This is a genomic window from Streptomyces sp. NPDC021562, from assembly GCF_040640875.1.
Taxonomy (GTDB): domain Bacteria; phylum Actinomycetota; class Actinomycetes; order Streptomycetales; family Streptomycetaceae; genus Streptomyces.
Window position 1 is genome coordinate 1 of record NZ_JBFACN010000033.1, and the last position, 84,890, is coordinate 84,890.

The window sequence follows — 84,890 nt, forward strand, 5'->3', positions numbered from 1 at the left end:
TCCAAGCCCGCCCCACGCATGCCGCACCCCCGCTACACTCCCCACCGCCAGGCCGTTGACCAGCCGAAATACAGAAGTCCGGCTGGAGTACTAGTACTCCAGTCGTAGATCGAGACCTGACGCGGTGTCACCTACGTTGGTGTGGCTGACGAGTATGATGACGGCCGGGTGCATCGGCGTGTTCCGGATCTACTGTTTGTCCAGCGGATGTCCCAGTCGGGTCGGCTTCACGGCTGGGTGCGTCGCTCGGCGGCGTCGAACGCAGGCGCGAGCGGGGCCAGTGCCGCGCGGAGCTGGTCGGGCAGTGAGCCGGAGGGCACGACGAGTCCTCCGGCGCCGAAACTCTCGGCGGCCTCCGCATTCCCGGTCGGCTGGAGCCAGCCTTCCAGCGCGATGCGTACCGCCGCGGCCACGCTTGCCGCGAGAACGCGGGCTGTGTGCGCTCCTGTACCCTCCAGGCGTTCAGCGATCACCGCCGTGAGCGAGGGCTCGATGTCGGCCGTGGTGTCGAGGAATGCGTCGCGCAGCGCGGTTCGGGTGGTGATGAGCAACAGCGCCTGCTGTTCGCGCTCTCCGATGTTCGTGTACTGCTCGACCACTGCTTCGGTGACGGCGTCGGCCAGGTGCGCTCCCGCGGGCTGAGCCGTGACCGCCGCCGCGATCCGCGCCTCCCGGTCTGCGGTGACAGCGGAGACGATCGCCTGCTCGCGGCTGGCGAAGTAGTTGTTGTAGGTGCGTGGGGAGACCCCGGCCGCCTCGGCGATGTCCTCGACCCGCACCTGGTCCGGTCCGCGCTCCACGGCCAGGCGTAGGGCCGCCTCGCGTAGCGCCTCGCGTGTGGCCTGCTTCTTCCGCTCCCGCAGCCCTGGCGGTGATGTCGTCACGGTACTCAGCGTTCCACACAGGCTGCGTGCACGCAAACTTGCGTGCACGCACTTTTCCTGTCAGCCTCGGCCTGGTCGAGACCGACAGAGGGGACGTCACCATGCGAGCAAGAGGAATGACCTACGACACCGGATTCGTCGTGCACGGCCAGATATCCCGCGAGCACTTCGACCCCGCGGTGGTCCGGCGGGAGCTCGCCATCATCCGCGACGACCTGCACTGCAACGCGGTCCAGATCATCGGCGGCGACCCGGACCGACTGGAGCTGGCCGCCGGTGCCGCCGCCGAGCTCGGTCTGGAGGTCTGGTTCTCGCCCTACCCGCTGGAGCTGGACCCGGAACAGATCCTCACCCTCTTCCGCGACTGTGCCGGGCGAGCGGAACGGCTCCGGCAACAGGGAGCCACAGTCGTGTTCGTTGCAGGAGTCGAGCTGAGCGTGATGAACCGCGGGTTCCTGCCCGGGCAGAGCCCCGAGGAGCGGGTCCAGCAGCTGATGAGCCAACCCGAGCGGCGGGCCGAAGCGATCCGCGAGCTCGGCGTGCGCATCAACGCGTTCCTCCGCGATGCCGCGGCCACGGTCCGCGAGCGCTTCCGGGGCAAGCTCACCTACGCATCCATCCAGTTCGAGCAGGTCGACTGGACTCCCTTCGACATTGTGACGTTCGAGCTGATCCGCTCCGCAGAGGTCGCCGACCGGTTCCGGGACGCGGTGCGCACCCTGGCCCAAGGCCCGAAGCCACTCGCCATCACCGGATTCGGCACTGCGGCCTACCGCGGCGCGGGAGACCGCGGCGGGCGCGTGCTGGAAGTGGTCGAGCACGACCCGCAGACCAAGGCCCCTGTACGGCTGAACGGCATATACGAGCGTGACGAGGCCGGCCAGGCCGCATATCTGAGTGAACTCCTGGAGATCTTCGACACCGAGGGCGTGGACAGCGCGTTCGTGTTCCTGTTCGCCTTGCCCGGCTACCCGCACCGCCCGGACGGCGACCCCCGGGACGACCTGGACCGGGCCGGCCTGGGCATCGTCAAACTCCTCGAAGGACGCCGGGGGCAGGCCTATCCCGACATGGAATGGGAACCCAAGGCCGCCTTCGCAGCAGTGGCACAGCGCTACCGGAACTGACAGGCTCGGCCCCAGGCGAGCAGGTGGACCGTGCCGTGGACGGGCCGGACGACGAGCGCGATGAACAGGCGCTGGATCTCCCTGCAGGTAAGGGGGATCAGTCCGTCCGGCTTCGGGTAGCGGGCGTGTTCGTGGGCGCGGACGACGGTGAGGAAGGCGTGGGCGAGCATCGCGAGGGTGACCCAGCGGTGCCAGGACGTCCAACGTCTGACCTGGTGTTGGTCCAGTCCGGGCAGGCCCCAGCCAGACTGGAAGGTCTCCTCGACGGTCCATCTACGGTCGGCGACGCGCACCAGGGTGGACAGCGGCACCGGGGCAGCTGAGTAGCAGCGGTAGAAGGCGAGTTCGCCGGTGCGTCGGCTGCGGCGGGCGAGCAACTGGTGGTGGCCAGGCCGGTCGTCGGCGAGGTCGACCAGGGCCCAGTCGTAGAAGCGGTGCCCCTTGGCTCCAGCGCCTGCGGAGAGTTTCTGCCAGGCTCTCCGCGGCCGCTTCCTGATCAGGGCGTCGGCGCGGAACGTGCCCGCACGGGTGGTGATCTGGTGGCCACGGGCGACGGCGAGTACGTAACCGACCTGCCGTTTCTCCAGGGCGGTGCGCAGGTGCGGGTCGGCTCCGTAGACCTCGTCGCCGGCCACCCAGGATGCAGGGACACCAACGTCCAGCGCGCGGGTGATCATACGGGCTGCGAGGGCGGCCTTGGTGGCGAAGGCGACGTTGTCGGGTATCCCGGCGGCCTGGCAGCGGGCCGTGTCGTCGGTCCACGAACGCGGGACATACAGCTCCCGGTCTATCGCCGCGTGCCCGAGCGGAGTCGAGTAGCAAGGTAGACGGCGACCTGGGCATTCTCGATGCGCCCGGCAGTGCCGGTGTACTGGCGCCGCACCCCACCGTGCCCGTGCCCTTCTTCAGATCGCCGGTCTCATCCGCGACCGGCATCGCATCCTCGTGGTGCAGTGCTCGACAACGAAGCCGCGGACGTCATCGCGTACCGCGTCGGCATCCCACTTGGCTCTCGACAGCAGGTGCTGCAGACCGTAGGGGCTCGCGTGCCCGGCCTGCTCGGCGAGTGTCCAGCAGTTCTTGCGCGGCAGGTCCGACAACAGTCCGAGCACGAACGCCCGTGCCCGGCGCCGGGGTTCCACCCGGACGAACCGTCCCGCGATACGGCCCATCAGGCCCTCGAACGCTTTCTGCCAGCGGGCGGGATCTATGCTTTGGCCTGCGGCCACCGACTGATCTTCTGTCTTCACACACCGATGATCACCGGTGGCCGCACCCGTTCCGAACCAGCCCCGACCAGCAAGATCAGGACCTGGGCCCGAGCACCAGCTCTGGAGTTGAATCCGCTGATGGACATGTCCGCCCGAGAGATCCGCATGCCCCTCAGCGAGGTCGTCGCAATGCTGCAGGACCTGAACGAGTTCGTCGTCTCCCTCGACCGACTCGGATCCCGCCAGGCATCCGGAACCGCCGACGAGCACACCGTCGGCAAATTCATCGCCGACTGGGATGTCGCTCGGCGATCGGCCCGCGCCCGGCACGTCATCAGCGTCGCGCTGGATGCACAACTGAGCGAGGAAGAAAACGCCGAGATCGACGCCCTGTGCGAGCAAGGCCACTTCTACGGCACGGACAGCGCCGTCAGCCCCTCCACTGACCAGTCCAGCTGAGACAGCGTGCGCATCGAACCAACAAGATCGCGATCTACAGCTGGAGCATTAGGCCGCGGCCAGTTCGTCCAGCAGCCTGCGCAGCTTATTCGGGTCGGCTCCGAGGAGTTCGCCCTTTTTCCTCCCTTCCAGATAGGTCAGGAAGGTGGGCATGGCCCTGATGCCGGCCTTCTCGGATACATCTGGAACTTGGTCGACGTCGATGACCGCGAACCTGATGGTGCTGTACTCCGGCTCCGTCGAGAAGCGCTCAAATGCAGGCTTGATGAGTTTGCAGGGGCCGCACCAGACCGCCGTGAAGTCGACGATGACTTTCGGATCGGTCTGAAGCAGCGTGTTGAACTGCTCTGCGCTGGTTACGTTGATCACCGCTCCCCCGTGCAGAGCGGTGGGCGCCTTGGCCTGTTGCGTAGCCCCGAACGTCGCGCCTTGAGCTGCGGGGCGGGGGGCGGCCGACGATGCACTGGCGCACGGGATGGCAGTGAGTGTCACACCGAGAACCACGGCGGCGGCCCGGCACAGCCGAGGCCAACGTAGGGCTGCTGGCGGAAAGGTCATGAACGCGGGCGCCTGGGGATCTGACTTCATGTTGTCAACAGGTACCGGTTCACCTGGCGGAACGTGAGAAGGGCTGCTGTTGAGTCACGCGGAAGGGGATCAGCGCTCGTCCCAACAGCCCAGGCGGGCGGCGATCAGGGCGCCTCGCGTGTTCGCTTCTCGGGGCCAAATTTTCGTGCCCGTAAGCGGTACCAACCAGTCATGCGGCCGGGGCATGGCCGGGGCAGCCGGGGTTCTGCATGGTGGCATCCGGCCTGTGGGGGGGCCGCACGGCCGACGGGGACGTTCTGGCGCCGGTGGCACCTGCAGAGAGTCACCGGCAATACGCTCTCAGACCGTCGTGCATCACTCGCAAACTGTCGTGTTTGTGACTGGGCACGCTGGTTGGCCACTTTGAGCATCTCAGTTGGCCGCAGAAGTCACGTGTCGAAGCGACGGCGGGCGGCCTCGATGTGATCGAAGTACCGGCGGGTCCAGCCGCACATCGCATCGACCGTCGCTCGCAGAGCCTGCCCTGGCTCAGTGAGGGTGTATTCGACCCGCGGTGGGACGGTGGGGTGCACGGTGCGCTCGACAAGGCCGTTGCGCTCCAGCATGCGCAGGTTCTGGGTGAGCATCTTGTGGCTGATGCCCTCGATCTCGTTGCGCAGTTCGCTGAAGCGCAGGGTGCGATCACCGAGCCCCTCGACGATCAGGAACGCCCATTTGTTGGCGACGTCGGAGAAGATCTCCCGCGCCAAGGAGCCCGCACGCGCCAGGTCCGCATCCTCGGGCGAGCCTGTGAACTGCTTGGTCACCATAAGGTTCTCCAGTTACCGAAAAGTGCGTTCTTCCACGTCAGCGGCCACTCTCCTACAGTTCCTGAGTAACGATGTCTACCAGCAGGTGTCGATCGCATCCGGGTCGAGGCTGGTCTTCGTCGCCGGGCAGGTTGCTTGGGATGCCGAGGGGGTCACCATCGGTGAAGGCGATCTCGCCGCCCAGGTCGAGCAGAGTTATCTCAACGTCGGCACCGCACTGGCCGCGGCCGGCGGCTCCTTCGGCGACGTGGCGAAGCTGACCTTCTACGTCGTCGACTGGACCCCCGACAAGATGCCCCTGCTCCTGGAAGGGATTTCCCGGGCCGCCGCGAAGCTGGGGGGGGACGCCCGCCCCGCCGGCCACGCTGATAGGCGTCGCGGCACTGGACGTCCCTGACCACCTGGTCGAGATCGAAGCCACCGCGATCCTCGACTGAACTGATGCCGAGTGGCCAATGACAGCGCTCAGCGGCCAACCAGCGTGCTCGGGATCATTGTCACCAGCGGCACCGGGTGAGCCGGCGAATAGGGGCTATCGAGGCAGTCTGGTTATCACACACAAGGCAACCGACTTGTCATAGACACTGAATCAGCAGTCTTTCTGTCACCAGATTGGACCTGAATCCGCTCTCGCATGCACAGCCCTGCAAACGACGACCCATCTGCACTGCTTCCCTTCGGTCGCCGATGAGTTCCGGTGTGCCGGGCGGTCCAAGTCGGCACACCTGACGTAGGGAGAATCTGATGGGCACGACGCGCTTGCATCCGATGGCTCACATCGCCCGTCGCATGTTCGAGCTCCTGGAGCCGATCTGCCTGGTCACGTTCCTCGCGGACGAGTGCAACGAGGAGCTGGCCGCACTCGGCCACCGCACCTACTGGGACGGCTACTTCGCCAGCCGCGCCGCCCCACTGGGACGAGTGCCCGCCCACGTCGTGCACGCAGCCTTCTACAACTTCGCCGACGGAGAAGCCGCACGGCACATCCCCAGCGCCTGGGAGACGATCTCGCCCGAGGCCTCCGTCGCCGCGCGGGAGCGGGGCAGCGCGGCCTCCCTACAGCGCATCCTCGGCGATGAGCTGGCCGAGTCCCCGGGTCTGGTGCGCGCCGCGGACCTGACCACCAAGGCCGCGACGAGCGCCCCTACCGAAGGCCGGGTGATGTACGCCGGCATGCGCACCCTTGAGGTACCCAGCGACCCCGTCGCCCGACTGTGGCACTCCGCGACCATGCTGCGCGAGCACCGCGGCGACGGGCACATCGCCGCTCTCGTCGGCGCGCGCATCGGCGGCACGGAGGCCCACGTGCTTTCCGCTCTGGAACAGGGAATCCACCCCCCGGAGTCGTTCGGACGCATCCAACACTTGCCGAGAGAGCGCCTGGCCGCGGTCATGGACGGTATGCGCGAACGCGGACTCATCGACATCGACGGGCACTTCACCGACGCGGGCCGCGCGACCAAACAGCGCATCGAAACCCTCACTGACGAACTCGCCACCCCACCCTACGACGCCCTGTCCCCCGGCGAACTCGACGAACTGATCACCAACCTCGAACCCATCACCGCGGCCCTGGTGGCCACAGGCTCGCAGTGACACGCAGAAATCGCTGCAGAATCGCCTTGGCGGGCGCAAGGGGCCGCCAGGGCGTGGCCGCCGCAGCGGAACAGGTTCTCAAGCACCCCCAGGGCGCAGCACTGCCCGATGTCCCGCTGGGGAAGTTGCGCGCGGCTCTGGGCCGCCACCCTGTCGGTTCCCGTTCCGTGTGAGCGGCGGCGGCCAATCGTTCTTCGAAGGTTGGTGTGCGGCGATGGCGCCGCCGGGGTCGTCGGCCAGGGCGAGGCGGGCGGTGATGCGTTTGCCGACGGGCTGACGCTGCGCTTCGAAGCCCTGGGCGGCTTCGAAGCCCTGGGCGACGGCCATGACGATCTCCAGGCCGTGCCGGCCGACCCGGCCGGCGTCCGCGGCCCGGGCGATCGGCAGGACCGGGTCGGAGTCCCACACCACGACCTCCACCACATCGCCGACGATGCGAAGGTCGAGCAGGATCGGCCCGGGGGCGTACTTGCGGGCGTTGGTGACCAGTTCGCTGACCACCAGTTGGTGAGGTCCACGGCGCCCTGTGAGACGGGCAGGCCGTGATCGGCTTGAACCCGGGAGAGGAGGCCGGCTGCCAGGTGGCGGGCTCGGGCGATGTCCGCACCGTCTCCGACCAGGGCAACGCTGGTCTGTCTGACCGGCCTGGCCAGCGCCGCGCCTTCTTCCGGCACCGGATCTGGTCTCATCACGGCCGCCAATTCATGCCTCACCGACAACGAGCCAGCATGTACCCGCACATCTGCGGATCACGCCTTGCCGTTCCTGTTGGCTTGGCCACACGACGGCGCCGCTCGTACCGTGCCGGGCGGCACCGCGCACGTGGGCTTGAGTGTGCCAGGATCACCGGCATGTCTGAGGGAGAACTGAGGGAGAACTGACGGACACCGAGCACGCCGGGCGGACCGGTCGGCTGTCGGTCGTAGCCACCGCCACCGACGGCATCCGCGTGCTGACCCTGTCCGGAGAGGTCGACCACCACACCGGTGACACACTCCGCCAAGCCCTGGACGCTTCCGACACTCTCCGCTCCCGCGTCGTGGTCGACATGCACCAGGTCGCATTCATGGACTCCAGCGGTATCAACATTTCCTCGCCGCCCACCGTGCCCTCAGCGAAGCCGGCGGCCGGCTGCGCCTGGCTGCTATCGGTGAATCCGTGATGCGCACCATCAGCATCGTCGGCGTCGACGCCGTCATCGACATTCACGAGACTGTCCGCCAAGCCCTCGCTGAGGCCTGACCGGCAGCCGACAACCGGCGACCGGTCTCAAGACGAGCACGCGCCGAGCAGGCAGGGCCGGTTATGGAGCGGAGTCGTGTGTGAGGTCGGGTCACCCGGCGCGCTGGGTCGTCTCTCCGGTTTGAGCGGGTACGGCGGGCAGGGAGACGGTGCATGAGGCGCAGCGTCGGGCCTGGGCAGGTACGGGGCTGAGGCATTCGGGGCAGTCCCGTTTGGGGGCCTGAACGTCATGATGTGGGGCGAGGCGTTCGTGGAGCTTGTTGATCGGGAGCACAACCAGGAAGTACAGGGCGCTGGCGAGGAGGAGGAAGCTGATCGCCGCGTTGACGAAGGCGCCGTAGGGGAACTTGGTGGCGCCCAGAGTGAAGGTCTTGCGGCTCATGTCGCCGGTGGCGCCGGTGGCCAGCCCGACGAGTGGTGTCAGGAAGGCGCTGACGAAGCCGTTCACTACGGCGGTGAACGCTGCCCCGATGACGATGCCGACGGCGAGGTCGACCACGTTGCCGCGCAGGATGAAGCTGCGGAAGCCCTTCACCTTCTCACCCCTATGAGGCTGTTGACGTCGACGGGCGGCACCGAAAGCTCGGTCAGCCCACTTTCTTCGCCTCGGATGCCCTGCCACCCCTCACCCATGCCAGCTCCGCCGCGCGGCCCGGTGATGTACGAGTTCACCAAGTGGCGCATGACGGCAGACCATCCATGAACTGCTGCGCCGGCAAGCGCGCTGTGACCGCTGAGTGCTGGCGTCAGCCGCTGGCGAGTATCGGGTCGGCCGGAGCGGAGAGTCTCCGGTGGTCGTGGGTGCAGGGCGCGGCAGAGATGGCTGGGGGAATGCGCATCCGGCGCAGGAGGTGACGGGTGCTGCGCTTGTGCACCGTGCTGCGCCAGGCCAGTCCCGGGTGGCGGGACCGTAGGTGTGACAGCGCACGGGTGCCCAGACCGGTGCTGCGGAAGCGCTCATCAATGATGACGGCGGTGATGACACCCTGGGCGCAGGCAGTGCAGATCCGGTACCGGACCTGGCCGACGACCTGGCGGGTGTGCACGAGGAGCAGGCATTGGTCGCCCGGGCCCGGGTCGTCCGGGATATGCGTGGACACGAAATCGATTGCCCGGTAGACGAGGACCCGGCGGCGCAGGCGACCGGCGCGCCGGCCTCGGCGTGAGTGCTTGGCGCCGTCGTGACCGGGCGACGATGTCTCGGCCGTGCATGCCTGGCCGATGAGACCACTGCTGGTGGGACGCGCAAGTTGTCCGTGCATGACGTCTCGGGTGCCCGAACAGCCGACGGATACCCGTCCAACGCATGGCACCCGTCCGGGGACTCTCCTGTCCCAGACCGGCTGCCCGATGGACCTTCCACGGCATCCGTACGCTGCATGTGCGGCACGGTGCCAAGCGGCGTCGGTGCCCGGCCCCGCGCAGCGGGGACGACCCGGCCGGGCAGGCGGCGGCCGGGTTCTTCCGGGACCTGCGCCAGGGCGCCGGCGCGTAAACGGGGCTCGGTGCACCAGTGGCCCGCGGCTACGCGCTGCGGGGTGTGCGGGCGTCCGTCTTCTTGGCCATCGCCTTCTTGGAGGACGTCTTCTTCGCCGCCGTGGTCCTCTTCGAGGACGTCTTCTTCACCGGGGCCCTGGCCGCGGCCTTCTCAGCGGGCATCTCGCGGACCTGAGCGTCGGTTTCCTCGCCGGGCGCTGCCTGTGACTTGGCCACGGACTCCTGGATCAAACTAGCCGTGATCGGTGGCGAGGGCGACGTGCCGCCAGGCGTCGATCTCTTTGCGGAAGGTGTCCAGTTTGGCGTCGAAGGCTTGCAGGGTGTCCGTTCCGAGCGGGAGGCGCAGGGGCGGTTCGGGGGCGGCGGCCATCTCGACGATGGCACGGGCGGCCTTGGCTGGGTCGCCGGGCTGGGTGTGGTTCAGGCTCGCGGCGGCTGTGCGCATTGTGCCGACGGTGGGCGCGTAATCGTCGATGGTTGCGGGGCCGGTGTCCAGGCTGGTGGGGTCGAGGAAGTCGGTGCGGAAGAACCCCGGTTCCACGAGGGTGACGTGGATGCCCAGGGGTGCGAGTTCGGTGTGGAGGGTCTCGGTGAAGCCTTCGACGGCGAACTTGGTGGAGGCGTAGATGCCCCAGCCCGGTGCGGTGGCGAATCCGACGATGGAGCTGATGTTGATCACGTGGCCGGAGCGCTGGCCCCGCAGTACCGGCAGCACGGCGCGCTGGACGGCGAGCGGGCCGAAGACGTTGGTCTCGAACACCCTGCGGACCGCGGCGTCGTCGGACTCCTCGACGGCGGCGAGCAGTCCGTTGCCGGCGTTGTTGACCAGGACGTCGATCCGGCCGAACCGCTCGATGGCCGCGTCGACGGCCGTCCGGATGCTCTGCGGGTCGGTCACGTCCAGCGCCGCGGTGAGCAGCGCGTCGCCGGCGTCGGGAAATTGCGTGCGGACGGCTTCGGTGTTCCTGGCCGTCGCGACCACCTGGTGGCCGGCGGCGAGGGCGGCACGGGTGATCTCCAGGCCGAAGCCCCGGGATGATCCGGTGATGAACCAGACGCTCATGGTCTTCTCCAGTGCTCAGGCGGTGGGCAGGTCGAAGGCGGCGCGGTTTTGGGCGATGAAGCCTTCGACGTCGAGGGGGTCGCTGCCGCCGATCGTCTTCACGAGGTCGTTGGTGCCGGCGAAGACGCCGTTGCGGTAGTCGACGGCCACGGCGAGCAGGTGCTGGATCAGGTGGTCGGGCGCGCCGCGCCCGCGCAGGATGGCGGCGAACTCGTCGAGTTCGATGGGCACGTAGATGACGTCACGGACCAGCGCCTTCGACATCTTTGCGGCGATCTCGTAGTGGTTGAGCTCCTCGGCTCCGTACAGCGGGTAGATCCGGCCGGCGTGCGGGGCGGGGTCTTCCAGGATGGCCGCGATCACCTTGGCCTGGTCGCTTTCGGCCATGGGGGCGTGGCGCCCGTCGGCGAAGGGCAGGCGCAGTTCGCCGGTTCCGTCGGCCCAGGTGTCGATCAGCCACTGGGCGAAGAAGGTCGGGCGGAGGTGGGTGACCGGGACGGGGAAGCGGTCGAGGACGCGTTCCGCGACCCAGTGCTGGCGCGCCGCGTTGCTGACGGTGTTGCGGCGGGCGGAGACCTGGGACATGTTGACGATCGCCTCGACCCCGTTCTCCTCCGCTGCCTGGGCGACGTTCGCGGTGGCGTCCATCAGTCCGGGGCGGATCGGATAGGTGAAGTACAGGGCGTCGATCCCCTTCGTCGCCCGGGCCAGGGAGTCCAGGTCGAGGACGTCGCCTTCCACGATGTCCGCTCCGAGGGCGGCGAGCCGCTCGGCGCGCGCGTCGAGGCCGCGGACGAGTGCGCGGACGCGGTGGCCGCGCTCGAGCAGAAGTTCGGTGGTCTGGCTGCCGGTCTTGCCGGTGGACCCGATCACGAGGAGGGCGCGTTCCATGAGGGTGATCTCCGTTTCTTGAGCGGGAAGCGGCGGGAATGCCGGCGTCAGCCCGTCGTGCGGGTGCCGCAGGGCTTCCGTCCGCCTCCTGAAAAGTGGGCCTGCTAGCCCCTTTTTAGCCTGCACCCAGAGAACACCTCGCAGAATGGGTTGTCAAGCCCCTTTTTCCGGTAAGCTGGCGACCATGACCACCACCAGGCAGGTGCCGGACCGGAAGCTGACCGCCAAGGGCCTGGCCACACGCGAGCGCATCATCAGAGCGGCCGCCGAGCTGATCTACGAACACGGTGTGCAGAACACCAACAACGAGCAGATACGCGAGGCCGCCGGAGTCAGCGGCTCACAGCTGACGCGCCACTTCCCCACCAAAGAATCCCTGGTGCGCGCAGTCCTCGCCTGGCAGGCCGACGGCATCGTCGCCCGCCACCAGGCACCCGAACTGGGCGAACTGGACAGCTTCGCCGCCCTGCGCAGGTGGGCCGACTCCTACATCGCCTCGCAGGACATGGTGCGCGGCGGGTGCACCTTCGGCTCCCTGGCCGCCGAGGTCGTCAAGGCCGAACCCTCCCACCGGGACACGGTGGCCGCCGGCTTCGAGCGGTGGCAGGCGCTGTTCCGGCGCGGCCTGACCAAAATGCGCGAGCGCGGCGAACTGCGGCCGGACGCCGACCCGACGGCCCTCGCCCACCTGCTCACCGCCGCGTTCCAGGGCGGAGCACTGCTGGACCAGGCAGCCGGCGAATCCGCACCCCTGCGGGACGCACTGTACGGGGCACTGGCCTACGTCGAGTCGTTCGCCGCGGAACGCTGATCGCGCCGCGGAGGGCCGAACCTCAGTCAGGCGAACGGCAGTCAGGAAAGGCCGGAGGTAGCAGGGCGGGGCGCCTGCCCGGTCCAGGCGCGCCCTCACTCGTACTGATCGTCGTGGCCGTGCACACGGCGCTGTTCGTCCGCCACAAGGTTCACACTCCTCGGACACCCATCGAAGCGTGAACGGCACGGCTGCGGGACTGCACGACGCGCCCGCAGGAGTTCCGACCGGGCAACGTTCCTCCCGGGAGGGATCGCATCCCGCAAGGCACGAGCTGTGTGACGTCGTGAGCAGGAGGCAGCGGGTGGCGTTGCTGTTCCAATCTTCTGGAGGGGGATACCCCCCTTCCCGAGCCCCTTCGGCCGCGCGGAGGAATGTCTCGCCGTCGGCCGGCATGCTGAAGTCATGCCCCGCCGGAAGCGGCAGACCGGTCCTGGCCGGGGCGGCCCATGAATCCGCGGGCGGACAGCGGCGGTAGGCGGTGCCGGTCGCGGGTGTCCTCGTCGAAGTCGTCGAGGAACGTGTGAAGGGCGTCGGCGATCCGCGCGAGAGTCGGCGGCGAACAGCACTGGCTGGTATCCGGCCACCTGGTACGGGACGCGGACCAGGTCGGGGATGTTCCACGGCCGGATCTCCGCCTGCGCGAAGCGGGCCAGCTCCCCGTACGACGACAGCAGCGCGGCACCATAGGCGCGCGGCCGTCCCCGTTCCCAGGCGACGCCGTATTCGAGGCTGAACCAGTAGACGCGGCTGATCAGGTCCAGCGCGTCCTTGGACTCCACCCGCGCGGCGGCACGTCCGAAGGTTCTGTAGAGGTCGGCGAACCACGGGTCGGCCAGGTGGGTGCCGTGGCCGAAGACGTCGTGCAGGACGTCGGGTTCCGGCGTGTACAGCGGTATAGCCGGGTGCCGCACGTACTGCACTGCGTGGAAGTAGCCGTCGGCCATGGCGCCCAGGAACCGCTTGTTCGGCACGATGCCGCCGGCCAGGGTGAACCGGAAGCCCGTGATCGGCTGGAGACGGTCGGAGACCTCCGCATGCTGCGGCACGTGGCCTGCGGGGATCGGCGCCGCGTCCCGGGCCCGCAGGACCGCCTCGCACACGCGGTCCTCCTGCGCCGTCAGGAGCGCGGCGTGCACCCTGCGCCAGGCGTCATGCTCCGCCTCGCTGTAGGTCACGGGAGGCGAATGGGCGCCGACCCGGTGCCCGTCGGCGGCGGCCACGATCGCGTCCCGCCGCCGCACATACTCCCGGTCGGCGAAACCCGGATGCTCCCGGGCATCTCCCAGGGTGCGCCCCTGCGGATCCAGCGGAGTCCAGTCGATTCCATCGGCCACGTACAGCATCCTGCGCTGGATCCGGGGCCGCCGGCCAGCGGACTCGCCGGGTACACCGCCCACCGCGCACAAGCCGCTCATGGGCGGCTCGGGCCACCAGCGTGGCCGTGAACGCGCGCATTACCTGACTCCGTCGGCCAGCTGGCGCTTGCGGATGGTGATTTGCCGCAGTGCGGCCTGGTAGAGCTCGGCACTCCAGGCGCGCGATCACACCTTCACAGTCGCGTGTTTGATTTTCTGCTCGATAACGTGGTGGGGGAAGTGAGCGACGGATGAGTGCGGAGCCGACGGAGCGTCGGCCGGGTGTGGTGATGCATGTGCGCTGCCCGGACCAGCTGCCCGAGGAGACCTACCGGCAGGTTTTGGAGCAGCTGCATGAGCTGTCGGCGGTGGTGCGGACTCTGCCGCCCACGGCGGCCCCGGTCGACCTGCGCGGTGCGCTGCGCTACCACCGGGCGACCGCTGTCCACCTCGGGGAGATCCTGCGGCTGCGAACGGCCTCCCGCTACGGCGTCGACGTCCGGGTCGGTATCGGTCCGACCGTCACCGTCGCCGCGACCGCCTCCGCACAGGTCGAGGGGGCGGGCGGCGTCCTGGCCATCGAGGCCGCTCACGCCGCCGACTGGCTCGCCCTGCTGCCGGTTCAGGATCTGCACGGCATCGGCCCTCGCCAGGCTGCCGTCCTCAGGCGCTACGGCGTCGACCGTGTCGGCCTGCTCGCCGCGCTGCCGGCCGCAATCGTGCAGCGTCTGCTGGGCAAGGCCGGCCGGATCGCGGCCGAGCGGGCCCGTGGCACCGATCCCCGTACCGTCACCCCCCGCCGTGTGCCCGCCGCCTGCCCGCCTCCGTCAGCGTCCGGCACCGCTTCCCCCACAATGTCCTCGACGGCGCTCCGGCGCGGTCGGCCCTGCTCACACCGGTCGTGCAGCTCGGCGCCGAACTGCGTCGCCGCCAGCAGGCCGCGCGCCCTCACGCTCACGCTGACGTTCGCCGGCGGCGCGGCGTGGGAGAAGGCCCGCCGCCTGGCGGCCCTGCGCGCGGAGGACCTGGTGGACGGCAACCAGGTCGCCGAACAGCTCAGCCTCGACGCCGCCCGGCGCGCACGCCTCACCGCCGAGGAGACGGCCGACCGGATCCGGGAGAAGTTCGGGCCCGGCGCGATCGGCCCGGCAGCCACCTACCGGCCCGCCTCCTGACCTCACCCATGAAGGCCGCCGCAGGGGGTGCTGTGGCTCTGTTTACGCGACGCAATTCGACAGAGGAAGTTCGGAGGCGCTTGGGCGGCCACGGCCGATCGAACGGTCCGCGAGATCGGGCAGTGCCTTGCGTATCCGGTGCCTTCCGGAGAACTCAGCGGGGCATGGCGACCGCGTGGGAGATGACGGTGCCGAAGGCGTGGTCGGGCAGAAGGCGGCGCAGCGCGATGAGAAGGCGGGCGCCGAAGCCGGTGGCGTAGCTGGTCTTGGGACGCCGGGCGGTGCCAGCGACGCCAGCCAGTGATCAGCGTGGACAAGCGGCAGGACCTTCGGCAACACCAGGCCGGGACACGGGCGGTGCCACCGGCCCGGATGCCGTTCGCGAGCTGAGGCGCCTTACCGGGAGCGGTTGGCCAGGGCCCGACGCACCGTCCGGGTGAGGATCGGGGGCATCAGGTCCACGCCTATGCGGCGGGCGCGGGAGCGCGGGCGGCGGGAGGCGGGCACCGGGGCGGGGGCTGGGGCCGCCGGCGGCTGCGGCACGGGCGGTATGTAGTGCCGGGAGTGCGGGAAGGGTGGTGCCTGCAGTCCCTTGTTGGCGCGGGCGCGCACCAGGCGGTGCCCAGCGGCGTCCTGCACGCTCAGACCGATGTCCGTCCGCTCCTCCAGCATCACCAGCAACTCCTCCTGCACGGGTTCGGGATCGCCCCACGTGCCGTACAGCTTCTGGGTGCTCAGGCAGATCGGGCGCAGCCCGCGATTGAGCACGGCCTCCCAGGTGGCGACCGAGACGCCGGGGGTGTGCTCGGAGCGGAAGTCGTCGAGCACGACGACGCCCTCGGGCAGCAGCAGGTCGCGGGCGGCCCCGATGTCGTCGCGGACGTGCTCGTACAGGTGCGAGGCGTCGATGTGGACGAAGCGGCAGGTGCCCGGCTTCACCTCCGCCGAGATCACGGAGGACGGGGCTTCCAGCACCCGCGGCAGGGTGTCGTGGAAGGAGAGGTAGTTGCGTTCGAAGGCCTGCCGGGTGAGTGAGGAGTACGACTTCGCCGTCTCGGCCTGGTTGGCCCCGTCCGGTGCCTCACCGCCGAAGAGGTCGCAGACCGTGAACTCCTCGCCGTCCTGCCGGTGCCGCCCGAGCAGGATCGCGCTCCTGCCCATGTACACGCCGAGTTCCACCAGATCGCCCCGGAGGCCGCCCTTTTCCTGCCGCTCCAGGAACCAGGTGAACAGGAGCTGGTCCAGCGGAGGGAACCAGCCGGGGACGTCATCGAGCTCGGCGGGGTTCTTGTCGATTGACTGTGCGATCGCCATGGAACAACTCTGCTCATCCGGCGCCGGAGAAAGTGGCCACCGACTGAATGTCCAGTGAACAGCTCAGTCGGCCCACGGCCCTGCCAGAGCGTCCAGATGGGCCCGGCGCACCTCGGCCGTCCGACCCTGCACGAGCAGGAACATCCCCTCACCGGCCAGGCGTTATCCATGGCGCGCCCGTCGCCCGCCACGATCGCCGTGGTCGTCGCCCCGCGCATCAGGTCGTACGACCGTGTCTTGAGTGCCAGGCGCTCCGCGACGCGCTCGTGCCGGGCCGACCGGATCCGGGAGAAGTCCGGGCCCGGCGCGGCCGGCCCGGCCGCCACCTGCCGGCCCGCCTCCTGACCTCACACACGCAAGGGCGCCGAGGAAGCACCGGCGGCGCCTACGCGCTGCGGGCGGGGCTTGCGGGCGGCCGTCTTCTTCGAGGCCGTCTTCTTGACCGCGGTCTTCTTCGTGGGCATCTCGTGGACCTGGGCGTCGGTGCCGGTGCCCTCGCCGTGCGAGGCCTTCACCTTGTCCACGGACTCCTGCAGCGCGGCCATCAGATCGAGCACCTTGCCCGCCGGCTGCTCCGGCTCCGGCGCCTCGAGAAGCTCGCGGTCCTCCCGCTCCGCCTCGATCACCTTCTCCAGCGCCTCGGTGTAATGGTCGACGACGTCGGGGCCCTCCAGACGGTCGGTGGTCGGCGCTCGCGGCCGCTCCACGCGAGATTCGTCACCGCGACCCGCCAGGACCGCTCTACGGCTGTTCGAGCCGAGGCCGGGGCGGGGGCGTGGCATCGTCGGTGAGCGGTCAGGTCGGAGATCCGTTCGGTCTACGGCCCCGAGCGCGTCCAGCGGACCGGTCAGAAGCACCGACCCCCTGGACGCCGTCGGCAGCCGCGGCGGCCTCCGCATCAGCGCGCCGACGACAGGTGAGGCAAGGGCGGCACTCGCCGCCTGCCTCAGGCCGTCGGCGGGTTAACGGACGCTCCGCAGGTCGAGCAAGGCCACTTGGCGGCCAAGACGCTCAGCTCCCTCGAACGCAAGGTTGTCCAACTGATGGCCGCCGGCCTCCTGGACGAGGCCGTCTCCCGGCAGGTGGGGCTCTCGGTCCGCACCACCCGCCGGATCATCGGCAAACTGGCCCAGCGTCTGGCCGCGAAGAGCAGGTTCCAGGCGGGCGTCTTGGCCGTCCGGAACGGCTGGATCGACGCATGACCTCCCGCCTCGCGGGCACCACCCCTTCCAGACGGCAGCTGTCCATACGGGTTGCTACCGTCCGATATGGTTTGTCGCCGCTCAGCCCTTCCTGACCCGCTCTGTGAGGATGACGGTATGTTGCAGGTCTGCCTCAACGGCCCGCGCGGCCGCGCCAAATCACCCGCTCTTCCGGTCACTCCAGACCAACTGGCGGAGGCGGCCCGTGCCGCCGTCGCGCCGGGGCCAAGAACATCCATCTGCATCCCAAGGACGGCGAGGGCCGGGACTCACTGGAGGCAGCCGCCGTCGGCGCCGTGCGGGCTGCCGTCCCGGGCGTCCCCGTCGGCGTCACCACCGGCTCCTCCTCACAGAGAATCTATGAGTCAACTTGTCTCACAGTGATCCATGCCACAGGACGGCTGCCGGTCGACGCTCCCGCCTCGACACGCGCACGCATCACACGGCCTGACCTGGTACGAGGAGCTCCGGCCCCACGCCCTGGAGGGCATGGTCGCCAAGGCCTGGGCTGTCCGTACGATCCCGGCCGCGGCTCAGCCGACGCGCTCGCGCCTGGCCGTACTGCCGCCCGCAGCCGTGCGGTCAGCGCGCCGGCCGCCCAGTTCCTCTATGGCCGTGATGGGCTCGCCGCTGTGCTCGCCCACGTCTACGAGAAGGCCGGCGCCCCCTCCCCCACCGCCTTCACCCGTCCCCAGCCGATGCCGTCGGCCGGCCGGCGGCATCGCCGCTGTCTGGTAGGTGCACGGCGAGGCGGCGCACACCTCGGGCTTCCTTGTCAGCGAACCTGGTCGCTCTTCGGCCCAATACCTCTGAGCTGGTCGGGTTCCCGTCCAGGGCGAACGAGTCGTGGAAGGTGAAGGCGTGCGGCGCGGAGCCGTGGTCGTGGAGGTGCTCCAGCCTGGAAACCCCATTCCGCCAGGTGGGTATCACGCCGTCGGCGATCCACCAGCACACGTAGGTTGGGTGCCCTGTCCTCTCGAACCAGTCGTAACGCCTGTTCAGCGCCTCACGGTGCAGACCGGTGTAGACGGCGTCGAAGGCGGGGCGCAGGTCGGTCCAGAGTGAGAGGGTCGCGGCCAGGGCTGTGGTTTTAACCGTACGGCCCTTGCCGTACCAAGTCGGTACGGCGAACTCTCCCCATGCACCCCAGTCCGCCTCGAAGAGCGCGCCCCGGTCACCGTCAGCCGCCTCAGCGCGAGCGAGGTAACCGGGGTACTGACTGATCTTCCGGTAGACGGCCTCACCGATGTCGTAGAACTCGCGTGCGAGAGGTGCGTGATCGGCGAGAGGTGACTTCAGGACGCCGAATGTGTACAGAGCAAGATGGGGCATGCGTCTCTCCCTGGATGGGGCTGCCTGGCGTGGACCCGGTTCGGTGGCTTTCGCATGGGGCGAGGGTTCGCAGGGCGTCACCGACTCATGCCGTCGCGGCTCACCCAGCTTGAGGCACCTCTGTGCGGCCGCGGCGACGACCGAAGTCCAGATGAAGGTAGCTGCCTCTGCGCGCCATGTCGAAGTTGCAATTTCCCTGTCCAAGTGGCCTCTTGCGCAGGTCCATGCGGGAACTGGGGCTGTGGCGCTGCCAGCCTCCGTGGAAGTCCACAGCGGTCTCCGGGCTGGGCGGGGCGTCGGGACGCAGCCAGTTGCTCACGTCGACGCCAACGGCCGCCCTGCTGTCCTGAGAACGAACCATGATCAGCGGGGCCAAGCTACGGGGTTGTCTCACGTGGCTGGTTTCGTGCGCTTCTGACGGCAGGCCAGGGCGGCGGCCGCGGCCAGGCCTCGGCTCTGCCAGTCGCTGCGGACCACGTATGGGATCTTGAGAGCACGAGCAGCCCGTGACAGGCTCGTGCCGCATGATCGATGAGTTCGCGAAAGACATTCTGCACGGGAGGCTGCGGCGGGACCGCGAGGCGCTGCTCTGGAAACTCGACGGCTTGTCCGAATACGACGCCCGCCGGCCTCTGACGGCGACCGGGACCAACCTCCTCGGCCTGGTCAAACACGTGGCCACGGTCGAGGCCAGGTACTTCGGCGAGGTCTTCGACCGCCCTTCCCCGGAACCGCTGCCCCGGTGGCAGGACTCCAACGGCAGTGATCTGTGGGTGACCGAGGATGAGTCCCGCGAGCAGGTCATCGGTTTCTACCGGCGTACGTCGGAACACTCGGACGTGACGATCAACGAGCTTCCCCTCGACGCCCCTGGTCACGTGCCGTGGTGGCCGGAGCCCTATGCCGACACGAACCTGCTCGCCGTCATGGTCCATGTCCTCGGCGAGACCGTACGGCATGCCGGGCACGCCGACATCCTGCGCGAGGGCCTCGACGGCCGGACTGGGCTGCGGGCCGAACACGAGAAGCAGATCGACGAGGAAGCCCGTGCCGCCTACCGCGCGAAGATCGAGCAGGCCGCCAGGACGGCCGCATCAACCACAGTTCAGAAGGCTGCCCCACGACGTGACGTGATGTTCGAGCGGCATGATGCCAGTCGTGAGTGCTGATCTGTCGAACCCGTCTGGTTCCTGAGGCGCGATGGGAGCTGGTTGCCCCTAGGTTGCCGCCGTTCGCGGCTCGACCGCAAGGTGGTGGCAGCGCTCCGTGTGACGAGCGGGCCGTGTTCACGGCAGTGGTGTACGTCCTGACCACCGGCTGTGCCTGGCGGCAACTGCCGCCGACGTTCGGCACGTTCCCCGCCACCGCGCATCGCCGCTTCACGATATGGACCGCGGTCGGCCTATGACGTCGTCTCCACCGGGCCGTCCTGGACGAACTCGGCGCCTGCGGTGAGGTGGACTGGACCCCGGCCGTCGTGGACGCTGCCTCGGTCCGTACGAAAAAGGGGGGCGCTGACCGGGCGCAATCCGGTCGACCGGGGCGATGTCCGGTCGACCAGGGCATTGCTGAGACGCGACCGGTGAAGCTCCTCGTCACTCGCTCCCAAGCGTCAGGCCCCTGTGGGGCAGCCGGATCAGAACGGCTCGAAGCTCGGCTTGACCGGACCGATCTCGCCGCGCTCCGCCAGTTCGTCAAGGTCTTCCGGCTCGAGGAACTCCAGGGCATCTGGGTCGATCCCGTGGTGCGGGTCCACGTCACGCAGGCGCTTGACGAAGGCGAGCACGAAGTCGGTGAACGGCCCATCGAAGACCTCGGGATCGGCCCCGTTGATGTTGGTGACGATCTTCCAGTGGTCCGGTCGCGGGTCGCAGGGCCAGAAGAAGTGCTCGTCACCGGAGTAGTCGTATCCCCAGGAGATGAGGCCGCCCGGGTCGGGGTGAAACCGGAACGGGTACTCGTCCGCATCACGTCGCCACGACTGGCCGAACGACTCGTGGATCTTCCGCATCCGATCCAGCAGCGGGCTGGACCCGCGGGGATGGAAGACCACCAGCTCTCCGCAGATCACGCCGGTGCCATAGGCGTCAAGAAGCGCCTTGAAGTCGCCCGGTAGCGCCGAGCCGACATAGTTCTCGACCTCTGCCCAGTCGTCCGGGGACGGCTCTCGGGCCGGCGGCAGGCCGAACAGTTGCACCAGGTCGTCCAGACCCGCCATGTGCCCCACCTGCCTGATCGTCGGTTGTCGGCGGCAAACCTAGTCAGACTCAGCTGCGGGGATCAAGGGGAAGCGGGGTCGGCAGCCCCCATCCCCCGCCGAGTCATCTCACCACGTTCACCGGTCGCGACCACGACCAACGAAATTCACGAGCAGCGCAGTTCAGAGAAGCCTGCGTCCCCTGCTCGATGTTGTGTCCCTAGCCCGACCAGCGCGGCCGCCTGGTCGCGATCCGCGACGCCTCCCTCGCCCGAGCCCAGGACAAGCTCGCCCGGTCGGATGCCGCACAAGCCCGCCGTAGCACCGCCGTGGACCTCGGCATCCCTGCCTTCCCCGACATCGCCGGCCGGCACGGCAGCGCACCCGTGCGGCCGTGAGGCCCCTCCACTACCCGTGCGTGCGGAGTCCGTCGAGGATGAGCGCGAGCATGTGGGGGGCCCGGTCCACGGGGCTGGACGCGGCTCGCCACAACGCGCCGGTCAGCTGGAGGAAGTCGCCGGGGTCGGCGTCCACACGGATGCTTCCGTCCTTCTTGCCGGCGTCGAGGAGCTGGGTGATGGCGGCGATGACCGGCCCGTAGCTCTGCTCGCTGATCGCCTGGTGCGCGCCCGGGCCGAGGGCGTCGCCGAGGCCGTGTTTTCTGCGCATGGCCTCGACGAGGTCCGTCGTCCAGTGGCGGAGCGCTTCCAACGGCGGCATCTGGGCCAGTAGGTCGGGCACGGTACCGGTGATGCGTGCCACCTCGTCCTGGTAGACGGCCAGGACCAGCGCCTCGCGGGTGGGGAAGTTGCGGTACAGGGTGCCCGCGCCCACTCCCGCGCGCTGCGCGATCTGGTTCATCGACGTGCTGCCGTCCGCGGTGAGCGCCTCGCGTGCGGCGGCGAGGATGCGTGCCCTGTTCTCACGGGCGTCTGAACGGACCACGGAACCTCACCTTGCCTAAGTGGAGAGTTCTCCACTACGTTAAATGGAGAGCTCTCCACATACTTTAAGGAGCGTCATGCATTACATCAAGCTCGGCACGACCGGTCTCGACGTGTCCCCGATCGCGATCGGTGCGATGACCTACGGCGAACCCGACCGCGGGCACCCCGTCTGGTCGAAGGGCGAGGAGGACGCGCGCCCGCTCATCAGGCACGCGCTTGAGGCGGGGATCAACTTCTTCGACACCGCGAACATGTACTCCAACGGTTCCAGCGAGGAGATCCTCGGCCGCGCGCTCAAGGACTTCGCCGACCGCGACGCCGTCGTGATCGCCACGAAGCTGCGCCATCCGATGCGCCTGGGACCGAACGGCCGCGGCCTGTCGCGCAAGGCGATCATGACCGAGGTCGAGCACTCGCTGCGCCGCCTCGGCACGGACTACATCGACCTCTACCAGATCCACCGCAACGACCACGCCACCCCGTGGGAGGAGACCCTGGAGGCGCTCAGCGACCTCGTGAAGGCCGGCAAGGTCCGCTATCTCGGCGCCTCCTCCATGCACGCATGGGAGTTCGCGAAGGCGCTGCACCTGCAGAGGCTGAACGGCTGGGCACGGTTCGTGTCGATGCAGGACCACTACAACCTGCTCGCCCGTGAGGAGGAGCGGGAGATGATCCCGCTGTGCCTGGACGAGGGCGTCGGCACGATCGTCTGGTCGCCGCTGGCCCGCGGCCGACTCGCCCGCGCGTGGGACGACGCCCGCTCGACGGCGCGCTCCGAGACGGACGGCGCCTACGCGGACCTGCTCTACTCGCCGGCCGAGGAGGCGTCCAACCACGCCATCATCGACGCGGTCGGACAGGTCGCGGACGCGCACGGTGTCAGCCGCGCACAGATCGCGCTCGCCTGGCTGCGCCGCCGGCCGGTCGTCACCGCACCCCTGGTCGGCGCCGGCTCGATCCGGCAGATCGACGAGGCGGTGGCCTCTCTCGGCATCACACTGACCGACGAGGACGTGCGCGCCCTGGAGGCCCCGTACACCCCCCGCCACGACTGGCAGGGCGTCTCCGACGAGGCCGAGATGGAGGCCATCCGCCGGCGTGTTCCCGGCATGGCTCTCGCGTGAACCCCATCGCCCGTTCCGGCGCCGCTGCCCGCGCCGGAGCCCTCCTGATCCTCCTCGGGCCGCTGGTGTCCTGGGGCGCCGAGTTCATCACCGCCGCCGCATGGCAGGACCCGCCGTACTCGCCCTTGTACAACTGGGTCAGCCATCTCGGTCTGACCGGCCCGCCGCAGACCGCGTTCGGGCAGGTCGCCAACTCCCCGCTCGGTGCCGTCATGGACACCGGCTGGATGATCTACGGCACCCTCCTGATCGTCGGCACGTTCCTCGTGTTCGACCCGCGCAAGGGCGCCCGCTCCATCGTCATCGTGAGCCTCGCGGTCCTCGCCGGTGTCGGAGTCTCGCTCGTCGGCATCTTCCAGGGCTCCAACGCCGACGTCGACAACGGCCGGATCGTCTTCCACACCGTCGGCGCGCAGGGCGTCATGCTCGCCGGCAACCTCATGGCGATCGCCGTCGGAACCGGCGGCACCCGCATCGGCCTCACCAGGGGCCGCTCGATCGCGAGCACCGCGCTCGGCACCGCTGGACTGATCGCGTTCCCCCTCTTCATGACCGATGTGTTCACCGGCTGGATGTGGAACATCGGTCTGTTCGAACGCGCCGTCATCTACCCGATCATGATCGGCCACGCCCTCCTGGGCAGCAGCGTGGCCGCCGCCCAGCGCCGCCGTGCGACGCACCCGCCGACGCCCCTGACCGCACGAGCCAACAGCTGAAGGAGAGACAGATGACACGAATACTGGTCACCGGAGGCACCGGATTCATCGGGAGCTGGTGCGTCCAGGCCCTGCTGGAGGCCGGGCACGCCGTCCGCACCACGGTCCGCGACATGAGGCGCGAGCCGGCGCTGCGCTCCTGGCTGCACGCGGCCACAGCGTTCGACGACGACCGGCTCACCGTCGTACGCGCCGATCTCGAAGAGCCCGAGGGCTGGGATGCCGCCGTCGCCGGCTGCGAGTTCGTCCTGCACGTCGCCTCGCCGACCCTGCGCCACACGCCGACGCACGACGACGACCTGGTGGTCCCCGCGCGCGAGGGTGTCCTGCGGGTGCTGCGCGCAGCCCGTGACGCCGGTGTACGCCGGGTGGTCCTGACCAGCGCCTTCGGCGCCATCGGGATCGGGCACCCACCGCGCTCCACCCCGTTCACCGAAGAGGACTGGACCGACGTCGACAGCGACATCCCGCCCTACCAGCGGTCCAAAACCCTCGCCGAACGTGCCGCCTGGCAGTTCGTCCACGACGAAGGCGGTGGTCTGGAACTGGCGGCCGTTCACCCCGTGGGGGTCCTTGGCCCCCTGCTCGGCCTGGACGACCCGCCGTCTCTGCGTCTGGTCCGCAGAATGCTCGAAGGAAAGGTGCCCGCGTGCCCTCCCTTCGGGATGGGCTTCGTCGACGTGCGCGACGTCGCGGACCTGCACCTGCGCGCGATGACCGATCCGGCAGCCGCCGGCGAACGCTTCCTGGCCATCGCCGGGCACAGCCTGCGCGTCATCGACATCGCACGCATCCTGCACGACCGCCTCGGTGAGCGGGCCGCGAAGGCCCCGACCCGTGAACTGCCCGTCTGGGTCGCCCGGGCACTGGGCATCGTGAACCCGGAACTGCGCCTGCTCAAGCACCAGCTCGGCCGGGATCTCGACGCCACAAGCTCCAAGGCGGAGAAGCTCCTCGGATGGCGGGCTCGTCCCGTCGAGGACACCATCGCGGACACCGCCGAGAGCCTCCTCGCCCACGGCGTCGGGACAAAGACCGGCTCGTGACCGGCCGATGCGGCAGCCTTGAGGCACCGGAGGTGCGTTGGACTGTTGACCCGGAGCGACTGTGTCCGCTGGTCCTGGAGCCGCGCCAGTGTTCGGTGCGGGCTGCCTGATTGCCGGGGGCTGGGGCGGGGACGGGAGGCTCCGGACAGGCATGGCAACCGGCATGTTCCGCAGTCGCCCGTCCCTCAGCCGGTGAAGGCATCGGTGTCGTGGGTGAAGAGAGAAGTTGCTCTGCATATCGGCAGGGCGGGTCTGATGGGAATTTTGGGAGTTGGCAGGTGTCACGTCGGCGACCAGCAGGTGCCGCGGGCCTGGTCGGGTGCGGCTGTGCTCGCGGCCCGCAAGGCTGTACGAGGTTCTTCCGGGCGGATTTACGCCTCGACCGAGGGAATGACGGTCCGTGCTGCGGAGCGGCTGCGAACCTGAGACCGCTCCCGCACCACCTGCTCCCGCCCACTCCTGACGAATCAACGCGAGCAGCTCCGGGGCCCTCCTTGTCCTTGGACAGTGAAGTCCCGCGTCAAGGCAGGAAGTGCTCCGCCAGGAGATCGCTAGGGTCGGATGGCGATCGTGCTGACGGTGCCGTTGCCCCAGACGGTGGTGTTCATCATCATGCGGCCGTCCAGCGACACGACGGTGAACTCCGGCACGAAGCGCGTGGTGAACAGCGTCGCGAACCCGCTCCGCAGCTGGGCCACCTCGCTCGCGACCAGGTCCCAGCCGTCGAGGAGACGCACCCGGAGCCAGGCCCAGTTGTCCTCCTCGTGCTCTTCTTGCTCTGGGTGCGTGCAGTCGATACCGAGGAGGAACTCGCGCTCTTCGTCAAAGAGGCCGTATTCCACAGCCATCCGGTACCAACTTGTGTTGACCTTGTCGGCCAGGTCCGGGTCATCGACATCAGCGATCTCTTCGGGACGGGAGTCGAATCGTCCGTGCTCCGGGCGCGCACTCGCAGGCCCGTATCCCGGTGGCAGCGGTGGCAGCGGGACTTCACCTCGAAGCCGTTGCACGATGTGAAGCCCAGCGGGTGCGAGCAGGTCGGCTATCTCGGCGTCAGTCAGTGTCACGGGGGCACGGTAGTCGCAGGCCGGACGCATGGCGTTTCATTTTCGGGCGATCCGGCAGACATGCTTGCGCGTCCCGCCGGCGGTCGGGGCGACTGGGGTTGCCCGTACTCGTTGTAGCCGACGTGCCCGGATAGCGGTCTTCTGCCGCAACCTAATCAACTCGCTCAGGGGATAAGCCACTTCGCGTCGACGTGACCGGCTCGGGAGACCCGTCAGGGTGGTCAGCGCCATGGGTCCAGTGGAGAGAGGTCGCGGCGGCGTAGCCGCGACCGGCTTCGGCGGTCGCCCACAGGCAGGCGGCGAGGACGCTGTAGGGAGCGATGCGGTGGCCGAGAAAGTCGCCGACGACTGCGGCGCCGCCTGCGACGGCGACGACGACAAGAGGACTGATGTGGCCGGTGCGTGCCAGCGCACCGGCGGTCAGCAGCAGGGTGAACGTGGGGATGAAGTAGGTCCCGACCGGCTGATCACCCGATCCCCTCGTCCGGCTCCGCCAGCCGCAGCCGACCGTTCCCCTGGTCAGAATGAACGGTGCTCCGTGGGTTTCGGCGCGGTCCTTCGTCCCCCTGGGGACGGAGGGGGCGGTGGTCTGGGCGAACAGGTCCAGCGCCGTCCGGAAGGACGACCCGCCCTCCTCGGTGGCGACCAGGCTCTGCGGGCACGGGCCCTGCCGGACGGATGCCGGTGGAGGCGAGGTCGAGAGGCCTGACTGTGTCACTCGTCCGGTGATAGGAGACGATGCAGCCCACCCGGCGCACGAAAGCGAGCACCTTCATGACGGAGCCCACTCCGATCGACCTGATCCATCTCGCCGATCCGGACGGGAGCCGCTGCATCGTGCGCGTCACTGGACGGTTCCGTCCGGGTGTGCTGACCGGTCACGACATTCTGCGGGCAGACGTGCTCGCCTGCGCGAGCTTCGTTGATGCCCGGCTCGAGCTTTACCTCTTCCAGCATGACGTGGACTCCTGGGAGCAGGAGCTGTCCAACCTGGGACCAGGCCAGACGGTCAGCATCGGCGGAGACCGCGGCCTGAGCCTCGGCATCCACCTGCACGAGGACAGCCGGCTGTCGATCCAGGTCAGCGATCCGGACCGCCTTACGACAGTTCTGGGAATCCGCCCTCAGGGGGATTGGATCGCCGAGCACCGCGGGCGCCTGGAACAGGTTCGGCTGGCCTGGCCCCCCGAAGTCATCGAAACGGCCCCGGGAGCCTACGAGTGGAGCCCCAAACGCAAGCGGTGGCCACCGGTGGCCGAGGTGTGCGCTTCGGGGCGCGCCGCCGAGCGACTGCACGTGGCCCAGCCACTGCTGTCCCAGCAGGTCCGGCAGTGGAGACGGAGCTCGGCGTCGAGTTGCTGCACAGCACCACGCGGCGAGTCGACCTCACCGAAGCCGGCCGGGCCTACCTCGAGCGGCCGCGCGCCACCTCGCGACGTCTGCGAGGCCGCCCAGCACGCACGGCCCGTGGCGGCCGGATCAGTGGGCCGTCTCGCGATCGAGTGCGTGGGCTCGGCGACGTAGAGCCTCCTGTCTGCGCTCTCGCGTCGGCTCACGGAGCAACTGCCCGGGTTCGACTTGTCCATCCGCGGCGAGATGGTCGTCGAGCTGCGCATCCGGCACGAGGTCGGCGAGACCTCGACGCTCACCACGCTCGTGGCGGGGGCGTCGACGACCCCTCACCCGGTACCAGGACCGCGACGGCCGAGCCGACGACGATGAGCGCGGCGCCTCCGACGAGCAGACGCTTGCGGTCGAAGAGGTCGCCGAACACGCCGAAGCCCAGCTCCAGTGCGGCGACGGGGATGAAGAAGGCGTCGACGATCCACGCCAGCTGCGCCGAGGACGGCGCGAGATCCTGCTGGATCAGTCCGGTGATGAGCGAGGGGACGGAAAGGGCCATCTGCGAGAGGCACACCGCGAGCACCACGGCGGCCAGCGTGCCGCGTCCCAGGGTGTATCTCGCACTCTCCCCGCTCGTCTCGACGGGTGAATCGGTCTGGACCATGGACGACTCCTCGCGCACGGCGCGCGCTGCTGTCGGAACCGGCGTTCTCCGCCGGGCCTTGCCGGGGGTCCGGCGCGGTGACCGACCCGCCGAGCAGCGACAAGGTAGGAAGTGACCGCCGTCACGCTCAATGGACATGTTCATCGGACGAACAGAGCGCCTCTCAGCGGCCGTCCCGATGCGCACCCTTCAGGAGTGACCGCCGTACCGAGCGCCGACAGGAGAACCGAGTGATGTCTGGAAGACTGACCGGCAGGACGGCCGTCGTGACGGGGGCAGCACCGGCATCGGGCAGGAGATCGCCCGCAGGCTCGCGGCGGAGGGAGCGGACATCGCGGTCGCGGACGTCGATCCGGCCGAGGGGACACGGGAACTCGTGGCGGCGACCGGTTGGCGGTTCTTCAGCGACAAGGTCGACATCTCCGACGAGGAGGCGATCCACGGATTCGCCGCGCGCGTCCGAAGCGAACTCGGTGGCGCCGACGTCCTGGTGAACAACGCGGCCGTCGTACTGCTGGCCGACATCGAGCACGTGACCCTGGACGAGTGGCGCCGCACCTTCGCCGTCAACGTGGACGGCGCCTTCCTGGCTTCCAAGGCGTTCCTGCCGGACCTGAAGGCGTCCGGGTCGGGTCGCATTGTCACCATCACGTCGTCGAGCTACTGGACCGCGCCGCCGCCCTTCGTCTCCTACGTCTCGGCCAAGGGCGCGCTGAACGGGTTCACCTCCGTCCTGGCCGCCAACCTCGCCGCTCACGGCATCACCGTCAACGGTGTCGCCGCGGGTCTGGTCCGGACCGCCACGGCCGTGGCGAACACGAGCGAGGCCTTCTTCGAACAGGCCGTGCAGGCCCAGGACATCAAGCGGGTGCAGACGCCGCCCGACGTCTCCGGCGCCGTGGCGTTCCTCGCCTCCGAGGACGCCTCGTTCATCACGGGGCAGATCATCGTCGCGGACGGCGGCAGCACGCGCCGCTGACACGGCCAACCGCCGCCGCGGCGACGCCATTCATTTCACGGCACGGGCACGGTCTCGCCGGTCGTGATCCCGCCCTCCCCGAACGCGTCCACGGCCACCCAGTACGGCACGTCCGCGTTGAGCGAGCGCAGGTCCAACGCGGTGCGCTCGTACACCTGCCAGCTGTGGTACAGCTTCTGCGGGTGCCGCCCGTAGCGGACGGTGTAGCCGGTGGCTCCCTCTTCGGCGTCCCATTCCAGGTGCGCGGTACGCCGGTCGACGCGTCGGGCCCGGACCCGGGTGGCGGCCGGGGCCGGAGCGTCACCGGTCCCGAAGACCCGTAGGCCGCTCACCGCGAACGCGCCGTCGAACGGCATCCGGCCGCCGGTCACGCGCACGAACCTGGCGCGCTGCGGCGCGTCGAGGACGACGTAGGCGTGCGGGGTGTCCTCGTCCTTGCCCCGTGAATCGCGTACGACGCTCCATTCGCGCCCGTCGTCCGAGAGCTCCACCAGGAGTTCCGTGGCCTGGTGGGAGGCGTAGATGCCTCGCCAGGAGTGGCCGATGTCCACGCCGTCACGGGCGTCCGGTGCCGTCGCGCCCAGCTCGTGGTCCGCCAGGTTGACCTGGACGGCGTGCACGGTCTTGCTCGCGCCGAGGTCGACGGTGAGGGACGCGCCGGGCTCGGTGGTCGCGGAGGCCCACCAGGTGCGGATGTCCTCGTCGACGGAGCGTGCCGGGTCGTGGCCGGGTGCCGAGGACGAGGCGGTGGCCTCCGCCTTGTAGGACAGGAGCATCCACGGCGGCGGCGTCCACGGGTCGAACGGACCGTCAGGGACAGCCATCGGGTAGTCGGCGAAGTTCTGGTTGCAGAACAGCACGCCGTCGTCGTCGAAGCCCGCGGGAAAGAGACCGACCCGCCGCTCGAAGACATCGTTGACGGTGATCCGCATGGTCGCCGCGTGCCACCAGTTGCCGTGCCGGTCCTGGAACGTGCTGCCGTGGCCCGCCCCCGTGATGAAGCCCCCGGGCTTCGAGGAGAAGGGGCTGTCGGGCGAGTACGTGAACGGGCCCAGCGGCGAGGAGGCGGTGCAGTACCCGTCGGCGTAGGTGTTGAACTGGGTGCCCGGCGCCGCGTACTGGAGGTAGTACGTCCCCTCCCGCTCGGTCATCCACGCGCCCTCGATGTACGGGGTGGTGCCCCTGACCCGGGCCACGAGGCGCTCGGCCTCGGTGCGCGGCTCCACGACCACATGATCATCGCCCAACCGCTCCCAGCCGCGGTTCTCGACGTCCGAGGAGATCAGCGGCACGGGATCGCCGACCGGCGCGAAGTCCTCGCCGAGCCGCACTCCGTAGAGGGGTGTCTTGTTGCCGCAACCCCAGTACAGGTAGACGGAGTTGTCGCTGTCCTGGAAGAGCCCGGGGTCCCAGAAGGGGAAGGTGCCGGGCGTGACCTCGGTGAAGTCGTCGGCGAGGGGGTCCTCACTGCGGAAGAAGGGGCAGTTGTCCTCCTTGCGGGACGCGCTGATGTACAGCGCTCCGTTCACCTCCCGCACGTCCGGCGCGTAGTCGTGGGCCGGCAGCCTGGAGGTGGGGCGGTACTCCCATCGCACGAGGTCGTCCGAGTGCCAGAACCCCGCGGACTTCGAGACGAACATGTAGTAGCGGCCCCGGTACGGCACGATCGACGGATCGGCTCCCTCGCGGTGCACGCTGCGCCTGGGTTCGCCGATCTTCATGCCGCGCACGACGCCCTTGAAGCGGACGTCCTGGTAACGGTAGGGAAGGTCGAGCGGGTTGCAGATCGTACGGTGCGCGGAGTTCTCCATGTCCGGCCCCTCAGTTCTCGCTCGACGGCTTGCGGCCGCCCAGACCGCGCCACCGGCGCCGTAGCTCGTACGCGGCCGCCTTGGGTTTGCGGTCCCGGGTGAACACGCCCTTGCGGTTGCCGTCGACGCGGTGGATGCCGTGGGAGGTCTGGAAGTCGGCGAAGTTCCAGACCTGTTCGCCGACGACCGCCTCGATCCGGTCGAACGCACGGTGGCTGGCCGCCAGGTACGCCGCCTGGTACTCCTCGGTCCAGGGCTGGTCCCACACCGAGTGCAAGCCGGGCAGCGTGTCGGCGCCGTACTCGCTCATGAGCAGCGGCCTGCCGAACTTCTCGGCCCAGCCCCGCAGATCGCCTTCCATGTACTGCTCGGCCGTCCTCAGGTCACCGGTCGCGATGTACCAGCCGTAGTACCGGTTGACGCAGATGACGTCGAAGAGGTCGGCGATCCGGTCGTTGTCCGAGGTGGCGAACATGACGGCGGTGTAGGTGACGGGGCGGGTGGGGTCGAGCTTGCGGGTGAGTTCGACGAGGGGCTCGAAGTACTCCCGGGCGCCCTCCTCGTTGGAGGACGGCTCGTTGGCGATGCACCACATGACGACGCTCGGGTGGTTCTTGTCGCGGGCGATCAGCTCCCGGATGGCCTGCGCGTGGGCGTCGCGGGTGGCGTCGTGGAAGGTCTCGGGCGAGAAGGTGGGCCGCGGCGGGGTGCCGAGGAGGCCGGCCTCGACGGCGAGGTTCAGACCGACGGCCGCCGTCTCGTCGATCACGACGATGCCGTGCCGGTCGGCGAAGTCCATCACCTCGTCCGCGTACGGGTAGTGCGCGGTGCGGAAGGAGTTGGCGCCGGTCCACTCCATCAGCTGAAAGTCGTGGACCAGGTAGGCGTTGTCGTGGCCCTTGCCGCGTACGGCGGTGTCCTCGTGTTTGCCGAAGCCGGTGAAGTAGAACGGCTCGCCGTTGACGAGGAACTGCGTGCCGCGCACCTCGACGGTCCGGACCCCGAACGGCAGGGCATAGGTGTCGCGTATCTCGTCACCGTCGACGATCTCGGCGACCAGCTCGTACAGGCAGGCGGCGCCGGGCCGCCACGGCGTCACGTCCTCGATGCGCAGCGTGCCGCTCGCGCCGTCGCCGGCGCAGACCTCGGCTCCCGCGGCGTCGAGCACCCGCACGCGTACGGTGGCGGCCTCGCTCGTCCCGACCTCGTACTCGACCGTGCCCGTGGTGCTGTCGAGGCCGGTCACGACGGTGATGTCCGCGATGTGCACGGCCGGGACGCTGTAGAGCCACACGGACCGGGCGAGACCCGCGTAGTTGTAGAAGTCGTGCAGGTAGGTCTGCTTGCGGCAGCCCGTCTGGTCGACGGTGATCCGGCCGGGCGGGATCGTGGTGGTGGTCAGTTCGTTGTTCACACCGACCGTCAGCCTGAACTCCGCTCCGGCGCGTACGCGCTCGGTGATGTCGGCCTCGAACGGTGTGTACCCGCCGACGTGTTCCGCGACCAGGACGTCGTCCACGTACACCCGGCCTTCATGGGTGGCGGCGTCGACGCGCAGGACCACGCGTTCACCGTCCCAGCCGCGCGGCACGCGCACCGTGCGCTGGTACCAGACCCAGCCGACGTGGTCACGGATCGCGCTGTCGGTGAACAGGTCGTTGTAGCTGGCGGGTACGGGCGCTTCGAGCGGGGTGTCGAGCGGGCCGGCCCAGGGGCTCTCGCCGACGGTGGCGGCGGTGGCGAACTTCCACAGTCCGTCTAGGTTCACGAGTTCACGGGTGGCGGTCGGTCGGGGCTTCAGCATGGGGGCCTTTCTGAATGTCGAAACGGATTGCGGTTTTCGTGCGGTGACCCGCCGGGCGGGCGTCGGCCGGACCGGCCCGATGCGCCACTTCCCGCGCGAGGCGGACCGCTCACGCCGCCTTGTCCCGCTCGGCCGCGGCCAGGCGGTGGCGCTCGGCGCGACGTCTGCGCTGTTCCGCCGGGTCGGCGACCGGCGCGGCGAGCAACAGCTGCTGCGTGTAGGGGTGTTCGGGCGTGGACGTGACGGGGCCCGCCGCCCCGGTCTCCACGACGTCGCCGCGGTAGATGACGCTCACCCGGTGACTCACCTGCCGGATCACGGCGAGGTCGTGCGAGATGAACAGATACGCGACCGAGGTACGGCGCTGGATGTCGACGAACAGGTCGAGCACCCGGGCCTGCGTGGACAGGTCGAGCGCCGACACGGGTTCGTCGCAGACGATCAGCCGCGGCCCCGGCGCCAGGGCGCGGGCGATGGCGACCCGCTGGCGCTGGCCCCCGCTGAACTCACGGGGCAGCCGCTCGGTGGCGTCCTTCGCCAGTCCCACCTGGTCGAGCAGTTCCGCCACCCGCGCACGGGCCTCGCGTGGCGCAATGCCCTGCACCACCAGCGGCTCGCTGAGGATGTCGCCGATGGTGAGGGCCGGGTTGAGGGAGGTGTACGGGTCCTGGAAGACCACTTGCAGATCGCGGGCGAGCGCCCGCCGCTGCCGGCCCGCGGCGTGGGTGATGTCCTGGCCCAGGAAGCGCACGGTGCCGCCGCTGGGGGCGGCGAGACCGAGCACGGCCCGGCCGATGGTCGTCTTGCCCGAGCCGGACTCGCCGACGATCCCGAGGGTCTCCCCCGCTGCCACGGACAGGGACACGCCGTGCAGCACCTCGTTGGGCCTGGCCCTGAATCCGCGTCCGGGATAGGTGACCCGCAGGTCGCTCACGTCGAGCAGTGCCGTCATCGCAGCTCCGTCCCGAGCACGTCGGCGGTGGCGACCGGCGGGTCGGTGCGCAGCGTGTTCTCGTCGAGGATGGAATCGAGGAGCATCCGCGTGTACGGATGCCGGGGTGCCCGGAAGAGCTCGGCGGTGTCGCCGGTCTCGACGACCGTGCCGCTGCGCATGACGGCCACCCGGCCGCAGATGTCGGCGACCACACCGAGGTTGTGGGTCACGAGGAGCACCGCCATGTTCAGTTCCTTCTGAAGGTCGCGCAGCAGGTCGAGGATCTCGGCCTGCACCGTGACGTCCAGCGCGGTGGTGGGTTCGTCCGCGATGAGCAGCAGCGGCCGGCTCGCGATGGCACCGGCGATGAGGACGCGTTGCGCCATGCCGCCGGAAATCTGGTGCGGATAGCAGCGGAAGGTGCGTTCGGGGTCGGGGATGCCGACCTTGCGCAGCAGGTGGAGCACCTGGCCGCGGGCTTCCTTGCGGGTCGTCGGGGAGGTGGCGCAGGCCCGTACGCCCTCGACGAGTTGGGCGCCCACCGTGCAGGACGGGTCGAGGTTCGACATCGGCTCCTGGGGCACGTACGCGATGGATCTGCCGCGTACGGTGCGCAGTTCGCGTTCGCCGAGCCCGAGCAGCTCCCGGCCGTCGAGGCGGATCGATCCCCGGGTGATCACCGCTTCGGACGGCAGGACGCCGAGTGCGGCGAACGCGGTCTGGGTCTTGCCCGAGCCCGACTCACCGACGAGGCCGACCGTCTCCCCCGCCTCCACCGCGAGCGTGACGCCGCTGACGACCTCCTTCAGTTCGCCGGCCGGTGTCGGGTAGGCGATGGCCAGGTCGTCGATGGTCAGGAGCCCGGAGACGGCCGGCGCGGCCGGGGCCCCGCCGAGGGCGGGTCTGACCGCCGGAGCGGTGATCTTCGACGGCTTGGGGCGGCCGCCTTCGAGGGCGTCGCGCAGCGAGTTGCCGAGGAGGACGAGCGAGGCGGTGATGACGCCGAGCCCGAGGCTGGGCCACAGGAACTGCATCGGCTCTTCGTAGAGGTTGGTGAACCCCTCGCTGATCATCGCACCGAAGCTGGGCACGGTGCTCTCGCCGACGCCGAGGAAGGCCAGACCGGACTGGACGGCGATGGCGGAACCGGCGAGGAACGCGGAGGCGATGATGACCGGTCCGCGGACCACGGTGAACACATGGCGGCGCAGGATGCGCCGGTCGGGCAGACCGGCGACGCGGGCCGCGTCGACGTACAGCTCGTTCTTGACGCCGACGACGATGTTGCGCACCAGGCGGTAGATCCCCGGGGAGAGCAGCACGCCGAAGACGACCATGGTGATCCGGAAGTCGCCCTTGGTCACCGGCATCAGGACGATGAGGAGCAGCAGCCCCGGGAACGTCATGACGAGGTTGAAGACCCAGTCGGTGACAGCGCGGATCCGTCGTCCGAAGTACCCGCCGACGAGCCCGGACGTCACGCCGATCGTCAGGGCGATGCCGGCGCCGATGAGGGCCGAGACGACACTGGTGTTGATGGAGTTCAGGAGCCTGGCGAAGATGTCGCGGCCGGTCTTGTCGCCGCCCAGGAGGTAACCGTGTTCGCCGACATGGGCGTTGACCGCGTCGAGGTTCACCTGGTTGGGGCCGTGTGCGGTGAGGACCGGTGTGAGCAGCCCCATCAGGACGATGAGGAGCAGCAGGCCGGCGCTGACGACGGCCTGGGGGTCCTTGCGGAGGCGGCGCATCGGTGACCGCCGCACGGGCGGAGTGATCCCTGTGCTCAATGGACCGTCCTCGCCTTCGGGTTGAGCCAGCCGTTGACGAGGTCGACGACCAGGTTGACGATCACCACGAGCAGGACGCCGAAGAGGCCGATGCCCATGATGATCGGGACGTCGCCCTGAAGTGAGGCGTTGAAGGCGTACTGGCCGAAGCCGGGGAGCGCGAAGACCTGCTCGATGATCAGTGCGCCGCCGAGCATCTGGATGAACTCCAGGGACAGCACGGTCAGGGCCGGCCCGGCGGCGTTGCGCAGGGCGTGGCGCAGCACGATGGAGCGGGTCGGGATACCGCGGGTGCGCAGGGTGCGGACGTAGTCCTTGCGCAGCTCCCCGATCATGGCACCGCGGATCTGCGCGGTGAGGCTCGCGATGCCGCCCGTCATGAGGGCCACGACGGGGATGGCGATCGAGGCCGCCCAGCGGCCGGGGTTCTCGGCGAAGGGTGTGTAGCCGGTCGCCGGGAAGATGTGCAGCTTGATGGCGAGGACGTACACGAGCGCGATGGCGATCAGGAGGTTGGGGATCAGGTAGCCGACCATTGAGGCGCCCTGCGCGATCCGGTCGACGACGCCGCCGCGGGTGGCGGCGGTCACGCCGAGCATGACGCTGAGGACGCAGGTCAGCAGGAGCGCCACCACGACGATCGACAGCGTTACGCCGAGTCGGGCAGTGATCGCGGTGCGGACGGGTTCGCTGGTGAAGTAGGACGCCCCGAAGTCGCCGCGGACCGCGTGCGAGAGCCAGTCGAGGTACTGGGTGACCAGTGGTCGGTCGAGGCCCATCGCGGCCTTCTGGGCGGCCAGTTGTCCCGGTGTGGCATCGCCTCCGACCAGCGTGCGGACCACGTCGTCGAAGGAGATGCTCAGCAGCAGATAGGTGATCACGGTCACCAGGACCGCGAGGACGAGCCCCGCGGTCAGGCGACGCACCACGTAGAGGATCATGGCCGTTCAGCCCCTGGACTCGGCGGGGCCGAACTGCCGGATGGTCGACAGGGTCGAGGAGCCGTTCCCGAGGTAGGCGATGCCCTTCTTGGTGGCCCAGTCGCTGCCGATGTGGAACAGCGGCGCGTTCCATGCCTGTTCGACGCCGAACCTGCTGATCTCCTTGTAGATGACGGCGGCCTTCTGCGGGTCGAGTTCCTTGTCCGCCCTGTTGAGCAGGGCGGTCAGCGTGGGGTCGGTGGAGCGGAAGACGTTCTTCGAGCCGGCGGGGCTGAAGAAGGTGCGGGTCTCGATGGGCGCCACGTTGAGGCCCTCGACCACCAGGAACATGGGGTACTTGCGCGAGAGCAGCGCGGACAGGCTCTGCTGCGCGGGCACCGGCTCCCACGTGACCTTGATCCCGATGTCGCCGAGCGCCTGCGTGATGGCCGGCTCGAACTGCTTGGAGTAGACGAGGCTCGGCATCGTCACCGAGAAGCCGTCGGCGTATCCGGCCTCGGCGAGCAGCTTCTTGGCCCCGGCCGGGTCGTAGGCGTACGTCCTGTCGAGTGCGGGGTCGTTGGCCGCCCCCTCGGGGTTGAACAGCTGCTCGGTCGGCTTGCCCGAACCCATCAACAACTGCTTGACCATCTTGTCCCGGTCGAAGGCCATGTTGATGGCCTTGCGGACCCGGACATCGCCCAGCGCTTTCAGTCTGCTGCCCGCCCGGTCCGCGAGAATGAGGCTCGCGCCCGCCGTGGCGTCCACATGCGTGACGTCGAAGCCCGCGGCCTTGATGGCGCTGACCTGGGAGACGTCGATCGTGCCGACGTTGGTCTCGCCGGCCTTCAGGGCGTTCGCCACCGCGGTCGGGTCGCTGATCACCCGGATCTTGACCGTCTTGAACGGGTACGCCTTGGCGTTCCAGTAATCGGAGCGGCGGTTGAGGACGTAGACCGCGCCGTTGACCGTCGCCTTCGTGTCGAGGGTGTACGGGCCTGAGCCGACGGGATCGAGCGCGGAGGACTTGCTCGCCATCGTCTTCGGGTCGCCGATGACGCCGGGCGCGGTGGACAGGACGGGGAGGAGTCCGCCGTCGGGCCGCTTCAGCTTGATCACCACGGTGCTCGCGTCGGGAGCCTCGACGGAGTCCACGCTGGCGAGCGCGGCCTGGCTCTGGCCTGGCGTCCTGAGCGTCCGCTCCATGGTGGCCTTCACCGCGGCGGAGTCTACTTTCGCGCCCGAACTGAACGTCAGGTCACCGCGGAGCTTCAAGGTCAGCGTGCGTGCGTCGTCCGAGTACTTCCAGCTGCGCGCGGCGCCGGGCTTCAGCTGGCCGCTGTTGTCCTGGCTGAGGAGCGTGTCGTACAGGGCGTCCCAGACGTAGGTCTGCTGGCCCTCGATCAGCTGCGCGGGGTCGAAGGAATTGGGCGTGCCGAAGATGGAGAGCGCCAGGGTCTGGCTGCCGGCACCGGTGCCCGAGGAGTCGCTCGACTCGCCGGAACAGGCCGATGCGGCCAGCAGGACGGCGACGGCGCCGAGGGCGGTCGCGGCTCGGGCACGGGGAGCGTGCGGGGCGTGCGGGGAAAGCGAGGGTCGGATGCGCATGGAGGGATTCCTTCGTCCGGGAATCGGGGGAGCCGAGGCCTGAGTCACTGCGTCGTGCCATGCGTGAAGCCGGGAACGGAGCCGGGAGTGGGGGCGCTGCGGCGGATACGGGGCCGCCGGAGCCGCGATCGTGCCAACAGTTACCACGCGGTTGGTTTTCGCCGTGAACGTAAGGCCGGAGGCGCAAGTCCGGGAAGCCTGTCGGCCGGCTTCGTAACCAGAGCGTTATCTGATGCCCGACCGCCCTCGGGTGGCACCCCGCGATCCCGTACGGGATCACTCGCGTCGCTTGCGCTCCGGCTCGATGCTGGCCAGACTCCCTGCGGACACCAATTCCGACCACTCGGTAGGGATTCACAGTCGACCGGAGAGGAATCGCCACGTGACGCAGCCGAAGGGCCGGGGTCCGTACGCCAAGACGGCCGCCAGGCGGGCGGAGATCATCCGGGCCGCGCGGGACAGCTTCGCGGAGCACGGATTCACCGAGGCCTCCCTGCGCGACATCGCCGAGCGGGCCGGCATCACCCACGCCGGCCTGCTGCACCACTTCGCCACCAAGGACGACCTGCTCTCCGAGGTGCTCGCGGAGCGCGACTCGCAGGAGTGGCAGTACGGCCAGTCACAGGTCTCCGACATGGACGAACTCGCCCCCTACCTGGCCGACGTGCTGCGCCACCACCAGAAGGCACCTGAGCTCATGCGGCTGTGGATCGAACTCGCCGCCGCCTCCTCACGGCCGGACCATCCCGCGCACGACTACTTCGTGCGCCGCTACGAACTGAGCCGCGACAACTTCACCGAGGGCATGCGCCTCCAGGAGCAACGCGGCCAACTCCCCCCAGGCCTCGCCCCCGAACACGCCGCCGTCCTGCTGCAAGCGGTGCTCAACGGCCTGCAACTTCAGTGGCTGCTCGACGACGACCTCGACATCGTCGGCCCGATGCGGGCCTTCATGCAGCTGACCTCCCAAAGGACCGACACGCCATGACGACGCACGGCACGCTCAAGCGCCTCGCCGCGCTCGGGCAGGGCGGGTCGGCGGGTGGCCTGACGGCGCCCTGACCGGCCCCGGACGTGCTACTCCGCGGCTGCGTCAGGCCGCTCGTCCTGCGCGGGCTCGATCACCGTCCGCATGAAGATCTCCAGCAGGCGCAGCACGTCCTGCGTCGGGTCGAGCAGCGCCTGCACCCTGAGGCCGTCGAGCATGGCGAGCACCATGACGACCTTCTCGTCCGCCGTCAGATCGGCGCTGGCGTAGGCGGTGCGCAGGGTGCCGTTGCGGAACCGGGTCCGCATCCGCTCACGCCGGGTCAGGAAGTAGTCGTGCGCGGGGTGGTCGGGGTTGGTCGCCGCGATCGCCAGAGACATCCAGTTGCGCTGGAGTTCCGGGTCCGCGAACTCGTCGGCGAGCACCGCGCCCAGGACGGCGGGTCCCTCCGTGCCGGCTTCGATGATCCGCGCCGCGGCCTCCTCCTCGTCCGCCTCCCGTTGCGCCAGTGCGGCCAGGAGCAGTTCCTCCTTGCCCGAGAAGTGCCGCAACAGCGCCGCATGGGTCACACCGGCCCGCGCCGCGATGTCCCGCAGGGAGGCGCGCTCGTAACCGTGCTCGGCGAAGCCCGCGAGCGCCGCGCGCACGATCCCCGTGCGGCGGGCCGGTGTCGTCGCGTACTGCCCCCGCCGACCCCTGCCGGTGGTGGGAGTCATGGTGCCTCCTGCTCCGTGGACGAACTTCCGTCGGGCTTCCGTCAGGGGGTTGCCCTCCGGTGTCGCCCGGAGTTTAATCATCGCGAAATGTTTCCACAGTGGTTACATTCTGATCGGTCGCCGAGCGCGTCGCCCACACCCGAGTGAGGCGCCTGCCCGACCTCCTCTCTCCTTTCCTCGCCCTCGGTACGCCCGCACCCGAAGGATCCCCCGATGACCGCCAAGCCCGAGAACACCCGCTTCCTCTGGGGAGCGTCCACCGCCCCGCACCAGATCGAGGGCAACAACATCAACAGCGACTGGTGGCAGCGCGAAGGGCAGGTGCCCGGTCTCGAACGCAGCGGCGACGCGTGCGACAGCTACCACCGCTACGAGGAAGACATGCGGCTGCTCGCGGACGCCGGGCTCAACGCGTACCGCTTCGGCGTCGAGTGGGCCCGTGTCGAACCGGTGCCGGGCGAGTTCTCCCGCGCCGAGCTCGCGCACTACCGCCGCATGATCGACAAGGCGCTCGAACTCGGCCTCACCCCGGTGGTCACCCTGCACCACTTCACCAACCCGGCCTGGTTCCCCGCGGAAGGCGGCTGGCTCGGTGAGCGCGGGATCGACCGGTTCGTCTCGTACGTCGAGCGGGTCTGCTCCATCCTCGGTGACGTCCCGTACGTGGCCACCATGAACGAGCCCAACATGCTCGCGATGATGATGACCATGGAGCGGCAGATGCTCCAGCAGACGCGGCAGGCGCGGGCCGAGGCGAAGACCGAGGGGGACGAGGTCTGGCAGAGTCCGACCGTCGACAACGACTTCCGCCCGAAGCTGCCGGCCCCCGACCCGGCCATCGGCGATGTCCTGGTCAAGGCGCATCACGCCGTACGGGACATCGTGCGCGGCCGCACCGGCGCCGCCGTCGGATGGACGGTCGCGAACCGCGCCTTCGTCGCCCGCCCCGGCGCCGAGGAGAAGCTGACCGAGCTCGAACACGTCTGGGAGAACCTCTACCTGGAGGCCGCCCGCGGCGACGACTTCATCGGCGTCCAGTCGTACTCCAGTCAGTGGATCGGCGAGGACGGCATCGAGCCGCACCCGCAGCTCCCCGACAACACCCAGGTCGGCACGGCGTACCGGCCCGACTCCCTCGGCATGGCCGTCCGGCACACCTGGGACGTCACCGGCGGTGTGCCGATCCTCGTGACCGAGAACGGCATCGCCACCGAGGACGACACCCGCCGTATCGCCTACACGCGCAGTGCCCTCGAGGGCCTGTTCGCCGCGGCGGAAGACGGCATCGACGTCCGCGGCTACCTGCACTGGACCGCCCTGGACAACTACGAGTGGGGCCACTGGGAGCCGAAGTTCGGCCTGATCGCCGTGGACCGCGAGACCTTCGAGCGCCGGCCGAAGCCCAGCCTCGCCTGGCTCGGTGGCGTGGCCCGCCGCGGCCGCCCCTGATCACCAGGAAACGCCCAGGGCCGGCGCGCACCTCGCCCCGCTCCCTTTCCGCCCACGCCGTACCGTCTTCTGCCCCTCCCACCCCTTTGACGCATCGTCACACCAGAAATCTCATGACGGAGCCACCGTGCACGACGAATCCCCGCCCGCCGCGCAGGCGGACGCAGCCTTGGGAGCGCAGCCGCCCGCCGCCGCGCCCGCGCAGGCCACCGCGGAACCCGGGCCGCCGCTGAGGCCGGTCGGCCGGACGTACCTCTTCTGGATCCTGGCCGCCAACTTCGGCGTCGGCATGGCGTACATCCTGCCCCTGTCGTACACCTTGGCCCTCCGCCTCGATGAACTCGCCCCGGGACGCGAAGAGATTCTCGGCTACGTCACCGGCACCGCCCAGGCGGTCTTCCTCGTCGCCAGTCCGCTGCTCGGGATGTGGAGCGACCGGCTACGCAGGAGGGTCGGCCGTCGCCGCCCGTTCCTGGTCGGCGGCAGCGTCCTCGGACTGCTCGCCCTCGTCGGTATCGCCGCGGCACCGAATCCCCTGCTCATCGGCGCCGGCTGGGTGGCCGCGATGCTCGGCTGGGCGACCGCGTCCCAGGCCATCCTCACCTTGCAGGCCGAACGCATCCCCGAGGAACAGCGCGGCAAGGTCTCGGGACTGACCGGGCTCACCGGACAGATCGGTCCCGTCGTCGGCATCGCGGTCGCCTCGATCCTGCCCAGCACGTTCCTCGTCTTCGTCCTGCCCGGTGTGCTCGGCCTCGCCCTGGCGGCCGCCTTCGCCCTGCGCGGCTCCGAGCCCGACTCCCGACCGCTGGTCGCGGCCACACGCGTCTCCGGCAAGGAGATCCTCTCGAGCTACGTCTTCGACCCGCGTCGCCATCCCGACTTCGGCTGGAACTGGCTCGGCCGCTTCATCTTCTTCATGGGGCTCTACTTCAACACCACCTTCGCCACCTTCTTCTACGCCCAGCGGCTGGACCTCCCGGTGAAGGAGGTCGCGGGCACCGTGGCCGTGGTCGGTCTGCTCGGCCTGGTCGCGGCGACGACCGGCGCGGTCGGCGGCGGGTTCCTGTCGGACAAGCTCGGCCGCCGCAGACTGTTCACCCTGATCGGCTCCTGCGTGTTCGTGGCCGGGGCCCTCGTGGAGGCCTCCGCCCACTCGCTGCCCCTGCTCATGGTCGGCTCGGTGCTCATGCAGCTGTCCATCGCGTTGTTCAGCGCCGTCGACCAGGCGATCGTGATGGCCGTGCTGCCCAGCCGCGCGGAGGCCGGCCGGTACATGGCCGTGGTCGCCTTCTCACAGAAGATCCCGAGTGCGCTCGCCCCGATCGTCGCCCCACTGATCATCACCGTCGGCGCCTCCGGCGACACCAGGAACTACACCGCGCTCTATCTGACGGGCGCGGTGTTCGCGCTGGTGGGCGGCTTGATCGTCTTCACGCGCGTACGTTCCGTGCGCTGAGATTCCTCGCTGCGCTCCATCCTCCCCGCTCGACACCCGCACCCTACGGAGAACCATGTCCGAGCCCGCACCCACGTACCTGCGGACCCACAGCGCCGAGGGCTCCTTGGTCGTCTGCGGCGACCGCCCTCATCTGTCGTGGCGGCTGCCCGACCGCTGGACGGAACAGGACGGCCATGTGCTTCAGGCGCGTGTCGACGACACCGATCTCCAGGTCGACGTCACCTCGCCGGACCACCTTTTCGTTCCCTGGCCGTGGCCGCCACCGCCCAGCCGCGCCACCGTGAGCTGGCGGGTGCGGGTACGCCGGGGCGCCGAGCTGTCGGCATGGTCGCGGCCGGCCCGGTTCGAGGTCGGGCTGCTCGCACCGGACTGGACGGCCGCGTGGATATCCCCACCGGAGACGGACGTCGACCGCGAGCAGGCGAACCACCCCGCGTACAGCCTTCAGGGCGCCGTCTTCCTCGACCGGCCCTGGACGAAGGCACGGCTGTACGCGACCGCGCTCGGCGTCTACGAAGTGATCCTCAACGGTCACCGGGTCGGCGACACCGAGCTCGCACCGGGTTCGACCTCGTACTCCGACACGCTGTACGCGCAGGCCGAGGACGTCACCGAGGCGCTGCGCGAAGGCCGCAACGAGATCGAGATCGTGCTCTCGGACGGCTGGTACCGCGGCAAGGCGGGCGCCTGGCGCAGGCCGGCCCGGTGGGGCACGCGCACCGCGGCCCGGCTCGAACTGCACCTTCAGGACGCCGACGGCACCTGGACCATGGTGTGCGGCACCGACCGTGGCTGGACCTCCCGGCCCGGCGCCGTCGTACGCGCCGACCTCATGGACGGCCAGACGACCGACCTCACCGCACCCCGCCCGGAGCCGGTGCCCGTCGAGGTCGACGCCGTCGACGCGCCGCCCGTCGACTACTCCCCCGCGCCGCCCGTACGCCGCATCGGGCTCCTGGAGCCGGTGGGCGTGACGCGTATCGCGCCGGGCAGCTGCGTGGTGGACTTCGGCCAGAACGCCTCGGGCCGCGTACGCCTCACACACCTGGGACCCGCCGGCACGCGCACGACACTCGACCACGGGGAACACGTCGACGGCGACGGTGATCTGACGACCGGTCATCTCGACAGCGCCCGCCCTGGGGAAGAGCCCAGGGCTTTCGTGCAGCGGGACGAGGTCGTCTCCGACGGCACGACCGGTTCCTTCACCCCCCGGCACACGATCCACGGCTTCCGCTACGCCAAGGTGCACCGCGACGACGGCACGGAGCTGGACGCCTCGGCGCTGTCCCTCGAGGTCGTCCACTCCGACCTCCGTCCGACCGCCACCTTCACGTGCAGTGATCCCGGCCTCACCCGCCTGTACGACGTCGCCCGCTGGAGCTTCCGCGGGAACGCCGTGGACGTCCCGACCGACTGCCCGACCCGCGAGCGCCTCGGCTGGACCGGCGACTACCAGGTGTTCGTGTCGACGGCGGTGCGGATGTTCGACGTCGACGGGTTCTCCCGCAAGTGGCTGCGCTCGGTGCGCGACGACCAGCTGCCCGACGGCAGGATCGTCAACTCCTCCCCCGACGCCAACCACTTGAAGAACCACCCGGATCCGACGGTCGAGCACATCACCGGCTCGGCCGGCTGGGGTGACGCGATCGTGCACGTGCCGTGGGTGCTGTACGAGACGTACGGCGACCACGTCGCCCTCGCGGAGAACTGGGACGCCATGGTCGCCTGGGTGAACTTCGCGCTGGGCGCGGCCGGTTCGGCCCGTCACGCCTCGCGCGTCGAGCGCTCCGCCGAGCCGCTGCCGCACGAGCGGTATGTGTGGGACGGCACGTTCCACTGGGGTGAGTGGTGCGAGCCGAAGAAACGCGCGGCGGACGGTTCGCTCATCGACCCGGTGGCCCGCGACCCCATGGGCTGGTTCATGGCCGACAAGGGCGAGATCGGCACCGCGTACCTCTACCGCTCCGTCCGTACGCTGTCGTCGATCGCCGCCGTACTCGGCAAGGGCGAGGACGCACTGCGCTACGGCGAGCTGAGCGAGCACATCCGCACCGCGTGGCGGACCGAATTCCTGGACGCCGAGGGCCGTACGGCCGTGGGCACCCAGGCGAGTTACGTCCGCGCCCTCGCCTTCGACCTGGTCCCGGCGCGGCTGCGGGCAGCCGCCGCGCACCATCTCGTCACCCTCGTCCGCGAGGCCGACCACCACCTCGACACCGGCTTCCTGTCGACCGCCGACCTGCTCCCCGTGCTCGCCGACACCGGCCACGCGGACATCGCCTACGCCGTCCTGACCCGGCGCACCCAGCCGTCCTGGCTCGGCATGCTCGACCGGGGCGCGACCACCGTCTGGGAGGACTGGGACGGCGTGGACGAGAACGGTCAGGCCACCGCCTCGCTGAACCACTACAGCAAGGGCGCCGTCGTCCGCTTCCTGCACAGCCACCTGCTCGGACTTCGCCAGGCGCCCGGGTCGACCGCCTGGCAGTCCTTCCTCGTCGCTCCCGTCCTCGGCGCCGACGTCACCTGGGCCTCGGGGACGTTCGAGGGGCCGCAGGGCACCATCGCCGTCGACTGGTCCGTCGAGGACGGCACCTTCCGGCTCGACGTCGAGGTGCCGTCCGGGTCGGCGGCCACCGTGGTCCTCCCCGACGGCTCCTCACGGGACGTCGGCCCCGGCCGTGTGCGCGCCACGTGCCCCGCGCCCACACCGGTGCCGGTCGCCTGACCCCGCACTCATCCGACCTCGAAGGGATTCCTTTCCATGCCCATGCCCGATGTCTCCGCATCCCCCCTCTCCCGACTCGTCTCCCTCACCGACCGCGTCGCCGTGGTGACCGGCGGCGGACGCGGCCTCGGCAAGGCGATTGCCGCCCGCCTCGCGGAGGCCGGCGCCCGGGTGCTCGTCGGTGATGTCGACGACACCCTCGCCGAGACCGCCGCCACCGACCTCGCCGACCGCTACGGCGTCGAGGCGGCCGGCGCCGCGATGGACGTCACGGACTCCGCCTCCGTACGCGCCGCCGCGGATCTCGCGGTCGAGCGCTGGGGGCGTCTCGACGCCTGGGTCAACAACGCCGGCGTCTTTCCCGCCGTCCCGATCCCGATGACGGACGACGAGACGTGGGACCGCGTCTTCGCCGTCAACGCCCGCGGCACGCTCGCCGGCACCCGTGAGGCCGCCCGCCTGATGACCTCGGGCGGCGTCATCGTCAACATCTGCTCCACCGCGGGTTTCCGGGCCGGCGCACCGGCCCTCGCCGCGTACGTGTCCTCCAAGCACGCCGTACGGGGACTGACCCGGCAGAGCGCACTGGAGCTCGCGCCCCAGGGCATCCGCGTGCTGGGTGTCGCGCCGAGCTACGTGCCGACCGAGGGCAACCAGCAGATGATGGCGGCCGCCGCCCACGTGGAGCCGGACGCTATGCCGCTGATGGCGACCAGCCCGGTCGGCCGCGTCGGCACACCCGACGACATCGCCCGCGTGGCGTTCTTCTGCGTCAGCGACCTCTCGATGTTCATGACGGGCAGCACCCTGCTCGCGGACGGCGGCAGCACCGTCTGACATCGCGTCCCCGACCACCGTACGAAGGGCAGCTCATGGACAACTCGGCCTTCCTCTGGGGCGCTTCCACCTCCCCGCACCAAGTCGAGGGGAACAATGTCAACAGCGACTGGTGGGCCCGCGAGGGCCTGATCCCGGGACTGGAGCGCAGCGGCGACGCGTGCGACAGCTACCACCGCTACGGCGAGGACATGCGTCTGCTGGCAGAAGCCGGGCTCACCGCCTACCGGTTCGGCGTCGAGTGGGCACGGATCGAACCCGTACCGGGTCACTTCTCACGCGCCCAACTCGCCCACTACCGCCGCATGGTCGACACCGCGCTCGGCCTCGGCCTCACCCCTGTCGTCACGCTGCACCATTTCTCCAACCCCCGCTGGTTCGGTGAGTCGGGCGGCTGGCTCGGCGAGCGGGCGGTGGAGCGGTTCGTCGCCTACGTGGAGCAGGTGAGCGCCATCCTCGAAGGCGTGCCGTACGTGGCGACCCTCAACGAACCCAACATGCTGGCGATGATGATCACCGTCGAGCGTCACCTGCTCACTCGTCGAGCCGACACGACAGCGGAGAACATGCTCTCCGACACCGTGCGGCCCGAACTGCCCGCCCCGGACCCGGAGATCGGCGCGGTCCTCATCGACGCCCATCACGCGGCCCGCGCGGTTCTGCGTGCACGCACGGACGCCGCCGTCGGCTGGACCCTCGCCAACCGGGCGTTCGTGGGCCGGCCCGGAGCCGAGGATCGACTCCGCGAAGTCCGGTACGTATGGGAGGACTTGTACCTGGAGGCGGCGCGCGAGGACGACTTCGTCGGTGTGCAGTCGTACTCCAGTGAATGGGTCGGTCCCGACGGCATCGAACCGCACCCGCCGCATCCCGACAACACCCAGGTCGGCACGGCCTACCGGCCCGACGCCCTCGGCCTCGCGGTACGCCACGCGTGGCGGGCCACCGGAGGTGTGCCGATCCTCGTCACCGAGAACGGCATCGCCACCGCCGACGACACCCGCCGCATCGGCTACACCGACGAGGCGTTGCGTCATCTGTTCGCGGCGGTGGACGACGGCATCGATGTCCGGGGCTACCTGCACTGGAGCGCCCTGGACAACTTCCGCTGGGGGTCGTGGAAGCCGCAGCAGGGGCTGATCGCCTTCGACCGCGAGACCTTCGAGCGCCGACCGCGGCCGAGCCTGGCCTGGCTGGGCGAGGTGGCGCGGCGGGGGCGTCCCTGACCGACTTTCGTGGCTCCGGACCTGTCCGGGGCGGGACGACCGGTCAAGGCCGGCGGTCGGACTGCCCCGGTGAACCGTCCGGAGGAAGCGACGCCACAGCACGAGCGACCTCCTGCCGGAGCCGGTCCATACCGAAGTCGCCGCCGAGCACCATGCGCCGCAGCTGCGGCATGGCGACGCTCCAGCTCGCCAGCGCGAGAGTGAAGAACACACGCGTACGGGCGTCGGCGTCCGGATCACCGGCCTGGGCGGCGGTCACCTTGTCGCCGTAGTGACGGGTGCGCTCCTCCTCCGCGGGGACCGGTCCGTCGCCGATCTCCAGGGCTTCCCACATCACCAGCCGAAGGGCCTCGGGGTGCGCTCGGTGGTACTCGAAGAGCCGCTCGGCATAGCCGGGCAGGTCCTGCGCCGGGGGGACGGCCTGGGCCAGTTCGGCGAGACGACGCTCCAGGACGACGGCGAAGAGCTTGTTCTTGTCGCCGAAGTAGTCGTAGATCGCGCGCTTGTTGGCCTTGGCCGCAGTGGCGATGCGGTCGACGCGGGCGCCCGCGACTCCGTGCGCCGCGAACTCGGCGGTCGCCGCCGTGATGATGCGCTCTTTCGTCGCTGCGGAGTCGTAGGCCATGTGCCCATGATAACGAACCGGTTCGTTTGACCCTCGTGAGGTGTCGTGCCACGCTTGACTTCCGGCAATCGAACCAACCAGTTCGTTCGAGCGTGACGCGTACGGAACATCGTCGAAAGGAGTGTTCGGCCACATGTCCCGCACCACACCCCCCGCGGCGCCCACGCCGACGGCCCTCGGCCGCCGGCTTCCCCTCGTCATGGCGCTGGCCTGCGGTGTCACCGTGGCCAACGCGTACTTCCCGCAGGCCATCACGCCGCTCGTCGCACGGGGTCTGGACGTCTCCGACAGCACGGCCACCACTCTCGCGACCCTGACCCAGCTCGGCTACGCCGCCGGGATCTTCCTGCTCGTCCCGCTCGGGGACCGCCTCCCCCGTCGGCCACTGGTCACCACGCTGCTCGCAGTGACCAGCGTGGCGCTGCTGGCCGCGGGGCTCGCTCCCGGGGCCGGTCCCCTGCTCGCCGCCGGGACGCTGGTCGGCCTGGCCACCGTGGTGCCGCAGATCCTCCTCCCCATGGCGGCCGGGCTCGTCACCCCCGAGCGGCGCGGCAGTGTGATCGGCACTCTGCAGGCCGGGCTGGTCGGCGGCATCCTGCTGGCCCGCGCCTTCGGCGGTGTTCTCGGTGCGCACCTGGGCTGGCGGGCTCCGTATCTGGTCGCCGCCGTGCTCACCGCACTGCTCGCCGTGGTGCTCGGCGCCGCCCTACCCACCACCGTCCCCGACGTCGGCACCGGCTATCCGGCGCTCCTGGCGGACACCCTGCGCTTGCTGCGTACGGAGAAGGCACTGCGCCGGTCCGTGCTCTTCCAGGTCGCCGTCTTCGGAGGGTTCAGCGCCGCCTGGACCGCGGTCGCGCTGTTCGTCACCGGACCGCGCTACGGCATGGACACGCAGGCCGTGGGCGTGCTCGCCCTGGTCGGCGCGGGCAGCATGTTCCTGGCCCCCTCCGCCGGGAAGTGGGTGGACCGCTACGGCGCCGACCGTGTCAACCTGTGGTGTGCCGGGGCCGGGCTCGCCGCGGCGGGCGCGCTGATGGCCGGCTCGCTCGGCGGTGTCGCCGGGATCGTGGCTCTGGCCGCGGGGCTGCTCCTGATCGACGTGGCGGTGCAATGCGGGCAGGTCGCCAACCAGGCCCGGATCTTCGCCCTGCGTCCGGAGATTCACAGCCGGCTCAACACGGGCTACATGACCTGCTCGTTCCTCGGCGCAAGCGCCGGGTCCTGGCTCGGCATCCGCGCCTACACGCACTTCGGGTGGTGGGCGGTCCCCGCGCTCATCGCCCTCGCCGTGGCATCGGCCGTGATGACGTACGGGGTCGGCGAGGGCGGGCGCCGTACCGCGGGAACCGGTGAGGGGAACGCCGAGGAGAACGCCGACGAGTCGGCACAGCCGGCCCCGTCCCGGTGAGCGCGGTGGCCGGCCCACGCCCGGCACGTGGCCGCGATCACCCGCCGGCCCCATCCGCGAGACCAGGACCCACTTCGGCCGTGCCGCCGTCCAGGCGCAGTTCAACGGCGGCTGACCTTCATCCGCACGGGAAACCCCACTCCCCCACCATCCGAGGAATCCCGATGAACGACATCTCCCCCATCCCGCTCGCCGACCGCACCGCACTGGTCACCGGAGGCTCCGGCGGCATCGGAACGGCCGTCGCCCTGCGCCTCGCGGACGCCGGAGCCCGTGTCGCCCTCGTCTACGGCAGCCACGGCGAGGACGCCGAGAACACCGCCATGCAGATCAACTCGCTCCACGGCTCCGGCCGGGCGCTCACCCTCCAGGCGGACCTGTCCGAGGCGGCAGCCGCCACCGAGCTGGTCGAGCGGACCTCCCGCGCACTGGGGCCGGTCGACCTCCTCATCGCGGGAGCGGGCGCCGGAAAGCAGCTGTCCTGGGCCGACATCGACGTCGACACCTGGGACTCCACCATGGCCGTCAACGTGCGCGCGCCCTTCCTCATGGCTCAGGCCGCCCTTCCCGGCATGGTCGAGCGCGGCTGGGGCCGGGTCCTGTTCGTCTCGTCGATCGCGGCCTTCAACGGCGGCATCATCGGGCCGCACTACGCCGCCAGCAAGGCGGCCCTGCACGGGCTGACCCATTCCCTGGCGGCCGGTGTCGCCGCCGCCGGCGTCACGGTCAACGCCCTCGCTCCCGCCCTCGTCGGAGGCACCCGAATCCTGCCCGCCGACGCCGGTGCGGGCGGGAAACTGCCCGCGCCCATCCCGGTCGGACGCCTCGGCACACCCGACGAGGTCGCCGCCATGGCCCTCTCGATGGTCACCAACGGCTATCTGACCAACAAGGTGATCACCCTCGACGGCGGGCTGTACCCCCGCTGAGCGCAGGGCCTCCTGACCGTTCGCTGTGGACCGACGCCGAAGAGTCCGCGTCGGTCGTCGGCCGGCCGCGTCCTCGCCCTGCCCGCAGCCGGGCTGCTGCTCCTCGACCCCCACCGCCGGGATCCTACGGCTGCACTACCGCGGCAGTGATCACGGGCTTCCCGGGCGGGGAAACGGCGCCCGACGATCCGCTCTGCGGGTGCGGCAGGCGTACGCGACGCACGGCGCCGTGGCGGGACTACGCGTGGCGGGAGTCCTGACCGGCCGCCTTGTCGGGCTGCGGCTGGGTGGTGTCCTTGCCGGCGGTGTCGGAAGGGCGGGTGGACCGGGCGTACCAGCTGGCGAGGATGCGCAGTTTTTCGAGATCGTCGTCGGTCCTGCCGGCGTAGACGAAGAGGATCTGATCGGGGTCGCCGGGCAGAGAGAGGGCCTCGTAGGTGATGTCGAGGCGGCCGACGACGGGGTGGTTGAACCGTTTGGTGCCCCAGGTGCGTTCGACGACGGTCCGCTCAGCCCACCAGGTGCGGAACTCGGGGGATTCCGTGCTCAGTTCGGCGACGAATGCGGCGATCTGCGGGTCGTGAGGGTTGCGGCCGGCCTCGGCGCGCAGCACGCCGACGACCTCGGAGGTGACCTGCGCCCAGTCGAGGTAGAGGGAGCGGGCGGCGGGGTCGAGGAGCATCCAGCGCAGCAGGTTGCGCTCGCCGGGTGGGCGGTGGTTGAACGGGGTGAGCAGGGCGTCGAGGAGGTCGTTGGAGGCCAGGACCTCGTTGCGGCGGCCGAGGACGAAGGCGGGCTGATCGTGCAGTCCGTTCAGCATGCGCAGCAGCTCCGGCCGCACCTTCTGGGGCGGCGCCGCTTCCGCGGACCGGCGGGGCTGGGGGCGCAGCAGGTCGCGCAGGTACTGGGTCTCGGCCTGGGTGAGGTGCAGGGCCTCGGCGATGGAGAGGATGACGCCTTCGGAGGCGCTGGTGAGGCGTCCCTGTTCGAGGCGGGTGTAGTAGTCCACGCTGACGCCGGCGAGCTGTGCGACCTCTTCGCGGCGCAGGCCGGGTACCCGCCGGCCCGGGTAGTTCGCCAGGCCGACCTGGAAGGGGCGGACCGCGTCACGCCGGGTGCGCAGGAACTTCTTGATCTCCTCGGCATTGTTCGCCATGGCGTCCAGTGTTCCCCGGCATGCGGCGGGGTTCCACCGGCGTGAGGGGGAAGGTTTTTCCCCGGTAGCAGTGGCCCCCGTTCATGGCTTGGCGTGCTGCTTCGCGGCGTGCATGAATGGTGGGGCGGCCATCGCAGTGACCTTCAAAGGGTCCGCGGCCCGCCTGCCGTGTGCGTGGCACCGGCGGGGGCGGGCGCCGCTTTCCCTGTACGCAGCACCCCGTGCCGGCGTCACCCGTCGTCGGTCGCCGTGGGAGGGTGCGCCCGTTTCTTGGGGAAGATCCGCATCGTGACTGCTTCGCAGAAGGTCTGGTTCATCACCGGCTGCTCGACCGGCTTCGGCCGTGCCCTGGCCCAGGAGGTCCTCGCTGCCGGCCACCGGGCGGTCGTCACCGCCCGCAATATCGCGCAGGTCAAGGATCTCGTCGAGGGCAACGACCAGGCGCTCGGCCTGCCCCTCGACGTCACCGACGGCGCGCAGGTCAGGGAGGCCGTCGCGGCCGCGGAGAAGCACTTCGGCGGCATCGACGTGCTGGTCAACAACGCCGGCATCGGCTACTTCGCCGCCGTGGAGGAGAGCACTGACGAGGAGATCCGCCGGATCTTCGACATCAACGTCTTCGGCCTGTCCGACGTCACCCGGGCCGTCCTGCCGGGCATGCGCGCGCGCCGCTCTGGAACGATCGTGAACTTCTCCTCCATCGGAGGACTGCGCGCCTTCCCGGCCGTCGGCTACTACGCCACCACCAAGTTCGCCGTCGAGGGCCTGACCGACGCCCTGCGCCAGGAGGTCGCCCCACTGGGCATCACCACGCTGCTCGTCGAACCCGGCCCCTTCCGTACCGACTGGGCCGGCCGGTCCGCCAACGAGACCCTGCCCGAGCGGGAGATCGCCGACTACACGGACACGGTCGGCGCCCAGCGCGCCGCGTTCCGCGCGGACACCGGCAAGGAGCCCGGCGACCCGCACGCCGCCGCCCGGGCGATCATCACCGCCCTCGCCGCCGACACCCACCCCCAGCGCCTGCTGCTGGGCGCTCCGGCGTACGGCATGGCGATCGAGCAGCTGGAGTCGATGCTCGCCGAGATCCGCGCGAACGAGGCGCTGACGAAGTCGGCCGACTTCGACGCCCCCGCCTGACTTCAGCCCGGGTGCGTAAGGACGCCGGCCACTGGGTGCCCGAGGAGTTCGTGCGCATGTTCCTCGACTTCGCCCCCCGCGCGCGCAGCGCCTGAACACCGCTCCACGTAAGGAGACTGCCACCATGTCAGACAGCCACGGCAACCACCTCCAGGGCCGCGTCAGCGTCATCACCGGCGCCTCCTCCGGCATCGGCGCGGCCACCGCCCGGGCCCTGGCCGCGCGCGGTGCTCACGTCGTCCTCGCCGCCCGGAAGAACACGGACGGGCTCAACACCCTGGTCACCGAGATCCGCGACACGGGCGGCACCGCGACCGCCCGCAGGACCGACGTCACCCGCCTGGACGACGTCGAGGGCCTGATGGAATTCGCCGCCGCCGAGTACGGCCCCGTCGACCACATGGTCGACAACGCCGGCCTCATGCTCTTCTCCAAGTGGTCCGACCGCGCCGTCGACGACTGGGACAAGATGATCGACACCAACCTCCGCGGCTACCTGCACGCCATCAGCGCGGTCCTGCCCGGCATGATCGCCCGCCAGTCCGGCCACATCCTCAACCTCAGCTCGGTGGCGGGTATCCGCGTAGGCGGCGCCAGCGGTGTCTACAGCGCCACCAAGTTCTTCATCCGCGGCATCACCGACAGCCTCCGCCAGGAGGTCGGCGTCCCGCACGGCATCCAGATCTCCATGATCAGCCCCGGCGTCATCGACACCGGCTGGGCGGACAAGGTCACCGACACCGACGGCAGGACGATCGCTCAGGACCTCAACGAGGACGCCATCCACCCCGACCGCGTGGCCGACGCCGTCGTCTACGCCCTCGACCAGCCCGCCGACGTCACCGTCAACGACATCGTCATCCACCCCACCCGTCAGGACTGGTGAACCCACCTCCAGCCGCGTACGAAACGGAGCACCGCGCATGAGCAGCACCGCCTCCCCCCGCCCCCTCGCCCTGGTAACCGGGGCCTCCGCGGGCATCGGCTACGAACTCGCGGAGTTGTTCGCCATCAACGGCTTCGATCTGATCGCCACCGGCCGCAGCGAGCACACCGACCAGGCGGCTGCCGATCTCGCACGGCACGGCGTCCACGTCACCCCCGTACGCGTCGACCTCTCCCACAGCGAGGGCGTCGAGACGGTGTGGCGGGCGGTGGAGCAGGCCGGACGGCCGCTGGAGGCAGCGGTCCTCAACGCCGGCCGCAGCATCGGCGGTGCCTTCCTCGACACGGACCTCGACGACGAACTCTCCCTCATCCAGCTGAACGTGGCCTCCGTCGTCCACCTGGCCAAGCACGTCGCCCGGCACATGTCCGCCAACGGACGCGGCCGCATCCTGATCACCTCGTCGCTGTCGGCGACCCTGCCCACCCCCTACGAAACCGTCTACGGACCCTCCCGTGCCTTCACCCGCATGTTCGCCCTCGGGCTGCGCGAGGAACTCAAGGAACACGGCGTCTCCGTCACCTGCCTCATGCCCGGCGCCACCGACAGCGACTTCCACGCCCGCGCCGGCATGAACAACACCGCCTTCGGCCCGGGCATGAAGAAGAACAGCCGCAAGGAAGTCGCCCGCCAGGGCTTCCTCGCCCTGATGAACGGCCGCGCCGAAGTCGTCGGCGGCAACGCCGCCACCAAGCGCACCGCCATCGAACACCGCTTCCTGCCCGAGACCTACAAGGCCGCCCGCCACGCCACCCAGGCCAAACCACGCCCCGAGCAGTAGGGCGGCCCGCACGGTCGAGTCACAGCCGACCTGTGCCTGTGCCATAGGGCCGCGGGGGGGGAGAGACTGTAGGCGCGCGACGCCGGCCTGGCCCGGCGCCAGCGTGTTTGTCTGGGTCATGCCTCCCGGTTCTCCGTCACCGGCAGGCACTCGGCGAGCAGGTCGACGACGTCGCGCCAGGCTCGCTGCGCGTGCTGTGGGTGGTAGCCGACGCCGGGGACCACGGGGTGGTCGACCGGGGGGTGGTGGAAGGCGTGCAAGGCGCCGCCGTAGACCGTAAGGCGCCAGTCGACGCCCGCGGCCTGCATCTCGGCGGTGAACGCGTTCCGTTGCGCAGGCGGCATGATCGGGTCTTCCGAGCCGACTCCGGCCCACACCGGGCAGCGGATGCGCGCTGCCTCGCCCGGTCGGCCCGTGGTAGTCGCGTTGACTGTCCCGATCGCGCGCAGGTCGGCGCCGGCTCGCCCGAGCTCCAGCGCGATGGCTCCCCCGGTGCCGTAGCCGATGGCGGCGATCCGGTCGGGGTCCGTTCGGGGCTCGGTGCGCAACTCGTCGAGTGCCGCGTGGCCGAGGCGCCGCATCCGGTCGGGATCGGCGAGCAGTGGCATGCAACGGGCCAGCATCTCCTCGGGGTCACCCACATAGCGCCCGCCGTGAAGGTCGAAGGCCAGCGCCACATATCCCAGCTCGGCGAGAGCATCGGCCCGGCGGCGCTCGACGTCGCTGAGCCCCATGCCCTCTGGTCCGAGCAGCACTGCGGGCCGGCGGTCGGCACCGGCCGGGAGCGCGATGTGCCCGACCATGGTCAAACCGTCGGCCCGGTACTGCACCGTACGCGTCGTAATCGTCGTCATGCGACTGGACTGTAGGGACCGTCGAGCCCGGCCGGGCCGCCGTTCTGCCGCCGGCAGAGCAGGCACTCAGGGCTTCAAGACCGTCCCGTTGACTCTCGACGCGTACCTCGGTCACACCCCACGATCACGATCCCCCACGGGTTCATGGAAGCCCGGTTCTCGAGTGCGTCAGGCGTCGGCGAGAAGGGGGTCGTAAGCGGAGTTCCTGCGGCGGCCGGACATGAAGGAAAGGAAGTCGCCGACGAAGGCGCTGCGGCCGTAGGTGCTGTCGGTGGTGGTGAGGTCGCGGTGGAAGGCGGTGCGGAAGAGCGCCCGGTGTTCGTCCGCGTTGATGGTCCCGCTGCCGTCCTTGTCGGCGGCGTCGAAGAGCACCTCGGCGACGCGGATGAGCGCGGGACCGGCGAGAGAGGGTACGGCGGCGGCGTACTCGTCGGCGCTGACCCGGCCGTCGCCGTCCGTGTCGAGGGCGGCCTGGAGCTCGCGCCACCAGGCGGCGAAGGCGTCGTAGAGCCGGGTCTCCTCGGGTTCGTCCAGGTCGAGGCGGGTGGCCAGTTCGCGTGCCATGGCGGCGAGGTCAGGCCAGTCGAGGTGGCCGTCGCCGGTCTGGTCCAGCACCTGATGGAAGAACTCCTCCGCCGAGCGCCCGCCCTCTCCCGTGGCCGACGCGGCAGCGAGGTCAGGGTCGGGGCCGGTGTCACCGCTGCGTGGTGTGAGGAGGCGGAGCAGGGCCGATGCCCGCTTCATGCGGGCGCGCAGCGCGGTCACGGTCCGGGCGCGGGGGTCGTCGCTGTCGGGCGAGAGGGAGAGGGTCTCGATGATGGTTTCGGCATTGATCCAGCCCTCGGGCAGGAAACGGGTGAGCCCGGCGGCGAGGTAGGCGCCCTGCATGAGGGTCGGGGCGCCGGGCATCTCGGGCAGGCCGGCCCTGCGCCGGTAGGGCTCGGGAAGCGAGGCGACGGTGATGGCGCCGAGGAGCGGACCGACGACGGCCCGGCCGGCCGCCCACAGCGTCGGCGCGCCGTCCAGCAGTGCCGGGGCGGGCAGGTGGTCGAAGAGCCGATAGAGGATGATGCGGGCTGCCTCGGTGTTCTCCAGCTCGTCCTCGACGACCCTGTCGAAGTACCGCCAGAAGTCGTTCAGGTCCTCGGGGAGTTCCCCGGCGTCGCCGTCGAGCGCGGCGAGGAACGCGCGGTACTCGGCGTACATGCGCTCCATGGTGTCCTGGTCGAGCGGCTGACCGCTCAGTCGGCACATGGTGACGGCGCTCTCGTAGAGGGTGGCGACGACCCAGGCGCGGGTCGCGCGGTCCATGGCGTCGTAGGCGCGGCCGCGGGAGTCGGAGCCGCTCATGCGGGCGTGCAGCCTGTTGAGCCGGGCGGCCTCCCGTTCTCGTACGGCTGGGTCGCCGTCGAACATGCGCCGCATGCTGAGGAAGGTGTTGCGCAGCCGACGCCAGGGGTGGGCGACGAAGGTGGAGTTGTCGGCGAGGGCTGCGCCGATCTGCGGGTGGGCGGCCTCCAGGACGGTGGCTCGGATCATGGCCAGCGCCCAGCGCGGGTCGTCGAAGAAGGCGCGGAACTGCGATTCCGGGCCGAACAGGGGTGCTTCGTCGGCCGTTCCCGTGGGTCCAGTCGTCATGACGGGTCTCCGTTCGTCTGGGGCGGTACGCCGCCGAAGCGGCGGTCACGGCGCCGGTAGGTGTGCAGGCAGGCGAGGAAGTCAGGGGCCCGGAAGTCCGGCCAGAGCACCTCGGGAAAGACCCACTCGGCGTAGGCGACCTGCCAGAGCATGAAGTTGGAGATGCGCTGCTCGCCGGAGGTACGGATGACGAGGTCGACGTCCGGGGTGTCGGGGAACGGCAGGTGGTTCGCGAAGAGCCGCTCCGTCACGTCATCGGCGGGTGTCCCGCTGCGAATCAGCGACCTGGCGGCCTCGACGATGTCCCGGCGTCCGCCGTGGTCGAAGGCGACGGTGAGCGTCATCCCCTGGTTGTCGGCGGTCAGCGTCGCCAGATCGTCGAAGTCCTGGGCCAGTGCACGGGGGATGCGCGGGTCCCCGGCCCCGAGGAAGCGGCAGCGGATGCCGCGGGCGAGCAGCAGCGGCGCGTGCTTGCGCACAACCCGGCGGACCAAACGCATCAGGTAGTCGACCTCGGCGCCGGGACGGTTCCAGTTCTCCGTGGAGAAGGCGTACAGGCTGAGCCACTCGACTCCGGCCGCCCGTGCCGCCTCGATGATGTCGATGACGGTGGTCTCCGCAGCCCGGTGGCCCGCCGTTCGTGGAAGCGAACGCCGTTGCGCCCAGCGGCCGTTGCCGTCCATCACGCAGGCCACGTGCCGCGGCACCGCGCGCGGGCGATGGACGCCGTGGTCCGTCACACCAAGCCCCGTCTCGCCCATACCTACGCCCCCCGAAGCGTTCCCTCCTACGAGTCTGACGGCGCGGAAGGGTCCTGACCGGCCGAACAGGGGGCCATCACCCTTGGCTCACATGCCCGATTGCTTCGGCTGGTGGCCGGCGGGCTCCTCGTCGAAGAGCGGCAAGGCAGGGGGTCAGTCGGTGTACGCCTGGAACACCTTGAGCGTGTCCTCGTACAGATGGAGCTGGACAATCCGGTCGTTCTCGACGCGGAAGTGCATGGCGACAGGCATCTCGCAGGTGCGGCCGGTGCTCTTGGCCACGCGTGTGAACCGCCCCAGCATGACCGCGTGTTCGCCGTCGACCAGTAGCGCGTCCACCTGGTCCACGTTTCTCTCCGGGACGATGTTGTCGCCGAGGGTCCTGAGGTAATCGGTCACCTCCGCACCTTTGGAACGGTGCCCGGTCCAGGGCAGGGACGGCGAACCGGGGACGTACCAGTCGATGTCGTCCGCGAAGACCGGGACCACGGCGTCCGGGTCCCCGGCGCCCAGCAGCCCGAAGAACCGCTCCACCACCTCACGTGTCGTCATGATCGAGATCCTTCCACGAGTGAGGGGCGTCGCACTTCCCGGGGCGGCACCTCAGGCGGTGCCGAGCGCCTTGCGGAGGGTGTGGACGGCCTGCTCGATCGCTGCCGTCGAAGCCTGCGTGGGCCGGACGGGATTGAGCATCATGAAGTCGTGGAAGATGCCGTTGTAGCGGACGCTGGTCGTGGGCACACCGGCCTGGCTCAGGCGGCGGGCATAGGCTTCGCCCTCGTCACGCAGGACGTCGTTCTCGTCCACGACGACCAGAGCGGGCGGCAGTCCGGACAGCTCCTCCTCGGCGGCCCGCAGGGGGGACGCGGTCGGTTCGAGACGCTGTTCCGGTTCGGTCGTGTAGGCGTCCCAGAACCAGGCCATGGCCTTGGCCATCACCACGCCGCTTGGCCAGGATCGCCAACGCGGCGGCCATGTTGCCCCCGACGGAATCCTCGGCGACCGCCAGGCGGGACACGTCCAGGCCCTCGGCCGCGCCGTTCGTGTTCAGCCACCGCGCGGTCGCGTAGGCCTACTCGATCGCCACCGGGTAGTGGGCCTCGGGAGAGCGGTCGTACTCGACGAAGGCAACCGCCGTCCGTGCGCTCACGGCCAGTTCCCGCACCAGCCTGTCGTGGGTGCCCGCGTTGCCCAGGATCCATCCTCCGCCATGTACGTAGAGGGTGACAGGCAGGGGAGCGCCCGCGTTCGGGGGTTTCACGACACGGACTCCGACATCACCCACCTCCGCCGGAACGGTGATCCACTTTTCCTCGACGTCCAGCAGTTCGACAGGTGCTGCCTGGATGTCGTCCAGTACTTTGCGGGCGCCTTCCGGGCCCAGTCGGTAGAGGAACGGCGGACGACCGCCAGCGCGGAGGTGGCTCCCGTCGGCGGCCGGGTCTAGTGTGAAATCGAACAATTCGGCCGGCTGAGCAGAAAAGTTGAATTCAGGAGTCAGCATTTCCCCGGGAATGGGGCCGCTGCCGGCCGTCTGGGGTGAGCGCGACGAGATCTTCGGGCCGGACGGTGTCCACGCCTTCCTTCGCGCCGGAAACGCACCTGGACACATAAGCGGTTACAGCCACGGATCCCTCGGCCGTGTGACCGGCTGAGGGTGGACGAGGAGGGCGAGCGGTGGCCACCTTGATCTCAGTCAACGTGGGGATGCCGAAGGACGTCTCCTGGCACGGCAGGACCGTGTACACCGGGGTGCACAAGCAGCCCGTGTCGGGGCCGAGGATGGTGCGGCGGCTGAACATCGACGGTGACGGTCAGGGGGACCTGGACGGGCACGGCGGGGAGATGCGGGCCGTGCTGGTCTACCAACTCGACTCCTATCGCTTCTGGTCCGGGAAACTGGGCCGGGACGACCTGACGCCAGGCAGCTTCGGGGAGAACTTCACGGTCGACGGGCTCCCCGACGACGAGGTCTGCATCGGCGACCGGTACCGGGTCGGCGGAGCCCTTCTGGAGGTCTCGCAGCCCCGGGTGACCTGCTACCGGGTCGGCCTGCGTCTGAACGAACCGCGCATGGCGGCGCTGCTGGTGGCCCACCATCGGCCCGGCTTCTACCTGCGTGTCATCGAGGAGGGCGAGGTGGAGGCCGGGCAGCAGATCGTCAAGGTCTCCACCGGGCCGGAAGCCATGACCGTCGAGGAGATCGACTCCGTCCTCTACCTCTCCGGTCACACCCCTGACCAGGTGCGCCGGGCCCTGCGCATACCCGCTCTCAGTCCCGGCTGGCAGGGCTCGATGCGCGAGCTGCTCGAACAGGCCGACAAGGGCGCGACCACGCCGTCCGGCAGCGCCGGTCTCACCGCCGCGGCAGGCGTCCCGCCCCCGGCCTGGCGCGGCTTCCGCCCTCTGACGGTCACGGACGTCCGCCCAGAGAGCGACGACGTGATCTCCCTTCGTCTGGCCGCGGCCGACGGCTCCGCCCTGCCCGCCGCACTGCCGGGACAGTTCCTGACCGTGAGGATGCGCACGGCGGAGGACGGCACTTCCCTGATCCGCAGCTACTCGCTGTCGGGCGTGCCCGGCACGGGTACGTACCGGATCAGTGTGAAGGTGGAACCGCACGGCCTGGCGAGCACCTACATGCGTACGCACGTGCGGGCGGGCGACAGCCTGGAGTTCGCCGCACCGCGCGGCACCTTCTGCCTCACCGGTGGTGACACGCCGGTCGTGCTGGTGTCCGCCGGCATCGGGGCGACTCCTGTGCTGGCCATGCTGCACGCACTGGCGGACACCGCCTCCCGCAGGCAGGTGTGGTGGCTGCATGCCGCCCGCAACGGCCGTGCGCATCCCTTCGCCCAGGAGGTGCGTGACCTGGTGGCGCTCCTGGCCGACGCACGGTCCGTCGTCTACTACAGCAGGCCCGACCCCGCCGACGAGCGCGGCAAGGACTACGCGGAAGCAGGCCGCATCTCCGGCGAGCGGATCCTCTCGCTGGGCCTGCCCACCGATGCCGACGCCTACGTCTGCGGACCGGCGGCTTTCATGGACGGTATGACCGACGCACTGGTCAAGGCCGGTCTGCGGCCCTCCCGCGTGCACACCGAGAACTTCAGCGGCGGCCCCTCCGTCACCCCGGGGATCAAGTCCACGCCCGTGGCGAGGGCGCCGCACCGGCCGGATGGTGCTCCGGGCACCGGTCCCTCCGTCTCCTTCGCCCGCAGCGGACTGACCGTCCCGTGGAACGACGACCAGAACTCCCTGCTGGAGCTCGCGGAGGCATGCGACGTGCCGGTCCAGTGGTCGTGCCGCACGGGCGTCTGCCACACGTGTGAGCTCGCCATGATGTCAGGGGCCGTGGACTACTCCCCGGACCCGGTCGAGCCGCCGGGCGAGGGCAACATCCTCATCTGCTGCAGCAGACCCGCACAGGACGTCGTCCTGGATCTGTGACACCTGTCGCCCGGAGGTCATGCTCGTTTCTTGCGTCAGGTTCCAGCAAACAGAGGTCTCGCGCCCCGCAAGCAGGACGCGAGAGCTTCTGGTGGGCATCGGCCCGGCCGCCCCGCCGTCGGTGCGCACGGGCCAGGTCGGCAGGGTGCCGTACCTGGCCCGCCTGTCAGTTCTGCAGGCGCCACTGCTGGTTCGCGCCACCCGTGCAGGTCCACAGCTGGATCTTCGTCCCGTTGCCTGTGGCCTGGCCGGCGGCGTCCAGGCACAGACCGGACTGTGCCGCTGTGATCGTGCCGTCGGGATTCACGTTCCACTGCTGGTCCGGCTGCCCGCTGCAGTCCCAGATCGCCGCCGGGGTGCCGCTGCCCGCGGACTGGCCCACGCCCAGGCACTTGTTGCCGTAGACCATCAGTTGCTTGGCGGCGGTAAGGGTCCACCGCTGGTTGGAGCCGCCGTTGCAGTCCCACAGCTGTGCCTGGGTGCCGTTGGCGGTGGTGAAGTTGTTGATGTCGAGGCAGCGCCCGGACTGCTGGCCGACGATCTCCTGGCTGCTCGACGGCGGGGGCGGAGGCGGTGATGTGCTGGAGCCGAACTGGGTGAAGAACTGCCACACCGCCGCAGACGTCCACGTGCGCCAGCCGTCACCGGTGGAGCCGTCTATCGGGCCGGGGTCGTGGCCTGCTCCGTCGAACGCGGCCCACACGACGGGGTAGCCCGACCGGCATCCGGAGTAGGTGGTGATGATGTGCGTCAGACTGCCGTAGGCAGGCTCGGGCGGGTTCTGCGGGGTGCAGCCGTTCGTCCGGACGAAGGTGTCGCGCAGGTCCCGTCCCGACTGGATCGGCAGCACGTTGTCCCTCAGGCCGTGCAGTCCCATGTAGGCGATGGGCTGGTTGCCGCCGTTGCAGCCGCTGAGGTTGGCGCCGGAGTAGACCGCGACGGCCCGGAAGACGGTCGCCCGGGCGCAGGCGAGGGCGTAGGACATCGCACCGCCGTAGCTGAAGCCCGCGGAGAACAGCTGGGTGGTGTCGACGCACAGCCCTGCTTCGAGCTGGCTGACCATGGCGTCGACGAAGGCCACGTCCTGGCCGCCGGTGTTGGCCCAGCCGTTGCCGATACCCTGCGGTGCGACGAAGATCGTGCCGTTGTTCGCGCTGTCCGCCAGGCGCCTCAGACCGTAGTAGGACCAGTTGTATCCGTCCGTTCCGCCCGAGTCGACGTCGCCGGCCGTGCCGCCGCGCCAGTGGAAGCCGAAGATCAGCCGGTAGGGGTGGTTGCTGTCGTAGCCGGCCGGAACCCTCAGGATGTAACTGCGGGTCTGGCCGCCGGTCTGGATCGTGTGGGTGCCGCTCGTCAGCGCCGGGGCCTTGCCGCAGCCGGCGGTGGCCGAGGCGGCGACCGCGGCCGGACGGGGGGCGGCGTGGCTGTTGCCGGACGAGGTGCCGGCTGCCGACAGGACGAGAAGTACCGCAGCCGCGATGGACATCAGGAGTGGTCTGCGTTTCATACGCGCTCCTTCTTGCGTCGGGGGGGAATTCGGAGTGCCGGCGGGTTCACACGGCGGTGATGGTCCACTCGTTGTTGGTGCTGGAGTTCGGCGTCCACATCACCGTGGTCGAGCCCACCGTCGTGCTGCCGCTGCCGTCGAGGGCGGTGCCGGTGCCGCGGTTGACGATCTGGTAGCGGTTGTTGCCGAGGCTGTTCAGCGACCACTGCTGGTTGTTGCCGCCGTTCCACGCCTCCTGCCGGGCGGGCGCGCCGTTGGCGGAGTTGCCCCAGCTGTCGGCGGCCATGCCGTTGGCACGGTTCATGATCTGGTAGTAGCCGTTGCCGAGGTCGATCAGCTGCCACTGCAGGTTGGCGCTGCCGTCGTAGTTCCACTGCTTGAGGTTGGAGCCGGAGGCGACGTTGCCCCCGCTGTCCAGAACCAGACCGCTGGTCACGTTGGCGATCTTCACCCAGGTCGTCGAGCCGCCGGGTGCGCCCAGGACGGGGATCTCGCCGGAGAAGGTGAGCTTGACCGTGTAGGCGAGGGCGTTGAACGGCGGGTTCGTCGAGGGCATGGCCAGGTGCAGGCCGGAGGCGTCCTGGGTGGGTGCGGGCAGGTTGACGTACGTGCCGGCCGCGTTGTTCAGCAGCTGCGCGCCGGTCAGGGTGCTGAGGTTGATCTGGTTGGAGTTCAGCGTGGTGACGGTCATGGTGGCGCCCTGCCAGCCCAGCGCGGTGGCGTAGAGGGCCTTGTTGTCCTGGCTGCGGGTGAAGCGGATGTCCTGCGGTTTGCCGGCCACCGGTCCGCTGAAGGAGCCGCCTCCCATCTTGGTGGGGCCCTCGCCGTAGCTGGACCAGGAGCGGGTGCCGTAGACCGCCTCGCCGAAGCGGCCGAGCCAGTCCCCCATGGCGAGCAGGATCGACTGCTGACCGGAGGGGATGGTGCCGTCGGCCATGGGCGCGATGTTCAGCAACATGGTGCCGCCCTTGCTGACCCGGTCGATCAGCGAGTGCAGCAGCGCCTGCGTCGAGTAGTAGCCGATGCCCACCGTGTAGCACCAGCTGGAGGAGGAGATGCTGTCGTCGGTCAGCCAGTAGGGGGTGAGCAGTCCCGCCGGCCCGCCGCGCTCGAAGTCGAAGACCTCGCCCTGGTTGTCGAGCCCGTCCTTGTAGGTCGCGACCACGTCCTTGTTCCAGGCGACCGCCTGGTTGTAGTAGTGCGCGAGGAACTGCAGCCGGTAGGACTCCTGGACCAGGTTGAGGTCGAAGTCCTGCCAGAGCAGGTCGGGCTGGTAGCCGTCGATGACCTCGACGAGCTTGTCGTACCAGAGCTTGTTCTCCGCCGCCGCCCCCTGCTGTCCGTAGAGGATGCGCAGGGCCGGGTCGGACTGGGACGGCACGTGGTCGTAGTAGCCGTTGAAGTGGTAGGCGTGGTGGAGCGAGGCCATGAACTTCAGGCCCTGGGCGCGGATCGCCTGGGCGTGCAGGGCGACCAGGTCGAGTCGGGGGCCGTGCTGGACGGAGTTCCACGGGTTGGCGCGGCTGTTCCACATCGAGAAGCCGTCGTGGTGTTCGGCGACCGGGCCGGCGAACCTGGCGCCCGCGGACTTGAACAGCCGGGCCCAGGCGTCCGGGTCCCAGTTGCCGCCCTGGGACACCAGTTTGGGGGCGAACTGGACGAAGTTGCCCGCCTTGTCGCGAGCGCCGTCGAGGAAGTTCTGGTACGGCCATACCGAGGGGTCGCCGTAGGTGGCGATGTGGTGCTGGTTCTCGTTGGAGCCGCCGACGTACATGTTGCGCGGATACCACTCGTTGCCGTACGCGGGGACGCTGAAGGCGCCCCAGTGGTAGTAGATGCCGAACTTGGCGTCCTTGAACCAGGCGGGGGCCGGGGGGTGCTGGTCGACGGAGGACCAGGTGGCGGTGTAGCTCGCGGGGCCGTCGGTGGCGGCGGCCTGGGGGGCGAACCGCAGCAGGCCGGCGGCCGTGGCCGCGCCGGTCGCCGCGAGCAGGCGGCGTCGGCTGATCGGGCGGGGGGAGGCGGTCATGTGGGGGGTCCTTCAGGGTCAGGTGACGGGGTGGCGGTCCCGGCCGGTGCCGGTCACTCGCGTGTCCACTTCTGGTTGCCGGCGCCGGTGCAGGTCCACAGCTCCAGCAGGGTGCCGTTGGCCGTTCCCGCGCCGGTGGCGTCCAGGCACAGGCCCGACTGGGCGCCGGTGATCGTGCCGTCGGCGTTGAGCGTCCACTTCTGGTTGCCGCCGCCGGTGCAGCCCGAGATGTCGACCTTGGTGCCGGGGCTGGTGCCGCCGCCCGCCGCGTCCAGGCAGGCGTTGCCGTAGACCCGAAGTTCACCGGCCGGTGTGCTGGTCCACTGCTGGTTGCTGCCGCCGTTGCAGTCCCACAGCTCCACCTGGGTTCCGGAGGTCTGCGACTGGTTGGGCACGTCCACGCACCGGCCGGAGGCGGCGCCGACGATCGGACCGGTCGTACCGCCTCCTCCGCTTCCGCTTCCGGGGGTGAGGGAGAGGTTGTCGAACTGTGCCGTCTCGCCCTGGCTGGTCGCGTAGCCGACCTGTCCGCCGGCCCAGGTGCGGTCGGTGGCGGAGCCGACCGTGGAGCCGTCGATGACGGCGCTGATGGTGCTTCCGGAGAAGGTGAGGGCGACGGTGTGCCATCGGTTGGTGCCCAGCGCCGTGGTCGTCCCACGGGCGAGGGTGGAGACGTTGCCGTTGGTGGCCGAGTTCAGGATCGACCAGGCACCGGTGTCGCTCACCCTGAGGTGGTAGGCGTTCAGACCGCCGGTGCTGCTGTAGTCCTGGCTGTTCGCGCGGCCGATCAGCTCGGCGTATCCCGGCTGTTCCAGCAGCACGTCGGAGGAGACGGTGTAGTCGCTCCAGCCCACGTCACCGAGCAGGGCGTGCGGATCGGACAGCGCGTCCCAGGTGATCGGCTTCTGCGGGCTCATCTGGCGTACGCACTTGCCGCCGCGGCCACCGCCGCAGGCCGTCACCTCGAAGGCGCCCTGCCAGTCCATGAGGTACTTCGCCTCGGTGCCGGTGGTGTAGCCGTCGAAGGTGTCGCTGTACGGCAGGCTCATGGCGCCCTGGGCGGGGCCGGTGGCGGTGCCCTTGCCCTGCCCGGTGGTGGTGGTCAGGGTGTAGAGGTGATGGGGCTGCACGGTCAGGCTGAAGCCTCCGCCGGAGGGGGTGACGTCGGCGGTGTGCACGAAGTAGTCGGCCGGGTTCGAGGAGTTGACGTCGGTCGACCAGACGTGGACGGTTCCGCCGGACAGGCCACCGGTGACGTCGAAGTTCAGGGTCTGGGCGCTGCCGGCGTCCATCGTCTCGATGACGGTGGAGTAGTCGGAGTTGTTCGGGGACTTCAGCGAGACGTAGCTGCCGTTGTTCCGGTTGCCGCCGATGTAGCCGCTGGAGGAGTCGAGGTACTTCCAGCCCGGGGCGGTGAACTGGCTGGTGTGCGCCATGACCCAGGTGTTCTTGCCGATCGCGTAGTGACCGGACCAGGGCTGGGAGGCGAGGGCGAGGCCCATGGTGGGGTACGGCAGGTTCGGCGTGATGGCGGCGACGACCGGCCAGTTGAGGTACGCGGTCATCCTGCCGTCGATGTATCCGCGGTTGATGCCGCGGGCCATGGCGGGGGCTCCCCCGTTGTAGTCGTCCGAGCCGTTCTCGCTGGCCCACAGGGGCTTGCCGGAGGACGTGGCGGCCGACGGCACCGAACAGTTGGACTGGGAGGAGCGGTAACCGCAGGGGTAGTGCGTGCCGATGACGCCCACCGCGGAGGCGAAAGCGGAGTTGGAGTCGACGTCGTTCGCCACGGTCCAGTCCGAGTCGGCGGCGACGATCTTGACGCTGCCGTAGCCGTTGGAGTTGAGCGCGCTGCGCAGTTGCTCGTACCAGGAGACGTTGTAGCCGCGTTCGTTCCAGCCGCCGAGGTAGTCGATGGCGAGGCCGTGCTGTTTGGCGCAGCCCAGCCAGGAGACGAGGTAGTTGACCATGTCGGTGGACCAGAAGTTCCCGCCGCCGATCCACCCCGGGGCGCCCCAGGCGAGCCCGTAGAGCTTGATGTCCGGGTTGCGGGCCTTGGCCTGCTCCATGAGCCACCATTCGTAGCCGCGGTCGCAGTTCAGGTCGGAACGGGTGTGCTCGTGGCTCGGCTCGGCGCCGGAGGTGGAGTTGGTGTCCCCGCCGATCTCGGCCTTGAGGATCTGCAGGGAGGCCCCGTAGCCGGGCTTGAAGAGGTAGTCGAGGATCTGACCGCGCTGGGGCTCGGGGTAGTCGATCAGGAGTCTGCTGTTTCCGCCGCCTCCGCTGATCGCGCCGACGCCGTCGAAGGTCCGTCCTCCGGACGCGCCGTTGATGGTGAGGGAGGTCGCGGCGTGTGCCGGGGCGGCGACGGTGCCGACAAGGCCGCCGACGGCCAGGAGAAGGCCCGTGAGCACGGCGGTCGAGGCGCGCAGGCGCCGCAGCAGCCGTCTGATTGCTGACACGGTGGTTTCCTTTCGCAGGTCGGTGGAGTCCGCGTCGGGTGCGGTCTCAGCGGACGACGAAGTCCTGGTTGGTGCCCGGTGCGTTCTTGCACTGCCACTGGTCCAGTTGCTGTCCCGCGGTGCTGCCGGCGCCGTAGACGTCCAGGCACAGGCCGCTGTTGCGGTTCTGGAAGGCGTACGAGCCGTCCGACTGGCGCTCGGGCAGCCAGAGGGCGTTGGCGGCGGTGCCCGGGGCCTGCTGCACGATGTCCGGGGTGCCGGCCGTCGTGGAACCGCCCGCGACCGCCACGTCCTGGCCGGAGTTCCGGGCGCGCAGTTCGCCGTAGCCGTCGGAGGCCGGCACGAACAGGAAGCGCTGGTTGTCCTGCCCGTTGCAGGTCCACTGGTCGACCACGGCGCCCACGGCGGTGGAGTTGCCGTAGACGTCGAGGCACAGGTTGTCGTCCGCGACGACGAGTTGGTGGTTGCCGTCCGGGAAGCCCGTGCCGCCGGAGGAGGCCGGGGTCAGGTAGACGGCGAACGCGTCGTGCGTTGCCTGGAAGGTGAGCGGCACGGTGAGCGAGCCACCGGATGCGCTCACGTTCTGGTCGTACACGGTCTGCGGCGCACCGAGTGGTGCCTGGTCGGGGATGCGGTGCACGGTGACGTGGACGCTGCCCGCGTTCGTCAGCCAGGGCACGGAGGACAGCCCGTCGAAGGTCACGGACACGGCGCCGGTGTACCCGTTGGCGTCACCGATGAGCGCCACGGCGCGTTGTGCGGCGGAGTCCTCGGATGCGGCGATGGCCGTGGATCCCACCTGCCCCGAGGTGCCGACGAGGGTTCCCGTCATGTCGGCGTAGTCCCGAAGCGCCCACCAGTTGCCGGTCGGCTGCCAGGTGCCCCCGCTCTGGGTGAGCACCCCCGTCAGGTTCGGGGTGGTGCAGCACACCCAGTTGCCGCGCATGGCGTTGGCGTACCCGGACTGCGCGAACCGGGCCAGGTACCAGGCCGTCACGCCGGCAGTCTGCCGGTCGGCTGGCTGGTACTCGTTCGAGGACAGCGGCAGCGGGCCGATGCCCGCCGAGCCGAGGGAGGTGCGCAGGCTCTGGGCGACGGTGACGGGGTCGTCGACGTCGCCCTCGTTGTGGTTGCTGATCATGTCGGGGACGGTCCCGGCCGCCTTCACGTGTGCGAGCCAGGTCCCCCACTCCCCCGGGTTGCGCTGCGGGGTGAAGGCGAGGGACGGCCCCACGATCTGCGCCCCGGGGGCGAGGCGCCGGATCTCCCGGTAGGCGGTGTCCCACATCTGGAAGTACTGCGCGCTGTTGACGCCCCGGGTCCAGAACACGGAGATGTCCGGCTCGTTCCAGATGTCGTAGGAGAACGTGAGCCCTGTCGCCTGCAGGGCCCCCACCGTGGCGTCGACGAAGCTGATCCAGTTCGAGCAGTCGCCGTTGTCGCACGGATACCTGGTGTTCGAGGGCTGGCCGCCGTTGGCGCCGTAGATGTCGCTGACCAGCACCTGGTACTGCGCGTGGTAGGGCGGCCGGGTGAGCCGCCGGGCCTGCGCGGTGATCGAGTCGAGGTCGGCCCGGGTCGCGGAGCCGTACTGGTAGCCGTCCCTGATCCAGCCGCCGGAGAACCATCCGCCGCCGCGGAAGGCGTTGATTCCCAGCGGCTGGAGGAACTGGTCGGCCGGCTGGGTGCCGTCCTGGCTGATGCCGTAGAGGAACCCCTCCCCCACGCCGGTCGACGGTCCCCGGGGCGAGGCCAGGTCGACGCTCAGCGACGTGCCCGCGGCGGCCTGGCTCGGGGCCGTCGTCAGCAGCGCCATGACGAGTGCCAGGACGATGCCGCTCACCAGTGCCGCACGTCCGGGTCTCGCTCTCATCCTCATCGGGTCCTCCTGGGCGGGGGCGGCGGTGGGACCCGCCGCCCCGGGGTCGGGCGCATGGACTCACGGGGTCAGTTCAGCGTCCATTTCTGGTTGGACTGGCCGTTGCAGGTCCACAGCTGTACGGGGGTTCCGTTGGCGGTGGCGGCGCCCGACACATCCAGGCAGAGCCCGGACTGGGCGCTGGTGACGGTGCCGTTGGTGTTGAGCGTCCATTGCTGGTTGCTCTGGCCGTTGCAGGTCCAGGTGATGACCTTCGTGCCGGGGCTGGTGCCCTGCCCGGAGGCGTCCAGGCACAGGCGGCTGCCTCCGAGGGACACGCTCAGCTCACCGGAGGTGCTCTCGGACCAGGTCTGGTTGGCCCCGCCGGAGCAGTCCCGGATCTGGGCCTGCGTGCCAGGAGTCGTCGAACTGCCGGGTACCTCCAGGCACTTGCCGGCGCCCACCGCGTGCAGCGCACCGGTGACACCGCCACCGCCGCCCGACGTTCCGTACCCGGCGGCGGTGATGCTGGCCTGGACGGCGTTCTCGGTGGCGTCGGAGGGGTAACCCGCCGTCATCGCGCCCTCGAAGAACTCGCCCTGTCCCGAGACGCTGTTGTCGCCGCCGGTACCCAGGAGGACGGAGCTGTCGACCTTCATCGGTGAGTAGCCGTTGGGAAGGGGGCCGGAGAAGGTGGTGGTCAGTCCACCGGCGGAGCCGTCGCCGTACTTCAGGGTGAAGTTGCTGGTGCCGTTGTTCTTCAGCCACGCGCTGACGAACGGGTGGTGCACGCCCTGGTTGTTCGGGTCCTTGTTGGAGCCGGTGTTGGTGTGGAACATGCCGTTCTCGAGGTCGGCCTCGACCCAGGGACCGGTGCCCGTGCAGCCGTTGAACCAGCAGGCGTTGCCCCAGTAGATGGCGTTCATGGTGGCGTTGCCGGTGTCGGTGTGGGAGTTCTCGCCGCTGCCGTAGTCGAAGCAGCACCACTGGTTGGTGTAGTTCGACGAGGTCACCATGTAGATGCCTTCTGGCTGGGAGCCGGTGGCGACGCCGCTCGCGTGGTCGATGCGGTAGCCGACTCCGGGTGTGACCTTGACGCCGAAGACCTGGTGGCCGGCCGCGGTCACCGGCAGTGCCATGGCGTCGGCTCCGACGTCGGATCCATTGGGGCCGGGGCCCTTCCAGTAGCCGCCCCAGGAGATCGGCAGGTCGTTGTGGCGGGTGGTCTGGTCGTAGATCTTCGTGATCGTGCACGAGGTGCCGGCGCAGAACGAGACCTGGGACGCGGCGTCGGCGTACCCGCCGGCGGCGAGCAGCCCGATGTCGCGGTAGGCGTGGTCGGAGGACCTCTGGATCTGGTAGAGCGGCCCGTTGTACGCCGCGAAGAGCGCCCTGGTCGTGGAGTGAGCGGTCACGCACGGTGTGCCGCCCGCGGCGTAGAGGTCGCACGGAAGCTGCGCGGCGGCGGGCGCGGCCGGCGCTGCTGCTCGTGGGGACGTCGCGAACGCCGGGGTGCCGAGCGCGGCCAGGGCCAGCACCAGGGCGATCAGGAACGCGGCCGGGAACCGGCTTCGCCGGTCATGGGTTGCCGATCCGGGCAAGGAGACCTCCTTGGTGGGGGTGCCGCCGGGCGCCGGCACCGAAGCTGCCCGTGGGCGGAGCGGGAGGCGGTTCATCCCAGCGTCCATCGCTGGCTGCTGCTGCCGGTGCAGGTGCTGAGCTCGACGAGACTTCCGTCAGCGGTGGCCCCTGCGGCCACGTCCAGGCACAGGCCGGACTGGACGCCGGTGATCGTGCCGTTGGAGTTCAGCGTCCACTGCTGGTTGCTCTGGCCGTTGCACGGCCAGATCTCCACCTTCGTGCCCGGCGTGGTCTGGTTGTCGTAGGCGTCCAGGCATGTCTGGGCCGTGCCGGAGTAGACGGTGAGCTGGTTGGACGTGGTGTGCGTCCAGGTCTGGTTGGCGCCGCCGTTGCAGCTCCAGATCTCCACCTGGGCGCCGGCGGTCGTGGTGGAGTTGGGTACGTCCAGGCACTTGCCCGCGCCGACGGCGTGCAGTGCCCCTGTCACGCTGTTGCCCGAGCCGCCGCTGGTGCCGCCCGCGACCCGGTACATGACGGTTCCGTGAGCCGGTACCGAGGCGCTGATGGTGCCGGAGGTCGTGGACGATCCGCCGGACCACAGGTCGGTGAGGGTGTAGGCGGACGCTCCGGTCTTCCCGATCGCGGACGCGGTGGTGGTGATGGTCGCCGTGGAGCCGGTCTCGTTGAACAGCGCGACCGACACGTCCCCGTTCGCGAGCGGCTTGGCCAGCACGTCGAGGCCGCCGGAGGAGGACACCATGGTTCCCTGCCTGCCGAGCGGGTCCTGGTCGACCGCGATCACCCGGGAGTTGGTCAGCGTGGCCAGGGTCGAGGCGCTCGCCTGGGGGATGTTGGTGCCGGCGATGAGCGGTGCGGCCATCTCCGCCCAGAGGCTGAACTCGCTGCGGTTCTCGGTCGCGGTCATCGAGCCGTTGCCGACCTCCAGCATGTCCGGGTCGTTCCAGTGGCCGGGTCCGGCGTAGGAGGCCAGCCCGACGTTGCTGTGGAAGATCGACAGCATGCTGGAGAAGGTCGGGCTGATGTCTCCCGTGGTGCGCCAGCTGTTGCCCACGTCGGCGCCCCAGGTCCACACGTTCTCCTGGCCCCAGTTGCACAGGCTGTACAGGATCGGCCGGCCGGTGGCCGCGAGCGCGTCCCGCATCGCGGTGTACCGGGTCCGGGCGGGCGCGCCGGTGTTGTTGCAGTTGTCGTACTTCAGGTAGTCCACGCCCCACGACGCGAACGACTGCGCGTCCGTGCTCTCGTGGCCGAGGCTGCCCGGGTAGCCGGCACAGGTGGCGGTGCCCGCGTCCTCGTAGATGCCCAGCTTCAGGCCCAGGGAGTGGACGTAGTCGGCGGTGCCCTTGATGCCGTCGGGGAACTTCGCCGGGTCCGGCACCAGGTGGCCGCCGGAGTCACGGCTCTTGGTCATCCAGCAGTCGTCGATGTTGACGTATGTGTAGCCCGCCGCCTGCATGCCGTTGGTGTGCATCGCCTGGGCGGTGGACTTGATGAGCGACTCGGAGACGTTGCAGCCGTACGCGTTCCAGTCGTTGAAGCCCATCTGCGGGGTCGGCGCGAGTCCGTTGCCGAGAGCGGCGGCGGGGTGCGCCGTGCCGAGGGCGAGCAGGGGTGCCGCCACGGCGAGCAGCACGGCCGAGAAGGTGAGCGCCAGGATTCTGCGCAGGGATCGCGACGGGGGCGGCGGGGTGGTCGTGGGCATGGGGCATCTACTCCTGGACCGGATGGGGGAACTGACAGGTGTTCAGCGGTAGCCGGCGGCCGTGATGTCGGCCTGCACCGCGTTGTCGGTCGTGTCGGAGGGATAGCCCGCGACGACGGCTCCCTCGTAGAAGGTGCCGGCGCTCAGGTTGGCACCACCGCCGGGTTTGCAGCAGTCGCCGCCGCTGCCGAGGACGATGGCCCCCTGTTTCTTCATGGGGCTGTATCCGCCGGGGAGCTGGCCGTCCCACAGGGTGGTCAGGCCGCCCGACTGGGCGTTGCCGCCCTTGAGGGCGAACCTGGACGTGCCGTTGTTCTTCAGCATCGCGGTCACGAATTTGTCGTTGAACGCCCGCTGGCCGGGGTTCCAGGACTGGCTGCCGCCGGGGTACAGCCCCCATTCGAGGTCGGCCTGCACCCAGGGGCCGCTTCCCTGGCAGCCGCCGAACCAGCACTCGGTGCCGAAGTTGATGGCGTCCATCGCCCCGGCGGCGTCGGCCTTCCTGGTCGTCTCGCTGTTGCCGTAGTCGAAGCAGCAGCCGCCGTTGACATGGGTGCCGCTGGTCACCATGTACGCCCCTTCGGGTGCCGCACCGGTCGGCACGCCCGTCAGGTGGCCGTCGCGCCAATAGCTGTTCCCGGGGTTGATGTACAGCGAGTACGCCTTGGTGCCCCCGGCGGTCAGCGACTCGGCGGTCGCCTTCGCCGGGCTGCTCTGGCTCGACCCCGGGACCTGGGCGGAGCCCTGGTACCACAGGTCGTTGCCGTGCCCGGACTGGTCGCGGACGACGGTGATCACGCAGCTGGTGCCGGCGCAGAAGGCGTCCTGGGCCGCGGCGTCGGCGAAGCCGCCCGGCGTCAGCACGCCGATGTCCCGGGTCGCACTGTCCGAGCTGCGCCTGACCTGGTACAGCGGGCCGTTGTAGGAGCCGTAGAGGGCGCGCACCGTGCTGTGGGCGGCGACGCACGGGGTGCCGCCCGCGGCGTAGATGTCGCACGGGCCCGACCCGCCGGGCGGGGGCGGGGCGGCCGGTCCGGTCCACTTCTGGTTGCCCTGGCCGTTGCAGGTCCACAGGATGACCGCGGTGCCGTTGGCCGTACCCGCTCCTTCGGCGTCCAGGCAGAATCCGGACGCGGCGCCGGTGATGGACCCGTCGGCGTTCTGTCGCCACACCTGGGTCGCCCGCCCGTCGCACGCGCGGATGACGGCGGGGGCTCCGGGCGTCGTGCGCCCGTCCAGGGCGTCCACGCACCGGGTGCCGTTCATCGTCCTCAGCTCGCCGGCCGAGGTCGGCTGGAACGCCTGGTTGGCCTGGCCGTTGCAGTCCCAGAGGTCCAGGATCGTGCCCGGTGTGTCGATGTCGCCCTTGACGTCCAGGCACCGGCCCGACGCCGAACCGACCAGGGGTGCCGGCGACGTCGGCGCGGACCAGGTCGGCCCGTTCGCCAGCAGCACGATCAGCAGTCCCATCACGCACACGGCGGCGGCCGCCGGTAAGCGCGCCGCGCGAGCGGTGGAGTGGCGGGGCGGAGCGGATGAAGGCTGCATTCTGTGTCCTCGCGTATGCGTGGGGAAGGGGACGGAGAGTGCCGTGCCTGTCCGAGAGCGTTCGGAAGGGATGTCGACCGCTCCCGTCTGCGCGCCCGCAGGCACGCACAGGGAACACTCATACATCCCATGTCGCATAGTGATGTCACAGGCCCAACACCCTGTCAAGAGACTTCACTTGACGACTCTCCGCTCGATACATCCCATGTCTTGCACATGTTCGCGCCGCCTGAGGGCAGGCCGGAACCCGCGTCCGGCTACGACTTCCGTACCGGGCGCGGGTGTCCCCTCGAAGGGCCCCTACCGGGTGCCGGTCACCTCACCCGAGCCTCCAGTGCTGGTTGGCGCCGCCGTTGGAGTCCCAGATCTGGACGGGGCTCCCGTTGGCGCTCTGCCCCGCGGGGACCTCCAGGGCGCGGCCGGAGGCCACGTTGACCAGGGTGTAGGAACCGTCACTGTTCTGGCTCGCCCGCCAGTGCTGGTTGGCGCCGCCGTTGTTGTCCCAGATGGTCAACCGCGTGCCGTTGCCGGTCTGGCCGCCGGGCTCGTCCAGCACCCGCCCGCTGGCGATGTTGGTCAGCGTGTACGAGCCGTCGCTGTTCTGGTTCGCCCGCCACTGCTGGTTCGCGGCGCTCCCGTTGGCGTCCCAGACCTGCACCGGCGTGCCGTTCCCGGTCTGCCCGCTCGGCACGTCCAGCACCCGCCCCGCGGAGGCCACGCTCACCTGGTACACCTGGCCCGAGACGATGCCGCCGCCCGGGGTCCCGGTGCCACCGCCCAGCGCGGTCAGGGTCGCGTCGTAGGCAGGCTTCTTGTTTCCGTTGCTGTCGAACAGCAGCGGGTTGTCGCCGCTGCGCCAGGAGTCGCTGTCGCGGATGCCCCACACGGTGATGCCGCTGCAACGCGCGACGTTCATGCACGCCTTGACGGTGTTCGCGTAGGCGCTGGCCGGCGCCTGCGCGATGTCCAGCTCGGTGATCTGGACGTCCACGCCGAGTGCGGCGAAGTTCGACAGCGTCGTCTGGAAGCTCGCGGGCGGGCCGCCGGTACCGAAGTGGGACTGGAAGCCGACGCAGTCGATGGGCACACCGCGGGACTTGAAGTCCTTGACCATGTTGTAGACGCCCTGGGTCTTGGCGTCGGACCAGTTCTCGATGTTGTAGTCGTTGTAGCAGAGCTTGGCCGCCGGATCGGCCGTCCGCGCGGTGCGGAACGCCTCCTCTATGAAGCCGTTGCCCAGCACGTTCTGGAAGACCGAGCTGCGGTGCTGGCCGCTGCCGCCGTCGGCGAAGGCCTCGTTGACCACGTCCCAGGCGTAGATCTTGCCCTTGAAGTGGGTCATCTCCTGGGTGATGTGGTTGTCCATCACACTGCGCAGGGTGTTGGGGTCGGTGATGGAGCTCACCCAGGACGGGAGTTGGGAGTGCCAGACCAGGGTGTGGCCGCGCATGCGCTGACCGTGGGCTGTGGCGTGGTTGACGATCTGGTCGGCGGGCCCGAAGTTGAAGCTGCCGCGCGAGGGCTCGGTGGTGTCCCACTTCATCTCGTTCTCCGGGGTGATCATGTTGAACTCCCGGTCGAGAATCGTGGAGTACGTCGAGTCGCCGAGCCTCCCGGCGGCCACCGCCGTACCGAAATAGCGGCCGCTGTCGGCCGCTGCCGCGCCCAGCGTGCCGGAGGCGGCGTGGGCCGCGGGGGCCACCGGACCGGCGAGAGCCAGTGCCGTGCCCGCTGTCAGCCCGGCGGCCAGGGCCAGTACCGTGCGCAGACGGGGCTCTTCGTTGAGCCAGGACATGAGGGATCAGTCTCCTTGTGTGTGTGGGGGGGCGGGGCGCCGTCCAGACGTCGGCACCCCGGTCGGGTCACTGGGCGGAGGTGACCGGCAGTGCGGTCCACTGCTGGTTGGATCCGCCGTTGCAGTCCCACAGGACCAGTTGCGTCCCGTCGGTGGCAGACGCACCGGGGTCGTCGAGACAGCGGCCGGAAACGGGATTGCGGTAACCGCCGTTGTAGGCCTGCCACTGTTGGTTGGCGCCTCCGTTGCAGTCCCAGATCTCGATCTTGGTGCCGTTGGCGGTACCACCGCCCGTGGCGTCCAGGCACTTCCCGAGCGCCCGCAAGGTGCCGTCCGAGCGGGCGGACCACAGCTGGGCGTCGCCGCCGTTGCAGGACCAGATCTGCGCGGCGGTTCCGTTGGCGCTGTTGCCGCCGTTGACGTCCAGGCACTTCCCCGCGACCCCGGAGCGAACCGGAGCGCCCACGGAGACCGGCGGCTTGATCCAGCCTGCCGCGTCCGCGGTCTGGACCCCGGCGTTGAAGGCGTCGGCCATCTTGCCGAAGCCGTTGTCGTTGGGATGCAAGGAGTCGGACAGGTCCGCGGTGGTCAGAGCGCTCATGTCCACCAGGCGTACATGCTTGCCGGCAGCCTGCTCGGCCTGGACGATGCCGGGCAGTTCGGCGTTGAACGCGGGGCGGGTGGCCTCCTCGGTGCTGCTGGTGGAGACGATCACGGTGCCGACGAGGACCGTCGCGTCAGGGGCGTCGGCCGTGATCTGGTCGATGAGCGCATGGAGCCGTTCGGCGGCGGGTCCGGCCTGAGAGCCGCCGTTCAGATCATTGGTGCCGATCTCCAGGGTGATCACGTTGGGCCGGTACCGGGCCAGCACGGAGTCCGCGATGCCGGCTATCTCGCTGATGTGCCAGCCGGAGTGGCCTTCGTTGTCGGGGTCCGACATCGTGCCGTTGCGGCCCGATCCCACGAAGTCCAGGGCGTGCCCCTCGTTCGCCAACCGGTTCCACAGGAAGCTGCGGTAGCCGTTCCCCGACGGGCTGCCGACGCCCCAGGTGATGGAGTCGCCCAGCGGCATCAGCCGCAGGGCGGTGGGCGCGGCGGCGGCCCGTGCGGTGGAGGCCGGTGATCCGGTGCCGGTGGCGGCCGCCGCGGGAGACGCGGTGCCGATGCCGGCCGCTGCCGTCATTGCGACGGCCAGGAGTGCCGTGGACGTCCTCTTCATCTGTGTTCCTCACTGGGTGCGGGACAGTGGGTGGCGGTGAACGAGCGGGTGGGGGTCGGTCAGCGCGGGGTGAAGTCCTGGTTGCCGGCCGCCGTGTTCTTGCAGGGCCACTGGTCGAGCTGCTGGCCGAGGTTGCTGCCGCCGCCGTAGACGTCCAGGCACAGGCCGCTGTTCTGGTTCTGGAAGGAGTACGAGCCGTCGGACTGCCGTACCGGCAGCCACTGGGCGCCGGTCGCCCCGCTGGGCGCCTGCTGCACGATGTCCGGCGTCCCGGCGGCCGTAGGGCTGCCCGAAACCCCCACCACGAGGCCCGAGTTCTGCGCCTGCAACTGCCCGTAACCGCCGGCGCCCGGCACGAACTGGAACTGCTGGTTGGCCTGCCCGTTGCAGGTCCACTGGTCGATCGCGGCGCCCGCGCTGCCGGCGTTGCCGTACACATCGAGGCACAGGCTGCTGCTGCCGATCACCAACGGGTGGTAGCCGGCGGGGAATCCGCCACCGCCGCCCGAGGACTGGACGCCCGCCTGCTGGATCACCTGCTGTGCGCCCGACGGCCAGTTGGTGCCGCTGACCTGGACGTTGCCGGTGAGGACGTTGTTGTGCGGAGGCCCGGTGGCCACGTACGTGTTGCCGCCGTTGTACCAGTTGCCGGAGAAGGTGCTGTCGTCGGTGTGGTTGTTCGCGTTGGCGTTGGTGAGCGCCCAGTTGCCCGCGTCCTGCACCACGTTGTGCGACACCGTCAGATACCGGGAGCCCTCGTCGAGGTACAGCGCGGTGGTGCGGTTGTTGTCGTACATGTAGTTCTCGGAGATCACCGAGCCGGGGTTCGCCGACAGGTTGTAGATGCTGCCTCCGTCGAACATCGCGTTCTTGGTGTCGTAGATCAGGTTGTGGGTGACGGTGTTGTTCTTCAGCGTCGTGGGGGTGCTGTACACGGGCTGGTAGTTGTACGTGCCCCGGTTGACGTAGTCCTGGCTGCCGCCCGGGTCGTTGGCGCCCCAGCCCCAGCCGATGTCGATGCCGTCGTAGGGCAGGTGGTCGCACTGGTTGTGGGTGATCGTCGCGTTGGTGACGTAGGTGGACAGGATGGCGGCGGTCTCCTTGTAGTCGGTCCCCACCCCGCTGACCCTGTTGTTGCTGATGGTGATGTTCTGGTCGGTCATCTGCGGGTTGCTCGGGTGGTGCGCGTCCGGCTGGATCCCGCCGACCTGGATGCCACCGCCGGCGATGTCGGTGAAGGTGCTCCCGGTGACGGTGATGCCGCTCGCGCCCAGACCGGTACCGGAGGCCGTGGCGACACCGTCGTTGCCCACGCCCAGTCCGGCCTGCCCGAGTTCGGAGAACGTGTCGCCGGAGAACGTGATGCCGGTGGCGGCGGAGACCTGGACGGCCGCGGGCATCTGCGCCCAGTGGTTGCGGGTGGCCTCGAACTGCTGGCATCCGGACTTGCAGGTGCTCAGCCAGTTGGCAGGCATCGGGTAGGCGCCGGTGATGTGCGCGCCGCTCTGCTGGTCCGCGTAGCCGTCGGGTCCGCCGGGGCCGAGCCAGGAGGTGCCCGTGAACCGGATGCCGGTGAAGCTCAGACCCGTCACCGGTGAGCCGTAACTGCCGCTGATGCCGAGGAGGTTCTGCAGCCTGGGCAGCTCGACGTCGAGGGCGTCGGGGTTCTGCCCCGGCTGGGCGCGGTAGTACAGGTCACCGGTGGACGCGTCGAGGTACCACTGGCCGGCCTGCCGCAGGAACGCGTAGTTGTTCTCCAGGTACATCGTCCCGCCGGCGAACGGCGCGTTCATGGTGTCGTAGCCCCAGGAGTTGTTGTTCCACGCGGGCTGCTGCATGGTGACGGTCCTGCCGCTGATCGACTGGACCGGCGCGTAGCGGTCGGTGAAGGAGTTGATGCTCTCGACTTCCATGTGGTTCTGGTCCGTGAGGCCGGCCAGGTAGTCGAGCGAGGAGTCGGTGACCGTCAGACCGGTCGGGGTGAAGGTGAAGGCCGACCGGGGCACCTGGATCGCCGCCCGCGGCGCCTCCTCGCCGTTGACATAGAGCTGGCGGGTGGTGACACCGCTGCCGACATGTGCCGACCAGATGTTCTCCGACTGATCATGCACCTGCCAACCCGTGATCTGCTGGGCACCGGTCACGACCGGCTGCTGACCGGGCGCGCCCTGGTAGGTGATCGTGTGGTTGTTCTGGCCTCCGTCTCCGGAGCCGAAGCCCAGCGGCTCGGACAACCGGTAGGTGCCACCGGCCAGATGGACCACGACGTCCGCGTCGGCCGACATCCGGTGTGCGGGCTGGCGTGCCTGGGCGAGGGTGGCGAACGGATGCTCGGCGGTGCCGTCCCCGCCGGGCGACGCGTTCGGCACCACGTACAGATCGGCGACTCCCGCCTGGTGCTGCGCCGGTTCCGCGTACGCGACCGAGGCGGTGGCCGGGCTGCCGGCCAGCAGGGCGAGCAGAGCCGTGGGAGCGGCCCACCGGCCGCACAGCGCTCTGACTCTGGACATGGTCCTCCTCCGGTGGTGGCGCGTGTCGTCCTGAGCCTGCCGAAGGGGTCCGCGGCCGACGGTGGGCCAGGCCGCGGACCCGGGCCGTTCAGGTCAGTTCAGACTCCACTGCTGGTTGGATCCGCCGTTGCACGGCCAGAGTTCCGCCAGGGCGCCGTTGGCCGTGGAAGCGCCGGTGACGTCGAGGCACAGCCCGGACTGGACGCCGGTGACGGTGCCGTCCGCGTTCACCTGCCACTGCTGGTTGGCGCCGCCGTTGCACGGCCAGGTGATCACCTTGGTGCCGGCGGAGGTCTGGTTGTCGTACGCGTCCAGGCACATCTGGCTGCCGCCGCCGTAGACGGTCAGCTGGCCCGAGGAGGTGCGGGTCCACGTCTGGTTGGCGCCGCCGCTGCAGTCCCAGATCTGCAGCTGGGTGCCCGCCGTGGTGGAGGAGTTCGGCACGTCCAGGCACTTGCCCGCGCCCACCGCGTGCAGCGCGCCGGTACTCGTTCCGCCGCCCGAGGAGCTGCTGTACCCGGCCGCGGTGATGTTGGCCTGGACGGCGTTCTCCGTGGCGTCGGACGGGTAGCCGGAGGTCATCACGCCCTCGTAGAAGGTGCCTTGGGCGCCCTTGCTGTTGTCGCCGCCGGTGCCCAGGATGATGGCGCCCTGCTTGCGCATGGGGTTGTATCCCGAGACGTTGGGGCGCACTCCGTCGTAGAAGGTGGACAGGCCGCCGGACTGCGCGTTGCCGCCACGGATCGCCCAGTGGTTCGGGCCGCCCTTGATGATGGCGGTCGTGTAGCGGTAGTTGATGGTGGGGTCGTTGGCGTTGTAGTGCTGGTTCACCCCGGAGAAGAGGCCGTTCTCCAGGTCGGCCATGATCCAGGGACCGTTGCCCGAACCGTAGCCCCACACCTTGATGTTGCCGAAGTAGATGGCCTCCATCGTGCCGTTGCCGTCGTCGTTGCTGTTCGTCTCGGCGTTGCCGTAGTCGAAGCAGCAGCCGCCGTTGTAGTGCGTGCCGTCGAAGATCGCGTACATGCCCTCGGCGTTGTCCCCGGTGGCGATGCCGTTGGTGTGGTTGTTCCGGTAGCCCGTGCCGGGCGCCACGAAGACGCCGTAGGCCTTGTGTCCGCCCACCGTGGTGGGCGCGGCGGTCGCGTTCGCGAGGTTGTCGGGGCCGCCCGCGGCGCCGCCGCCGGGTGCCTGGGTGAGGTTGTTGTTGCGGCCGGACTGGTCGTAGATGACCGTGATCAGGCAGGACGTCCCCGAGCAGAACGAGTCCTGGGCGGCGGCGTCGGCGACTCCGCCCGCACTCAGGACCCCGATGTCACGGGTGGAGTTGTCCGAGGCACGCCGGACCTGGTACAGCGGCCCGTTGTACGAGGCGTACAGCGCCCGGGTGGTGCTGTGCGCCGCCACACAGGGCGTGCCGCCCGCCGCGTAGATGTCACAGGGGCCGGACGTGGCGGCCCGCGCCGTGCCCGCCGTGGCCGTGGCGCCGACGAGGGCGCCGGCGACGAGCGCGGCTGCGGCTCCCGTCCGGGCGAACGTCAGCCACCGGGAACGGGCCGGGCCCGCCGCCGGGGGGAGAGGGGTGCGAGCCGACGCGTTCCGGGGCGCGCGACGGTGGGGTAACGCCGCGAGCAACCGCTCGACGCTGTCGCGCCCGGGCAACAGACGGCGTCTTGTACGTGTGGTTCCCATCTGGGCTCCCTCCCGTGCCGGTGCGACCCGGTCGGGTCGCGGTGGTTGCAGTGACATGCCGAAGTGCCTGAGCGTGCCGTGGTGCAGTGGGATTGCCGAGAGACGTCGGGGCAGACGGTGTTGCCGGTCCCGCAGAGCTGCCATGGGTGGGCAGACCCGCCCTGGGAACCGTGTTGCGGCTTTGTTACGGAATCGATTCGACTGCTGATTGCCTCGGTTCGCAAGCTCTTGGTTGTCACGAAAAGTTGCGATGGAACGGCTCCCGACCGCGGACCGGCCTGTTGCCGCAGTGGCGTCGGGGACCACGCGGGGGCGGCCGGTGGCCGGTCACCGACCCCCCGGATGACCCTTCGCCACGCACCTGAACAGGAACGTCTGCGAGTTGACCCGGACCGCGGAGCGCCGGAGGGAACACCATGGGCCGAAGCAGACGCCTGTGACCGGGGATTCGCGCCGTTTGCGCTTCGCGACCGCCGCGCAATGCCGGTCGTGGGTCCGGTCGAAGCGCTTGCGTCGAATCGGTTCGCCCTCGGCCTCGGAACGTCGCAGGACGTGCGACGGGCTCGCCGGCCGAGCCCTTCGAGGACGAGACCGTACTTGCCGCCACTGTCCGAAACCCTACGGCTTCGCCGCCCTCGCCGATGGGCCGCCAGGTGGTTCGAGGAGGGCGGTCAGGACGACTCTCGGACCACCAGCTCCGTGCGGAGGATGACATGGCGCCAGGCCACGGACTGCTCCTCCATCTCCTCCAGCAGCAGTCTGATCATGGCCCGCCCCATCTCCTCGAGCGGCTGACGCACCGTGGTCAGCCGCGGCTCGGTGCGCTGGGCCAGCGGGAAGTCGTCGAAAGCGATGACGGCGACGTCCTGGGGCACCCGCCGCCCGGCCTCGCGCAGTGCGTGCAGCGCCCCTGCCGCCGTGGTGTCCGACGCGGCGAGGACGGCATCGATCTCGGGATGCCGTTCGAGCAGTTCCGCCATGGCACGACGACCGCTCTCCTCCGAGAAATCACTCTCCGCCACCCAGGACCGTGACCTCTTCAGGCCTGCCAGGGCCAGCGCGTCCTCATAACCGCGCAGCCGGCACTGCGCGACGTACATGTCCAGCGGCCCGGTGATGGTGGCGACCGCTGTGCGGCCCTGCTTCAGGAGATGGGACACCGCGTTTCGGGCGCCGCCCACGTTGTCCGCGTCGACGTAGCTGACGTACTCGTCGCCCGAGCGGCGCCCCAGCAGCACGGTCGGCAACCGGGCCTCGGCGAGCATGTCCGGCAACCTGTCGTCCGCGTGCACCGACATCAGCAGGACCCCGTCGACCCGGCCGCCCCGCGCGTACTCCAGAAACCGCTGCCGCTCGTCCTCCGAGCGGACCAGAGTGAGCAGCAGCTGCATCCCGGTGTCGGCCAGCGCGTCACCGAGCGAGCGGACGATCTCCGAGAAGAACGGCTCCGCGAACTGCCTCCAGTCCGGCTCGGTCAGGACGAGGGCCACGGCGTCCGCACGTTGCCCGGCCAGCGTGCGGGCCGCGAGATTGGGCACGTACCCCAGTTCCTCGATGGCTCGCTGGACGGCCCGGCGCGTCGACTCCTTCACGCCGGCCGCGTTGTTGATGACCCGGGAGACCGTGCCCCGTCCCACCCCGGCGCGGGCGGCCACCTCTTCCAGCGTCGGCGCTCCAGGTCGTCGCCTGGCCATGACCACCTCCCCCACCCGCGAGATCACCGATCTTACGGGACGGAGGACCGGGGCACATGCCTTCCGCACGTGATCCACCGGGCTCGGCGCGAAGGAGGTGGAGAGCGGTGGCGCGCTCGGGCCGAGCCGGCCGGGCCACGGGAAGAAGCGGCGGATCTGCCCGGCCGGGCGGATGCGTCGGCCGGGCGGATCCGCAGTGCCGGTGCACGCGGTCGGAGGTGGGCGGCCTTCGGGGCGGCCGGGATCGGACCGCCCGCCGCGACGGCCTCAGGCCTTGGTGCAGGCCGTGCCGTTCAGGCTGAAGGCAGCCGGTGTGGCGAAGGCGCCGTCATAGGTGCCCTGGAACCCGAAGGAGACCTGGCCGCCCGGTGCGATGGAGGTGTTGTACGCCATGCCGCCGGCCGTCACGGCTCCCGACGAGGCGGAGAGTTCGGCGCTCCACGCACTCGTGACCTGCTGCCCGGCCGGCAGCGTGAACGCGAGCTTCCAGGCGTCGACGGGCGACGAGCCCGTGTTGGTCACGGTGACGTTCGCCGTGAACCCTCCCTGCCACACGTTGGTGCCATAGGCCACCTTGCAGGCCGACGAGCCGCCCGAACCCCCGGTACCGCCGCCGGTGCCGCCGCCGAGATTGACGGCCGAGGAGAACGAGTTCACGGCCAGTCCCGCACCGTTCTGCCAGGGTTCGAAGCCCGCCTGGACGCTCGTCAGGTACCAGTTGTCCTGGGCCAGTCCCCGGGCGACCGCCTGGCGGACGAAGTCCATCACGTCGAAGTTCCAGCTGTCGATCGCCGACGGAGCGACGAAGGACAGCACGTCGTTGGTGCCGTTGTTGCCGGACCACACCTGCCAGGAACGCCCGGCCACGGTGGAAGTGCCGGTGGGCGAGCCGACCGGCTGCACGGCCCCCACATGGTTGAGCCAGACCATGATCTCGGTGCGGTTCACGCCGTCGGTGCGGGGCGTCGGGTCCAGCCAGATGTCGTAGGCGGCGTCGTACTGCGCACCGCTCACGTAGCTGTAGGAGATGCTCGTGGGCGCGCTCGCCACGGAACTGAGCCGGGCCGGCAGGTTGGTGCCCGGTGAGCAGTTGGTGTAGTGGCAGCCGTTGTAGACGGACGGGTACGACTTCGGCGCGCCGTTCGTCGGGACGGAGCCGTCGGCCTGGACGATCCTGAAACCGGAGTCCGTGGCCGTGATGCACTGGGTGGCGCTGGTGCCCCAGCGGTTGTTCTGGACGACGTAGCGGCCCTGGATCGTGGTCGAGCCGAACTGCTCGCAGATGGTCGTGTCGGCGTGCGACGCCGGAGCGGCGGTGATCATCGCCGCCAGCGCGACGAGCGAGGCGAGCAGCACGGCGAACAGAGTGTGCAGCGTGCCGTGGTTCTTCAACTGTTGCATGCGGGTCCTCCGCTGGGGACGGGTGGGGAGCGGGAGCAGCGCCTGAGTCTTGGGAGCGCTCCCAATTCCATTCGACGCAGTGCGCGACGATCATGATCCTGACAAATGCCGGGCGGCCCCCGCGTGGTCGAGGACCGCCCGGCCGGTGCCCCCGTCTCCCTGCGACGGGGGCGCGTACGCGGGACTTCGGCGGGGGCTATTCGAGGAGTTCCGCGTACGAACCCATGGCCAGGGCGATGTCCGCCTGGGCCCAGAACCGGTGGTAGGTGAAGACGGGTGCGGCCCCGCCCGCCAGATAGGCCTGGATCTTCGACCACGCGGGGTCGTTCTTGTAGAAGCTCCGCAGCGAGGCGAACGTCGACGAGGAGTTGATCGCGTCCCCGTTCGGCATCGTGCCGCTGAAGGTGCTCGGCACGTACACGCTGTCGTTGAACCGGCTGTAGTCGGTGCGGGTTTCGGGGACGGCGATGCCCAGGCTGTCCTGGTAGTTGTTCCACATGCCGTCGAGCAGCGCCTTGGCCGTCGACTTCGCCGTCGCGTCACCGGACTTGGCGCCGTAGTACGTCAACGTCTTGGCGTACGCGGCCGCCACGCCCACGTCGTTGGTGTAGTCGGCCACCGTGACGTGCAGCCCGCTGTTGGAGCCGGGGCTGGAGGCGTTCCAGGTGTCGGGCTGGCCGGACCAGTGGAGGGTGGAGGGGATCTGGTAGGTGCCGTCCGGGTTGATGGTGGTCTTGGACAGCGCCCACTTGACCCACTTGTCGAGGATCGCCTTGGCCTGCGCGTTGCCGGTCTGCTGGTAGAGCTCGGCGACCCGCTCCATCGACCAGGCCTGGAAGCCGAACCACTGGTTGGACGGCGGGTCGTGGTAGACGGGCTGTTCGTCGTAGTACATGCCGTAGAAGGTCGACTTGCCGGCCGGTGGAGTCGCGTACCGGCCCGCCCAGCTGTTGGTCGCGCCGCCCGCGATGGCGCCCTCGGACGACTGCAGCCACTGGTAGAACTCCAGCTGCCGCTGCAACGACTTGCTCCAGTCCCCCGCGGCGGTCGCCGACTTGGGCTTCAGGTCGGCGTACGAGCTCAGTGCGTACGCGGCCAGCGGGTTCTGGTAGCCGCTGTGCGCGTAGCTGGAGCCGATGCGCCAGGCCCAGCCGCCGTTCGTGTCGTTCGAGCCGCCCCAGGCGTAGTACCAGGAGAGCAGGTAGTGCGAGGCGTCCTTGCCGGTGCCGGCCGCGCAGGTGGACGGCCCCACACAGTTGCCGATCTTCTTGAAGTACTTGTCGTACATCGCGTAGCGCAGGTA

General features: G+C 69.7%; 70 protein-coding genes and 6 pseudogenes. 28 read left to right on the forward strand and 48 right to left on the reverse strand.

Annotation, left to right across the window (positions count from 1 at the left end; genetic code table 11):
* Positions 1-227: 227 nt before the first annotated feature.
* Positions 228-884, reverse strand: coding sequence for a TetR/AcrR family transcriptional regulator (locus tag AB0G52_RS35235; RefSeq protein ID WP_361342344.1), 657 nt, complete (start codon positions 882-884; stop codon positions 228-230).
* 116 nt (positions 885-1,000) lie between these two features.
* On the opposite strand from AB0G52_RS35235, the gene AB0G52_RS35240 reads away from it, so the two are divergent.
* Complete coding sequence (locus AB0G52_RS35240; RefSeq protein WP_361342498.1) at positions 1,001-2,011, forward strand: hypothetical protein; 1,011 nt, start codon at positions 1,001-1,003, stop codon at positions 2,009-2,011.
* On the opposite strand, the pseudogene AB0G52_RS35245 reads toward AB0G52_RS35240, so the two are convergent.
* Positions 1,999-3,183: pseudogene (locus AB0G52_RS35245) on the reverse strand (IS701 family transposase). The gene AB0G52_RS35240 and the pseudogene AB0G52_RS35245 overlap by 13 nt on opposite strands.
* A gap of 177 nt (positions 3,184-3,360) precedes the next feature.
* Between AB0G52_RS35245 and AB0G52_RS35250 the strand changes: the two are divergent.
* Positions 3,361-3,681, forward strand: a complete 321-nt coding sequence (locus tag AB0G52_RS35250; protein WP_132894472.1) for a hypothetical protein — start codon at positions 3,361-3,363, stop codon at positions 3,679-3,681.
* Between the two features lie 48 nt (positions 3,682-3,729).
* Here the strand turns inward: AB0G52_RS35250 and AB0G52_RS35255 are convergent, their stop codons facing one another.
* A complete protein-coding gene (locus tag AB0G52_RS35255; RefSeq protein ID WP_361342347.1) occupies positions 3,730-4,050 on the reverse strand; it encodes a thioredoxin family protein in 321 nt (106 codons plus the stop codon).
* A 608-nt stretch (positions 4,051-4,658) separates the two neighbouring features.
* The gene (locus AB0G52_RS35260) at positions 4,659-5,039 is read right to left on the reverse strand and encodes a helix-turn-helix domain-containing protein (RefSeq protein WP_361342350.1); all 381 of its coding nucleotides are present in this window, start codon (positions 5,037-5,039) and stop codon (positions 4,659-4,661) included.
* A gap of 61 nt (positions 5,040-5,100) precedes the next feature.
* Here AB0G52_RS35260 and AB0G52_RS35265 point away from each other — a divergent pair.
* Positions 5,101-5,476 (forward strand): annotated as a pseudogene (locus AB0G52_RS35265) (RidA family protein).
* 307 nt (positions 5,477-5,783) lie between these two features.
* On the forward strand, positions 5,784-6,635 hold the full coding sequence (locus AB0G52_RS35270; protein WP_361342353.1) for a MarR family transcriptional regulator: 852 nt from the start codon (positions 5,784-5,786) through the stop codon (positions 6,633-6,635).
* A 222-nt stretch (positions 6,636-6,857) separates the two neighbouring features.
* Here AB0G52_RS35270 and AB0G52_RS35275 read toward each other — a convergent pair.
* Positions 6,858-7,324 (reverse strand): annotated as a pseudogene (locus AB0G52_RS35275) (ATP-binding protein); the annotation flags it as partial.
* 260 nt (positions 7,325-7,584) lie between these two features.
* On the opposite strand from AB0G52_RS35275, the gene AB0G52_RS35280 reads away from it, so the two are divergent.
* Together AB0G52_RS35280 and AB0G52_RS35285 are read left to right on the forward strand one after the other, a co-directional pair.
* Positions 7,585-7,797, forward strand: coding sequence for an STAS domain-containing protein (locus AB0G52_RS35280; protein ID WP_361342356.1), 213 nt, complete (start codon positions 7,585-7,587; stop codon positions 7,795-7,797).
* A complete protein-coding gene (locus tag AB0G52_RS35285) occupies positions 7,782-7,877 on the forward strand; it encodes a hypothetical protein (RefSeq protein WP_361342501.1) in 96 nt (31 codons plus the stop codon). Before AB0G52_RS35280 ends, AB0G52_RS35285 begins: the two co-directional genes overlap by 16 nt.
* Before the next feature lie 91 nt (positions 7,878-7,968).
* Here the strand turns inward: AB0G52_RS35285 and mscL are convergent, their stop codons facing one another.
* From mscL to AB0G52_RS35310, 5 genes are all read right to left on the reverse strand, one after another.
* Positions 7,969-8,412 carry a large conductance mechanosensitive channel protein MscL gene (gene mscL, locus AB0G52_RS35290; protein WP_132891699.1) on the reverse strand — a complete coding sequence of 148 codons (444 nt, stop codon included), beginning with the start codon at positions 8,410-8,412 and terminating at the stop codon, positions 7,969-7,971.
* 211 nt (positions 8,413-8,623) lie between these two features.
* Positions 8,624-8,977, reverse strand: a complete 354-nt coding sequence (locus tag AB0G52_RS35295; RefSeq protein ID WP_361342359.1) for a GNAT family N-acetyltransferase — start codon at positions 8,975-8,977, stop codon at positions 8,624-8,626.
* Positions 8,978-9,401: 424 nt separating this feature from the next.
* Complete coding sequence (locus AB0G52_RS35300) at positions 9,402-9,590, reverse strand: hypothetical protein (RefSeq protein WP_132891700.1); 189 nt, start codon at positions 9,588-9,590, stop codon at positions 9,402-9,404.
* Between the two features lie 16 nt (positions 9,591-9,606).
* Positions 9,607-10,437, reverse strand: coding sequence for an oxidoreductase (locus tag AB0G52_RS35305; protein ID WP_132891701.1), 831 nt, complete (start codon positions 10,435-10,437; stop codon positions 9,607-9,609).
* Positions 10,438-10,452: 15 nt separating this feature from the next.
* A complete protein-coding gene (locus tag AB0G52_RS35310) occupies positions 10,453-11,328 on the reverse strand; it encodes an NAD(P)H-binding protein (protein ID WP_361342362.1) in 876 nt (291 codons plus the stop codon).
* A gap of 184 nt (positions 11,329-11,512) precedes the next feature.
* Between AB0G52_RS35310 and AB0G52_RS35315 the strand changes: the two genes are divergently transcribed.
* On the forward strand, positions 11,513-12,139 hold the full coding sequence (locus AB0G52_RS35315) for a TetR/AcrR family transcriptional regulator (protein ID WP_132891703.1): 627 nt from the start codon (positions 11,513-11,515) through the stop codon (positions 12,137-12,139).
* 95 nt (positions 12,140-12,234) lie between these two features.
* Here AB0G52_RS35315 and AB0G52_RS35320 read toward each other — a convergent pair whose 3' ends face one another.
* On the reverse strand, positions 12,235-13,476 hold the full coding sequence (locus AB0G52_RS35320) for a hypothetical protein (protein ID WP_361342365.1): 1,242 nt from the start codon (positions 13,474-13,476) through the stop codon (positions 12,235-12,237).
* 272 nt (positions 13,477-13,748) lie between these two features.
* On the opposite strand from AB0G52_RS35320, the gene AB0G52_RS35325 reads away from it, so the two are divergent.
* On the forward strand, positions 13,749-14,672 hold the full coding sequence (locus AB0G52_RS35325) for a hypothetical protein (RefSeq protein ID WP_361342368.1): 924 nt from the start codon (positions 13,749-13,751) through the stop codon (positions 14,670-14,672).
* Between the two features lie 396 nt (positions 14,673-15,068).
* Here AB0G52_RS35325 and AB0G52_RS35330 read toward each other — a convergent pair whose 3' ends face one another.
* From AB0G52_RS35330 to AB0G52_RS35340, 3 genes and pseudogenes are all read right to left on the reverse strand, one after another.
* The gene (locus AB0G52_RS35330; RefSeq protein ID WP_361342371.1) at positions 15,069-15,986 is read right to left on the reverse strand and encodes a class I SAM-dependent methyltransferase; all 918 of its coding nucleotides are present in this window, start codon (positions 15,984-15,986) and stop codon (positions 15,069-15,071) included.
* A 63-nt stretch (positions 15,987-16,049) separates the two neighbouring features.
* Positions 16,050-16,252: pseudogene (locus AB0G52_RS35335) on the reverse strand (acyl-CoA dehydrogenase); the annotation flags it as partial.
* Between the two features lie 81 nt (positions 16,253-16,333).
* The gene (locus AB0G52_RS35340) at positions 16,334-16,693 is read right to left on the reverse strand and encodes a hypothetical protein (protein ID WP_132891706.1); all 360 of its coding nucleotides are present in this window, start codon (positions 16,691-16,693) and stop codon (positions 16,334-16,336) included.
* Positions 16,694-16,981: 288 nt separating this feature from the next.
* On the opposite strand from AB0G52_RS35340, the gene AB0G52_RS35345 reads away from it, so the two are divergent.
* Positions 16,982-17,188 (forward strand): LuxR C-terminal-related transcriptional regulator, encoded by a 207-nt coding sequence (locus AB0G52_RS35345; RefSeq protein WP_361342374.1) that lies wholly within the window; start codon positions 16,982-16,984, stop codon positions 17,186-17,188.
* Positions 17,189-17,869: 681 nt separating this feature from the next.
* Here AB0G52_RS35345 and AB0G52_RS35350 read toward each other — a convergent pair.
* Entirely contained in the window at positions 17,870-18,520 is a 651-nt protein-coding gene (locus AB0G52_RS35350) for a DUF3291 domain-containing protein (protein WP_361342377.1), read from the reverse strand.
* 524 nt (positions 18,521-19,044) lie between these two features.
* Between AB0G52_RS35350 and AB0G52_RS35355 the strand changes: the two genes are divergently transcribed.
* Entirely contained in the window at positions 19,045-19,689 is a 645-nt protein-coding gene (locus AB0G52_RS35355; RefSeq protein ID WP_361342380.1) for a DinB family protein, read from the forward strand.
* On the forward strand, positions 19,683-19,928 hold the full coding sequence (locus AB0G52_RS35360; RefSeq protein WP_361342383.1) for a transposase: 246 nt from the start codon (positions 19,683-19,685) through the stop codon (positions 19,926-19,928). Before AB0G52_RS35355 ends, AB0G52_RS35360 begins: the two co-directional genes overlap by 7 nt.
* 228 nt (positions 19,929-20,156) lie before the next feature.
* On the opposite strand, the gene AB0G52_RS35365 is transcribed toward AB0G52_RS35360, so the two are convergent.
* Complete coding sequence (locus AB0G52_RS35365) at positions 20,157-20,738, reverse strand: hypothetical protein (RefSeq protein WP_361342386.1); 582 nt, start codon at positions 20,736-20,738, stop codon at positions 20,157-20,159.
* 387 nt (positions 20,739-21,125) lie between these two features.
* Entirely contained in the window at positions 21,126-21,662 is a 537-nt protein-coding gene (locus tag AB0G52_RS35370) for a TetR/AcrR family transcriptional regulator (protein ID WP_361342389.1), read from the reverse strand.
* Between the two features lie 76 nt (positions 21,663-21,738).
* On the opposite strand from AB0G52_RS35370, the gene AB0G52_RS35375 reads away from it, so the two are divergent.
* The 3 genes from AB0G52_RS35375 to AB0G52_RS35385 are packed head-to-tail and all read left to right on the forward strand — an operon-like array spanning position 21,739 to position 24,550.
* Complete coding sequence (locus tag AB0G52_RS35375; protein ID WP_132891712.1) at positions 21,739-22,788, forward strand: aldo/keto reductase; 1,050 nt, start codon at positions 21,739-21,741, stop codon at positions 22,786-22,788.
* Positions 22,785-23,504 (forward strand): DUF998 domain-containing protein, encoded by a 720-nt coding sequence (locus AB0G52_RS35380; protein WP_361342392.1) that lies wholly within the window; start codon positions 22,785-22,787, stop codon positions 23,502-23,504. Before AB0G52_RS35375 ends, AB0G52_RS35380 begins: the two co-directional genes overlap by 4 nt.
* A gap of 11 nt (positions 23,505-23,515) precedes the next feature.
* Positions 23,516-24,550 (forward strand): aldehyde reductase, encoded by a 1,035-nt coding sequence (locus tag AB0G52_RS35385; RefSeq protein ID WP_361342395.1) that lies wholly within the window; start codon positions 23,516-23,518, stop codon positions 24,548-24,550.
* Between the two features lie 551 nt (positions 24,551-25,101).
* Here the strand turns inward: AB0G52_RS35385 and AB0G52_RS35390 are convergent.
* Together AB0G52_RS35390 and AB0G52_RS35395 are read right to left on the reverse strand one after the other, a co-directional pair.
* The gene (locus AB0G52_RS35390; protein ID WP_361342398.1) at positions 25,102-25,617 is read right to left on the reverse strand and encodes a hypothetical protein; all 516 of its coding nucleotides are present in this window, start codon (positions 25,615-25,617) and stop codon (positions 25,102-25,104) included.
* A gap of 151 nt (positions 25,618-25,768) precedes the next feature.
* Entirely contained in the window at positions 25,769-26,335 is a 567-nt protein-coding gene (locus AB0G52_RS35395; protein WP_361342401.1) for a hypothetical protein, read from the reverse strand.
* A gap of 20 nt (positions 26,336-26,355) precedes the next feature.
* On the opposite strand from AB0G52_RS35395, the gene AB0G52_RS35400 reads away from it, so the two are divergent.
* Positions 26,356-27,141, forward strand: coding sequence for a DUF5959 family protein (locus AB0G52_RS35400; protein ID WP_361342404.1), 786 nt, complete (start codon positions 26,356-26,358; stop codon positions 27,139-27,141).
* Between the two features lie 121 nt (positions 27,142-27,262).
* Here the strand turns inward: AB0G52_RS35400 and AB0G52_RS35405 are convergent, their stop codons facing one another.
* Positions 27,263-27,625, reverse strand: a complete 363-nt coding sequence (locus AB0G52_RS35405) for an MFS transporter (protein ID WP_361342407.1) — start codon at positions 27,623-27,625, stop codon at positions 27,263-27,265.
* A 298-nt stretch (positions 27,626-27,923) separates the two neighbouring features.
* On the opposite strand from AB0G52_RS35405, the gene AB0G52_RS35410 reads away from it, so the two are divergent.
* On the forward strand, positions 27,924-28,604 hold the full coding sequence (locus AB0G52_RS35410; protein ID WP_361342504.1) for an SDR family oxidoreductase: 681 nt from the start codon (positions 27,924-27,926) through the stop codon (positions 28,602-28,604).
* 35 nt (positions 28,605-28,639) lie between these two features.
* Here AB0G52_RS35410 and AB0G52_RS35415 read toward each other — a convergent pair whose 3' ends face one another.
* The 6 genes from AB0G52_RS35415 to AB0G52_RS35440 form a co-directional block, all read right to left on the reverse strand.
* Positions 28,640-30,415, reverse strand: a complete 1,776-nt coding sequence (locus AB0G52_RS35415) for a family 43 glycosylhydrolase (protein ID WP_132891718.1) — start codon at positions 30,413-30,415, stop codon at positions 28,640-28,642.
* Positions 30,416-30,425: 10 nt separating this feature from the next.
* On the reverse strand, positions 30,426-32,219 hold the full coding sequence (gene uidA / locus AB0G52_RS35420) for a beta-glucuronidase (RefSeq protein WP_361342411.1): 1,794 nt from the start codon (positions 32,217-32,219) through the stop codon (positions 30,426-30,428).
* A gap of 109 nt (positions 32,220-32,328) precedes the next feature.
* Complete coding sequence (locus AB0G52_RS35425) at positions 32,329-33,171, reverse strand: ATP-binding cassette domain-containing protein (protein WP_361342414.1); 843 nt, start codon at positions 33,169-33,171, stop codon at positions 32,329-32,331.
* On the reverse strand, positions 33,168-34,940 hold the full coding sequence (locus AB0G52_RS35430; protein WP_361342417.1) for a dipeptide/oligopeptide/nickel ABC transporter permease/ATP-binding protein: 1,773 nt from the start codon (positions 34,938-34,940) through the stop codon (positions 33,168-33,170). The genes AB0G52_RS35425 and AB0G52_RS35430 overlap by 4 nt, the downstream gene beginning before the upstream one ends.
* Positions 34,937-35,881, reverse strand: a complete 945-nt coding sequence (locus AB0G52_RS35435) for an ABC transporter permease (RefSeq protein WP_132891721.1) — start codon at positions 35,879-35,881, stop codon at positions 34,937-34,939. The genes AB0G52_RS35430 and AB0G52_RS35435 overlap by 4 nt, the downstream gene beginning before the upstream one ends.
* Before the next feature lie 6 nt (positions 35,882-35,887).
* Positions 35,888-37,468 carry an ABC transporter substrate-binding protein gene (locus AB0G52_RS35440; protein ID WP_361342420.1) on the reverse strand — a complete coding sequence of 527 codons (1,581 nt, stop codon included), beginning with the start codon at positions 37,466-37,468 and terminating at the stop codon, positions 35,888-35,890.
* Between the two features lie 382 nt (positions 37,469-37,850).
* On the opposite strand from AB0G52_RS35440, the gene AB0G52_RS35445 reads away from it, so the two are divergent.
* Complete coding sequence (locus AB0G52_RS35445) at positions 37,851-38,456, forward strand: TetR/AcrR family transcriptional regulator (RefSeq protein ID WP_207921855.1); 606 nt, start codon at positions 37,851-37,853, stop codon at positions 38,454-38,456.
* 89 nt (positions 38,457-38,545) lie between these two features.
* On the opposite strand, the gene AB0G52_RS35450 is transcribed toward AB0G52_RS35445, so the two are convergent.
* Positions 38,546-39,172, reverse strand: a complete 627-nt coding sequence (locus AB0G52_RS35450) for a TetR/AcrR family transcriptional regulator (RefSeq protein WP_132891724.1) — start codon at positions 39,170-39,172, stop codon at positions 38,546-38,548.
* 213 nt (positions 39,173-39,385) lie between these two features.
* On the opposite strand from AB0G52_RS35450, the gene AB0G52_RS35455 reads away from it, so the two are divergent.
* The 5 genes from AB0G52_RS35455 (at position 39,386) to AB0G52_RS35475 (ending at position 46,877) form a co-directional block, all read left to right on the forward strand.
* Complete coding sequence (locus tag AB0G52_RS35455) at positions 39,386-40,621, forward strand: family 1 glycosylhydrolase (RefSeq protein ID WP_361342424.1); 1,236 nt, start codon at positions 39,386-39,388, stop codon at positions 40,619-40,621.
* Between the two features lie 127 nt (positions 40,622-40,748).
* Positions 40,749-42,080, forward strand: a complete 1,332-nt coding sequence (locus AB0G52_RS35460; protein ID WP_361342427.1) for an MFS transporter — start codon at positions 40,749-40,751, stop codon at positions 42,078-42,080.
* A 55-nt stretch (positions 42,081-42,135) separates the two neighbouring features.
* Positions 42,136-44,814, forward strand: a complete 2,679-nt coding sequence (locus tag AB0G52_RS35465) for a family 78 glycoside hydrolase catalytic domain (RefSeq protein ID WP_361342430.1) — start codon at positions 42,136-42,138, stop codon at positions 44,812-44,814.
* Positions 44,815-44,850: 36 nt separating this feature from the next.
* Positions 44,851-45,651 carry a glucose 1-dehydrogenase gene (locus AB0G52_RS35470; RefSeq protein WP_361342433.1) on the forward strand — a complete coding sequence of 267 codons (801 nt, stop codon included), beginning with the start codon at positions 44,851-44,853 and terminating at the stop codon, positions 45,649-45,651.
* 35 nt (positions 45,652-45,686) lie between these two features.
* A complete protein-coding gene (locus tag AB0G52_RS35475) occupies positions 45,687-46,877 on the forward strand; it encodes a family 1 glycosylhydrolase (RefSeq protein WP_361342436.1) in 1,191 nt (396 codons plus the stop codon).
* 43 nt (positions 46,878-46,920) lie between these two features.
* Here AB0G52_RS35475 and AB0G52_RS35480 read toward each other — a convergent pair whose 3' ends face one another.
* A complete protein-coding gene (locus AB0G52_RS35480; protein WP_132891729.1) occupies positions 46,921-47,502 on the reverse strand; it encodes a TetR family transcriptional regulator in 582 nt (193 codons plus the stop codon).
* Between the two features lie 133 nt (positions 47,503-47,635).
* Here AB0G52_RS35480 and AB0G52_RS35485 point away from each other — a divergent pair, with 133 nt between their 5' ends.
* A complete protein-coding gene (locus AB0G52_RS35485) occupies positions 47,636-48,913 on the forward strand; it encodes an MFS transporter (RefSeq protein ID WP_361342439.1) in 1,278 nt (425 codons plus the stop codon).
* Positions 48,914-49,077: 164 nt separating this feature from the next.
* Positions 49,078-49,842, forward strand: a complete 765-nt coding sequence (locus AB0G52_RS35490; protein WP_361342442.1) for an SDR family NAD(P)-dependent oxidoreductase — start codon at positions 49,078-49,080, stop codon at positions 49,840-49,842.
* 238 nt (positions 49,843-50,080) lie between these two features.
* Here AB0G52_RS35490 and AB0G52_RS35495 read toward each other — a convergent pair whose 3' ends face one another.
* Positions 50,081-50,998, reverse strand: coding sequence for a helix-turn-helix transcriptional regulator (locus tag AB0G52_RS35495; protein WP_361342445.1), 918 nt, complete (start codon positions 50,996-50,998; stop codon positions 50,081-50,083).
* Between the two features lie 288 nt (positions 50,999-51,286).
* Between AB0G52_RS35495 and AB0G52_RS35500 the strand changes: the two genes are divergently transcribed.
* From AB0G52_RS35500 to AB0G52_RS35510, 3 genes are all read left to right on the forward strand, one after another.
* Positions 51,287-52,138, forward strand: a complete 852-nt coding sequence (locus AB0G52_RS35500) for an oxidoreductase (RefSeq protein WP_361342448.1) — start codon at positions 51,287-51,289, stop codon at positions 52,136-52,138.
* 124 nt (positions 52,139-52,262) lie between these two features.
* The gene (locus tag AB0G52_RS35505) at positions 52,263-53,024 is read left to right on the forward strand and encodes an SDR family oxidoreductase (RefSeq protein WP_361342451.1); all 762 of its coding nucleotides are present in this window, start codon (positions 52,263-52,265) and stop codon (positions 53,022-53,024) included.
* A gap of 37 nt (positions 53,025-53,061) precedes the next feature.
* Complete coding sequence (locus AB0G52_RS35510) at positions 53,062-53,865, forward strand: SDR family NAD(P)-dependent oxidoreductase (protein ID WP_361342454.1); 804 nt, start codon at positions 53,062-53,064, stop codon at positions 53,863-53,865.
* Between the two features lie 116 nt (positions 53,866-53,981).
* Here AB0G52_RS35510 and AB0G52_RS35515 read toward each other — a convergent pair whose 3' ends face one another.
* From AB0G52_RS35515 to AB0G52_RS35535, 5 genes and pseudogenes are all read right to left on the reverse strand, one after another.
* Positions 53,982-54,719 (reverse strand): dienelactone hydrolase family protein, encoded by a 738-nt coding sequence (locus tag AB0G52_RS35515; protein WP_132891736.1) that lies wholly within the window; start codon positions 54,717-54,719, stop codon positions 53,982-53,984.
* A 168-nt stretch (positions 54,720-54,887) separates the two neighbouring features.
* A complete protein-coding gene (locus tag AB0G52_RS35520) occupies positions 54,888-56,357 on the reverse strand; it encodes an oxygenase MpaB family protein (RefSeq protein ID WP_361342457.1) in 1,470 nt (489 codons plus the stop codon).
* A complete protein-coding gene (uppS, locus tag AB0G52_RS35525) occupies positions 56,354-57,118 on the reverse strand; it encodes a polyprenyl diphosphate synthase (protein ID WP_361342460.1) in 765 nt (254 codons plus the stop codon). The genes AB0G52_RS35520 and uppS overlap by 4 nt, the downstream gene beginning before the upstream one ends.
* Positions 57,119-57,271: 153 nt before the next feature.
* Positions 57,272-57,670: a nuclear transport factor 2 family protein gene (locus AB0G52_RS35530; RefSeq protein ID WP_361342463.1), complete on the reverse strand. Its 399-nt coding sequence runs from the start codon at positions 57,668-57,670 to the stop codon at positions 57,272-57,274.
* 51 nt (positions 57,671-57,721) lie between these two features.
* Positions 57,722-58,730 (reverse strand): annotated as a pseudogene (locus tag AB0G52_RS35535) (alpha/beta hydrolase).
* Positions 58,731-58,795: 65 nt separating this feature from the next.
* Here AB0G52_RS35535 and AB0G52_RS35540 point away from each other — a divergent pair.
* Positions 58,796-60,568, forward strand: a complete 1,773-nt coding sequence (locus tag AB0G52_RS35540) for an MOSC and FAD-binding oxidoreductase domain-containing protein (RefSeq protein WP_361342466.1) — start codon at positions 58,796-58,798, stop codon at positions 60,566-60,568.
* Positions 60,569-60,734: 166 nt separating this feature from the next.
* Here AB0G52_RS35540 and AB0G52_RS35545 read toward each other — a convergent pair whose 3' ends face one another.
* The 14 genes and pseudogenes from AB0G52_RS35545 to AB0G52_RS35610 form a co-directional block, all read right to left on the reverse strand.
* Complete coding sequence (locus tag AB0G52_RS35545) at positions 60,735-62,054, reverse strand: ricin-type beta-trefoil lectin domain protein (protein WP_132891830.1); 1,320 nt, start codon at positions 62,052-62,054, stop codon at positions 60,735-60,737.
* A 67-nt stretch (positions 62,055-62,121) separates the two neighbouring features.
* Complete coding sequence (locus AB0G52_RS35550; protein ID WP_361342469.1) at positions 62,122-64,104, reverse strand: alpha-L-fucosidase; 1,983 nt, start codon at positions 64,102-64,104, stop codon at positions 62,122-62,124.
* A gap of 53 nt (positions 64,105-64,157) precedes the next feature.
* On the reverse strand, positions 64,158-66,566 hold the full coding sequence (locus AB0G52_RS35555; protein ID WP_361342472.1) for a ricin-type beta-trefoil lectin domain protein: 2,409 nt from the start codon (positions 66,564-66,566) through the stop codon (positions 64,158-64,160).
* A 46-nt stretch (positions 66,567-66,612) separates the two neighbouring features.
* On the reverse strand, positions 66,613-68,445 hold the full coding sequence (locus tag AB0G52_RS35560; RefSeq protein WP_132891743.1) for an RICIN domain-containing protein: 1,833 nt from the start codon (positions 68,443-68,445) through the stop codon (positions 66,613-66,615).
* A gap of 68 nt (positions 68,446-68,513) precedes the next feature.
* A complete protein-coding gene (locus AB0G52_RS35565; protein WP_361342475.1) occupies positions 68,514-70,025 on the reverse strand; it encodes an arabinofuranosidase catalytic domain-containing protein in 1,512 nt (503 codons plus the stop codon).
* Between the two features lie 71 nt (positions 70,026-70,096).
* Positions 70,097-71,728 carry a ricin-type beta-trefoil lectin domain protein gene (locus tag AB0G52_RS35570; protein ID WP_361342478.1) on the reverse strand — a complete coding sequence of 544 codons (1,632 nt, stop codon included), beginning with the start codon at positions 71,726-71,728 and terminating at the stop codon, positions 70,097-70,099.
* Positions 71,729-71,770: 42 nt separating this feature from the next.
* Positions 71,771-73,198: an arabinofuranosidase catalytic domain-containing protein gene (locus AB0G52_RS35575; protein ID WP_361342481.1), complete on the reverse strand. Its 1,428-nt coding sequence runs from the start codon at positions 73,196-73,198 to the stop codon at positions 71,771-71,773.
* A 415-nt stretch (positions 73,199-73,613) separates the two neighbouring features.
* A pseudogene (locus AB0G52_RS35580) lies at positions 73,614-75,071 on the reverse strand (endo-1,4-beta-xylanase); the annotation flags it as partial.
* Positions 75,072-75,138: 67 nt separating this feature from the next.
* Complete coding sequence (locus tag AB0G52_RS35585; RefSeq protein WP_361342484.1) at positions 75,139-76,290, reverse strand: ricin-type beta-trefoil lectin domain protein; 1,152 nt, start codon at positions 76,288-76,290, stop codon at positions 75,139-75,141.
* Positions 76,291-76,349: 59 nt separating this feature from the next.
* Positions 76,350-78,800 carry an RICIN domain-containing protein gene (locus AB0G52_RS35590; protein WP_361342487.1) on the reverse strand — a complete coding sequence of 817 codons (2,451 nt, stop codon included), beginning with the start codon at positions 78,798-78,800 and terminating at the stop codon, positions 76,350-76,352.
* A 93-nt stretch (positions 78,801-78,893) separates the two neighbouring features.
* Positions 78,894-80,492 carry an arabinofuranosidase catalytic domain-containing protein gene (locus AB0G52_RS35595; protein ID WP_361342490.1) on the reverse strand — a complete coding sequence of 533 codons (1,599 nt, stop codon included), beginning with the start codon at positions 80,490-80,492 and terminating at the stop codon, positions 78,894-78,896.
* A gap of 671 nt (positions 80,493-81,163) precedes the next feature.
* Positions 81,164-82,186, reverse strand: coding sequence for a LacI family DNA-binding transcriptional regulator (locus tag AB0G52_RS35600; protein WP_132891749.1), 1,023 nt, complete (start codon positions 82,184-82,186; stop codon positions 81,164-81,166).
* Positions 82,187-82,453: 267 nt separating this feature from the next.
* A complete protein-coding gene (locus AB0G52_RS35605) occupies positions 82,454-83,587 on the reverse strand; it encodes a cellulose binding domain-containing protein (protein WP_132891750.1) in 1,134 nt (377 codons plus the stop codon).
* Between the two features lie 196 nt (positions 83,588-83,783).
* On the reverse strand, positions 83,784-84,890 hold a 1,107-nt coding region (locus AB0G52_RS35610), incomplete at its 5' end, for a glycoside hydrolase family 48 protein (protein ID WP_361342495.1).

Bases quoted from the DNA above. Each gene is read 5' to 3' on its own strand.
- AB0G52_RS35240 (WP_361342498.1), top strand. From the start codon at position 1,001: ATGACCTACGACACCGGATTCGTCGTGCACGGCCAGATATCCCGCGAG.
- AB0G52_RS35250 (WP_132894472.1), top strand. From the start codon at position 3,361: ATGGACATGTCCGCCCGAGAGATCCGCATGCCCCTCAGCGAGGTCGTC.
- AB0G52_RS35260 (WP_361342350.1), bottom strand. From the start codon at position 5,039: ATGGTGACCAAGCAGTTCACAGGCTCGCCCGAGGATGCGGACCTGGCG.
- AB0G52_RS35270 (WP_361342353.1), top strand. From the start codon at position 5,784: ATGGGCACGACGCGCTTGCATCCGATGGCTCACATCGCCCGTCGCATG.
- AB0G52_RS35305 (WP_132891701.1), bottom strand. From the start codon at position 10,437: ATGAGCGTCTGGTTCATCACCGGATCATCCCGGGGCTTCGGCCTGGAG.
- AB0G52_RS35310 (WP_361342362.1), bottom strand. From the start codon at position 11,328: ATGGAACGCGCCCTCCTCGTGATCGGGTCCACCGGCAAGACCGGCAGC.
- AB0G52_RS35315 (WP_132891703.1), top strand. From the start codon at position 11,513: ATGACCACCACCAGGCAGGTGCCGGACCGGAAGCTGACCGCCAAGGGC.
- AB0G52_RS35325 (WP_361342368.1), top strand. From the start codon at position 13,749: ATGAGTGCGGAGCCGACGGAGCGTCGGCCGGGTGTGGTGATGCATGTG.
- AB0G52_RS35330 (WP_361342371.1), bottom strand. From the start codon at position 15,986: ATGGCGATCGCACAGTCAATCGACAAGAACCCCGCCGAGCTCGATGAC.
- AB0G52_RS35350 (WP_361342377.1), bottom strand. From the start codon at position 18,520: ATGCCCCATCTTGCTCTGTACACATTCGGCGTCCTGAAGTCACCTCTC.
- AB0G52_RS35355 (WP_361342380.1), top strand. From the start codon at position 19,045: ATGATCGATGAGTTCGCGAAAGACATTCTGCACGGGAGGCTGCGGCGG.
- AB0G52_RS35365 (WP_361342386.1), bottom strand. From the start codon at position 20,738: ATGGCGGGTCTGGACGACCTGGTGCAACTGTTCGGCCTGCCGCCGGCC.
- AB0G52_RS35375 (WP_132891712.1), top strand. From the start codon at position 21,739: ATGCATTACATCAAGCTCGGCACGACCGGTCTCGACGTGTCCCCGATC.
- AB0G52_RS35385 (WP_361342395.1), top strand. From the start codon at position 23,516: ATGACACGAATACTGGTCACCGGAGGCACCGGATTCATCGGGAGCTGG.
- AB0G52_RS35400 (WP_361342404.1), top strand. From the start codon at position 26,356: ATGCAGCCCACCCGGCGCACGAAAGCGAGCACCTTCATGACGGAGCCC.
- AB0G52_RS35405 (WP_361342407.1), bottom strand. From the start codon at position 27,625: ATGGTCCAGACCGATTCACCCGTCGAGACGAGCGGGGAGAGTGCGAGA.
- AB0G52_RS35415 (WP_132891718.1), bottom strand. From the start codon at position 30,415: ATGGAGAACTCCGCGCACCGTACGATCTGCAACCCGCTCGACCTTCCC.
- uidA (WP_361342411.1), bottom strand. From the start codon at position 32,219: ATGCTGAAGCCCCGACCGACCGCCACCCGTGAACTCGTGAACCTAGAC.
- AB0G52_RS35425 (WP_361342414.1), bottom strand. From the start codon at position 33,171: ATGACGGCACTGCTCGACGTGAGCGACCTGCGGGTCACCTATCCCGGA.
- AB0G52_RS35435 (WP_132891721.1), bottom strand. From the start codon at position 35,881: ATGATCCTCTACGTGGTGCGTCGCCTGACCGCGGGGCTCGTCCTCGCG.
- AB0G52_RS35440 (WP_361342420.1), bottom strand. From the start codon at position 37,468: ATGCGCATCCGACCCTCGCTTTCCCCGCACGCCCCGCACGCTCCCCGT.
- AB0G52_RS35450 (WP_132891724.1), bottom strand. From the start codon at position 39,172: ATGACTCCCACCACCGGCAGGGGTCGGCGGGGGCAGTACGCGACGACA.
- AB0G52_RS35455 (WP_361342424.1), top strand. From the start codon at position 39,386: ATGACCGCCAAGCCCGAGAACACCCGCTTCCTCTGGGGAGCGTCCACC.
- AB0G52_RS35465 (WP_361342430.1), top strand. From the start codon at position 42,136: ATGTCCGAGCCCGCACCCACGTACCTGCGGACCCACAGCGCCGAGGGC.
- AB0G52_RS35470 (WP_361342433.1), top strand. From the start codon at position 44,851: ATGCCCATGCCCGATGTCTCCGCATCCCCCCTCTCCCGACTCGTCTCC.
- AB0G52_RS35475 (WP_361342436.1), top strand. From the start codon at position 45,687: ATGGACAACTCGGCCTTCCTCTGGGGCGCTTCCACCTCCCCGCACCAA.
- AB0G52_RS35480 (WP_132891729.1), bottom strand. From the start codon at position 47,502: ATGGCCTACGACTCCGCAGCGACGAAAGAGCGCATCATCACGGCGGCG.
- AB0G52_RS35485 (WP_361342439.1), top strand. From the start codon at position 47,636: ATGTCCCGCACCACACCCCCCGCGGCGCCCACGCCGACGGCCCTCGGC.
- AB0G52_RS35490 (WP_361342442.1), top strand. From the start codon at position 49,078: ATGAACGACATCTCCCCCATCCCGCTCGCCGACCGCACCGCACTGGTC.
- AB0G52_RS35495 (WP_361342445.1), bottom strand. From the start codon at position 50,998: ATGGCGAACAATGCCGAGGAGATCAAGAAGTTCCTGCGCACCCGGCGT.
- AB0G52_RS35505 (WP_361342451.1), top strand. From the start codon at position 52,263: ATGTCAGACAGCCACGGCAACCACCTCCAGGGCCGCGTCAGCGTCATC.
- AB0G52_RS35510 (WP_361342454.1), top strand. From the start codon at position 53,062: ATGAGCAGCACCGCCTCCCCCCGCCCCCTCGCCCTGGTAACCGGGGCC.
- AB0G52_RS35515 (WP_132891736.1), bottom strand. From the start codon at position 54,719: ATGACGACGATTACGACGCGTACGGTGCAGTACCGGGCCGACGGTTTG.
- AB0G52_RS35520 (WP_361342457.1), bottom strand. From the start codon at position 56,357: ATGACGACTGGACCCACGGGAACGGCCGACGAAGCACCCCTGTTCGGC.
- uppS (WP_361342460.1), bottom strand. From the start codon at position 57,118: ATGGGCGAGACGGGGCTTGGTGTGACGGACCACGGCGTCCATCGCCCG.
- AB0G52_RS35530 (WP_361342463.1), bottom strand. From the start codon at position 57,670: ATGACGACACGTGAGGTGGTGGAGCGGTTCTTCGGGCTGCTGGGCGCC.
- AB0G52_RS35545 (WP_132891830.1), bottom strand. From the start codon at position 62,054: ATGTCCATCGCGGCTGCGGTACTTCTCGTCCTGTCGGCAGCCGGCACC.
- AB0G52_RS35550 (WP_361342469.1), bottom strand. From the start codon at position 64,104: ATGACCGCCTCCCCCCGCCCGATCAGCCGACGCCGCCTGCTCGCGGCG.
- AB0G52_RS35560 (WP_132891743.1), bottom strand. From the start codon at position 68,445: ATGAGGATGAGAGCGAGACCCGGACGTGCGGCACTGGTGAGCGGCATC.
- AB0G52_RS35570 (WP_361342478.1), bottom strand. From the start codon at position 71,728: ATGCCCACGACCACCCCGCCGCCCCCGTCGCGATCCCTGCGCAGAATC.
- AB0G52_RS35575 (WP_361342481.1), bottom strand. From the start codon at position 73,198: ATGGGACTGCTGATCGTGCTGCTGGCGAACGGGCCGACCTGGTCCGCG.
- AB0G52_RS35585 (WP_361342484.1), bottom strand. From the start codon at position 76,290: ATGAAGAGGACGTCCACGGCACTCCTGGCCGTCGCAATGACGGCAGCG.
- AB0G52_RS35590 (WP_361342487.1), bottom strand. From the start codon at position 78,800: ATGTCCAGAGTCAGAGCGCTGTGCGGCCGGTGGGCCGCTCCCACGGCT.
- AB0G52_RS35595 (WP_361342490.1), bottom strand. From the start codon at position 80,492: ATGGGAACCACACGTACAAGACGCCGTCTGTTGCCCGGGCGCGACAGC.
- AB0G52_RS35600 (WP_132891749.1), bottom strand. From the start codon at position 82,186: ATGGCCAGGCGACGACCTGGAGCGCCGACGCTGGAAGAGGTGGCCGCC.
- AB0G52_RS35605 (WP_132891750.1), bottom strand. From the start codon at position 83,587: ATGCAACAGTTGAAGAACCACGGCACGCTGCACACTCTGTTCGCCGTG.